Raw genomic sequence first — 115,343 nt, 5'->3', positions numbered from 1 at the left:
GGTGAGGAGCTTTTCTCCGGTAAAGATAGAATTCGCTCCGGCCATGAAACATAGTGCCTGTTCTTCAAAATTCATACGAACCCTTCCAGCCGAAAGGCGAACCATAGATTCCGGCATCAGAATTCGGGCTGTCGCAATCATACGAGCCATGTCCCAGCTTGGCACCTTAGGCTGATTTTCCATCGGGGTTCCTTCTACAGCAATCAGTGCATTAACCGGAACCGATTCAGGATGCTTGTCAAGATTTGAGAGGGTGTAAAGAAGCCCAATACGGTCATCATGAGTTTCTCCCATTCCTATAATACCGCCAGAGCATACAGAAATGTCATTGTCCTGTACTTTTTTAATGGTATCGAGACGGTCGTCATAACTGCGGGTAGTAATGATCTTTTTGTAGAAATCTTCGCTGCTGTCCAGATTATGATTGTAGGCATAAAGTCCGGCTTCTTTCAGTTTCTTGGCCTGGTCGTCATCCAGCATTCCAAGGGTTGCGCATACTTCCAGTCCCATATCTGCAATTTCAGAAACGACGTCTAGGACCTTATCAAAATCTTTGGTTTTACGAGCGCTTCTCCAGGCGGCTCCCATGCAAAAACGGGTACTTCCTGCTTCTTTGGCTCGTTCTGCGGATGCCAGAATCATTTCCTTTGGCATCATTTTCTGTGCGTTTACATCGGTGTCGTAGCGGGCGGATTGGGGACAATAAGCGCAATCTTCAGAGCAGCCTCCGGTTTTGATGGACAGTAACGTACAAACCTGAACTTCCCCGGTTTCATGATGTTCGCGGTGAACCGTTTGGGCCCGATAGATTAACTCCATAAGTGGGGTGTTATAGATATCGGAGATTTCTTCTTTTGTCCAGTCGTTACGAATTACAGCCATCTTGAAAATAGTTGAGTTAAAATATTTTGCCGAAATTAATAGGAATCCCTTCAAAACCCAATTCAGAATCCCAATTAATTTACTTTTGTGTTTTATGGAATTTGTGGTAATTATGGCCTCATCAAAAAATTACTTCATTTATGCGCGACGTTCTGATTTCAGGTAAAACTTCATTCAAGATCGAGGTTCCCTACAAATTGATCGAAACAGGAAAGAAAGGAAAAAAGCCTCTCATCCTGTATCTGCATGGCTATAATCAAAACATTGAGTTTCTGGAAAAGAAAATGGAAGATATGCTCAATCTTGAGGCCTATCATTTATTTGTTCAGGGCCCGTATCCCATTTACGATACATCCCGAAAAGTAAATGTATCTAAATGGGGAAGAGCTTGGTATTTATATGATGGAAACCAGGGGCAGTTTATTAAGTCTATGGAGATTGCATCAGAGTTTATACAGGAAATTGTAGATGGACTGGTCGATGTGATTGAAATCAGTCGTTTGTGCGTGTTTGGATATTCCATGGGCGGATATCTTGGGGGATACTTTGCCCTCTCTCGCTGGAAACATGTGAATGAACTAATAGTAGTGGGGGGAAGGATAAAAACGGAAGCTTTTGATGGTAAAAGAGAGCCGGCTCAGCACATAAATATTTTAGCCCTGCATGGAAAAGACGATGATAGTGTATATCCCCAGCCCCAGCAAAAGTGTGTGGAACTTCTGAAAGAGGAAGGTTTTAACGCTATGTTTAAATTGGTAGATGCGGGACATAAACTTGAGCCGATTTTTGTGGACGAAGCATACAACTGGCTGAAGGAGTTAGGTTATGTTGAGTCAGGTTGAATTTTTATTATACTTTTAATTCTAATGTTTGTTAAGTTATTTTAATTAAACTATTGCAAAGCAGTTCATAAATCATTACGATATCTCTGAAAACCGCTACAAATAAACCCTGCGAAGTTAAATGAATATACTAGTAATCGAAGACGATCCGTCTGTTCGTACGCTTGTAAAGGCCGTTCTCGAGCACAACGGAAATTCAGTTTCCACCGCTGATAATGCTACAGATGGAGAAGCCAATGCCGTAGGGAATGATTTTGATATGATCATCCTCGATTTGGGATTACCTGATGGAGACGGCTATGAGGTTTGTAAAAACATTCGGGATAAGAATGTTACCACACCGGTGCTGATTCTTTCTGGAGAGCAGGAAACAGATGTGAAGGTAAAGTGCTTGAAAGTTGGTGCGGATGATTACCTGACCAAGCCATTTAATACCGAAGAGCTTATTGCCAGAATGGATGCCATCAAAAGGCGAACGGAGTCGGGAGGGGAGCAACAACTCACCTGTGGAGAACTTAAAGTAGATTTATTGAAGCGAGAGTTCTCAATCAATAGTGAGAAAGTTCAGCTAACAAATAACGAATTTAACTTACTGGTCTACTTCCTTAAAAACAGAAATCGTGTAATTACACAGGAAGAACTGGCTGAGAAAGTCTGGGATATACATTTCGATACCCAGACTAATTATATCAATGTGTACATCAGTTACCTGAGAAAGAAAATCCGAGAGCATACTGATGTGGACTACATAGAAACCATTCGTAAAAAAGGATTTGTATTCCGGTGCGAATGAAATTTTAAATGATTTTGTCAGCCTCGTACATAATTGATTGTGTACGGGGCTTTTTTATTTAGGCTTATGGATTCATCTAAAAGACGGGCTTTAACGGAATATCTTAGAGATTTTGCTACGGAAGCCCGATGGGATAAAATTGAGGAAGTGGCTCAGCAAAGAACCCGCTATTTGAGCGTAGTTGTAGAAGATATTTACCAGCCTCATAATGCCAGCGCTGTGCTAAGGAGCTGCGATGGGTTTGGAATTCAGGATGTACATATCATTGAGAACACCAACGAGTTTGATGCTTCGAATCAGGTGACCATTGGCGCCGATCAATGGCTGACTCTACATCGGTATAAAAATCCTAAATCAGACAATACAGAGCTTTGTTTCAACAAGTTGAAAGAGCAGGGTTATAAAGTGATTGCAACTTCACCTCACGAAAATGATACTAACCTGAATGATTTGCCTCTGGATCAAAAGACGGCTCTTGTTTTTGGTACCGAACTGGATGGAATTAGTGATCGGGCCAAAGAACTGGCAGACGGATTTGTGAAAATACCTATGGCCGGCTTCAGTGAAAGCTTCAACATCTCGGTTAGTGCGGCTGTCTGCCTCTATAACCTAACCCGCCGACTAAGAGCGTCAAGTATTGACTGGAAGCTCTCAGAAGAGGAAATAGAGGAGTTAAAATATCAGTGGCTCAGAAAGTCTATTAAAGCCGGGGAGCAGCTGGAGCAAGCCTTTCTGGAAAACAAAAGCTAATTTATTTTTTTACCAGGGAAGTTTTTCTTCTATATCAGCAACGGCATAAGCAAATACAGCCATGGTGGCTACACATTCATTGAAGTCTTCCTTATCCAGCTTATCCATGGTGTCGGCATCTGTATGATGATACCAGAAGTAACGAGATCCATCTACAACCAGGCCCATTCCCGGAACACCGTCACGCATCAGGGGACCGATATCAGCTCCTCCGCCACCTTTGGTTACCTGTCCGGATTCAATAGGCTGAAGGGTAGAGCCAATCTCGGAAAGAATTTCATAAGCACGCTCGCTTCCTGAAAAACCAAATCCAATCGGATCAAATACGCCGGCATCAGATTCAATGGCCAATACATGGTTTTGCAACGATTTTTCATCTTCTTTAACCCAGCGGTGATATTCTTCAGCTCCACGCAACCCATTTTCTTCATTGGTCCAGAGTACCACGCGAATGGTTCGTTTTGGCTTGATACCAAGTTCATTCATTAACCGTACCGCTTCCCAGGCAGCAACACAGCCACCACCGTCGTCCATCACGCCTTGTCCAACATCCCATGAATCAATATGTCCGCCCATTACAATAATTTCATCCGGAAACTCTGAGCCTTTTATCTCAGCGATTACATTTCTGGATTCCGTATCTGGCAGGGTTTCAGCCTGCATGTTCAAGTTGATTTTAATCTTTTCACCACGATCATATAACCGCTGAATAAGCATGGCATCCTCGACAGTAATGGCAGCATGGGGAATTTTTTTAACTTGATCATCATAATACATGGTACCGGTATGAGGAGTTTTCATGGAATAAGGGCCAACGGATCGAATGATACTTGCCACGGCTCCGTGTTTTGCGGCTTCAATGGCTCCGTTAACCCGGTATTGGACAGTTCGACCATAGGATGTAAATTCAGCATTATAGAGAACGATTTTACCTTTAACCTGACCTTTGACTTTCTCCAGTTCATCAAAGCTTTTTACAACGATAACATCAGCAGTGATTCCTTCTTGAGGAGTGGCAACGGTACCTCCAAGGCTCAGCATAGGTAAATTCTTTTCCCGGGGTGAAATCAGGGTTGCTGACTCTTCCCCACGCACCCAATGAGGAACCATAACGGGCTGCGTCCAAACCTTATCAAAACCATCTTGCTTCATGGTCTCTACAATCCAGTCGATGGAATTCTCCAGGTTTTCTGATCCACTGAAACGGGGCCCGAATGTATCAGCCATATAGGTAAGCCGTTCCCAGGCTATATCACTACCCATTGCTTTTCGAATGAGTTGCTGAACATGTTCCTTATGCTCTGAGTTAAGCACTGATTGTGCCATAAGTGTTGCAGAAAAGGAAAGTAAGGTAACAAGAACGATAATAGAGAAGCGTTTCATGAGCATAGGGGATTCACTTTTAAATAAGAATGAACCAAAGAAAGGCAAAAGTGAAATTCAATGCCACAAAAAAAGCCCCGAATGAGGCTTTAAAATTTTGTTAGTCAAGAGAGTTGTTATTCGTCTCCGATATCTCTTTGAACATGGCGTATTCTTCAGGAGAAGTATCTGCAAAGAGATAATAGATTGGATCTACAGGCTCTCCTTTGAAATGAACTTCATAATGGAGGTGAGGACCTTCAGACAAGCCTGAATCTCCAGCCATACCAATTTGTTGCCCACGTTCGACTTTACTGCCGTTTTTGATGCCTTTAGCTAAGCCAGATAGGTGAGCGTACAATGTTTCGTATCCAAAGCCATGATCTACAATGACAACCAAACCCAGGGTTCCTTTACGTCCTGCAAACCGGATTTTTCCATTACCGGTTGTAAATACCGCATCTCCAATATCTGCCCGGAAATCTAACCCGTTATGGCGGCGGTTATATTTAAGAATAGGGTGGTACCGTACACCGTATCCACTCAACAAAATACCCGAGGTGGGTTTAATAGCAGGGATATGAGCCATTTTTTCTTTATTCACATTGTATTGGCTCTTAATTTCTTCAAAACTCAATTTCTGAATTCCAATACGGCGCTCCAAATTATCCACTTTGGAAGCGGTCCACTTCAATAATTCTGAGGTAGATTCATTGTATACATCAAACTCATTGTAAGGGTCAGAACCACCAACACCAGCCTGTCTTTCTTCGTAGGAAATTTGATCCATACCCAAAACAGAGCGGTACATCTCATTATCTTTTTTAGCAATCGCAGTGATTTGATCATCGAGATTAACAAGCGCATCTTTTGTGCTTTCAAGCTGTTCGTATAAGGCTTCATTTTCAGCTTTAAGGGCGAGCTCAGCAGGTGTGCCGATGTAGGTAGAGAGTAGGATGATACCTATACCAGTCAGTACAACACCAGATAAGATCCAAATTGAAAGATTGTAGACAACCTGCTCAAGGCGATTGTACTCAATAGGTACAAATTCGCAATTCGTTTCGTCGTAGTAATAGTGATTTTTTATTGACATATACTAACCTTGTTCCAAAACTTGCCTAAGATAGTAACCTTCGTATCACATTCAAAGAGTAAGCCAGAACTCTAATGTTACAGTTTATTCGATATCCCCTTCAAAGTACTCGATAGCTCTTTTCGGAGTCATATCCCTTCCTTTTGTTTTTTCACTTATGCTTGATTGGATTCTTTCCTGGAATGCTTTTGCGGGATCGTACCCATAATGTTTCAATAAATAATTCATTGCAATTACTTCAGCGATAACGGTAATGTTTTTACCTGGTGTGATGGGGAGGTGAATGAGAGGAATTTCCAGTCCTAATACATTCACCGAATCATGGTTTAATCCCGTTCGTTCAACTTCTCTGGTTTCATCCCAAAGGGTTAATTCCAATACTACCTCCAACCTCTTTTGATAGCGGATGGCGCGTATTCCAAACATGGACATCACGTCTACAATACCGAGTCCGCGTATTTCCATGAAGTGCTTGCTCATTTCGGTAGCCGACGACATTAGTACATTGTTCTTTTTGGTAAGCATGACAACGTCATCAGCAACCAAGCGGTGGCCGCGTTCAACTAAGTCCAGTGCGACCTCACTTTTACCGATCCCGGATTTTCCGGCAACTAAAATTCCTATTCCGTACACATCCATCATAGATCCGTGCACCATAGTCTGTATGGCAAATTGGTCTTCCAGAAAATCCCGTAGAATATACATGAATCGGGTAGTCTCCAGTGGTGTTGAATAAATCGGTATGCTTGCCTCTTTGGCGATCTGCAATAAATTTTCGGGAAGTTGATTTCCATCAGTCAAAAAGATAACCGGAATATCGAACTTGGTAATATGGCGGAATGATTCTTCCTGTTTGTCTTTACCCATGTTTTCCAGAAACTGGGTTTCCGTATTCCCAATTATCTGAATTCGTTGATAAGTAAATAGCTCATTATACCCGGCAAGCGCCAATCCCGGTCGGTGTAAATCAGCTTCAACCACAAAATGGTCTCCGGCACAATTATCAGAAACACATGCTTCTATATTTATATTGACACGTTCTCGTAGCTTATTGATAAGATAAGCTACACTAATCTTATCCTTGCGCGGGATTGGGGCCTGGGGTGAAAATGGCATAAGAGATTAATTAAAAATATTAGTTAACGGCATGCATTTTTTCTTTGTACTTCTTCAATTGCCGACTTACTGTTTCAACAGCATTATGAATGGCCTGCTCGTAGGAAGAAGCAGATTCTTTAGCTGTTAATATTTTTCGCGGCACTTTAACAATGATTTCAGCCTGCTGTGGGTTTTCGTCAGAAGGAGTAGGTTCAAGAATAATATCACACATTACGATCCGGTCATAAAACTGTTCAAGTTTTTCCACACTGTCTCTGCAATATTGTTGAAGATCAGCGCTTGCTTCAAAATGGCGTGCTGTGAATGTAGTTTTCATACTTCTACTCCTAATTTTAGTTATGTAATTATTACGTTTTCGCTCTTGGATGAGCCTGCTCATACACATTTTTAAGTCTTTCCATACTTGTATGTGTATAAACCTGCGTTGCCGCTAAATTAGCGTGACCCAAAAACTCTTTGATGATTCTTATGTCCGCTCCGTTATCCAGCATATGGGTAGCAAAACTATGGCGCAGAACATGCGGACTTTTTTGAGTAACCTCACTGGTTTGTTTTAAATAATCTTCTACCATATACCGTACAGCCCGGTCGTACATACGCTGACCATTGGCTGCCAGGAATAACGCCTTTTTTGCGTCTCCGTCTGTTCGTTCTCCGTACAATTCAGGTCTTTTTTCTAAGAATTGATTTAGAATGGTTACCACTGTATTACCCAATGGAATTATCCGCTGTTTATTGCCTTTACCATGAACTGTAACCTGACGTTGCTTTAAATCAATGTTGGATAGATTGAGCCCGGTAAGCTCACTTAGCCGCATTCCTGTTCCATAGAATAGTTCCAGAATAGCCCGATCCTGAAGCCCTTTAGCTGTTTCAATATCTACGGTTTCCATCATTCGGTTGATGTCTTCGACCGTAGCTGTTTTTGGCAACGTCTGTTCTTTTTTTGGTACTACGAGCAGGTGAGCCGGATTTTTGTCGACATGACCTCTTTTAAAACAATATTTAAAAAATGAACGAAGCGCGGCAACCTTACGGGCTATTGAAGTTTTGGCTAACCCTTTTTCTGATAAATCACCCAGCCATAACCTGATATTCAATCGGGTGATGGTAGTCACATCAACCTGTGAAGCATCTTGTTCGTTTACTTGAGCCGTAAATTCAAGAAAAGAAGTGAGGTCATTTTGATAAGAGATAATAGTATGTTCGGAAGCATTGCGTTCTACGCTCAGGTATTTCAGGTATTTGTCGATCAATGCTTTCATACACCTCAAATATGTCTATGTATCTGCAAAAAAGAAAACGATTATTAGTGAAGAACAGATAAATTTTTATCCGACTTCGCGGCCTTTCCAACTGGCCTTTCTTCCGGTGAAATGATCCCAAAGGCAACGAATGCCAAGAACCTCATACCAAATAATAGTAAACGGCTGTAAAAGGCTGATCAAAGGATTCCACCCAAACTTATAATCCATCAGCCAGCGCTGTATTAAAATAATACTAATAAGAACAGCTGCGAATTTTTGTGAGTCTGGATTTCCAAAGATCAAAGCCAATACCGGAACTACAAACACTATGAATTGCATAATGGCCATAAAGAGAAAGAGAGGTACATTCCTTCCAAAGCCGACAAAAAAGTTTTTACGTAGCCCTTCAAAGATTTCAGAATGAGACCGGTACATCCTGCAGTTTACTGTTCCGATTCCATCATACATAGTAATTTTTAAATCGTGGCGTTTAATGGTTTTTGCAAGTTGAACATCTTCTACAATATCCTGTTTAACGGAAGTATGACCACCGATGTCTGTGTATGTTTTCCTGTTAAATCCAATAAACTGTCCACAGGCGGCCGCAAATTGGGGAGCCATTTTCTTTCTAAGACTTGCTGGCAGCCATTTTGGGTTTTGTTCTACATACTTTGCCGGTAATAAAGTGTACAAGCCGTAGTAAATCATGGGAATAATGAGCTTTTCCCAAAAGGTTTGTACCTGCTGTTTAGGCCAAACGGTAATAGCGTCAGACGCTTTTAACGCATTAACAGCTTTTTTGATAGCATCTTCTTCCAGCCACACATCTGCATCAATGAATATTAAATATTCTCCAGTTGCTTTTTCGCTCAATTGATGGCACGCCCAGGGTTTACCCAGCCATTCATCAGGTTTGGGCTGTCCTTTAAGATGGTGAAGGTTGTTAATAATGCCGGATAGTTTGTTAAGTATATCGGTAGTTTGGTCCGTGGAATTATCATCCAGTACCAGTACTTCAAAATTGGGATAGTCTTGTTTAAGTGCGGATGTTACACATCGCTCAATTACGGTCTCCTCGTTTCGGGCTGGGATACAAATACTGACAAGAGGGGCGGAACTGAAATCCTGTTTACCATAAGATTGATTTGACAGCGAGTGGAATTCAAACCAATTTCGTATAAACACAAAAATGGTAAATACGATGTAAGTTGCTGCGATGTAAAGAAGTATGTCCATTGAACGAAAGTTAGCAAACAGAGCGTTGCCGTTCACCAACACGATTATTTTATTTTAGCATGAATATATCTACAGATGTAAGGCAAATAACTCCAGATTTTAATAAGTCGTTCGGTGGATACGAATGGTGGTATTTTGATGGGTTAAGTGAGGATGGACAGCAGGGGTTTGTGATTATATTCTATCAAACCAATCCCTTTTCTACTCAATACATTAAGGATCTGGAGGCGGGTCAGGTTGGCAGGGTCTCTTATCCGGCTATTAGTGTTTCACTATATAAGGGTGGAAAAACGGTTTATTATAGCTTCCTCGAATTTGGAAAGGATGAATTCACGTGGGACGATGAGACTAAAACTCTGTCGGTTGAGCAGAACTCGGTAGAATATGTGTTCAAAAATAATGAGTTGAGTTTTGAGATTAAGCTAGGTCAGGAATTACCTTCTGGTCACAAAGTTCACGGCCGAATAAAAGGCGAGGCAACTAAAGGAAACGAGAATCTTATTCAGTCGGTCAGTGAAGATCGCCACAGCTGGAACTTGCTTACTCCGGGAACTTCGGTTAAAGCGCAGCTGGAAGTAGTCGGCAAGAATGGGGAAGAGGTCCTGAACTTTACAGGCAATGGATACCATGATCATAACACCGGGCAGGAACCCATGAAAGAAAGTTTCAGGGATTGGTATTGGGGAAGGTATCACTTCAAGGATTTCACTCTTGTTTATTACCTGATGCAAAAACGGAACACCGAGCAGTTTGAGGCATGGCTAATCGACCGGGATAATCAACAGGTGTTGGAGAAGTTTAGCGATGCCGAAATGAGCTATTTCACCCGAAATTGGTTTGGTTTGAAATCAGCCCGGAAAATTGAGTTAAAAGAAGGTGAAACTACTGTAAATATTCAATGTAGCACTAAAATAGACGATGGCCCTTTCTATCAAAGATTTAAAGGTGAATCTATTGTTAACTACAACGGTCAAGTATATGCGGCGCATGGAATTTCAGAGTATATATATCCTGAAAATATTTATAAAAAGATGTTCTGGCCATTAGTGCATATGCGGTTAAACTACAGGGAGCAAAGGCCGCACTGGGTTCAGAAATCACGCTTATTATATCCGTGGACATGGTAACCTAAATTATTTAGGCTAAAATTGAGGTTTGAATCCCTCATCAGAAAATCCGGCTACTTGTCTGGTTTGCTCATTTAAGTGTTGAATATCAGCCTCAAATAATTCAGTTAATTCATTTCTGCTCATTGACTTATAATAATCAACTGATTTTCCTATTGATATATAAAGCTCGGGTTTACTGCTTCTAAGGAAATGAGCGTAAATATGGATAGGAACATAGTCGACATTTTCCGTTTTGGAGTACAGCCAGGCTAGTCCTTCTTTGAAATCTGGAGCAGAATCTGAGGCGGGTGTAATGGTTCCTTCAGGATAAATAAACAGGCAGGAATTTTCTCGCTGCAAAGATTCCACAGCATACCGAAGGGATTGAATGGATGCTTTTGGATTTTCAAGGTTAATGGAGAACGCCCCGATTTTGCTAAAGAATGTGTACTGCTGCATCTGTTTGTCTTCCATCAGGGCGCGGGCTTTTTGGTGAAAGATGTTTTCATTCAGGTACAACGGGATTAAGCCATCCCACCATAAATTGTGGTTCAAAAAATAGACAGTTCTGGAGGTAGAAGTGGGCTGGTAATTCTGTTTAATCCATAATTGCTTAAATCGTCTTTTCAAAGACCAGCGGGTGTAATGATCAAAGAACCAGATAAAAAAGCGGGATTCGTTTGCGGGTATGAAATTCAATGTGTTCTTTTTTTGGTGATAATAGGGGGTTGTACCTTATCTTTCAATCATGAAGAAGCACAGAGATAAATCGATCGTTCAAATCACTAATACAAATGTAGAGCAATATGCGCGCAGAATGACCACACCTGAGTCAGAAGACGTGCAGGCGCTGGTAGAGTCTTCTGATGCCGAGTTGGAGTATATCGACATGCTGAGCGGAAATTTGGTGGGTCAGTTGTTGAAAATGCTTGTAAGGATCAGTGGGGCTAAGCGGATTTTAGAGATCGGGACTTTTACAGGTTATTCTGCGCTGATGATGGCTGAGGTTCTTCCTGAAGACGGAGAAATTATCACCATAGAAATGAACATCCGCTATCAGGAGCTGGCTTCCAGGCATTTTGAGAGATTTGACAAGGATGAGAAAATTACTTTGCTTGAAGGAAATGCCCGTGAGTTGATTACAGAACTAGAGGGGGAGTTCGATCTGATATTTATAGATGCCGATAAGTTGAGTTACGAAGCTTATTTTAATCAAACGCTCCCTCTTTTGAAGACTGGTGGAGTAATGATTGTTGATAATGTTTTGTGGGATGGAACGGTATTAGAGCCTCATGATCATAAATCCGAGGCACTTGATGTATTCAATAAAAAAGTTTCTGATGATGACAGGGTGGAACAAGTGTTGTTGCCAGTAAGAGATGGGGTTACTATTATCAGGAAGAAATAAATATAACAATTTCAGTCAGAGTAAGGTTTTATGAAAACATCTTTTGGGATTCAATCTTTTATAATTGTGCTTTTTCTATGTGGTTGTTCTGGGATATTCGGTGGTGAGTCACTAGCTGATTTAGTTGTCGAGACCATTGAAAAAAGGGATAATGGATATTATTCAGAAAACCCAATTGAGAGGGTAATTAAAAATCAGGACGAATTTGATCAGGTATGGACTAAAATTTTTAAAAGTCAGCAACCATTTCCAGAATCTCCAAAAATAGACTTCAAAAACCATACAGTTATTTTAATTATGCTTGACTTAAAGTATTCAGGAGGGTACGAAATATCTGATCTGAGCGTGATAAGAGAGGATGATCATATATCAATTAGCTATAAGGAAATACGCCCGGGTACAAATTGTGGGGTTACTGAAGCATCAACTCAACCATTACATTTATTTTCTATTAATGAGAAAGGATGGCCTGTTCGATTTAATAAGATGGAAACGCTTTATAGTGATTGTAGAGATTGAGCTTTAAAACCGGCACCCGGAGTAATTAACCACACTCTCCGGATGCAAGTTTATAGTAAATATCAAGCCTTTTCAATAGACCAAATTATTAAAGAGCTCTGTACCACTGCAGGAATGGAAGAGGCACTGGTAATAATTCACCATCAGCTGCTACACCGGCAAAGCCAAGCTGGAAAGCTTTGTCAGGACCAGAGTGTAATCTTATTGCAGGTATAATTAAGGCAGCGGGATATTCACCTGTGAAAATAAACGAATCAACTACAAGACTTACCCGATCACTCACTCTGTTCATGCCAGCAAAGGAGATCAAAGTTGTGCTTTCAGATACTCCGGGGCCGAAGGCAAGACCTTGCCCAAGTGAAATTGAAATATTTTTGTCAATTTCACCAAAAGTAATGGAACCAAAAGGAACAGCTACTCCATACTGAGGTTCAGCCCAGGAGCCGGTTCCTAATAAAGTTCCTACCGCGATTCCAAGGTTGCCTTTTTTATAAAAACTATACTTTGCAGAGCCGACGATTGGAGAGCCAAACCAGGTGGTCATCAGGCCAATGCCAAAGTTGTCACTAACCCCGAATTGCACATCCGGTCCGTATAGGTTCCAGATAATATAATTCTCCCCTTTGGAAATTGGATTGGCATTCGTAGAAATATAGTACCGGGTAGCAAACGTGCTTTCTCTTCGCAGTCGACCGTCATCCGTAATTTCTTCCTCCGAAAGCTCTCGCATTTCTTTTATTTCATGTTTGGGAATAGCTATTTCCCCAAGTTCCCTGGTTAGCAGAATGACTTCACGTGCATCCTGAGATATAATTTTCCCTACATATCTTGACCCGTCATTTTTAATAATGATATAAGTTTTGGTTGAATCACTTTCCGTTTGTGCGTGAATTTGGGTTACAAATCCGGCGATAAGAAAAAGTGACAGAAAGGCGACCCATAGTTTTGATGATTTCATAATGTTTCCCTGATTATTTATTTGTACCTACTCAATCGACAATGTTTGTACCGCTCGAGTTATTAACAGTAACTTAAACGACGGGTAAATGTCCTAAATTATATAATTAATAAAAATAGTCAGTTTAATTTATTCCATGACTAGCAATGAGTTAAAAGTATTGATAATTGGAAAAGTATGGCCTGAACCAGATTCTTCTGCGGCAGGTTCAAGAATGATGGAGCTAATCGATGTATTTAAATCTGAGGGATGGGAAATTACGTTTGCTTCGGCTGCTTCTGATAGTCAATATGCTATTAACCTTGATGATTTTGGAATAAAGAAAGAGCGCATAGAACTTAATAGTTCTTCTTTTGATGAGTTTGTTAAGGCTTTAAATCCTGATATCGTTCTTTTTGACCGATTTATGACGGAGGAGCAGTTTGGGTGGCGGGTAGCCGATCATTGCCCTGGCGCACTTCGGGTTTTGGATACCGAAGACCTTCATTGTCTGAGGGAGGCGAGATATAGGGCCTGGAAAAAGGGCAGAGGTTTTAAAGAATCAGATCTATTCAATGATTTGGCAAAACGGGAAGTTGCCAGCATTCTTCGGTGTGATCTCTCCCTGATTATTTCTGAGTATGAAATGAGCCTTCTTGCAAATGTATTTAAGGTTGATGAAAGCTTGCTGCTGTATTTGCCATTCCTTCTAAACAAGATTGATGAGAATACATTAAATAATTGGCTGCCATATGGTAAAAGGAATCACTTTATATCTATTGGGAACTTTCTGCATAAGCCAAACTGGAATGCTGTCTTGTATTTGAAGGAAGAGATCTGGCCTTTGATCAGGGCAGAGGTATCTGATGCAGAGCTTCATATTTATGGAGCGTATTCTTCTCAAAAAGTACAGCAGTTGCATGATGAACAAGAAGGCTTTCTGATCAAAGGCAGGGCAGATAGTGCTAAAGAAGTGGTAGGAAATGCCCGTATTTTGTTGGCTCCGCTTCGTTTTGGGGCCGGACTAAAAGGGAAGCTTGTTGAAGCCATGCAATGTGGTACTCCCAGTATTACGACCTCTATTGGCGCTGAAGGCATGCATGGTAATTTGCCCTGGCCGGGGTTTATAACAGATAACCCGAAAGAGTTTGCTCAACGTGCCGTTCAACTTTATAACGACGAAGATCTTTGGAGAGAGAAGCAGAGGAGAAGCCCGGAAATTACCCGCGGAAGATTCGATAAAGAACTCCATTCAGTGCGTCTAATAGAACGGATGAAAGAAATCCATAAAAACTTGGAAGCGCATAGACACCAGAACTTTATAGGATCTATCTTACAACATCATACGGTTGCCAGCACCAGGTTTATGAGCAAATGGATAGAGGCCAAGAATTCTGATTAGTACAGCTCATACTCGAGTAAACGAGCATCAATAGTAGAGTTATAAAACTCAATACGCTGATTAGTTCGTAGCCCGATTTTCTTAGCAAGATCAAAATTTCCAGTAAATACATAGCCCCACCAGCCGGTCGCTTCTTGCTTGAAATAATCTCCGATCCCCTCATACACCGGTTCCAATTCTTTCTCATTGCCAATGCGATCGCCATAAGGTGGGTTAAGCATTATAACACCCGGATCACCTTCAGGAATTTCTGTTTCACTGAAGTCACATTTTCTCACTTCAATCAAATGATCCAAGCCAGCCGTTCTTGCATTCTTGCGGGTGGCATTTACGGCACGGATGTCATGGTCGGTGGCTATAATACGGCCTTCAAAGTCTTTATTGGATTTATTCTTTAGATCAGAGCGTAAATCATTCCAGCGGTCTTCATCAAAGCCGAGAATATGCTTGATTCCATAATTAGGCCGGAGGAGTCCCGGAGCCTTATTCAGGGCTTGAAGAGCTGCTTCAATGGCAATTGTGCCACTTCCACACATAGGATTGATAAAATGATTTCCGGGCTTCCATTTACTTGCCAGGATTAGAGCAGCTGCCAGTGTTTCCTGCATGGGGGCCGTACTGGTTTCTGTACGGTAACCCCGCCGGGATACAGATTCACCGGAGGTATCCAGGTAGATTTGTGCCCGGTCATTTTTCCAAAACACAAATACAACGCTCTTGTTCAGGTTAGGTCCTGAATCGGGTCGGGTGCCGGTCTTTTGCCGGATGCGATCTACGATAGCATCCTTCACTTTCATATTGGCGAACTGTGTATTTGTCACTGTCTTATTATTGATGAACGAAGTGACGCTTACATATCCATGCTTGTCGATATAATCTTCCCATGGAATCTTAACCAGCTCGTTGTACAACTGATCTGCATTTTGTGGCCGGCAGTCTTTAAGCCTGAAATGAACCCGGTGTGCTGTTCTAAGTGATAGATTCAGTAACATACAGTCGTTCAAAGAGCCCTCTGTTTCAATACCGGCATGACGAACTTTAAGAATGGGAAAGTCCAGATCTTCCAGTTCTTTTTTCAGGTAGGGGGTGATTCGCTTGGGGCAGGTTATAGAAATGGTGCTTTTTTCAGAAAAATCAGCCATGGTATTTTTTAGGTATTAAGAGCAGATATAAAAAATGGAGTCCTTCTCTCGAAGAACTCCATCAATTACGTTTCGAAGAAGTTGAATCAGTTTACGATTTCAATCAACTCGATATCAAAAGTCAGGTCTTTACCTGCCAGAGGATGGTTCGCATCAATGATGATGTTTTCCTCTTCTACTTTAGTGATTTGTACAGGTACAGGCTGGCCGTTAGGCTGATTCAGTTGAAGCTGCATTCCAACTTCAGGCTCAATATCTTCAGGAAGTTGTTCGCGTTCGATTGTCACTTCCAGGTCTTCTCTGCGCTCTCCATATGCATCGGCAGATTCAATATTAGCTGTGGTCTTATCTCCAACTTCTAAACCAACAACAGCTTTTTCAAAACCTGGAATCAATTTCCCTTCACCCAATGTTACTTCTAATGGGTCTCTTGATACAGAAGAATCAAAAACTGATCCGTCTTCTAATTTTCCAGTGTAGTGGACTTTTACGGTGTCACCGTCTTTTACTTTAGACAAAATAAATCGTTTAATTTTAGTTTATAGTGATTTAGTGCCTAAAGATAAGGATATTTGAATACAATTGACGGTTATCAAGACAGGTTTTAATGATTGAAACAATTAGTAATATCAATGAGGTGCTCTCAGAAGCCAAAACAATAGCCATGATTGGCTGCTCACCCAACATATATCGCACCAGTAACTATGCAGCCCGTTTTTTGCAGGAGAGAGGGTATAGAGTAATACCTATTAATCCGGAAGCGGAAGAAATCTATGGGGAGAAATGCTACAATAGTCTGGCAAATATCCCTGAAGATATTCAAGTCGATGTGGTCAACGTGTTCCGTAATTCTAAATATGCGGCAGAAGCAACTCAGGATGTAGCAGACTGGAAAGAACAAACCGGCCAAAATCCTGTGGTGTGGACTCAGTTGGATGTTTCATCTCCTGAAGCTGAGCAAATTGCTAAAGAACATGAACTGCCCTATGTCCGCAACAAATGCATTATGGTAGAATGGGATCGGTATTTTAAGTGAGGGGTGGTTAGGTGATATAGTGATATGGTGATATGGTGATATGGTGATATGGTAGTTTTTTGTAAGGAATTCGGTTGAAGTTGCTCTTACCCTTAGAATAGCAACAAAATTTGTGAGATGAGATTTAAAGAATGGGAGCAAAAAGTACCAAATGAAATAAGGAGTGATGTAGTCTGGAAAATTGAAGCTTACCGGTTAGGTCTTTTTCTTTCGGATATATGCTGGGAAGATTCTAATAAAATTATCACAGAAAAACGCTTTGCTTTAGCTGATCAATTGTATAGATCAGTTGGGTCAATAAGTGCAAATATAACGGAAGGTTATTCAAGATTTTCGAATAAAGAAAAGGCTCGGTTTTGTGAAATAGCTTTGGGATCAACAAGAGAGGCAAGAGACTGGTATTTCAAAAGCAGACATATAGTTGGAGAAGAAATATCGCAAACACGAATTGATATGCTTACCTCTATTGCAAAGTTGCTACAAAGCATGATCTGTAATAACAGAACCCTACATTAATCACTATATCACCATATCACTCTTTACTTCATATTCACAAACTGAAGGGGTATGCCAAAATCTTTAGCCTTCAGGTTTTTGATCACCGCCTGTAAGTCATCAATTTTCTTTCCTTCTACCCGCACCTGGTCTTCCTGAATCTGGGGTTGAACTTTGATTCCCATCCCTTTTATCTCTTTGGTGATTTTCTTAGCCGTTTCCCGGTCTATGCCTTCTTTTAACGTTACATCCATCTTAAGATGTCCCTGGGAGGTTCCTTCCGGTTCACCGAAATCCAGCACTTTTGAGCTGATTCCCCGCTTGATGAAATTCTTACTCAGCATATCTTTTACGGCTTCCAGTTTCATGCTCTCTGCAGCTACCAGATGAATGCGGTTTTCTTTTTTATGGAATTCCACTTCGGTATGAAGTCCGCGAAAATCGTAGCGGGTATTTATTTCTTTCAGTGTATTGTTGATGGCATTATCAACTTCCTGTGCGTTCACTTTATTAACAATATCAAAAGAGGCCATTGGGGAATTAAGGATTAGGAATTTAAAATTAGGTTTAGATCAGGATAAAATTACATTCAACCGTCAACCGTCAACCGTCAACCGTCAACTGTCAACTGTCAACTGTCAACTGTCACTCCAGTTCTTCATATTCATCAAATTCGTCTTTCTCCAGCTTTTCGGCAATCTTTTCAGAGAGAATTTTTTCAATCAACTGATGGTCCTCATTCGGGATCATGGTTTTGAAGCTTCTAATTTTCTCATCCCGTTTATATTCAATTTCAATGACTCCTTCCGAATACCAGGAATAGGTAAAGAAATCATCCCAGCTAATTTTTCGGTCGAGAAGAATCAAACCATTCTTACGAAGTTCAGGAACCAACCTGATGGTAAAACTATAGGCCCCAATAGCGATTATAGAAAGACCGGAAGTCACGCGAATGGGCGTAAAGGGCAGATCAGAAAACAACGAAGTTCTTTGAATTCCAAAAAGAATGATACCTATGGTTACTATGCTTGGAAAAATATCCGTCCAAAAAGACCGGTTCACATATATAATTTCACCACAGTTGGTTTTTTGCTGAAATTGCTGAACGGCTGCCCCCATAAAAACGCCAAATAATGAAGAATAGACGTTAGCCATTACAGCACCGGCTATGGCTTCCGGAAAATATCCGATTCGGTGCATCCATTGCAGAATCAGGAAAAGGGAAAGCACCCCAATCAAAGAGTAGGATATATTCCGGGCAGTGAGTTGATCGAGATACAAAAGCCGTTTATACCCAAGCCAGAAACTTACTGCGGCTACTACAATTGCTGATACAATTATCCAGATCATTGGTTAATTTTGGTTAGATATTTAAACTGCAAAAATACAGGTTTGATGGACACATCCACAACGCCAACGGGCATTGAAGTTAGTAATAAAGATCAGGTTCTGGAAATCTCATGGGAAGATGGGCATACTACTATTTTTCCTTTGTACGGACTCCGAAAAAACTGTCCTTGTGTAATGTGTCGGGGTGGTCATGGAAGCATGGGAGATTTTGAGCCGGAAGCTTTTTTTGAGGAAAATCCTTCCCGAATTGAAATCAGGAATATCGAGCAGGTTGGGAATCATGCCATCCAGATTACATGGGGAGATGGTCACAATTCCGGAATGTATCAATGGAAGACTCTAAGGTGGCTGGATCCTGAAAACCACCTGCCAGATTCAGAAGAAGGGTAACTATAGTCTTTTTTTGAACTCACTCTTAAGCAGGCTCTGAAAGTGATACACGCCCAGTTCCCGCTTAACTGAAAACCTTCCCTGATCATAAGCGTTGGATTGAAGTCCCCGCTGGACGGCTTCACAAATTTCTACATCTTCAAGCTGTATATCATGGCTGTACGAGATGTCCTCATCAATGAGTCCGGAAGCTAGCTTCGCTTTTACATCATCATAAAAATAACTGAAGACCACCTTACATTTTTTTGGCGAGACCGGAATAACCTGATTTATCTGTAATCTTCCCGGTAAAATATTCAGCATCATATTGGGAAAGATGAAATAATAGAAAGCCTCTCCGCCATCGTTGGAGTAAATACTTTCAGTACTTTTGAACGGACTGTGCTGAAGTGAGTGCCAGGTTTTGGTTTCCGTGACGTAAGCGCGATAGTCGAGCAGGTTTGCAAGCTCCGGATGTACAATAGGGATATGATAGCCCTCCAGGTAATTGTCTACATATACTTTCCAGTTACACTCTACATCATAGATTTCCTCTGAGTGAAACTGTAATGCCTCCAGTTTGATGGGAGAGATACGCTCTTTCATTCCGGCTAACAGGGAGGAAAGCTCCGGGGTGGTGTCATTTAATCTTGCAAAGATAAGTCCCTGCCAAATCTCAATCTCTATCGGTTCCAGTCCAAAATCTTTTTTATCGAACAGCTCAACCAGGTTCCAATCCGGGATTCCGCGCAGTGAACCGTCATCGAGGTACGTCCAGCCGTGATACTGACACTGTAGTACCGTCTTGGTTCCTTTCTTTACTGCCAGCGGACCGCCACGGTGCTTACAGACATTATAGAATGCCTTGATCTCCTGATTTGATCTGCGAAAAACAATAACCGGATTACCTGCCACTTCGGTAGTATATGCATCTCCGGGATTCGGAATTTGATTTTCATGGCATACATACTGCCAATGATTTCTAAACAGATGATCCTGTTCAAAGTCGAAGAACTCTGGGTGAAAATACCATTTGGAAGAGATGGTTTTAGCTCTTTCGACCGGTTCGATTTTTAGGGAACCGTTTTTAAAAAGATTTTTACTGTTTTTTGCCGTCATCTGTTTAGAATAAATCTAAATAAAGGTTATTTTGAAGCATCGTCAAATATATAACTACAAAGAATAAAACCAATCTTATGAAATCCACCATCTATTCTCTCATTGCGCTAACAGCGATGGTTTTTATTTCCTGTTCCGGACAGGAAGAAGTAAATGTGTATTCAGCCCGCCACTATGATACCGATCAGGCGTTGTATGCAGAATTCACCGAAAAAACCGGCATTGAAGTTAATCTCATTGAAGGAGGCTCTGACGAACTTATTGAGCGTGTGAAAAGTGAAGGCATTAATTCACCGGCCGATATTTTAGTGACTGTTGATGCTGGCCGACTCTGGAGAGCGGAAGAGGCAGATATCCTGCAGCCATTTGAATCGGAAACGCTGGAAGAGCGTGTTCCATCTTCATTCCGGCACCCGGATGGACTTTGGGTTGGGCTTTCCAAGCGTGTTCGCGGCTTGGTGGTAAACCCCGAAACCGTAGAAAATTACGAAGAGCTGACCTATGAAGACTTAGCCGACCCAAGATTTGAAGGACGGGTATGCATCCGGTCTTCCAATAATATCTACAATCAGTCGCTGGTTGCTTCTATGATTGAAACCATTGGTGCTGAAGCTACCGAAGAATGGGCGACAGGACTGGTCAATAATTTTGCCCGCGATCCACAGGGCGGCGACCGTGATCAAATCCGTGGTGTTGCTGCAGGTGTGTGTGATGTGGCGGTAGCCAATCACTACTACCTTGCCGTAATGCTTACCGGAGATGATGAAGCAGACCTCGAAGCGGCCTCAAAAGTTGAATTTGTATTTCCTAATCAAGGTGAAGATGGAAGAGGAGCTCACGTGAATATATCGGGTGCTGGAATCCTGAAAAACGCGCCCAATAAAGAAAATGCTGTACGATTTCTGGAATACCTGACCACACCGGAAGCCCAGAAATACTACATCGGCGGAAACAACGAATACCCAATTAATGATGAAGCTGAGAAAGCAGATGTATTGGTTGAATTCGGAGAATTTAAAAGCGATGCGGTTAATGTATCTGCTTTGGGAAGAAATAACCCGGAAGCCATTCAGATCATGGATCGGGCCGGCTGGAAATAGACTTTCAGAACACCGAACATTGAACAAGGAACATTGAACTTTGAAGTGACTACTTCGGAGTTTGGTGTTCCTTTTTTTATTTTATTTTAAAATTCCGAATCTTTTTAGATGTCAAACCATTAACTAGTAGAAAGATTTTCATTCTAAGTGTGAAATTATGGAGAAATTAATATCTGTCATATTATTGATTCTATTATTGGTAAGCGGGTGTAGGTTATTTGACAATGATGATAAATCGAATTTTGGGCATTGTGAAAAGGAATTATTTGAGCAAGTTAAGAAAGATGGCTCTGTACGTGTAATCGCTACGTATGAAATGGAATATACTCCGGAAGAACAGCTCACCGAACAAGAGAGACAAGCCCAGCGCGAGGCTATTGCTGAAATGCACGATAAACTACTTTCTAATTTGAAAGAAAAAAATATTTCAGGTGTAAGCAGATCAACTGGAACACCTAGAATAAATATAGGTGTTAATAATAAATCTTTGTCCTTTCTGTGTACTACCGAATTGGTGAAAGAGGTACGATTAGAAAGAACTTTTCAAACTAATAGAGAATGAATAAAATGGGAGAGATGAACTAAATTTTGATTAGAGCTACACAGCAGAGCGGTGGTACAAAACTAGGTTCGATGTTAACCTCGTTACGGTGCTCAGCTCCGTAATGCCTGCCCGAGGCTCTGCCTCAAATTACCAGTCGTTCCTCTAACGCGTTAACATCCCACTCTATCCTGAGGCAGAGCCTCGCATAGGGGTTCCGCAGCGTAGCGGCGGAACCAGTACCTCAAAAAAAATGTAAGGAATTCCCTCGAAACGGCTCTAACTAAAGTAAAAAGAGCTTAAAATGGGAAGAAGCAGATACAAATTTCACGAAGAGTATTATCCATATTTTATTACAAGTACCATAGTTCACGGACTTCCTCTATTTATGGATGCAAGGATATCAAATATTATACTTGATGCACTTACATATGCCCAGGATGTAAATAAAGTTGTGCTACATGGATATGTAATAATGCCCAATCACATTCACTTAGTAGTAGAAGGAGAGCAACTGTCTGCCCGGCTCAGGGCGTTCAAATCATATACTGCTCGAAGTATTATTAACTATCTGAAAGCAAATAATAAGACAAGAACACTGTCTCATCTCAAGTCTGGGAAACTTGACAATCATAAAGACAGTGAGTTTCAGGTGTGGCAAGAAGGGTTCCATCCCAAGCAGATTTCAACGTCAAAAATGATGGAGCAAAAGATAAACTATATACACCACAATCCTGTTAAATCAGGCTTTGTTGAGTCTCCGCTTCATTGGCGGTATTCCTCTGCATTAAATTACGAGGGTGATGATGGGGTGATTCCGGTTACTTTGTTCAATGGGTGAATTGCTTAGGTGAGGCAGAGCCTCTGTATTGGGGTTCCGCTGCGGAGCGGCGGAACCAGTATTAAACGTTCGCCATTCGATGTTCCTTGTTCGATGTTCTACTGAGTTTCCGATTTCCGGGATTTAGCAATCGTACGACTGATGATAATCACCGGAATAATGCCTACCAGTACAATCATCAAAGCGGCCCCGGCTGATTCGGCCAATCGTTCATCCGAAGCATATCGGTACACCTGCACAGCCAGGGTGTCGAAATTGAAAGGACGGACGATCAGCGTGGCGGGGAGTTCTTTCATCACATCTACGAATACCAGTAATCCCGCTGTCAGTAATCCTCCCGACATCATCGGGATATGTATTTTCCTGAGTACTTTGGTGAAGGTATATCCCATTCCGCGTGCAGCTTCATCCATGTTTGGGGTGATTTTCTCCATGCTGGCTTCAACCCCTCCAAACGAAACCGACAGAAAGCGAACGAGGTAAGCAAACACCATGGCAAAGATCGTCCCGCTAAGAAGAAGCCCGGTCGAAAAGCCGAGGTTTTCTCTAAAGAACGCATCCACAGAATTATCAAAAAGCCCAAAGGGGATAAGGACTCCAACAGCAATCACTGAACCAGGAATAGCGTATCCCAGTGAACTGATTCTGTTGAATAATTTGACGGATTTGGTTGGATTTAGTCTTGCCGAATAAGCCATAATCAGGGCAATGGCAACGGCAAGGAATCCCGTAATCGCAGAAACGGAGAAAGAATTAAAGGCAAGTTCCAGAAATTGAAAATCGAGGTAATTCAGGTTCGAGAAAAACATCTCGAGTAAAAGTATCACTGGCAGGATGAAGCCAAAAAGAACGGGCAGGAAGCAAGCAGTAAAAGCAGCCCATGATTTAAAGCCCTTTAACTTGAACCGATTGAGTCTTTTAAAGCGACTTGAATTGGCTTTTTCATTACTGATCTTATTTCGTGACCAACGTTCAAGGATCAATAGCACGACAATAAATGCCATAAGGAAAGCGGCAAGCTGAGCAGCGGCGGGACGTTCGCCCAGCCCAAACCAGGTACGATAAATACCGGTGGTAAACGTCTGAACACCGAAATACTGGACGGTTCCAAAGTCGTTCAGGGTTTCCATCAGTGCTAGCGCAAGTCCGGCGGCAATACCGGGACGCGCTACCGGGAGTGCTACTTTAAAGAAACTTTGCCAGGTAGAATATCCCATGATACGACTGGCTTCGAGGAGTGAGGTTGATTGTTCCAGAAAAGAAGATCTTGCCAGCATATAAACGTAAGGATAGAATGCCAGCGACATAATTAAAATGGCCCCTTCAATGGAGCGGATATTTGGAAACCAGTAGGCATCAATTCCCAACCCAAAAAGATTACGAATGGTGGTTTGCAGCGGGCCGGCTATATCCAGAAAGTCGGTATAGATATAGGCCATCAGGTAAGCCGGAATGGCAAAGGGCAGAATAGAAGCCCATTCAAAGGTTTTTCGTCCGGGAAATTCACACATGGTTATAAGCCAGGCAGATGAGACGCCCAGTACAATCACCCCAAAAGAAACTCCCGCAATCAGTAAAAGGGAGTTCTGTATATAATCGCTGAGGACGGTTTCAGCTAAATGGCTCCAGATCTCACCCGAAGGTGTAAAAACAGAAAATACCACAGTTAGGATAGGGACAGAGATCAACAAAGCGATGACCATACTGAAAAGGGTCCACTTAGGTGATTTTTGACGGATTTTAGGAGAATCCGGTCGTAAGTTTTGAATAGTCGTATGTAGCGCTTTTAGCATGCCTTAAGATACGCTTCTCTTAGCTTTTATCAGATGAGATTCCGAATTCATTTTTTAAGACGGACTGGGCTGCATTATAACCGCACATTCCGTGAACGCCGCCACCGGGTGGAGTAGACGAAGAGCAAATATACAGTCCATTTCCCGGAATTTTATAGGGATCCCACTTCAAAACCGGCCGTCCAAAAAGTTGTTTGAAAAACTGTGCTCCGCCGTTTATGTCACCACCGACATAATTGGGATTATATTGTTCAAATCCCTCAGCAGTGATGGTTTTTTTACTGATAATGATATCCTTAAAACCGGGTGCAAATCGCTCAATCTGATTTTCTATGATGTCCGTCATGTCTTTTGTAGAACCGTTAGGGACGTGGCAATAGGCCCAGAGCGTATGTTTTCCTTCCGGAGCACGGGTATCATCAAATAGGCTGGGCTGTGATAAAAGCACGTAGGGTTTGTCGTGATGTCGTCCTTCCCAAACGGCTTTTTCTCCCTCGGCTATTTCGGAAAAAATCCCGCCAAGATGAAGCGTACCTGCTTTTCTGCATTCCTCATTTTGCCAGGGTACCGGTTCTGATAATGCCCAATCCACTTTAAAAGCTCCGGGGCCGTATTCATATCTTCGGAGTTTATCCCGGTAATTTTTGGGAAGCTGATCACCGGCAATGTCAACGATCTGATGTGGAGTTAAGTCAAACAGGATAGTTTTAGAAGAGGGGATATCAGCCAATGATTTTACTTCTACATTGGTCTGAATTTTACCTCCTTGCTCTTCTAATAATGCAGCAAGAGCATTGGTTACGGAAGCAGAACCCCCTTTGGCAATGGGCCATCCTACAGAATGAGCAGAGCTTCCAAGAACCAGACCAAAGGAGGCGCTAAAAGCTTTTTCCAAAGGAATGATACTGTGAGCCGCACATCCGGCAAACAAAGCTTTTGTTTTATCAGATTTAAATAGTGAATTTCCTAAATGTTTGGCCGAAAATTGCCCATACCAGCCAAATCGGGCCATTAAAAGCGGATGCTTGGGAATCCTCAGTGTTCCAAAAATATCTTCAGACAGGTACTTCCAGTGATTCACAAATTCACCAAAAAGCTTGGTGTAGTTCTTATGGTCAACACCTAAAGACTCCGCGGTTTTTTCCAGAGAGCGATAACAAACAGCTGCATCTCCGTCATCCAATGGATGAGCGTAAGGAATATCGGGCTGAATAAATTCAAGCCCGTATTTTTTAAGGTTAAGTGAATTTAAGAAAGGGGAACCGGCCGTTGTAGGGAGAACAGCGGCGCAAATATCATGCAAAAAGCCAGGCTCGGTGATTTCCTGTGTTCGGGTACCGCCGCCAATGGTTGGTTTGGCTTCCAGCACCAGCACTTTTAATCCTTCCTGTGAAAGCCGAACTGCTGCGCTTAGCCCATTGGGGCCCGATCCAACAATAACAGCATCATATTCAGGATTGTGTGCAGGCAATGTCTATGGGTTTGCTCTTTCTTCAGCTAATTTTAAAGCATCGTAGGCATTTATAATACCACCGGTAGCGGAAAGTTCAGAAAAGTGAATGGGTTCATCGGTTCCGGGCTTATAAACTACCTGGTCTACTTTAGTGACCGTTTGCAGAATAATTTCCTTTACGTCTGTAGCAGAAAGTTCAGGGTAGTACGACATAATTAAAGCTGCCACACCAGCTACAACAGGAGAGGCCATGCTGGTTCCGCTTTCCATTTTATACTCATTGTTTGGGTAGGTGGAATACACATCCACACCGGGAGCAAAAAGGTCGACGGTTTCCTTTCCGTAGTTACTAAAGCTCGCAACCAGTGTAGAATCTGATTCCCATGAGGTAGCCCCTACACTCAGGTAGTTTTTAGCGAAACCTCCATTTTCATAGAATCGGGTAGGGTAGGAGTCGGTGCTATCCACATTGTCACTGCCGTTTCCAGATCCTGATACCATCAGAACTCCAACACTGTCAGCGTATTGAATGGCACTATCCACATAAAACTTTTGAGGGGAGTATCCTTTACCAAAACTCATATTTATGACTTTAGCTCCATTTTCGGCAGCATAGCGAATGGCGTTAGCTACATCCTTATCCCTTTCATCACCGTCGGGCACGGTTCGTAAAATCATCAATTCGATATCAGCAATTCCCGTTGCGCCCAGGTTATTATCCCGGATGGCTCCTACAATTCCGGCTACATGAGTACCATGCTCACTGCTTGGGCCAATCACATCATTGTTCCCATAAAAGCGGTTGCTGAGGTCGTCATAATCATCACCGACGATATCACGGGGATTAAAATCCGGATTCAACCCATAGTTAGCCAAGCCCTGTACATGCTCGTAATACTCTTCCAGATCCTGTATATCTGATTCCGCAGCGCCATTGCTTTTCAGGTAGTTCATGATTTGTTTGGCTTGCTGAATCTGTTGGGTGTCGCTTGATTTAATCTCCAGATCTTCTGCGGTTAGCGAATCAATATTGGTAACCCCTAAAGCCTGCTTGGCAAACATTATAGCCTGCCGTGACTGACCAACCTGCGCAAGCTCACGATCATTTTGTTCTTTACGGCGTTCGAAAGCAGCTTTTATTTCCTGATAATATTCAAACTCATCCTGGTTTTCTTCAGCAACTGAGTCTTCACTCATTCCCGCATATTTGTCGCTAAGCTTTGCGTAAAGGCGGGTCACTTCATACGTATCCTTATCTATGTGGGTGCTATCCGGACCACCAATGAAATTCCAGCCGTAAATATCATCTATATATCCATTTCCGTCATCATCGGCACTGTTGCCCCGGATTTCATCTTCATTAACCCACACATTTTCCTGCAGGTCTTCATGATAGATATCGGTACCTGAATCGATGATTGCTACAATTACTTTTTGTTTGGGCGATTTACCAGCCAATAGTTCTGAATAGGCGGTTTCAACACCGGTTCCATAATAAGGAGCAGCATTGGCAGGGGTAAGATGCCAGGTTTCAGTAGCTGTGATTTCTTCCACTTCGGTTTCGGAAGTCATTTCCGTTTCTGTTTCTGAATCAGCTGAAGACTTGGTTTCGGAAGTTGATTTGGTGCTGGCACAGCTAATGGAAAAAAGTGTGACAAGCAGAAGGGTGAAGAGCTTGGATGTGAGATTCATATAATAGTTTAGCGCTAGTAATTAAATTTTGAAGTTATAATGATCAGGAAGTCTTTTTCATTCTTAAGATCAGAGTATCTGCAACAACCGTTGACCCGATAATAAACGTTAATACAATGATACTCGCAACAGGTTCCCAGATGATGAACCCTCCGAATGTACCTAATACAGCCCCTAAATACTGAATGTACTGGAGCTGGTCGTTACTGGCGTTTTTGATGAGGTTTTCAAGTTTCTTTTCATCATACTGACGCAAGTTATCTTCTACCAAAGCGTGCACGTCAAGCTGATTGATGAGCTTGTATAAAAGGTTTGTTACCATCTCTTCAATAACGGTACCATGTTCATCCAGTTTGTCGGGAAGGTCATCCAGAAATATATCCATTTTATTAAGCCCGTTTTCGATACCTGTAGGAAGTTTAACCAGCGCACTTTCCACTAAGTCCTGCATCTCACGTCCTTTTAAAAAGCTATAGGCTTTGATAGCCACTTTCTCGAAAGAGTTTTCGTCGATGGCGTCGTCAATCTGTTGAATGAGTTTTTTTGCAATAGAGGAACGTACTTCAGGGTCCGCAATCATTTCATCTACATAACTTACAACCAGCGCCTTCAGATTATCCCGGAATTCGGGATCATCAATGATATTTCTTACGTAGACAGTGGCTTTTTCCCTGTATTTGGTAATGGCCTGGGATTCGTGAATTTTTCGCTTAATGATTTCCGGGTTGATGAGGTCTTCCGAAACAGCACGGGCCAGCCGGTAGGCAATACGGTCTTTTTGTGCGGGTATAAGTCCCTGGCCGAGAATAGGCCGTTTATGTGTAGGCCGGAATAACATGGTGATAGCCAGCCAGTTTGTAAGGAAACCAATCAGGCCGCTAATACTGATGATCCTCAGAAGCCCTTCAAAAGAAAAAGAGAGGCCAAATAGCTCTGCAGACATTCCGTTGAAATCCCAGAAAAAAGAAGTAATGAAGACCGCTAACAACAGATATGGAACGGCAAAGAGCAGGTTCATCAGCCAACGGTGCTCTGTAACTTTTTTTGGCGGAATAGCAAGTTCGCCCTTTTTTTCGGGCAGGGTTGAGTGTTTGTCTACCTGGGTGCGGATGAGCTCCCAAAGCTGGGAACCGTATTGTTTGCTCCGCTCTTTTATGATATCTGTATTGTCCTGTTTATTCATCCGAAGTTTTGGACTGATGTACGCAGAAATTGCCTATTTGTTGGCTTCGGCAAGTGCCAAATATTTATTTTCAAGCTCAGTCATTGTCGATTTTTCTTTTTCTGAAGAATCCTCATATCCGATTAAGTGAAGCAGACCGTGAATGAAAATTCGCTGAAATTCTCGTTCAACGGGCTCTTTGAATTCCGCTGATTGTTCTATTATCCGCGGAGCACAACAAAAAAGGGTGCCTTCAATAGCCTTGTTATTTTTTTCTTCTGAACCGTCATCATAACGAAATGAAATTATATCGGTTACATAATAGCGATTCAAATGCTCTTTATTGATTCGCACAATTTCCTGTTCATCTACATAAACAAGTTCGATCAATGCGAAATCAGCTTCTTCATGCTTCGATATAATATTCAGGATAGACTCAGCTTTGGATTGGCTGAGCGGAATCTTCTCATCGCTTTCATTAAAAAGTTGAAGGATGGACGATTCAGTTTTCAAGATGGATGATTTAGAAGGTGAAATCGTCGTCCATAGACTCGGTGAGGGAGAGGGCAATACCGCACATCATCATGTCCTCAGGAAGCTGGGTAAAGTCGCCACTTAGAATAGAGTTATCTACGTTGGCATATAAACTACAGCCGGCTGTTTTCTCAACAATGAGTCCGGATGTTTTATTACCTGATTTCCCGAAAAAGGTAACCTGCTGAAGCATTTCACTTGCTACAAAAGCGGTACAGTTGTGAAGTTGCAGGAAGGTATTGTAAGCATAAACAGAAACCATGTTCATCTGCTCATCACTAACGTCCAGCCCAAGATGAATTTCGAGGGCTAGTTTCCGTGGTTCTTCTTCATTTTTAACTTCAAACCTGAACACATCATTGCCTAATGGTTTTGGCTTGGTTCCCAAGACCTTACCGATGGCATCAATATTTTCTTTTGTAAACTGGTGAATCATAGCTGGCTATTTAATTGTCCCGAAATATACGGCACCTTCTCATAATATTAAATGAAAGAGTTAATCGATTCCATAGCGTTGAATTTCCTGTTCGCTGGCTTGTTTAGACGCTGGCATTGGAGGGAAGTTGCTGCCCATAAGCATATTGACTTCCTCTGCCAGTACATTAGCTTCTTCTGTATTGCCACCCTGGAAGAAAGTGTATTGTACTAATACCAGGGATTGACGAGCTGTACGTACAGCTGTTAAATATTGTTGTGCATCAGAATTTAACTGCTGCAACTGTGGCCGGATTTCTCGCTGTGTGCGAATATCTCCGCGCGACTGTGCACTCTGCAGCTGCTGATTTAACTCATTAAATTCGGCTTCGATGTTTGAAAAGCGATTCAGATTTTTCTCTAAATCTTCTTTAATGCCTTCAATTGCAGTTCCGGACAGGCGCATGGCATCATCATGTAGATCTACCTGCGAGTACCTTACGGCATAAAGCAGTTTAAGCGACTCATTGGTTTCAGAAGGGCGGAAAGGTATTTTCTCTTCACCCCATTTCATCCAATACTGCGCACTATCCAGTTTACCTTCTTCACGATAAGTCATTGCCAGCGACATAAAGTTGAAGCGGTAGTTGCTGAGCATTCTGCGGATATTTTCATCAAAATAAACATCCGGGTTATTCCATTCACGGAATTTGAAATTCTCGATACGATCAGTAAAAATCTTCGGATTGATATGTCCGTCACGTCCTGCACCGAAATTTTTAGGTACTACGCGGTAAGCTTTGCCTTCGGTTCGGAAATAATCCTGAAGGTTGAGCTGACTTTCGCTGGAAACAGTATTTGCAAAATAAACAGGTCGGAGCCAGTTATTGTTTTGCAGAATATCCAGAATTAACCGGTCTTGTACCTGAAGGTAATAGATGCGATCACCCTGTTGGTTTTGGCCATAGAAACGCCCGTTCATTCTCCAGCTAACAACATCATCAAGTGAATCTACAGGCATTTCAAAATCAACGCCTTTTTGGAGGATAGGGAGTGAAGTATCTGGCTTGACGCCTATAGCTTCCTTGTATTTCATGTCTTCGGAGAATGCATTTCTAAGCATCTCTTTATCAACTGGAATTGTAACGTCCTGAGGTTGCCATTGGCTGATACCTGCTGTTACGCGTTCCACTTCTTCATCAGAAAGAGAAATCGGGAGCGGAGCTGATTCATGTGACCACTGATCCCTCAGCTGTCTTATATACCAGTCCGTATTCAAAAGGCTTAGACAAACAATACGCACATCGGTACGAATTCCTTCCACTTCTTGTGCATACCAAAGAGGGAAGGTATCATTATCTCCGTTCGTAAATATGATCGCATTAGGTGCCACAGACTCCAGCAGGTTGCGGGCATAATCTGGGGCTACATATCGGTTGCTGCGGTCATGGTCGTCCCAGTTTTGATAACCCATCCAGACAGGCGAGGCCAGCAGACATAAGACAACGGCAGCATATCCCAATATTCGATTGTTGGCATATTGTTTTATGAGTTCAATGATGCCGGTTACACCCAGCCCAAGCCAAATCGAAAAGGCAAAGAAGGAGCCTACATAGGCATAATCCCGCTCACGCGGCTGATATGGGGGTTGATTCAGGAACACAATAATCGCCAACCCCGTGACAATAAAGAGTGCGAGTATGGCAAGTGCTCTTCTCCAGTCTGAACTGAAGTGGAAGATCATTCCAAATAACCCTAACAGAAAAGGAATAAAGAAATAAGCGTTACTGGCAGGATTATCCGGGTAAGCAGGTTCATTGAAGCCAGACCGCCAACCGGTATCTTGTATATCTGCTTCCCGCCCTATGAAGTTCCAGTTGAAATAACGGATGTACATATGGTTAACCTGGTAATCCCAAAAGAATGCCCAGTCAGAATTGTAGCGGCCGTAATAGTCAAGGTGGTTCGGGGCAGGGGAATAACGACGAGGGAAAAACTCTTCTTCAGAACGATCAATTTGACCGGTTTGGTCGTCGTAATTATTTCCTTTTAAAATAGGAGTGGCACCGTACTGTTCACGCTTCAGGTAACTGATAAAAGCTTCCACCGTTTCAGGATCGTTCTCATCAATCGGAGGGTCTGCAATTGACCTGATCATGATAACTGAGTATGAAGAAAATCCGATCAAAATCATCGCATAACTGATAGCAATAATATTGGCTATACGCATTTTATGTTTGTGCGTGTAATAAATGGCATAAGCTACAGCAGCCATAAAGAGAAAGATGAACAACATAGGCCCAATCAATCCATAAGTTGCTTCATCTACTCCATTAGCAAGGGTGGGAAGCATCTGAATGGTAAATGGATAAACTGAGAAAAAGGCAATTATGGCTCCAACACCCATCAGCAAGAAAGATTTCCATTCAAACTCTTTCAGCTTGAAGTATACAATCAGAGCCACAAAGAACAAGGCGAGCAGGTTCAACAAGTGAACCCCGATGGCGATACCAAACATATAGGCAATGAGTACCAGCCATCGTTCATTGTATTGCTGATCGAAGTTTTCGGCCCATTTCAATGCCATCCAAACTACAATAGAAGTGAAGAACATGGACATGGCATAAACTTCGGCTTCAACGGCGCTGAACCAAAACGTATCGGTAACAGCAAACGTCAGTGCTCCGACCAAAGCTCCGCCGTACATTCCAATCTTGTCCATCATTTCCATGGAATCCGGATTTCCTTTCCATTCGCGGACCAGGCGAACTACAATCAGGTACAAAAACATCACGGTAAGAGCGGAGGTAAGAGCACTTATAAAGTTGATGCTAACGGCAATGTATTCCGTAGGCATAAACATAGAAAAAATTCGTCCCACAATAGAATAGAAGGGAGCACCCGGTGGGTGATTTACCTGAAGACCGTGGGCTACGGCTATGAATTCACCGGCATCCCAGAAACTGGCAGTGGGTGCAAGCGTCAGCGTATAAATAACAAGTGAAACAATAAAGGTAAAAAGAGCGAGATATCTGTTGGTCGTTTTATGATCTGAAAGCATGTAAAATTGGTTAGCTGCTCAAAAAAGTTTTTGGATATTCGTTGATAACATTTTATGATAGGCTCGCAATTATAAGCACAGCCTTATACTAATCAAAATGTAAGATACATAAGAATTTAAACTTCTCGCAGCTAAAACGGGAAAGTTCGAATCGTATTTTCAACTTTAAATATTTTTGCATGTCAGCGAATACAAAAGAACGGTTTTCTTCTAAGCTAGGGTTGATCTTGAGTGTGCTCGGTATCGCCATTGGAACGGGTAATATCTGGCGGTTTCCCCGCATAGCTGCTCAGAATGGTGGAGAAGAAGGAGCCGGAGCATTTTTGTTTGCCTGGATTTGCTTTCTGATCCTCTGGTCTATCCCCCTCATCATCGCTGAATATGGAATGGGACGCAATGGAAGAAAAGGTGTTGTTGGTTCTTTCGTGGAATTGATTGGAGAGAAAAAAGGCTGGCTGGGTGGTTTTGTAGGTTTTGTAGCTACCGCTATTATGTTTTATTACAGTGTGGTTGCAGGATGGTGCCTATACTATTTGATTACCAGCGTCACCGAAGCCTTACCGGCAAACCTTCAGCAGGCTAATGCGATTTGGGAGGGATTTCAGGGTTCCAGCTGGCCACTTATCGCTCATGCCTTTGTGATGAGTGTGGGAGGATTTATCGTTATTAAGGGAATTTCGTCTATCGAGAAAGTAAATAAGGTGCTGATACCATCTTTATTATTAGTGTTAATTGTTTCACTGTTTAAGGCTTTATCTCTGGAAGGCAGCGGACTTGGAATCGAATATCTGTTCACGCCGGACTGGTCAACGTTGAAGAAGCCGGAAATATGGCTGGAAGCTCTCACTCAGAATGCCTGGGATACCGGCGCTGCCTGGGGTTTGATCCTTACTTATGCGGCTTATATGCGTAAAACGGATGATGTCACTATAAGTGCCTTCCAGACCGGAATAGGAAATAACATGGTATCGTTGTTAGCTGCCATTATTATCTTTTCTACCGTATTTGGAACCCTGAGCCCACAAATGGGCAGCGGTGAAATTCTGGAAGTGATGAAGACCTCCGGCCCTGCTTCAACCGGTCTAACTTTTATATGGATGCCTCAGCTTTTTGCGACTATGGGAGGCGGCGGAATATTTGCGATTCTATTTTTCCTCGGATTAACTTTTGCAGCCTTCAGCTCATTGATCTCCATGATCGAGCTCGCCGTAAAAGTATTTGTGGATATGGGAGCTGAACGAAAAAGAGCCACGCTGATCATTTGTGCTGCAGGATTTGGCTTCGGGATACCATCTGCCCTAAACCTGACCTTCTTTGCCAATCAGGATTTTGTATGGGGAGTGGGATTGATGGTTTCAGGAGCTCTGATTTCCTATGCCGTTATTAAATATGGAACCCAAAAATTCCGTAATGAGCTTATCAATACAGAAGAACGCTCTGCTACTTTAGGCCCATGGTGGGAAATTATTATCAAGTATGTAGTGCCTATTGAAGTAGTAACGCTACTGGGATGGTGGATGTATCTTTCTGCTACCTCTTACGCACCTGATACCTGGTATAATCCGCTAAGTCCATTTTCCGTGATGACGGTTGTGCTGCAATGGGGACTTGCACTTTTATTGGTGTGGTTCTTCCGCAAGCGATTGATGGGCAGAAAAAAAGAGGCATAAAAAAGCTCCGATGCAGAGCACCGGAGCCGGATTATAAAAGACAGTAAGTAATCTGAATTTTATTTAGGTAATACAACCGCGTCAATAACATGAATCACACCATTTGATTGATAGACATCGTAGGTGGTGATGTTTGCAGTATTTCCATTCTCATCCTTCAATACCACATTAGACATTCCATTCATGGTTGCCATAAGCCTGGCGCCATTTACCGTAGTGAAAGTGGCCGTACCTTTTCCTTTTTTGATAGCCTTTTGAATAGCTTTTGCATCCAGTTTTCCGGCTACCACATGATAGGTAAGCACACCCGTTAGTTGGTCTTTATTTTCAGGTTTAAGTAATGTTTGAACGGTTCCTTCCGGGAGATTTTCAAACGCATCATTGGTAGGAGCGAAAACTGTAAAGGGTCCATCAGATGAAAGTGTTTCCACTAAGTCAGCCGCTTTTACGGCTGCTACTAATGTGGTATGTGCCTCAGAATTAACAGCATTTTCCACTATAGTCCTCGAGGGATACATGGCTTCTCCACCAACCATAACGGTGTTTTGAGCAAATACTGAAGCGCTGATGAATAAAAATGATAACAGGGTAAGAATTGATTTCTTCATGATGATGAATATTCAGTTAATTGTTATTTCATTCATCAATCAATACGCTGACTTTCTGAAACCGGATTGATTCAGTTAAAAAATTAAACCCCGACGCTTGGCCGGGGTTTTAGATCAGCTTAGTTCGTTTCTTGTGATTCGTCTTGCTTTTTATTTCTCATCTTGTCGATAGCAATTGGAATTGCAAAAAGTGAGAAGGCTATTACTACAACGATAATTGAAAATAAATCTATTTCCATCTTGATATAATTTTGTGTGAAATCGATTGTCATGAGCAAAGCTTAGCTCTGATAGCTCATGATTTTGAAAAAGCGATACAGCCATAGACCTGGCTGTAAATCAAGATGATTTATAGAAAAGAGTGGAAGGGGAAAAGCAGCTTTTTGATGGTCTGACTTCCATCGATCAGTTCAGAGAACTCAAAATAGATGGAATCGGGTGTACTCCTGAAAGTATTCAGCCAGGAGGAGGAATCAAGTGATTTGCGATCTTCTTCGGTGTTAGACTCGGGTAATCTGTCCCTGAAGTTAAACCCGCTTTCACCTGAAGCAGGAGATGAAAACAAAACAGCCTGACCGGATGGCCATGTAGACTCAAAATCAAAATCCTGTGTCTGCTGTATTTCAGCTTCGGATGACTTCTGCAGTGATTCAGCGGAGAGCTGTACGCTTCCGCCAAGCAGTAGCAGAAGTAAGTGGATAAGCAAGAAACGTCTTGTTTTCATAGAACTAAAAATACGAAACTGGTCGATCAAAAGCGTCAAAAGAAAATGGGGAAGACAAAAAAGTTACAGGTCATAGCCAATGTTTGATTGCCTGATGGGAATCCACACTTCTTCCTCAGCATCCGGGTCGGTGGGATCGTAATCCTCATCCATAATTTCAAAATGAGGCCGGTTATCCAGTTCGTAGAATGAATTTGGCAACCATTCGGTATGAATATACCGGCTGGTTTTAGGGAAATCGGAGGGGAGTCCTTTATGAATAAAAACCGCATATTTACCTCCAATCAGTGTATATGACTCCAAACCTTCAGGCAATTCGTCACCAAAGCCATCTACCTCAACCGCAGCCCATTTTTCGAATCGGGTCTTGGGATTGAAATCTTCGAACTTGAGATCTTCACTAAAAATCTGGACAGAATATAAACCTGATCCTGTATTGTTCCGGATGTTTTTTACTTCCGGATGAAAAGATTTCCAAAGCTCAGCTGTTTTGTTTTCTTCAAGGCTGGTTTGAATGTGCTTGCCAATGAGTTTTATATCTGAAATAGTGACGATGCGAGGTTCCTGCATAATGTCTATGATTTTGGAGTGAGTGTAGAGGTAAACGACAGACAGGTATCTATCCAAAACTTTAAATCGGGGTCTTTTTGCAGACCTTCAGGTGAAACATAAATCATACCCGTCATGGCACGTCCGGTAAAATCCATTTTCCGGGCATGTGGTTTCGTCAGGTATTCATCATATTGAACGGGGCCAACTCTTGCCATCAGTTCATTCTTCAAAACGCCAACCAGCATATGACCTGAAACCATGAAGCAGAGCCCTCCAAACATTTTCTTCTCTACAACATTGTTTTGATCATGCAGCAAGTTCCGCACCCGTTCTGCCAAACCCTCATCAAAAGCCATGTCTGCTTATTAAATTACTAACCTGAATGGAATTAGCGGAATTAATAGGTTATAAACAAGAGGTAAAAGCAGGCACCATGTTGCGTTTCGAAGCCAGTCCTATTCATGTATGAGTTTCAATCCGACAATACCTATGAGAATCAGGCTGATAAAGAAAAACCTGGCAGCAGTGGCGGGTTCATCAAATAAATAAATGCCGAGAATGACAGTTCCGATTGCTCCGATGCCGGTCCATATGGTGTAAGCAGTTCCAATGGGTAAATTTTTCAAAGCAACGCCCAATAAGGTAATGCTTACAATCATGGAGACTCCGGTAAAAACAGAAGGCCAGAATTTGGTAAAGCCTTCGGTATACTTAAGTCCAATTGCCCAGCCTATTTCAAATAAACCGGCAACCAATAAATAAATCCAGGACATGATATTATATATTTGCTGAGGCCGTCCTCATTGTGGGAAAGAGCGGTAAGGTCGTCCTTACTTCAGGTGTAGAATAAAAGATACCCGGTTCGTGATGGATGTACAATTGAAGAAAGAGAATATTGCAAAAGGAAGGATTCAATGATGTTGAGTCTTGTTACTATAGGTAATACCATTAAGAGTGTTTACGGAAAAGCGGTCCCGGTAGTTTGTAGGCGTCAATCCTGTATAACGCTTGAATAGTTTACGAAAGAAGTTCACGTCCTCATAACCAACTTTCCGGCTCACCTCCCGGACTCTTTTGAGGTCATTTTCAAGCAAATGCCTGGCTGCATTAATACGCAATTGCTGTATATAGCTGATCGGAGTTTCACCGGTTGCTGCTTTAAAACGGCGCATGAAATTACGCTGACTCATATTGGTTCGTTCTGCCAGGTCGGCTACTTTGATATCTTCACTGTAACTCTTGAACAGCCATTCCTGCAGGTCTCGAATTTTTTCATCCTCATGATTAATTTGAGGGGTTTCTGCTGTATAACCAGCTTGCCAAACACGGGGGGTCCTAACTAAAAGGGCTCTTGCTGTTTGCATTGCAATCTGATGGCCACAATATTTCTCCACTAAATACAGACATAAATCTACTCCGCTGTAAACTCCGCCACTGCAGAAAACCCGGTCATTTTCTGTGATATAACGTTCAGGTTGCCAATTCACTTTTGGATAACGATTTCTGCATTCTTCCACCAAAGCCCAATGTGTTGTAGCCGGTCGTCCATCTAAAAGCTTTGCTTCGGCAAGCTGAACGACGCCGGAGCAAACACCGGCTATAGCGGTACCATTCTCATAGGCTTTTTGAAGGAGGGAAGGGAGTTTGGCATTTCTCCGGCATTCTGTATCGAGGTCACCTCCCCCTGCGGAAACAACTATCAAGTCCGGGGAATCTATTTCATTGATAGAATAATCGGGATCTAACTTCAGGGTCGATAACGTTTGAACACTTTTACCCGTCAGTGAAGCTGTTCTGACATTAAATTTTCGTTTTCCCTCTTTGCCCTGTAAGGTTTCATACAGATAACCTGCACTACTCAATATTTCTACCGGTGTGACGGCTGTTGAAGGGGTTCCGCCTTCCAAAAAAATAACTGCGACATCAAGCATATAGTTAGTTTTGGCAAAATCACCCTGCTAATAAGTCAACTCTGCCTCTTTTCTAAGTTCTGATGAACACACATATTAGCCATACGAACATGAATCATCAAACATAAAGACGAATAAGACTATGCCAAAATATGTAATTAAGCGCGATATACCCGGAATAGGAAGCATGACAAAAGAAGAATTGCAAGAGGTAGCCATACATTCAAATAAGGTGTTGAATGAGCTCGGCCCGGATATACAATGGCTTCATAGCTATGTTAGAGAGAATGGAACACACTGCGTCTATATTGCCAAGAATGAAGAAATCATTCATGAACATGCAGAACGAAGCGGAGCATCGGTGGTTGAAATTACTGAGGTTAAAACCATGATCGATCCCACAAACGAAGAGGATTAGCTGGTATCATTTGAATTATACCTCATTTAGGGAAGTCCCGCTTCGCATAACGGTAACAGCTGCTTACAACCTTTTCTGCCAATACCCCACATCCAGCCATTGCCCGAATTTGAAGCCTATTTCTTTGAAATGAGCCACTTTCTCCATCCCAAACTTTTCGTGGAGGGCGATGCTGGCATCATTCGGTAAGGTGATGCCGCCAATGGCAAGATGAATGTTCTTCTTTTGAAGTTCAGTGAATAATGCCTGATAGAGTTTGGTTCCCCAGCCGTTTCCCTGTTTATTGTGATCAACATAAACAGATATTTCCACCGAATGCCGGTATGCTGAGCGCTCTTTCCATTTGGTGGCATAAGCATAACCCACAATCTCTTTTTGAACTTCAGCCACCAGCCAGGGGAGTCCGGCTGATTCTACTTTGTTAATCCTGGAAGCAATATCCTCTGCTTTGACTTCATCTTCTTCAAAAGTGACGGTCGTTTCCCTGATGTAGTAGTTGTAGATGTTCGTGATTTCAGGGATGTCTTTGGGTTGAACGGGGCGGATCATTACGTACAGGTAAAACGGTATGAGAAAATTATTCCATAGAATTAGCAAAATTAATTCTATACATACAAGAGGCGAAGGTCTCAGCCAGATGCATCCCAAAGGTATAATGATTACCATTACTTCCATGAGTAAACAAAACCCAAATCGATCTAAAAAGCCCTGGCCCACCAAAGATGCCATGGAGCAGGTGTATCAAAAGAATCTGTGGGGTGGAGAGAATATGGATTTTTATTCCGGAACCGGTTCGCATCATCCGGAGTTGGTTGAACCTTACGTAGAGGCTGTGGCTTCTTTTTTGCGTTCTTTTGAAGAACCCCTGGTGGTTTGTGATCTGGGATGTGGCGACTTCAACGTAGGGAAGGAGCTGGTAAAGCATACAAAGAAGTATGTGGCGGTAGATATCGTAGCTGATCTCATTGAACGAAACAGAAAGAAGTTCAATGCCGACCATCTGGAATTCCGTTGCCTGGATATTGCCGAAGATGATTGGCCGCCTGGAGATTGTGTGATCCTGAGACAGGTTTTGCAGCATCTGTCGAATGCGGAGATTCAGCGTATTGTGAGTAAGCTGTGTAACTATGAGTATATCATTTTAACCGAGCACCTGCCCGAAGGCGATTTTGAACCCAATAAAAATATTATTTCAGGTCAGGGAACCCGGCTCAAAAAGAGGAGCGGGGTTAATTTACTGGCACCACCGTTTAACCTTCGGGTTAAGAAAGAAGAACAATGGTTGGTTGTTCCCGCAAAGGAATGGAGAGGAGTTGTGGTGACTACGCTTTACAGAATGTAGGCCAGCTGCTCAGGATGACAACTTAAAGGGGAAAGAGTCATCCTGAGGATACTTCCGAAGGATCTTAACCGGAAAACAGTTAGCTCTCGTTCCCAACATCCCTGTTGGGAACGCCCGCCCGGACCTCCCGGTCCTGATTTAGAATTATTTTGTAAGGAGTTCCATTCTTTGCCTTCTAACTGGTAAAAAAGAAACAATGGGACGAAGCCGATACAAATTTTATGAATCACACTACCCGTACTTTGTCAGCAGTACCTTATTGGAAGAGCTTCCGCTATTTTCAAAACCTCAAGTTGCTCAGGTATTACTTGAACAGTTTATGGTGCTGCAAAATATGAGGTCAGTGAAGGTATATGCGTATGTAATCATGCCTGATCACTTTCATGCGGTGGTACAGGGGAGCAATTATCAAAAAAGCTCAGGCTTACAAAATCCTATGCTGCGCGGCAGATACTGGAGGCGTTAAAGCGGAATGGACATTCCCGGTGGTTGCAGAAGTTGAAAGAATGCAAACGGTCTTATAAAAGACACCGCACCTATCAAGTGTGGGAAGAGGGGCTACATCCAAAGCAACTCAGTACGACAGAGATGATGGCCCAGAAGATTGAATACATTCATCAGAATCCTGTAAAGGCGGGTTGGGTGAATGCTCCGGATGACTGGAGGTATTCATCTGCAGGAAATTACCTGGGCCGGGAGGGCTTGATTCCGGTTACCATATTTGCTGGTTGATGGTGTGTTTAGCTTACATGCTTTTGCGGGGTGGACCGGGTGGTCCACTATAGCATTCCCAACAGGGTTGTTGGGAATGAGGGGAAAGGCTGGTTATATCTCCCTCAATCTACGAGTTCGACTCTAAGTTTCTTTCCAAATGCTTTGGCATACTTCTCAAGAGTGGACAGGCGAATATCCTCCGCATGATTTTCAATTCGGGATACGGCGGTCTTTTTGGTATTTAACTGCTGAGCTACTTCATCCTGAGTAAGCCCCGCTTTTTCCCGGGCTTGTTTCAGAAGCACACCAATTTTAAAATTTCGGAATCCTTCTTCATATCCTTCGGCAAAATCGGGATCTGATTTTTTTCTTTCACTGATATATGCTTGAAGATCACTCATCTTATGTTCCTCCTTTACGAGATAGATAATCGGCTTTTCGCTGTTCAGCTACCTCGATTTCCTGTTTAGGTGTTTTTTGTGATTTTTTAGAAAATCCATTCGTTAGTATGACAAACGCATCATCATCTATAAAACCAAGCAAACGAAAACTATGTGATCCAATTCGTGCCCGAACTTCCCAAATATCATCGGTACTTTTGAGCTTTTTAAAATATTGAACGGGAACCTGGTCTAATTTTTCTACTAACTCAAGAACCCAAGTAACCTTTTGAGCGTGTTTGGATGGCAATGAATCCAAAAACTCTTTAACCGGAACTTTGCCATACTGAGTTTTATAAAATTTGATTTCTTTCACTGAAGAAATGTTAACAATTATGTTAACTTAATCAAGCACTATTTATTGTGGGGAGGGAGGCATAACGGTTTGGCAAATAAGCGGCGCGGGGATTATAATTTTATTGAAGTAGCAAAATTAATTCCTGGCAATCAAGTTTCATCGAATCCCGTCCGTGTCCGATTTAAAACACATTGTTAGCCACCAATTTTATTTTACAAAGATAAATTTTCGAGTCAATTGTTTACCTGACGTAGTTAATCTATAAATGTATAATCCACTTGATAAATTGCTCGCATCAAATTGTACTGAGTGTTTACCGCCTGTCTTTGTCTGATCGAGCAGCGTAGAAACCAATTGTCCGGTAGAATTGAAAACTTCTAATTTCACGTGACTGCTTTGCGGAAGTGTAAACTGTATATTTGTAGAGGGATTGAATGGATTGGGATAGTTTTGATGGAGAACTACTGAGCCAGGAATTTCAATTGCTTTCTGATCAGCTACAGATACGGTGATACCATTTTTATAAACAGCAATACCTCCGTCAGTACCCACCCAAACATCCCCGTTATCATCAATTGCAATTGATTTAATATTGTTGTCCGGTAAGCCAGAATTGGAATGATTGAAAACCTGCCATTGATTGTCCTCCGTTATCCGAACCAACCCATTTCCGGTGCCAACCCATAAGCTATTGTTAACATCAATGGTGGTTGTATTTATCCAGTCATTGGGTAATTCCGAATTTGAAGACCTGTAAATCTGCCAATCGGTACCATTATAAAAACCTAACCCATCCCCACCAAATCCGTGGCCAGGCATGCCCTGAGTAAGGCCTACCCAAATATTACCAATACTATCCGATGTGATAGAGCTGATAAGACCTTGCGTGGCTGATTCCCCGTAATTCCCTTCATGCCAATCTAACCCATCAAAATGAGCCAGTCCATAAGTGGTACCTGCCCAGATTATATCATCTACACCTGTTGCTATAATATTTATATCACCCATCGAAATGTTTGTATTCTCTTCATTATAATATGTCCACTCTCCATCCTTCAGTCGTGCTATACTACCGTGTGTTGCTATCCATTTCGTATCCTTGTCATCAACCGCAATTGAGGAGACAAAATTATAAAGGAAACCGGAGTTGTCAGAATTGTATGTCTGCCAGTTTTCTCCATCAAAATGATTCAGACCGTTTTCTGTACCAATCCACAGATCATCTTGCTGATCTGTAGCTATCGCTTGTACATAATCGTCGGCCAAACCGGAATTTGTGGTTGTATATTGGTGCCAGGTAGAATTATCGAAATGTATCAACCCATTTACAATACCAACCGCGCCTGTGCTAATCCATTTATCTCCACTTTGATCTATTACCATATTTCTTATTTCATTAGAAGGCAGACCGGAGTTAGAGGTTACCGGAGATATCCAATTTGATCCATCAAATCGGTTTAGCCCATTGCGAATTGTTCCGGACCATAGATCTCCATTACTGTCTATTAATAGTGAATAGATAAGATCTCCAGACAACCCGGAATTTGAAGGATCAAAAACCTGCCACCCATTTTCTTCAAATTTGGCTACTCCGCCACCCCAAGTGCCAAACCATTTTATGTTATCTTTTATAAGAATTTTTCTTACGGTATTATGGGGTAGTCCTGAATTATCTGTTTTAAAGATCTCCCAGCTTTCCCCATTATATTTGGCTAAGCCACTGCCCGTGCCAACCCACACTTGTTGTTCACTATCGAAATCAATCGATAAAATTAAATTATTTGGCAATTCACTGTTCTCTGAATTGTAGACCTGCCACTGTACATCATCAAACATAACCAGTCCACTGGCACCTATCCATTTTTCATTGCTTTGATTAATAGCTATTTCAGCGATATCATTTCCAGGTAAAGCTGAATTCTCACTATTATAAATAATCCACTCTGAATCATTGTAATGAGCCAAACCATTCCTTGTAGCTATCCATTTATCCCCATTCGTTTCAATCGCAATTTCTCTAACGTGGTTATGCGGCAGCCCTGAATTTGATGTATCAAACACCTGCCATTCTCCATTATTGATTAACACCAATCCCCGTTCAGTGCCAACCCATAAATCACCATTTTCATTGTATGTTAAAGCCCATATTGTGTTACCGGGCAGATCAGAATTTGAGACATTGTAGAAAATTGTTTCATCATCTGATTTATTGATTTCGACCAACCCACCATTCGTACCAATCCAATAACTATTTTCAGTCTCGACTATATCTCTTATTTCGTTACCATTGGTATAATTTATCCAATCATTGCTTTGTGCAAACCCGGTACAGTGGAAGCCTATTAGAAAAAAAATTGTGATCCATATTTTCATATCAGCCTAAACTAATTTAGAAGACTTTGGCTTGTGCCAACTAAGTTAATGAAAGAAAAGTTGGCTAACATATTATTATCCGAACGAGGGTATTGTTAGGGCGAATGAGCCGAAACCGCCATTACGCGCTTTCCTGCTCCTTCTTGTTCGTATAATGTGATTTTGGGATGTTATCCGAACCGTCGTTCGCCTAATATCCGGTTTTATAATAAGCTAAGGTGCGAAAATTCTTTCTAAAAGTACAAACCCATTATTTACAAGTGGCTGAACGGTAAAGGAGTAGGGTAATGAGCATGCCTTTATAGGTAGGCGCTTTCGCCCAGAATGACGATGGTGAAGCCGTAAGAGAAAGCTAATCTGAAGTCATCCCGCGACGAATGCCCGGGATCTGGTTGTATTACAAGGGTAGAAGCATATACATACTACCGGATTCCTGCCTTCGCAGGAATGACGGACTATTTATCCAAATGATACCGCAGCGCCATTTGGATGCAAATTCGAAGTTCTTTTTCAGGGAGTTCGGTATCGACTGGTAAAAGAATGGCGCGGTTTCCCTCAAACTTCAGCTCATCACCAAACATGCTTCGGTAGGTTTCAATTAAAGAGGTATTACAGCTTACATACATCCCAATCTGATCCGGGCTTTTCTCCTTCCAGTCTATGCGCACGGTGGTTCCGCTCTTGGGTCGCTTGGTAAGGTAAGCCGGCTCACTCCATTTCAGCGTTTCCTCCACTTCACCCACGCCCTCCGTGCTACCGGCCACCTCATAAATCAGCCCCCGCAACCGCTCCATCTTCGACCTGATGTGCTCCGGGTACGCCTCAAATTTACTCCTAACCTTTGCATCCATAACTAAGCCATAACTTGTTTACTGTTTACTGGTTACTGGTTACTGGTTACTGGTTACTGGTTACTGGTCAATCTTCCCAAACTCATACTCCTTCGGCGGATCCACACCTTTCAGATGCTCCACAAAATAATCCCATCGCCGTCTCATCATATAATCCTCGCTGTAATAGCCGTGTCCGCGGTTCGGAAACATGATCATATCAAAGTCTTTGTTAGCTTCAATCAGGGCGTTTACGACCAGCAGTGTGTTGTAAGGAGGGACGTTGCTGTCGAGCGTACCATGGGTGATCAGCAGCTTACCTTCCAGGCTGTCCGTCAGTAATTGGTTAGCCTGATTGTCGTAGTTGGTGGACTGATCGTCAGTAGCTCCATCAATATTGGTGGCTTTGAGCAGTCCCTGCCATTTCTCTCCCCATGGATCGGCATAGTTTCGGTTGTCATGGTTACCGGCGCCTGAAACGGCGACATCATAGAAACCGGGATAAGCGAAAAGGGCACGGGTAGAGGCAAACCCACCTCCGGAATGTCCGAAAATCCCCACACGGCTGATATCCATCCAGGAATGACGCTCTCCAAGCTGTTCAATCATGGTGATTTGATCGGGCAGACCATTATCACCCATGTTGCCATAATAAAAGTCATGAAATTCTTTAGAGCGACCCGGCGTGCCCATGGCATCCACTTCAACCACAATAAAGCCGAGTTCTGCCAGGGCTTGCTTGTCAGAACGGGCGGCACGGAAAGAGCGACTGCCAACACTTCCGGTTTGTGGTCCGGGATAAAGATAGTTCAGCACGGGATAGGACTCCGAAGAGCTGAAATTGGAAGGCTTATACATCAATCCGTATAAATCGGTTTCTCCATCCCGGGCTTTTACGGAAAAGGGAACAGGAGGTACCCAGCCATGCGCCTGAAGTTCAGAAATGTCAGCCGATGCAAGTTCAACCAGCACCTCACCATCCATGTTTCGGATAACAGAGGTCGGAGGAGTGCTTGGGGTGGACCGGGTATCCACAAAGTAGTTTCCGGATTCAGAGACTTCGATTTCATGGTGTGCTTCTTCAGGAGATAAGAGACGGAGATCGGTTCCATCAAAATTCACTTTATAGAAATATTCAAAATACGGATCGCCTTCCTCACGTACCGCACCCGTGAAATAGATAGTTCGGGAGTCTTCATCCACGTGACGAACCTGATTCACATTCCAGTCGCCGGAGGTAATCTGGTTTTTGAGTTTTCCGGTTTGAAGGTCATAGAGGTATAAATGGCCCCAGTTATCCCGCTGCGAATACCAAATCACCTCATTGCTTTCATGCAGCACGTGCCAGTTTATCATGTCATTGCCGGATTCAAAGAAGGTGTCTGTTTCTTCTTTTAGGACTGATTGAACCCGGCCGGTATTAGGGTTGGCCGTTTGTAAATGTACATCCTGGTGATCACGGGACACCGATACAAAAGCCAGCGTGTTACTGTCGTTGCTCCATTCATTGTCCAGAAAGTTTCCTCCCCAGTCTGCAATATGATCCGTGATGGTAGATCGTTGAGGGTCAGGATCTTTCTGAAGCCTGACTACTTTTGGGGTAGGTTCCAGATTTATAACCACACGGTGAATGCGAAAGATGACGCTGTCGCCTGGAAGGGGATATTTCCATTGTTCCAGCTCGGGATGACCTACTTTTGTGGAGGCCAAATACATTTCTCCAACACCACGGGCATCCTGCTGGAAGGTGGAAATCCGTTTCGAGTCGGGTGACCATAACACTACGGGCCCGTCTCTTTTCACCCATCCGGCATTGTTGGTGGCGTAGCCAAAGTTCTCACGGCCATCATAGGTAAGCTGAGTAACCCGACCGGTTTCAAGATTCCGCATAAAGAGGTTATGCCCCCTGATAAACACCGATTTCTTTCTATCGGGAGAAACCGATTCATTCCAATAGTTTCGTACTTCATCGCGGGTGACTTCGCAATCGTAGCCTGTGAGTTCACATCGATACTCTTTGCCATCCGCAGAAAAGGTGATGGCCTCGCCATTGTCGGTAAAGTCAAAACTCCTGAAAGGGAGGTCAAGTGATTCCACCTCCTTGTTCATCATGCCGGATAGAATATCGGCGAGACGGTCGTGATCAAAAGCTCTTTCCACGGTTGCAGCACTTGGATTTGCAACCATGAACTCGGTTCCATCAGCCAAAGAATGCCGATAAATAAGGCGGTCATCATCCAGCCATTCCTCACCGGCAATGGTTCCGTGAACCAAGTCATTGGTATGACCCGAAAGCATTTTTTCGGCTCTTTGGTAGTCTTCTTCAGAAACTTTTTCGGAGTAAATCTTGCAGCCGGATGTCATCAGAATTAACGAGAAAAGGATCACAAAAAGGGATGCAGAGCTTTTGGTAGAGAATCGCATAAGAAATCAGGTTATTTTATTTAGTGTTGCGAATATAGAGAATAGTGAGACTTCTTCAAGTAAAAGGTTGTGGTAACATTTTGTTTGTAGTAAAGAATTAGAGTGCTAAGCTATCAAATGAAAGACCGTTGAAATGGTTATTTGTGACAAAATAGGTTGCCGGTGTTTTAGTCTTCCTGAAAATGCATAAGTTCAACCCATGAAATTTCTACAATCTATCTTCGATTTTTATCTGCAGAGCAGTATTCATGTAGGGCTTGCCGTAATGGCTCTTGCTGCGCTTTCGGTCATGCAATTTGGTTTTGTGCCGGAGCCGACGTTATTACTTTTCATTTGGCTGGGAACCATCTGCGGGTATAACTTTGTGAAGTATTCCGGAATTTCTAACCGGCACCACCTTGAGATTACTAAGAACGTATTACTCATTCGGATTTTTACCGTTGGCTGCTTCGCCGGTTTCTTGTACTTTGGGCGGTTACTTCCGGCTTATATTTGGTACACAACGGGAGTGGTGGGAGTGCTTACCGTTTTGTACACTATTCCATTCTTCAGGCAAAAGAACCTGAGGAGTTTCAAGGGGATTAAGGTATTTGTGATAGCCGCAGTCTGGGTTGGGTTTACCGTTGTTCTGCCCCTTCAATACCATTACATGAGCTTTTTGAGTGAGCGGGTTCTTCTGCAAAGTGCAGAGATATTCTTATTTGTGATGGTCCTCATGTTGCCGTTTGAGATTCGGGATTTGAAATATGATATGCCTCATCTTTTAACCATTCCACAATGGATGGGAGTCCAGAAAACGAAGTGGCTTGGAACGGTTTTAGTGGGTGTAATTGCAATCCTCATTTACCTACAGAAATATGTGTACGCTTCTTATCTGCCGGTGAACTTCGGCGTATTAGGGTTACTTCTGATGTCGGTCTGGTTCAGCCGTGAAAATCAGGGCAGGTATTACGCTTCTTTTTGGGTGGAAAGTATTCCAATCGTTTGGCTGGTGGGGTATTTGTTTATTTGAAATGTATTCTCAGTTTGTGAAGGGGTGAACCCCTTCGCTTGTGTACTTGAACAGGTCAAAAACCCGACTCAAATCTTTAACAAGATCCAAATTCATTGCAATAAACAAGCAAAGTCCTCCAGGGCTGAAGCAACTTGTATTAATCCCGAAGCTTCAGTTTGGCTACTGCTTCAATGTGATAGGTTTGAGGGAACATATCCACCGGCTGTACTTCTTCAATTTCATACACTTCCTTCAGCTCTTTGAGATCGCGTGCCATGGTGGAGCTGTTACAGCTTACATACACAATTCGTGGCACCTTCAATTCGCATAATCGTTCTACTACATCGGGGTGCATGCCTGCACGGGGAGGGTCGGTGATCAGTACATCAGGGGCACCATACTCGTCCACGATATCCTGGGTAAACACGTCTTTCATATCACCTTTGATGAAAGAAACATTCTCCACTTCGTTTTCTTTTGCGTTGAACCGGGCGTTTTCAACGGCTACATCTACCAGTTCAATACCCAGTACATGCTTTGCAGGTTTGCTCATGAATAGACTCAGCGTTCCTACTCCGCAGTAAAGGTCGTAAACAATGTCACCGTCTTTCAGTTCGGCGTAATCTCGGGCGATTTCATACAGTTTTTCAGCCTGTGCAGTATTGGTCTGAAAGAATGCATTGGGGTGAATCTTGAAGGTAAACTCACCAATTTTATCCACGATAAACCCGGGTCCGTGGAGCACTTTTTCGAAGCGGCCCACCGCCGTCGGGCTTTTGGTATCATTCACATTGTTGACAATAGTGGTAATGAAAGGAAACTCATCGAGCAAGGCTTTTGTCATCTTTTTCATTACCTCCTGATCATCCTGATAGGTCACCAGGTTTACCATAAAGTCATCGGTGTGATGGGAATTCCGGATCATCACATGCCGCATGAAGCCTGTGTTTTCAAAAGTATCATACGGTTGTATGCCATGTTCAATACAATAGCTTCTCACGAAGTCGAGAATCTCAAACGACTCTTTCACCTGCAGGTGACATTCTTTCAAATTCAGGATTTTATCAAAGCGTCCGGGAGCGTGGAGGCCGGCTGCAAAAGCGGAATCATCCACATATTCATCCCTGCGGATTTCTTCTTCGGTTAGCCAGCGCCTTGAGCTGATGCTGTATTCCATCTTATTCCGGTAATAAAACTCTTCGTCTGCTCCCAGGCCTTCTTTAACGATGGAACCGTCCAAATGACCAATACGCTCAATATGATCACGAACCTGCTGGCTCTTAAACTCAATTTGTTTTTTGTAGGGAATATGCTGCCAGCTGCAACCGCCACATACTTTCGCGTGCCGGCACTTAGGCTCAATGCGGTGCGGACTGGGTTCCAGCACTTCCAGCAGCTTGGCTTCCCTGTGTTTCTTTTTCTTTTTGATGATCCGGGCTTTTACCTTGTCACCCGGAGTTGTGTTTGGCACAAAAACGGCTAACCCGTCAACTTTTGCTAAGCCCTTGCCTTTAAACGCCGCATCAATAATTTCGAGTTCTACTTCCTGACCTTTCTTAAGCGACATATTTATACTTTCTCTTCTCTGTTTGCTTCGTAATACGTTTGAAATTGAATGTTAAGTGCCAGTTGTTCACTTGAAACCTCAGCAAGTTTCTTGGCCGTAGTCTCTAACTGCCTTAATGCGATGTTGGTAAGAGTCTGCAGGAATTTAACCGCAATTTGTGGATGCCTGTCCCGCAATACTTCAAAATCAGGTTTAAAAAAACCGAGTAAATCACAATCTGTAGTGCACTTCGCGGAGGATTTCCGTCTCAGGTTATAACCAATGGAAAGAGCCCCAAAGCTATCCGGGGATTCAAGTTCCAGCTCAGATATTATTTCATCAGGTGCTTCATCATCAGGAGTTCCAATAGTAAGTTGTATTTTTCCTTTCTCGATGAAGTACATGCCCGTTCCGGGATCATTCTTGTAGAATACATATTCGCCTTCCTTATAGCTTCGGCGATGGCAAAGCTGCAGAAACTCATAGCGTTCGGCAGGGTTGAGGTTTGCCAGGAACTTCGATTTGAAGACGATATTCGACTGATCTTTTAAGCGTTTTAATTTATCAAACATAGCACCTGAAATTGAGGTTAAAAGGAGTGACCAATACCAAAGCTAAAATATAATTGCTTATTGTTTAACCAACCAGCCTGAAGGTCGTGCAGGCGGAAGGCAAAATCAAACCGAACCACAACATATTCCCAGTCCAGACGAAGACCGGGCCCACTGCCTACAGCAATTTGGTTATAAAAATTATCAAAACGAAAACGTCCTTGTTCCAGCCTGTCCTGATTATTTTCATCACGGAAGTCGTTTTCAGGTCCGTACCAAACATTACCGGCATCAACAAACAAAGCTGCCATCCAGTTGGCGCCCAAAAAATCCCGAATAAAAGTCTGCCGTACTTCGCTGAATGCCGCCAGCTTAATTTCCCCACCCGGAATATTCACATTATCGGTCGAAATATCCCCGGGACCCAATTGGAATGGAGCCCAGCCCCGGATATCGTTACTGCCGCCTGCAAAGAACCTCCGGTTTAGTGGTATGGAATTTGACCCTCCATAGGGCTGCGCAAATCCTCCAAACAAACGCCATGCAAAAACACCTGAATTTGAAATAGGTATATATCGCCGGTAATCGGCCGAGAGTTTCACAAATCGACTATAACTTAGATTGTTATCACTCAACCCAAAAAGAGAGGGGAGATTCCCCTCAAGAGTATCAGGCGTAGTGACATGGTTGTCTATTAAATAAGGGATGTTTCCGCCCACAGAAACAGAATACTCACTGAAATATCCCCGGTTTCTTTTTATAAGATCGGTATTCTGGCTACGGAAAGTGTATCGGATGATGGAAGAAACTTGTGGTTCAAAGTCTTCCAGAATGCGCTGCAGCTCAAAAGCGTCCACAATAGTGCCATCCTGCAGTGTATCAGTACCAAATTCATTCCTTAGATTTCGGATGTATGCATCCGACGGGTTGGTGTCAACCAGGTCTAATTCAATCAGGTCCAGAAAGCTGGAGAAGTTTTGGGTGTGATTGACTTCATATCTCATATTGAAACCAACATCAGAATTAATGTCGAATAACAACTGATCCGAACGACTGTATGACAGCAGGTATCTAGTGACACCACTGGTAAATCCGGGGCGGTTATCCAGCGTTCTGAATGGGAAGTTCAACCGGGGTACAGAGTACTCTGCCCGAAGTTCATAGCTCCGGAATACAGACGATTGGGTGGCAGTGGTATCAATTTCTTCCAAAACAGCAGGGCTCACAAACTCGAAGCTGGCATTGGCTCCAATAGTCAGATTTTCTGCGTTTCCAAATACATTGTTGTTGTTGTAATCAACTCCGAAACCTGTTCCATAACCGTATCGCTTCATCCCAAACAATTCAGTTGAAATACTGTGCTTGGTGAGCGTTTGTAGATCGAAGAATACCGGAATTTCTTCCTGACTGAAATCGGGTAGCGCCTGGTTTTCATTTTGTCCGAATCGCTGAATGTAAAGCATTCCAAGATTCTGAAACTCATTCACCGTTTCAAGATACAGTGAATGATTGTAGATGGAGCCGGGCTTAAACAGCAGCTGGCTCGACAGTAAGCTAAAATGAGATTGTGTGCCTGGTTCTTTATGAAGGTAAATCACATTAGAAGAATCGACAGTGTGAGGAGGTCCGATTAGCGTATCTTTCTGGGTATAATTGACCGGTGGGTCTTCATCACTTAATTGAACCCTGATATCCCCGAACCTGTAAATACCCCCGGGATTAATTTGATAACGCACATCCAGCCTGTTAGGAGCTGTGGTATCAGGTTTAACCAAGGCGATAACTGAATCTCTTTGAACGGATGCATATCCATTATTCTTTAAGAAGGTAATGATCCTCTGCTGCTCATTACTTAACTCCTGAGAGCTATATTGCCTGTTTACTTCGAAGGTATTCTCCGCTATTCGCCCGCGGGTAAGAACACTCTCCTCCAAAAAGTTGAGCTTTTTCTCCGGATCGGTAAAATCAGGCATGCCCCGGTAAGAAATGGTATTGATGTAATAAGCATTACCTTCGTCGATAATGAAGGAGACCTCGGTCTTGTCAGAGCGATACTCTACGATGGTAGTATCAACCTGTACATCAAGAAAACCCAGTGATTCATAGTACAAAGCAATCCGTTCCATGTCGTTGTCTACGGTTTGCAGGTTAAGGTAAGCGGGTTCTTCTCCAAACCTTCCGCCCGACATATTCCAGATAAAATACCACGGGGTGAAGCGGGGAATACCCAAAAATTCACGGTTAGTCCGGGTTCTGACCAGTGTTTCTAAGGTCCGGTCTTTGATATTGTCGTTTCCGGAAAACCGGATACGCCGGACTACATCTTCAGTATTGGTATTTTGAGTGTTTTGCTGAGCATAAATCGCTGTTGGATGAATGATATCCACCCATGCAAAAATGCATAGCACAAACGTGATTCTAAGTAGGCTGTAGATATTTGCAAGCAAGGTAATACAGAAAAAACGGCTGTTCCTTAATACACCTAGAACAACCGTAACCTCTGTTGAGGGTTATTTATTAAACGTCGTCGTAATCAAAACCTTCGTCTTCTTCGTTATGAAAGAAGTCTTCTTTACGGATGTAGTCTGGCCAGATATCTTCAATACCTTCGTATACCGGCTCTTCACCTTGTTCGATTTCTTCAAGCTCTTCGAGATTCACAATAACCTGGTTAGGCAAGCCATTGCGTTCTGCCCATTCTATAAGTTCTTCCCGGGTGGCCGGGAAAGGGGCATCATCTAAAGCTGCGGCTAATTCAACGGTCCAAATCATAGTTAAGTAATTATTTTAGAATGAATGAGTGTAATAAACACATGTGTTGATAAAACACAAGTGAATAAATAAAATTTTTGTTCCAAATTCGTGCCGAAAATATTGTTATCTTCGCACAAATACATCAACTAAATCCTGAGAGGATTATTTTATGTTTAACAGTTTAGGTGCCCCTGAAATTCTCATTATTGCCATCATGGTTTTAGTGCTTTTCGGAGCAAAACGCATCCCGGAATTGGCTCGCGGTTTAGGGCAGGGAATTAAAGAATTCCGCCAGGCTTCAAAAGATATTAAAAAGGAAATTGAAGACAGCTCCCGTGATATTAATGATGCCGCCAATCACGAAGAAACCTCATCTAAAAGCAAATAAACCCAGAAATTGAACTACATGACTATTACAGAGACTCGAGAAAAAGTCTTATCAGGAGAACTAAAACTTCGAGACCTTGTAGAGCAGTACAGAAAAGAAATTGAAGACCGTAACCCGGAAATAAATGCCTTTGTAGCCACCGACTTTGAGGCGGCTCTTTCACATGCTGATGAGGTTCAAAAAAAGATCGATAACGGAACCGCAGGAAAGCTTGCCGGGGTCGTTATGGGTATCAAAGATGTGATTTCTGAGCGAGGAAAGAAGGTAACTTGTGCGTCAAAGATACTTGAGAACTTCGAAAGTGTGTATGACGCCACCGTAATTGAACGTCTTCGGGATGAAGATGCGGTGTTTATTGGCCGGCTTAATATGGATGAATTTGCCATGGGTTCGACCAATGAGTACAGTAATTTCGGTCCGGTAAAAAATCCACGGAATACCGATAAAGTACCGGGTGGATCCTCAGGTGGGAGTGCAGCTGCCGTTGCTTCGGGAATGGCAATGACCACACTTGGTTCGGATACCGGAGGTTCTATTCGTCAGCCTGCTTCCTATTGTGGGGTAGTTGGGTTGAAGCCTACGTATGGCCGTGTTTCTCGATACGGACTGGTTGCATATGCTTCTTCATTTGACTGCATCGGACCTTTAGCAAATTCAGTAGAAGATACCGCACGTGTTTTAGATGTAATAGCAGGTTTTGATGAGCGGGATAATACTTCTTCACACCGAGAGAAAGATGACTATGTGGGAGCTGTTCAAAATCCCGATAAAAAAATTAAAATTGGTGTCCCGGAAGAGTTTTTTGGTGAAGGACTGGATGCCGAGATCAAAGAAGGCATAGAAAAAGTATTAGCTGATCTGGAAGCCGATGGGGCTGAATTGGTTCCTATTCACTTGCCGCACACCAAATACGGGATTGCTACTTACTATATTTTAGCTACCGCTGAAGCATCCAGCAACCTGGCTCGATTTGATGGAATCCGGTATGGACACCGGGCCGACAAAGAAGAGATGCTGGATGAACTGAAAAAAGAAGAGAAAGCATTAAAGGAAGCTTTTGAAATTGCAGAGGGTGAAGAAAAGATCGAACTGCAGCAGAAATTAGCTAAACTGGATTCCCCTCTCATCCGACTTTATAAGAAATCAAGAACCGAAGGATTTGGCACAGAGGTAAAACGCCGGATTATGCTCGGGACTTATGTATTGAGTGCCGGATATTATGACGCTTATTATGGTAAGGCCCAGAAAGTACGCCGGCTCATCCAGAACGATTACAAAGAAGCATTCAAAAAAGTGGATGTGATTGTGAGCCCAACCGCACCAACTACTGCTTTTGACCTTGGTGCAAAGCTGGATGATCCTGTGCAAATGTACCTGAATGATGTATACACCATCACTGCTAATTTGGCTGGAATCTGTGGCATCAGCGTACCGGCTGGTATACATAGTAACGGACTTCCTTTTGGTATTCAGTTTATGGGAGATAGCTTCCAGGAAGCAAAAATCCTGAATGCTGCCCGACTTGTAGAACTCCAATCTTAAAAATATACCAGAGCTATGAACAGGCTGAAAGGTAAAACAGCAATCGTAACCGGAGCTACTGCTGGTATTGGTTATAAGACGGCAGAGCTTTTAGCTGAACAGGGAGTACATCTGGTAATAACAGGTCGCAGATCAGATCGACTTCAGGAAATCAAGAAGGAGCTGGAATCAGCTTTTGGTGTTGAAGTCCAAACTGCTGCCTTTGACGTTCGTGATGCCGATGCTTGCCACTCTTTTGTAGATTCGCTATCGGTTACAATAGATATTCTGGTCAACAATGCAGGTCTTGCTAAAGGAACAGATCCCGTTTTCGATGCCGACTTTGATGATTGGAATACCATGATTGACACAAATGTGAAAGGCCTGTTATACCTCTCCCGGCTGATTATTCCCGGAATGAAAGAACGGAATTCAGGACATATCATTAATTTAGGTTCTACGGCAGGGCATGAATCTTATGCCGGTGGAGTAGTTTATACGGCTACCAAGCATGCTGTGAAGGCAATCACCGAATCAACCAAAAAGGATCTGCACGGCACTGACGTCAGGGTTAGTATGGTATCACCCGGACTGGTGGAAACAGAGTTTAGTGAAGTCCGTTTTGATGGAGATAAGGAAAAGGCGGCAGATGTTTATAAAGGAATGAAACCCCTGGTTGCTCAGGATATTGCTGAAATCATCGTTTTTGTTGCTAACCGTCCGGCTCATGTTAATATCATGGATACAGTAATTTATCCTACCGCTCAATCTTCAGCTACTATGGTACACCGAAATGCTTAAATGGCTTCCAGTTGCTCTGTTCATTTTTTTTGTGAGTTGTTCTGATTCCGGAAAACCCGATCTTCAGTTTTCTGAAAAGGGCAGGGAAGTTCCCGAATTCAATGCAGATTCAGCCTATCATTTTGTACAGCAGCAGGTCGACTTTGGACCACGCGTTCCCAACACAGAAGCTCACCGGCAAGCAGAAGCCTATTTTGTAGAAAAGCTAAAGGAATATGCTGGTCCTAATTCAGTTTTTGTCCAGGAATTTACTGCAGAAGGATATGATGAGCAGCTGGAGCTTGGAAATGTAATCGCGGCGTTCAATTTAAATGCAGCAGACCGAATTATGCTAAGTGCGCATTGGGACAGTCGGCCTCGTGCTGATATGGATTCAACCCGGAAAGATGAAGGTATTTTAGGAGCCGATGATGGTGGAAGCGGTGTGGCTGTTCTTTTGGAGCTCGCTCGTTTGTTTAGTGAAAATCCACCTCCAATAGGAGTAGATATAGTGCTTTTTGATGGTGAGGACTATGGGGAATCCGGCAGTCTGGAGAAATATTTTCTTGGATCAAGATATTGGTCTAATAATCCACCCGTTCCGGGATATCGCCCGCGTTTTGGTATTTTGCTGGATATGGTTGGAGCCAAGGGTGCTCAGTTTCCTAAAGAGGTTTATTCGCTCAGTTATGCTCCTAATCTGGTGGAAGAAGTGTGGAATATCGCGAGCGAAAAAGGGTATGATCATTATTTTTTGAATGAAGAAGGCGCCGCTGTATCCGATGATCATGTGATTGTGAATGAACAAGCCCGAATTCCTATTATCAATATCATCAATCATAGCCGGACTCCTCGGGGTAATGCTGAATTCGCCCCTTACTGGCATACGCATAAGGATAATATGGACATTATCAGCAGGGAAACTCTTCAGGCTGTGGGTGATGTGATGGCCGAACTCATTTATAACCGATTATAATGGAATACGTTGAGCTCAGGATTTCACTTAAAGATGATTTTCACGAACTGCTAATCGCCGAACTTTTTGACCTTGATTTTGAAGGCTTCGAGCAGGACGATGATTTACTCATTGCTACCATTCCCACACAGCGTTTTGACGATTCCAAACGGGAAGAAATTGAGAAGCTGCTGATGAAATTCGGGGGCGAGTCATCCATTCTAAGCGAAAAGATCATCCCCGATCAAAACTGGAACGAGACCTGGGAACGGACTATTCAACCCCAAACCATTGGCCAATTTTATGTGCATCCAACATGGTCGGTATCCGGGACTGACATCGGTGATAAAATAGAACTGATGATTGATCCCAAAATGGCGTTTGGAACCGGATATCACGCCACAACAAGGGTAATGCTTGAATGGCTGCCAGAGGTTATTAAAGAGGGTGATAAAGTACTCGATGCCGGGACGGGAACCGGAATTTTAGCTATTGCCGCACTAAAGCTTGGAGCGGAATCAGCTTTTGGTTTTGATATTGATGAGTGGAGCGAAACCAATGCTCACGAGAATATTTTGCTAAATGAAGTTGAAGGGTTTGAAGTTAAGCTTGGCTCAACAGAAGTAATTCCTGACGGCGAAAAATACGATGTGATTCTGGCCAATATTAACAGGAACGCCTTGACTGAGTTAATCCCCGAGTTTCTAAAGTTTTTGAAAGAAGACGGCAAGTTATTGCTATCCGGGCTGCTTGTAGAGGATGAGCAGACTATGCTGGAACAGGAATCACTCCAATCATTAACACATGTTGACACCCGGAAGCATCAAGAATGGATAGCCATATTGTTTGAAGTATGAAAGCAGCGATAGATATAGGTACAAATACAGTTTTATTATTGGTAGCTGAATATGAAAATGGCGTCATTAAGAATATACATGAAGAGCACCGCGTGCCCAGGTTGGGAAAGGGTGTAGATGCAGACAAGAACATCAATGATGCAGCTACAGAAAGAGTAATTGATGCACTTAGTGCCTATCGCACAATTCTGGATACAGATTTTCCCAAAGTGGATAAAGTTATCGTAACAGCCACCAGCGCGGTTCGTGATGCCAATAACCGTGATGTATTCATTTCCAGGGTAAAAGATGAAACTGGTTTTGATATTCGCTTGCTTTCAGGAAAAGAAGAAGCGGAGTGTACGGCAGCCGGAGCATTGTCGGTTTTGGAAAAAATTGAAGGCGAAGAAACACTCATTTTGGATATAGGTGGTGGAAGTACAGAAGTTGCTCAGATAAAAGAGGGCAAGCTTGTTGATGGACATTCTTTTGATATGGGTTCTGTACGATTTACCGAGCGTTTTCTGAAAGGCAATCCTCCCTCAGGCGAGGAAATTGAAACATGCAGAAAAGAAATCGAAAAGCTATATACAGGCAGACCTTTTAAATCAGGCAGGGAAGTGAAAGCAATAGGAGTAGCCGGAACGGTAACCACATTGGCGGCTATGGCTCTGGAGCTTACCAATTATGAACCTGGAAAGTTAAATGGATATTCACTCCGCTTTGAAGAAGTACAGAAATACATACAGGAATTTTCAGAGAACGACTATGAAGATATGCTTACCCGGCACCCGGTATATTTGAAAGGAAGAGAAGATATTTTTATGGGAGGGATGCTGATTCTGGAAGGATTCATGAAGCAATACGACCTGGATTCAATATTGGTATCTACGGGCGGAATCCGTCATGGGGCAATAATCACGCTATAAAAAAAGCGCCTCCGGTTTAAGAAGGCGCTTAATTGGTGTCTTAGTTTTTCGATTAATTTTCGCCAAGAGGTATACGCACGCCTGCTGCAATATTAAGTTGATCAGCATCGCCTATCACGTATTTTAGTTCCCCAAACAAGTTTCCAAAACTTAAAGGGTATGAAACACCTCCACCAATATTTAAGCCGAGTTCACTGTCAGAATCGCTTCCGCTAACATTTGGCCCACTGGCATTTGAATTAAATCCAAGTACATTAATACCGGCAAGTGCAAAGGCAGAAAAACCTGTTTCATCATCAGAATATAAACTGTAGTGACCATTCAGGTTGAATTCATAATAAGTAACGGTGATCTCATTGCCATTTCCTAAATCTGTTTTATCAGGCAGGTAAAAACCAAGATTAGCATTTAAATCAATATCTTCATTTATAGCATAAGATCCGTCTACTCTCAAACCAATTTGTTCGACCTCACTTCCGTACATAAGTGCACCACCAACAGATATTTGGGCCAAAGAAGTTTGAAAAGTAGCTAATGATAATAGCGCCGTAAAAGTCAATAAAGTTATTTTCTTCATTTTGATTGTTTTTAGTTAAGGTTCTTAAGAAAGCTTAAAACTTCCATAATAAATAAGGTTATTTTTAAATGCGTAAAAGAAAGAAAAAAAGGCTCAAAAAAGATATTTTCATTTGCGTCAGGCTTTGTATTTTAAGGGCTGAATAATTGTTGATATGTCTGAAGAAAATTCCGAAATCAAAAATAACTCACCGCGCGAAAATGCGTCTGCAAGTAGTCTCGAAGATGACAAATTTGTGGCGGAGGCATTAGCTGGTAGAGAAGATTCCTACAAAAAATTAGTAGATAAATACCAAAAGCCGCTCTACTTCCATATTCGAAAAATGATCAGGGAAGTGGAACTAGTGGAAGATTTGGTTCAGGAAGTTTTCATGAAAGCATTCCACAATCTCTCTTCTTACAGCAACGAATATGCTTTTTCTACCTGGCTATATCGTATTGCAACTAATCACACCATCGATTATTTGAGGAAGAAAAAGCTCCAGACGCTTTCCATCAACGAGCCTTACAAAACCAAGGATGGTGAGATGGAGATACAGTTGCCGGACGAAAGCTTCTCTACCGATAGTCCGGTAATTAAGAAAGAAAGAAAAGCGATTGTTCAGCATGCAATTGAAAATCTTCCGGAGAAATATAAAGCCGTGATTGAGATGCGGCACATGGAAGAGAAATCTTATCAGGAAATTGCAGATGTACTCGATTTGCCTCTTGGAACGGTAAAAGCTCACATCTTCCGTGCAAGGGAATTGTTATATAAAGCCCTGAAAGACAAAAGAGATAAGTTTTAATTTTTTTTTGAGCCCTTCCCGGCTGTTTTTACGCATAGGTTAGTGAACACCTAAACATAATTTCAGTACTATGCGTAATTCAAGAGTAATAAAACTGCTATCTGCACTACTTCTTTTCTCATTTACCATAATATCTTGTGGTGAAGACCCGGTTTCTTCAAATGAAGATCCTCCTGTGTTACCTGAATTTGAGAATGTGGAGCCAGACTTATCCTATTTTACCGATAATCCTCCTCAGAATTCCAATTCCAATTATTCTCAAGCTTATGGATATGGAGTAGCCATTGGCGGGATAACCTCTTTTGCTCAAATCTATACTTCCTCTTTCACTACAGCCACCTCTGAAGACGCCAGTTTTGAAGACGGGCAATGGGTTTGGGAATATACTTATAGCTATCAGGGAGAATCAGCGAGTGTTAGCTTAATTGCTGAAGAAAGTGATGGATTCATCAATTGGGAAATGACCTGGACTATCGATTCTCAGGAATTTTCTTTGGAAAACTATACCATACTTGAGGGAAGGGTAGCTACCGACGGAAGTTCCGGAAACTGGACATTCAACAATCTCAATTCAGAAACAAATACAGAAGAGCCATTTCTGGTTACCGAATGGTCTGTATCAGGCGAAAATAACTTTGAATCTGAAACGGATTACTACCAGGATGGAAGTGTTGTAACTTCGTATACGTTTACTCAGAACAGCAATGAATTTACAGTTACGTATTCTGACGTAGATTCAGAAAGTGATATTACTGTATTTTGGGATAATGAAGCTGGAACTGGTTATTACCAAAGTGGGTCAGATTCAGCGAATCGTTTATGCTGGGATGATACCTATCAGGATGTAACCTGTTCAAGCGTTGGATATTAATATACTTGTATAGTAGCTATCGGGCCGGCTGGTTTTATATCAGCCGGCTTTTTTTATGTTGAAATATTTTTTGATACGATTTCTGCATTCGACTTAAACTTATCAAACTTGGCACGGCGTATCGCACTTCCCTCGAATGTTTCATCATATTCCTGAGGGGTTAAATTCAACCAGAAATCCATATCCCGATCTGTGACATACTCTCTTGGGTGTAAATCTTCGAATTGAGCGGTAATCGACTTACTGTTCCATGGACATACATCCTGGCATATGTCACAGCCATAAACCCAATTCTCGATCTTGGTTTGATATTGCTTGTCAATTTCTTCTTTTAGCTCGATGGTGAGGTAAGAAATACACTTTGTTGCATCTACGCGATAGGGCTCATAAATAGCATCGGTAGGGCAAGCATCGAGGCAACGGGTGCAAGAGCCACAATGGTCGGTTACAGGAGTATCATAGCTTAATTCTGCATCAATGATCATCTCCCCGATAAACACAAATGAACCTATGTCTTTATTTAGCAGGTTTGAGTTTTTTCCGATCCAGCCGAGTCCGGCACGTTGAGCCCATACTTTATCAAGTACCGGGGCAGAGTCAACAAAAATACGACCTTCCAGTCCACCCAAAAGCTCCTTACTGAAGTTGAACAGTTTTTTAAGTTTCTTCTTGAGCACTTTGTGATAATCACGCCCGTGGGCATACTTTGCTATCAGCGGCTCATTCTTAATACCAACCTGCTTTTTATGAGAAGGGTGATAATAGCTGGCTAAAACGGAAACAACAGTTTTTGAGCCCGGAACCAAAAGGGTAGGATCAACCCGTTTTTCAAAGTAGTTACCCATCCAGTCCATAGAACCATTTCGATTCTGATTAAGCCACTCTTCTAAACGGCGGGCTTCATTTGGAAGGTGTTGAGCTTTGGCAAATCCACAGGCATCAAATCCTAATTTAAGAGCATGCGATCGAATCTGTTCTGTGAATTTCTTCTGTTGAAGCATTCCGAATCAGGATTTTTCCGGAACCAGTTTTTCGCCTTTCCAGATTAAATTCTGAGTTTTACCATTTACCATGCGTACTGTTCGTGCACGATACTTCTTGACTACGGCATAGTCGTGGGTAACCATTAAAACAGCCATTCCACGATTGTTGATACTTCTAAGCAGTTCCATAATATCTTTGGTTGCTTTAGGATCAAGGTTACCGGTAGGCTCATCGGCAAGTAAAATACGGGGCTCGTTAGCTAATGCCCGGGCAATTACAACCCGTTGTTGCTCTCCGCCGGAAAGGTCCTTCGGCATATGTTTTCTGCGGTGACTTAGCCCAACCATGGTGAGTACTTCAAGTACACGCTGCTTAATAAACTTGGGTTTTTCTCCGGTTACCTGAAGGGCAAAAGCCACGTTATCGTGCACGTTACGATCCTGAAGCAGCTGAAAGTCCTGAAACACAATTCCAAGGCGTCGGCGGAGCATGGGGACTTCCCGTTCCGATATTTTATTAACCGGGTATTCGGTTACACGAACGGTTCCGGTATCAGGTACAACATCACGGTATAAAAGCTTCAGGAACGAGCTTTTTCCAATACCGGTAGGGCCTATCAGGTAGGCAAATTCACCGTTATGGAGTTTGAAGTTAACATCATCCAGAACCCTGGTATGATCATATCTCAGTGTTACATTTTTAAGTTCAATTACTGCTGTTTCTGACATCGAAGTACCATCGTTACGCGTGTGCTTTTTTCGTCTGCATCCACCAGGTCAAAACCCTCATACTTGGCTACCTGATGATAGGAGGTTTGTTCCAAAATTGATAGCATTTCCTTTAGCGAATAAATTCGCTGCTTATGGATTTCGTGATAGCTTTCCAGAACGGTTTTACCGTCATCTGCCATTCTGTCTATTTCAAACTCATTAAAGTGAAAGTTTTCTCCGGGTTCATACCGGCTCTCCCGAAAGTAACGATAATTGCCAAAGCTGCCTTCTTCGTTGTTAAGATAGTCTACAGCTTCCAGGGAATTTTGAGGGGTGGAAAAATCAAAAATCAGTAAGCCACCAGGGTTTAGTATATTCCAACATCCATCAAGCATTTGTTGAATTTCTGTTTTAGAGTGCAGGTAATTCACACTATCAAAAACGGAAAAGATAATATCAAAGCTTTCTTTACTATTGATATCAGTGAAATCCATGGTGTGGAATTGAATGTCTGCTTCTTGCTCAGCGGCTTTTTGACGTGCTTTTTCAACCATAGCAGCCGATTGATCGGTAGCGGTTAGCTCATATTCATCAAGACGTGAAAGGTTCAAAGAGATGGCACCTGTGCCACAGGCCAGTTCCAGCACATCAATAGGGTCAGGATGGTGGGTTTGAATTACCTCATCAATAAAATCAGCCCACATTTCATAATCTACATCCTTCATAAGGGTATCGTAGAGTTCGGCCAATACAGAATAAATTTCGGCTTTTTCAGTCTTCACTAATTCGTTTGTTTGCAAGTTCAACCGCCAGTTTATAAGCTTCTTTGAAGGAGGATGGATTCGCGACACCTTTACCTGCTATGTCAAACGCAGTGCCATGATCCGGAGAAGTGCGGATGATAGGAAGTCCAGCCGTAAAATTCACACCTTTGCCAAAAGAAAGGAGTTTGAATGGAGCCAATCCCTGATCATGATACATCGCTAAAATTCCATCGTGATGTTTATGCAGCTGTTGCCCAAAAAAACCATCGGCAGGAAAGGGGCCATGAAGGGTAATATCCTTCCGCTCCTCGCCTATCTTGTTCAGAGCAGGGCGGATTATTTCAATTTCTTCCATACCAATAACCCCGCCATCTCCGGCATGCGGATTTAACCCAAAAACCGCAATCTTTGGGTTCTTGATGCCAAAATCATGAATAAGACTGGAGGATAGAAGTTCAACTTTCTTTCGAATCACTTCTTCCGTTATTGCAGGTGCTACATCCTTAACAGGTGTGTGGGTCGTGACCAAGGCCACCCTTAGATCTCCGCTTACCAACATCATCAATACCGAATCAGTAGCAGTTTTAGAGGCCAGAAATTCAGTATGCCCGGGAATATTATATCCGGCAAGATTTACTGCCTCTTTAGAGATTGGGGCCGTTACCATAGCATCTGAATCATTATCCAGGCAAAGCTGAATACACTTCTCTATGGATTGCATTGCTATTCGCCCGCTTTGGGCAGATTGTACCCCGGGAGTAATCTTTAAATCTTCTGCAGAAATTAAGAGCAGATTTATAGCTTTTGGGACAATTTCATTGATGTCATTAGTGCTGTTGATTTTAAGATCCTCAGGAAGATAAGAACGAACAGCCTCAATAATTTTTTCAGGGGAGATGATGATGGGAGTAGACGTACTTAGATCAATGTCTGATAAAGACTTAAGGATGATTTCGGGTCCGATTCCGTTGAAATCACCAATAGAAATAGCTATTCGGGGAATTTTTTTCGTCAACATGATACGCCTAAAATAAGGCGATTAAAGAGCAATACACAGATTTATCGTGTGCCAACCAACATAAAATCGCCAAAGCCTGATGTGGCCTCAAATACAAACGTTCGATTTGGGTATTTCCAAACTTCTATTGTTTTTCCACTTTCAGGGAATCGGCGTTCTTTCTCATTGGGCGGGCCAAATTTTATATACACTTCACCCTGATCACTTTCATGCCCCATTGGATTTTCCTGGCTTCCAAATTCTTTGTAAGCGAAATCGATGCGACGGTAATATTCGGCCATTAACTCGTTGTAAACAGTTTTTGGGGTGGGATCTTTGCTTTCCCAGAATTCCCTGAATTTCTTTTCGCGCTCTCGATTGTTTCCACTATCGATTTGCTTTAGCTCTTTCTCAGATACAATATACTTCAGGTTATTGATGGCTACATCCAGATTATAGAGGCTAGCAGGCATTTCGGGCCAGTACGACCTGAAAAATGATTCAGCTACAGGTTCATTCTGCCCATCTTTTGTAAGTTTCAGAATGTAGGGTGCATTCTCAAATGTGCTGCCTGGTATTGAAACCAGAGCGTAGGTGTACGGCTGATCTCCTTGTATAATGTTCAGTGATGGAGTACCAGATTTGTTAATTCGGACTGTAGAATTCTGAAAAATATCACCTGATGCAAGTTTTGCAGAATGAATATTGTTGATGGAAGTCGTGTCCTTTCTGGAAGTCTTGGCTTTATCTACCTTAACAGAGTATGAAGCTGAATTATCATACTCAGGAATGCGGATTAAGGCATAGAAATCTTTTCCAAAAAGCACATTCCGCTCCATATTCATGAGTTCCAAATTGTCATCCTGTCTATCCTTTATCAGGATAATCTCTCCGGTTTTCTTAGTAGCTAAATCCGGAACATAAACTTCTCTGCGGCGTGTATTTCGTTCATTAATTTCCTGCATCATAGCAAGTTGCAGAATAAAGTTATAGTGTCCGGGACTAAGTGGGGCAGAAAGAGTTCCCGAAGCGTAATTTGTGGGGGACTGTGTTTGCTCAAAATTATTAGTGAAAAGAGTGTCTTTCCAAACATCACGGGAAGCAGAATTGGATGAAGGGTCGTTTCGTCTATTTAATTTGCCTTCAAAAACTTCTGTATTGAGTCTGATGGTAGAATAGAATTCAGCATCGGTGGGAGCATTTAAATTGTTGTTCAATGGAATTTTTTTGAACGGTATAAAGTCGTTATTGAACCTGAAAATGAAGGCTAAAGTTGTTTTACCATCTTCCCCGGGAAGGATGATATCTTCAATAAAAATAGTTGGGGTTTGCGATTGCATAACCAACTGGCGGTAATTAACACGTTGTGCGAGTAAAGATGTTGAAAATCCTAAAAGCAAAAGTATGGTTAAAAGTCGCTTACTCATGGAAGTCAATTTTTTGAATGATTTAAATCAATATCGGGGTTTACACATTAAATATAATCCCTATTTTCAACGCAGCATTCGAACCAACATTATATAAACAAAAAAATCACAGAATATGAGCAGTGAATCTGGAAGCGCTACCAAACATTGGTTACATAATATTATCGAAGAATTTGGAGAAATTGAAGGTCAAATAAAGCTTGGCGGCGGACAAAAGCGTATCGATAAGGAGCATGGTAAAGGAAAGCTGACTGCGCGCGAAAGAATCGAAAAACTGACCGATAAAGATTCCCGCTTCTATGAGTTAGGACTTTGGGCTGGCTATGAAATGTATGAAGAACAAGGCGGCTGTCCATCTGGTGGTGTGATAACCGGAATTGGGGAAGTAAGCGGTCGTAAGTGTATGATTGTGGCGAATGATGCGACTGTAAAAGCCGGCGCATGGTTTCCAATTACGGCAAAAAAGAATCTCAGGGCTCAGGAAATTGCTATCGAAAACCATATTCCGCTTATTTACTTAGTTGATTCTGCAGGAGTTTTTCTGCCCATGCAGGATGAAATATTCCCGGATAAAGATCACTTCGGGCGAATGTTTAGAAATAACGCAATCATCTCAGCAAAAGGAATCCCTCAAATTGCAGCCATCATGGGCAGTTGTGTGGCAGGCGGAGCTTATTTACCCATTATGAGTGATGAAGCCTTGATTGTAGATGGAACTGGGAGTGTGTTTCTTGCCGGAAGCTATCTTGTTAAAGCCGCCATTGGTGAAGACGTAGACAACGAGACTTTAGGAGGAGCTACCACTCACACCGAAATTTCTGGTGTTACTGATTATAAAATGGAAGATGATGAAGAATGCCTTTCCACAATTCGAGACTTGGTAGACAAGTTTGGGCCTTTTGAAACTGCAGGCTTTAATCGTAAAAAAAGCAAGGAGCCCAAGCGTCCTGCCAGCGATGTTTTTGATATCATCCCGGAATCAAGAACCAGTCCATATGATATGAATGAGGTGCTGGATTGCATCGTGGATGAAGACAGCTTCACGGAATTCAAAAAAGGATATGGACAAACGCTTATCACAGGATTTGCACGAATCGATGGCTGGAGTGTGGGAATTGTAGCCAACCAGCGGACGGTTAAAAGAACCAAGAAAGGTGAGATGCAGATTGGAGGGGTAATATATTCAGACAGTGCAGACAAGGCCGCCCGGTTTATAATGAACTGTAATCAGAAGAAGATCCCATTGATCTTTTTGCAGGATGTAACCGGATTTATGATTGGCAAAAGAAGCGAACATGGTGGCATTATCAAAGATGGTGCTAAAATGGTGAATGCTATGAGTAACAGCACAGTTCCGAAGGTTACTATTGTAGTTGGGAACAGTTACGGAGCCGGGAATTATGCTATGTGTGGACGAGCATACGATCCCCGTTTTATGTATGCCTGGCCAACGGCTAAGATTGCCGTAATGAGTGGAGCCTCGGCTTCGAAAACCTTAATGCAAATTCAGGTAGCTGCTATGAAGAAAAAGGGCAAGGAAGTGAGTGAAGAGGAGCAGGAAAAAATCATGAAGAAGATCAGTGATCGTTATGACAAGCAAACAGATGTTCGTTATGCTGCTTCAAGACTATGGGTAGATGGAATTATTAACCCGCTTGAAACGCGCGATCGGATTTCAAAAGCTATTGAATGCGCAAATCTCAATCCTGAAATAAAAGATTTTAAGACAGGTGTGCTCCAAACCTAGAAAGAAGCCCACCAGCCACTGACAATAGCAATACTAAAGCTGAGCAGGGTACCAATCATGATGTATTCCGTTTGTTTTCTCTGCTCCGCTTTCTGAAGGTCACTAAACCTGAATACCGATTTAGCTGCGAGCAAAAACCCGATTCCACTCCAGTTATTGGTGAGTATGAATCCCAGAATCAGAAGTCTTTCCAGGATACCAATATATTCGCCGGCATTTTCAAGTCCGTTATCAGATTGCCCGGATTTGAGTTTTTTCGAGGTTTTTTGAGGTCCCCAGTCTTCGGGTAATAGCTGGGTGATAAGAATGGAAGCTGGTTTTGTGACAAATACAAAAGCGACAATTATTTTCCATTCTATAAACTCCAACGATAATTCAGGAAAGTTGAAGTCATTAACAATAAGCACAGAAAGACAAATGACCAACAGGTGAATTGTTTGGTCCAGAAAAAAGGAAAGACGTTTTTTCTTTGAAAAGGCTTTAATAGGATCGATAAGGATATGGGTACCGCCAATCAGAAAAGCCAGGTACCAAAAAACCGATAATCCAGTCAGCCAGAGTGCAAAGAAGCCCAGGGCGACATGTAGTAAACCATGCAGATAAAGAGGGTAAGCCTTCCATTTCTTTTGCCGGCGCCTTTCTATCCAAGTGGAGGGTTGAAGCATGAAATCGCCAAGCAAATGTGCCAGAACCAGCATCAGAAACAAATCATACATATTCAAAATGTTTTAGTTTTGGTTGAATACCGGTTCAACATAAGTTCCAGTTCATCAAGATGAGCACGTTTTTTCCTTTTTGAAACTGCAGGTTGTGAAATCTGAAGTGCATCAGCAATTTCGGCTTGAGTTAAATCTTTCATCCAAAAATACCAGGCAATCTCGGCATCAGCTTGTGACCACTCTTTTATTAAGGTATCGGCAAATTTCAGGCTCACTTTCATTTCGCTGTCAAAGTCAGAAATGTGGGAAGATAAAGCAAGACGGTCATCTGTGTTTTTTAACTCATCCAAAGCATGACCTGAACGCGTGAAAACATCCCCATAAGACTCATTCACGCTATTTTCGAGATATTCATATTCACCAATTCCAATGGCAACCCGGGTATCCATTTTTATGCCCATACTTTTTGACTTTATAAGTCCTGCTCTTATGATGAATGCAACCTGAAGAGCTTTCGAAATGTCGGTCAGTCCAAGCTGAAAACCATCTCCGCGATGCATTTCAACTCCATTTCCCAGTATTTCGAATTGGTTTTCAACATCGTTAAAAATACTTTTAAGAACAGGAAGCCAGGCTTCCAGGTTTTTTGCGGAAGATGAATACACTATATCACCTGTTAGGACAGCAATCATGATTTGGGGATTAATTAAGAGGCTTGAGTAAATATTACTCAATTAAGTAATAAACATCAAATATAATCTTTAAAGGTTAAACAAATCTAGCGTATTTATTATTCAAAAAGGTCTGTTGCAATCAGTAAGTGCAGATGATATTATCAGGCATATAAAGAATTGAATCCAAGCCTCCTTTTTTGAACTACGAACTGCATAAAGAGTATAATCTGATTTTCCTGGGAGTAGAAGCAAGCTTCACGTTAATTGACTTTTTACTGTTTTTCTCAAGCTTTTTGTTGGGATTTGTGTTTGCCCTTTTCTTTTTGATTTTCGCTGTAGCAGTATTGCAAAAAATTTTTTCCCGATATGAGTTTGAATTTAATACCGATGAATATACAGTCACGAAATACTATAAATTTTTTAGTTATTTCAGGTTCAGGTTACGGACCATTGGTTTTGGAGAAGTCGATGAGTTTCTGCTTTCAAATCACGAAACGGGAAACGCATTATTCAGTCAGGGTATGAAGACTAAAGAATGGTTTACTCTGGATATTATGACCAGCAATGGATATATGAGATTGGTTAAATCAGACAGGGAAGAATTGGATGAACTCTATGAGGTATTTCAGGAGTTAAAAGAAAAATTAGATACCTATTTTAAATTTAAAGTAGAATTTCTGGAGCCGCAATGATGTCTGACATTTTCTACCCATGGCCTACAGAAATAAGTTAATTTCATGATTGCACACACTCAGGCTATAATTTTACGGGTTATTGATTATCAGGAATCGAGTAAGATACTGACAGTTCTTTCGGCAGAGCATGGTAAGATTGCTTTGATTGCCAAAGGAGCTAAAAAGCCCAAAAATAAATTAGCTGGAATTCTGGAGATTGGTGCTGTATTGGATGTTGTTTATTACCATAAACCAAACAGAGGCGTTCAAACACTTACCGAAGCGTCACTTTATTATTCTACAAATACCTTTAGAAAAGATTTTGATAAAGCTGCTATTCTGTACTCTACACTGGAAATGATTTCTCAATTGGTTCATGAGAACGAAGTCAATAACCCCATTTTTGAGTTTGCCAAAAACTTTATCGAGTGGTTGGGTGATTCCGGAGAAACTTATCCTTCGGTTTTCGCGTACGTCCAGCTTAGGCTGGCAGAAATTTCTGGTATTGGATTAGTCAGTGGATTAACCGAGATTCCGGAAACAGCATATTTGAATGTATCGAGTGGAAAAATTTCGGAACAGTCTGAAGATGAATTGTCTTATAAACTAACACCGGCTCAAACACGTTTTTTAATTTTAGGAATGTCCACAAAAAGTAAGAATATTTTTAAAGCAGGATTAGAGAATGGAGAACTAAGACAACTTGTTCACCATTTAGATGTTTATTTTAAATATCATATTGAAGGATACCAGGAACGAAGGTCGGATTCTATTTTTGAACAGATGTTATAGGTGATTTTATGAAACGCAAAGATTTAATTCTCACAGCCATATTGCTGATTATGATCGGAATCACGGCTGGAACGCTTATCGCACTTTACACGATCAACGAAGAACTTGCACCACTAGCTGAAGTTCGAACCACTGAAATCACCCAAAGTAATGAACCTTTTATAACCGATGAAGAGCTCGAAGGTGCCGATGCTCGCTTCCTATTTAAAAAAATAGCTGAAGAGGTCACACCAACAGTTGTATATATAGAAGCAATAGTACCTATAGATGATGCCATGCCTCAGGACGAAACTCATGAATTTGATGAGGAAGAAGATGGAGAAAGTATTTGGGATAGACTGATGCCGCGCAGGGCAAGAACTGTTGGTTCGGGCGTTTTGATTACTACCGATGGATATATCCTCACAAACTATCATGTGATTGAAGGAGCGGTTGAAAAAGGATTGCGGGTAGTACTGAATGATAAACGCGAGTATCCTGCAAAAGTAGTAGGCATTGATTCAAGTACAGATTTAGCGGTCATCAAAATTAACGGGAATAACTTGCCAAAGGTAACTATTGGTGACTCCGAAACGCTGGATGTAGGGGAATGGGTTTTAGCAATTGGAAATCCATTCAGGCTCAGATCTACGGTAACGGCCGGGATTGTAAGTGCTCTCAGCAGGGATGTACAGATTATAGATGACCGTATGCGCATCGAAAGTTTCATTCAGACTGATGCAGCCATAAATAAAGGGAATAGTGGAGGGGCTTTGGTAAATACCAGTGGACAGCTGATTGGTATAAATACAGCAATTGCTTCTCAAACCGGTGCTTATCAGGGGTACGGATTCGCTGTTCCAAGCAATCTGGCTATTAAGGTAGCTAAAGATTTGATCGAATATGGTCAGGTACGCAGAGCATTGCTTGGAGTTTCCATTGCCGGAGTTGATTATGACCGGGCCATTGAAAAGGGTATGGAAACCGTTCGTGGTGTTGAAATTTTAAGTATTTCAGATGAAGGTGCTGCTTCGAAGGCTGGTATTATTCCGGGTGATGTCGTTCTGAGTGTGAATGGTAAAGAAGTATATGAAGCGAATCAGCTTCAGCAACAGGTTGCTATAATGAGGCCAGGAGAGGTTGTAAAACTTAATATCCTCAGAGATGGAAGAGAGATCGAAAAAAACGTAACCCTAAAACTACTTGAACCAGATCCTATTCCTGAAATCTCTGCTAACGAAACCCCGATTGAACCCAGAGAGATTCCGGAAGGAAATAATGAGGGGGTAATGTATCAGGAATTTGATTTAGGTTTCAGGGTGATGGCTGTAGCCAAAGCAGAGGATGCTCAAAAATTTGATCTGATTATTGATCAGGTTTACAAATATTCTGAAGCCTGGAACCGAGGATTACGTGCAGATCAGCAAATTCATAAAATAGAAGAAGAAAAGGTTGAAGATCTCTCAAGTTTAGAAGAACTTATGCGCCAAAATTTAAATGAAAAAGGATCGGTGACGCTGGAGATTATTAATGAAGAGAATGCCCGCGGATTCATCGAGTTAAAAAGAAATTAAATGCTCAAATTTTTTAAAGTAGCTTTTTTTACAACCACACTTACTATTATTCTAAGCTCTTGTTCTACATCCGAGAAGGCAGCGTTAGATAAAAGTTCTTCATCTATGTATCCCGAATGGTATAGCACGGCTGAGTTCGCATCAGATTCAACAGCATTTCATGGTTTTGCTACCGCAATATCATCTGACTCTGTTGTCGCAATAGCTAACGCAGAACTACAGGCACGAGCAAATCTTGAGAATGCTATCGCTTATAAAATGGAGGAAGTCAGAAGTTCTTTGGAAGAGGGCGGAAGCTCAATGGTTACAAATTCTGATTTTATACTAACTATGAGAAATGCTCACCAAGCAGTTCAGGAAGCTGCAGAAAAAACATCCGGAGAAGCTCGTGCTAACGATCAACACTTCAAGGGGTTTGCAAGAGTAACCATATCCAAAGCTGAATTCAGAGAACTGATGAAATCAGGTTTTAGAGGGAAAACTAACTATTGGGAAACCTTCAGCACCTCTTCTTCTTTTATTCAAGAAATGAATTAATACTCATTCTCTATTATTTACAAAATTTAGATTGGCCCGCCTTTTTTAATACCTAATTAATTCAGTTATTTCGGCACCTAAAACCATAATCAGTACAGGTGCTATGAGAAAATACATTCTTTTGTTAGCGTTGCTGTTTTCGGGAATAAATATTCAGGGCCTTTTCGCTCAGACCACACCCGCACACGCGCTAAAAAATATTACGATTCATAATGCCGATGGATCAGTGACCGAATCCGCCACTATAGTTTGGCGAGATGGGGTTATTGAAGCTGTTGGCACCAATGTCAATATACCTTTTGATGCTTTTGAGATAGACGGAGGAGATAGCCTTCATGTTTATCCCGGATTTATTGACGGGTATTCCACTTGGGGAAGTCCGGACCTTCCCCGAAATCTGGAAGCATTGGATAATCCAGGCAATCCACCCTATGACCGGGCAGGAATTCAACCCGAAAGAAGGCCAAGTCTTATTTTAAATAAAGACAAAGCTTTTGCTGCGGGAATGAAAGCCGGTTTCACAACAGCGGCTCTTTATCCAAACGGATACATGCTGCCAGGACGCGTAGAGGTTTTTTACCTTGCACCTGAATCTGATGGTGTAGCTTTGATGAAAGAGAATCTGGCATTGGCGGGCTCTTTCGAAGAGGCACCGGGAGGATGGACGAATGGTGCATATCCATCTACGATGATGGGCGTGATGGCTCAATTCCGTCAGCTTATGTTTGATGCAACGGCACTTCAGCAGCATATAAAATATTACAATCAAAACCCGGAGATGCCTGCTCCAAAAAGGAATGAAGTGCTGGAAGCATTATTTCCACTGGTGAACAAATCAGCACCGCTTTATTTCAAAGTTGACACCAAAGAGCATATTGAAAGATTGCTTAAACTGCAGGATGAATTTGGCTTTAAAGCGGTTATTGTTTCTGGTAAAGAGGCTTATGCCAAGTCAGCAGAATTGAAACGAAGAAACATCCCGGTATTAGCGAGCATCGATTTTACCGAAGCTCCGGATTGGTACACTAAGATGAAGAAAGCCGAAGAGAAATCGGATGATGACAAAGAAGAAGCTTCCGAAGAGAAAGAAGAAGACATCTCAGAAGAGGAGCAACAGTATCGTGATAAGCGATTGGAAGCATGGAAGGCTGAAGTGACCAATATTAAGAAGTTGATAGACGCTGGCGTAGCTGTTGGTTATGCATCTGCGGGCCTTGAGCTTAAAGATTTATCTAAGAATCTGGAGATACTGCTGGATGAAGGTGGATTAACAGAGGCAGATGTTGTTAAGCTGATGACTTCAAATACTGCTTCCATTCTTGGCTTAAACAATGCGATTGGCAGTATAACCAAAGGTAAGAATGCCAGTTTCACCGTTTTTGATAAAGCTATGTCGGAAGACAAAGCTAAAGTGCTTCACAGCATTTCAAACGGTACTATTCACGAATTTAACGGAGAGTAAAATGAAGAAACTAATTACGTTTTTTGTTCTCGTTGCTTTTGGAGTCTCAGTTGAAGCCCAGGAAAAAGGCTCTGTACTGATAAAAAATGCAACGGTTATTACGATTACAGATGGTGATCTCGAGGATACAGATGTTCTTATTCGTGACGGTATTATTCGCGAAATAGGAAAAGATCTTAGTGCACCACGTGGTGTAGAAACTATTGACGCTACAGGAAAATACCTGATGCCAGGCATTATTGATGCTCACTCTCACCTGAATGGAGTGGATATCAACGAGGGTCGAAACCCGGTTACGGCAGAGGTAACAATGGAAGAGTCCGTAGATCCTAATGAGGTTGGAATTTATCACGCATTGGCAGGCGGAGCTACAAGTATCCACCTGATGCACGGTTCCGCTAATGTGATTGGAGGACAGGGCGAAACCCTTAAACTTCGATACGGTGTTTCCCAGGAAGGCATGAAGTTTGAAGATGCCCCCAGAACCATCAAATTTGCGCTGGGTGAAAATCCAACTCGTGTTCATGGACAAGGCAATGGGATTCAGCCTCGTACCCGTATGGGTGTTGAGCAAGTTATTCGAGGCCATTTTGATGAGGCCATCGATTATAAACGCAAGCGTGAAGCGTATTTGAAAGCAAAAGAACAATATGACAGAAGAGGGCGGGGAACACCTCCGGTTCCTGTTGCAGAAAACCTCAGGTATGAAGTGCTGAACGATATTATTGAGGGAGAAATATTAGTTCATTGCCACTCGTATCGCGCTGATGAAATCCTGATGCTGATGCGTGTTTTTAACGATTATGGCGTGAAAAATTACACATTTCAGCATGCCAATGAAGCATTTAAAGTAGCCCCGGAATTAGCCAAAAACGGAGCCCATACTTCAGTATTTTCCGATTGGTGGGCATATAAGTTTGAGGTCTATTACTCAACAGCTTATAACGCATCTATCTTGAATGCCAATGGAGTTATTAACTCTATTAACAGTGATAACGACCAGCTACTTAGAACGCTGAATCACGAAGCGGCTAAGGTGGTTCGATATGGAAATACTTCTGTTAACGATGCGCTAAAAATGATCACGCTTCATCCGGCTATTCAACTTGGAATTGATGACCGGGTTGGCAGTATAGAAGAAGGTAAGCACGGCGATGTGGTTATATGGAGCGGACATCCTTTTAGTATTTACAGTAAAGCAGAAATGACTTTCGTGGATGGTAAAAAATACTTCGATCTAGAAAATGACCCTGATGATATGCGTATTCAAATCAATCCCGGAACGGAATTTGAAGACGGTTCTAATTTTCGCCGTATTGTTGATAACCGAGAAGAAGATGCCTGTATCCAGGACGTCTTTATTCTAATGGGAGATCAATCTACCCATAATCATGCCCACAATTAAACAGGAGACAGACTCATGAAGAAACTCAATATTTTTGTTTTTGCAGCTGCTCTGCTGTTTGGATTGAATGCCTCAGTAGAAGCACAAATTACAGAGAAGCCTGAATTTGGTAAGTTTGCCATTACGGGAGCCACTATTCACACTGTAACTAATGGAACCATTGAAGGTGGAGTTATTTTGATTGACGGACAGAAAATTGTTCAGGTTGGTCAAAATGTGAAAATTACCAATGATTACACTCAGATTGATGCTTCAGGTAAACATGTTTACCCTGGGTTCATAGACGGATGGTCATCATTAGGATTGGTTGAAGTCTCTGCGGTTGCTGTAACGGTAGATAATCGCGAACTAGGCCAGTTTAACCCCCACATGTATGCTTTCACGGCTTTCAATCCGCATAGTGCAGCCGTACCGGTAACCAGAGTAAGTGGTGTTACGACGGTATTCACACATCCCAGCTCGGGAAGCATAGCAGGTAAAGGAGCAGTAATGGATCTGTGGGGATATTCTCCGGATTCGATGGCTGTTAAGAAAAGCGGAGCTTTGATTCTGGAACTACCGTCATCACAAGGTGGTGGCTGGTGGGATAACCGATCGGAAGAAGAGATCAAAAAAGAATACGAGCAGGATATCAAAGAGATCAATGATTTCATTGCCAAAGCTAAATTCTATGATGAAATGACAGCTGCGTACAATGCAAATCCTTCTGGGAAAACAAAGCCTGATTTTGATCCACGTATGGATGCCATGCGGGAAGTACTTTCAGGTGATGTTCCTGTTGTTATACCGGTTAGCCGGGAACAGGAAATACTGGATGCCATCGAATGGACCAAATCTCATGAAGGTATGAACTTTGTATTTGCAGGTGTTGAAGAGGGCTGGCGTGTAGCTGATGAAATTGCAGAGGCTGGAATACCTGTTCTTACAACCACCCTTTATACTCCATCCCGTGATTATGATAACTATCAGCGGCCGTATCAAAATCCGGGGTTAATGGCTCAGGCAGGGGTGAAGGTGGCTATTGTTTCCGACGATACCGAAAACTCCCGAAATGCTCCATTTGAAGCCGGATATGCTGCAGCCTATGGTTTAGGCACAGAAGAAGCGATTAAGGCTTTAACTATTAATCCTGCCGAAATATTTGGTGTGGATGATGTTCTTGGTTCTCTGGAAGCTGGTAAACAAGCTAATTTGTTTATCTCAAACGGAGATCCATTGGAACCTATGACCGATATAGAACATGTTTTTATTAAAGGCTATAAGATTCCGATGACCAGCCGTCATACTCAACTGTATGATGAATTCTTAGATCGGGATGCTGTAAATAAATAATTCTTACTGTACCGATTGCTATTCCAAACCCGCCTGATTCAGGCGGGTTTTTTTATGGAATTATACCTTGCCAAATCAAAAACACTTTTTTATAACCCGTATTTTTTTATTTTCTGCTGTCAAAAAATAAAGGGGAGTTTGCTTAAACTTTTACTTTAAACAGCGACAATCACGATTTGATAAATTATTTTTCGCTGATGAAGCAGATTCTCAACAACGGGCAGTAGGCAATGAGCAGTATGAAATTGAAGTTGAGCGGTTTTTTTGTAGTTATACTTTTTCTGATGCCGGCTATTTTATTTTCTCAGCAGAGAGCGCCCTCCATAAGCCTTGATGAGATAAGAAAGCAGATTGAACAGCTTGAAACTGAGGATGAAAAACTCAGAACCTATATTCAAATGAGCAATCGCTATTACCGGGATAATCCTGATTCTCTGTTGGTAGTTGCTGATGAAATAAAAAAAATAAACGGGCTGGATAAAAAAAAGAAAGAAGCCTTCATCTCTTTTCTTAATGCGAATGCATACCGATTGATGAATGCTGATTCGGCTATTTTTTATGCAATTAAAGCATCAGACAGATTGAAAGAATTGGAGGAACATGATTCATACCTGATGATGGAAAACCTTCAGGCAATGCAATATGCGCGTAAAGATCAGTATTTAGAGGCAGAGTCTTTATATCTGGATGCTATATCTTATCGTAATGAACTTGAAGATCAAATTGATTATCCAATTCAGTTTTTCTATGGAAACCTGGGGAATTTGTATGTAAATATTGGAGCTCATGATCTTGCAATACAAATGTTTGAGAAGTTTTTAGAATACGAAGACAACCCGCCAAACAGGTGCAATATTTTGTCGAAACTGGCAATAAGCTTTATGGAGCTGGAAGATATTGATCGTGGTATTTCGACTTTGCGGCCATGTCTTGAGTATGAAAATTTACCTCCGCCTATTCAGTCCATAGTTAGGTCAAATCTCAGTACAATGTATAAAAGGAACAATGAGGTAGAAGAGGCTATGCAATTGCTTGAAGAAGCGAGCGCCATTAGTTCAAGGTATCAAATACCAAATATTGGTAATGCACAACTATCCAGACTGGGAGAACTTTACCTGGAGCAAAGTATGTTGCAGAAAGCAGATTCAATAGGTAGAATTATCACTTCAGCTCTACCAACACCATATTCGAGACCAAATGAAGATATTGTGCAGCTGGAGTTTCTCTCAAAGCTATTCCTGGCTAAAGGAGAGTATAAACAGAGCCTGGAATATGCCGATCAGGCTTTGCAAACTGCTGAAACTCATAACCTGCTCCAAATGGTGAGGAATATTTATTCGCTAAAGGCAGATGCTTATGAAAAGCTGGGAGATCTTGACAATGCCCTCGTTAATGAACGCCTGCAGAGAAAGCATGAACAGGAAATGCTTGATAGGACAGAAAGAAAAGATAATGCTATGCTTAGTGTTCGGTATCAGCTACAGAATAAAGAAGCACAGTTATTAGATGCTAACATGGAAATTGAGAGTATAAGGCTTCGAAATATGCTGATAGTCATTAGCTTAATTTTAATTGCGGGCTATGGATTCTATAGGTACCGGCTTTACTATTTACTGAAGGAAGAAAAGACGAGAAATCAGATTGCACGGGATTTACACGATGACTTGAGCGGCACGTTAAGTAGTATCAGTTTTTTCAGTGAAGCAGCAAACAGGGTTAAATCTGATAGGGATGAATCGGAACGATTTCTTGGTATTATCTCCAAAAGTGCGATAGAAGCCAAAGAAAAGATTAATGATATTATTTGGGCAATAGATCCATCTAAAGATGACTGGTCAGTATTTTTGAAAAAATGCAAACGCTTTGCGGCCGATGTGTTAGACAGCAACGATATAGAATATACCTTTGATATCGATGACAATTTTAGTTTCCCGGTTGAACTTCAGTTCAGGCAGAATCTTTGGCTTATCTACAAGGAATGTATCACGAACTTAAGCAATCATGCTAAGGCAGGTCATGTTGAGATAGTCCTTAAAGAGAAATCAAAACATGTCTACATGCATATCTCTGATGATGGAATTGGCTTTAATCCCGATAGTGATGGTTCCGGAAATGGTATTGAGAACATTAGATATAGGGTCGGGCAGTTAGCAGGTATAGCGAAATTGGATACAGCCCCAGGAGAGGGTACAAAATGGACTTTTACATTCAGCACATCATAAAAGGTTAAGAACTACCTATTCAGGTGGTTACTTTGGTTCATTTAATGGCTATATATCTTCAAAAATAGATCAGATGATTAATATTGTAATCATAGAAGACAACAAATACATGAGGGAGGGTTGGAAAACCATTCTCGACTTTGAGCAAGACTTGTGCGTAATTGCTGAGTATGAATGTTGTGAAGATGCTCTGGGTGAGTCACAATTAGCTAATGCAGATGTTCTTTTGCTCGATATACAATTACCGGGGATACATGGAACCGAAGGGGTGAAGATTATCCGGGATGAGTATCCGGATCTGTCTGTTCTTATGGTGACCATTCATGATGATGATGAACGCATTTTTAAGGCCCTTAAAAATGGGGCTATTGGTTACCTGTCAAAAAAAATATCACCCGATGAATTAATTGAGGCTGTTCACATTGCTCACAATGGAGGATCTCCGATGAGTCCTAATATCGCCCGGAAAGTGATTAACTCTTTTCAGGCATCCAAAGATATAGACATTGAACTGTCGGATTCTGAGATCACAATTTTAAAATTACTGGCTGAAGGATGTTCTTATAAAGGAATTTCTAAAGAGGTTTTCCTTTCTGTTGATGGTGTGCGTTATCACATTCGCAATATTTATAACAAGCTTGAGGTAAGTAATAAAAGTGAGGCTGTTGCCAAAGCTTTACGTGATAAACTTATCTGATTCAAATTTCAGCTCAATTAATTATTTAATCTGAACTATAGAAATACTGCATAAATATGCAGTGTTTAGAGAATAAAAAATAACGATTATAGTGATGTATCAGAGTTAAAACTGGTTTGGGTTTTTCGGGGTACACATTACCAAATCAAGTTTTCTGATGATTTACTAACCTAAAGAACTGCAAAAGGCCTGTCTGTGAAAAGTCAGGCCTTTTTTTGTTTAGCTATGCCGTGCTTACAAACCAATCTAATTGAACCGGATAATTTAAAACCGCTCTCTCTGTTATCTAGCTTTGATGATAACAGCAATGTGGATAATAAAAAAGGCTGCCCGAAGGCAGCCTTTTAAATGTTACTACTTAGCTTAAGTAAATACTGATTTACTTAATAAGCATCAGTTTTTTGGTTTGTACGAAATCACCAGCTACGATACGGTATATATACATACCACTAGCTAATGTTGCAGCATCGAACTGTACTCTGAATGTTCCAGCGCTTTTGCGTTCGTTAACCAGTGTCATTACTTCCTGCCCCAGCGTATTGTAAACTTTCATAACAACATCACTCGCTTCCGGGATGCCGTACTGAATAGTAGTAGTTGGGTTGAATGGATTCGGATAGTTTTGATCCAGATGGAATTCATCCGGAATAATATTTTCCTGTTCATTCGAAGTCACGGTAGGATCGATTCCAACGGTGAATGAGACTGCATTTGCCTGATTGAGAGCTTTATCGGAAATACCACTTTCATAATAGTTCTCAATTTCGAAATCATCTTCACGACATACGGTTTCGCATGTTTTCAGGGAATCTTCATCGAATACAAAGTCACCGTTGTGAACAACGAACTCGTATCCTGAAACTTCCAATTCCTGGTTAAACACAACTTCAAAGTATAAACCAAGGGAGTCACTGCGGCTTCCTTCTGCCTGAGTGAAATCTCCTTCACTATACTGTTTAAAGTATCGCTTGAATACATCCTGACGGTAATGCCATGTTCCTGAAGCTGTATCATAAGCTCCATATCGCTTGTCTGGTTCAATCAGATATACATCGACGAAGATTTCATCTAATGAAACCCCCGATCCTGCTTGATCACCCGCCATTGCATCTTTTACGATAAAGGAAAGAGTGTTTTTATGACCGGACTGGATCATATCTACAAACTGAATTCCCTGCGAAATAACAGGCTTCTTCTTATCAACAATGAATTCATACGTGACATCCAGGCGGTTGCCATTGTTGTTTGTTATTACAAACCGGACTGTATGAAGACCTTCATTAAGGTTAAGGTTTTTTATGTCATTGTCAGCGATTATTTTCCATCCATTTTGGAGTCCATCGGCTGGGTAAGTATCAGCATCAATGATAGAACCATCAACGATGATCCAGTAATTATCAAAACTGTTTACTTTATCATCAGAAACGGTAATTGATAGTTCGTGTTCCTCGTTTACATGAGGCATACCATCCATTATGGACTTATTCACTACTCGCATTGAACCTGGATTATTCGTCACAGCTCCTTCAAGAACAAGTGAAAATCTTACCGCACTTGTAGGCAATTCTGCCATTGTGAAATGGAACATATTATTATCAGTATCTATTTCTTTGTTGAGAATGCCCTGGAAACTGATGTCTGTATCGCCCGGATCGGTTAAACCGACACACAGAGCTTCGATTTCATCATCAATTGAGCCATTCTCATTTAGATCTGTGATATCTGCTGGGTTGTAAGCAATTGAGAAGTTAACTCTTCGTCCATCGCGCACAGCATTGGATGTAAATGAATTCAGGTAGTAAGCGGTACCAATCTGACCATATTGGGCTTCACTATCGTGAGTAAAGAACAAGCTTGAAGGATCTTCTTCAATCATCAGGTTGGTGTTTTTGTCAAGTGTATTCTCCTGAATATCAATCACAAAGTTACCATCTGGTGAAGTCACAGTACCACCGTTTTGTGCGGCAACCCGGTGAACTTCGATAACCTCACGTGTCATGATGGTTTCACCACTTGGAAGAACAGTGGTTACGTAAGCGAAAAACTTACCTCCACCTGTAATGTCGATATCATCATCAAGGCGAATGGCATCTGACTCATCTTTGAATCCAAGATAGTTACCGTCAATAGCTTCTAACGGACTGGAAAGTCCAAACCATTCTGAATAATCATAATCAGCCCATCTTGGGAAGATGGCCCATTCCAGAGCATTTAGTGTAGAGAATGTATTCTGATCAGCTAAAAGGAACAGACTCACATTGTCGTTTGTATTAATCGGAGCAATTTCCACACGGATATCATTGATCTCACCCTTAGCTCTGTAAAGAGACAGGTTAATGTCATCAGAGGTAATAGGGGTGAAGACGCCCTGCATTTGACTTACCTCAGGACCGGCTTTAGCTCGTACATCTGAGCTCTCGGAATGATTGATCATGATGGTAGTCGAGTTTTGATGCTCAGACTCATACAATTCTTCATGTTCACCAGCTGTTAACCGGAACATGAGATTACCCAGTGGCAACTGGAAGTCCTCGAGATTCATAGAGGCATATTTATAGGCATCATATCCATTGCTGGTGAAATAACTAAAATCACCATCCTCAATGACGGATACCTGCTCATAAGTGGCTCCACTGTCAGTAGAAACTTCCAGAATGGCCGTTTGAGTATGAGGGGTAGCCTGTACATAAATATCACCATGCTCGTCACTTAAACCGGTAATGTGAGCTCTTGGACCAACAGCGGTAAATTCAACTGTTCCCGCTTCATAACGGTTTCCAAAGTCATCGATCAGGTACATGGTAAGTACATAAACAGCACCCGGATCTAAATCATCCACGTCCAGTTCATAGGTTGCACCGGCACCAGACAGTGTGGCGATGGTTTGGTCTTGAGAAGAACGGAAATCATCATAATCGCCAGGTTCTCTTGCAGCACCTCTTCGGATATCAAGAACGGCTCGGTTGAAATCGTTTTCTTCTTCATCCAGTTCAAAGCCGATGGTTACCATACTATTCCAAACGTTGAAATCTTCGAAATCCTGACTGCCCCAGTCATCGGAGTTTACAGGAGAGGAAGGATGTTCGATTGACATACCATTTACAGTGATAGTTCCTGAAGGGGAGATATCGTCGTAGAACACTTCGATAGTAGCTACTGCCATTGGATCATCCATGTTACCAGAGATATTCTGATAGATTCCTGCAGAGTCAAAACCCACAGCCCGGAAAGTAAAGATACCTTCTACATTATCGATATCGAAGAGTGCTTCCAGCGTAGCTTCATCTACATCTGTTGTAAAGATGCCATCGGTTGTTTCTGCAGTTACAGAATCAATTAACACCCATGTAGTGTCTGCGTTTTCTTCCACAGTTGGGTTGGTGGCAACAAACTTACCTTCGAAAAGGGTGCCATAAGCATCGCCATTATTTTCGGCTGATAATGTTATATCCTCACTGCCATGCAGGGTATTATCCGGCTGCTCAAGAATCGCGACTCGCTCGGTGGTACCATTATGAGTGTTATCAATGCGAAGGGCATAAGAGGTATCTGCAACGGTTATCTGATTACCATCAAAGCGATCGTATTCAAAACCATGGGTTACAGTTCTAAGCAGATAATCACCATCAGCTAAATCAGTGGTGACAAACGGATAGGTATAATCACCAGACATATCCAATGAATCTACAGGCAGTGTAACCAGATTAGTGTAAGTGGTATCTGTTTCGTTGTAGGTGCCATATTGAATAGAAACACTGTCAACTAATTCACGGTCGCTTTGCAGGTCAAGATCGAGCTCAAGTGTATCGCGAACAATATTATTGGCGAAACCATCGAGCAATGCTACCCATGGTTGTTGATTATTGAAAATCTGAATACTTCCTACATCCGGAGTACCAATATAATTTTCATTTTCATTACCAAATACATCGGTGAAGTTCACAGTGATATCACCAGATCCCGGAGTTAAGTCTACGGTTACATCCGAGTCATTATCCGGAATGGCAAACTCAACGGTATAAGTATCTGCAGTTTGAGCAGTTATTTCTCCAATGATAGTATCACCATCGTAGTCTAACTCGAATTCAGCTCCGTCAGCGGCAATGTCATCTGCGTAATGAGTAAACTCGAGCGTCAACACACCACCTGCATTAATCGGAGGGTAGTTCCCAACAGGGTTGTCTGCCAGAACATCGATTCCATTTACAGCCGAAAGGATGTAATCAGCAGATACGTTATCAATATTAACAGGGAAGTACATTGGCATGCTGTTATTACCCAGATTATCCGTAGAGATAACACGGAATACAACAGTTCCATCAAATAATTCGTCTGTTAAATCTCCATCATAATCTTCTGAGTCAAAAGCGAATCGAAAAGGATATTCAGTAAGAGTCGCAGTATTGAAGAAGTTAGTGGTAGTGTCAATAAGTACACGTTGTACATCTACATCCAAAGCGTTCAAGTCATCATCAGTAGAGTTGAACTGAACTCTGGTGTTGTCACCTGTAATGTAGTCTGTTCCACCAAAGTTAATTGCATCAAGCAGAGCAATAGTCAGAGATGGTGCAGTTGTATCATAGAATACAGGGTTAGCTCTTGTGTTGAAGGTAGAGCCGTCCGCATCAGAAACTACAGCCCGAACGTAATACATGCCGCCATCAGTTAAGCCGAGGCTGGCTGGAGTATCGAATACACCGTTTAATACGGCATCATCCAGGGTGTAGGTGGTATCGATATTACCAACACCAAAATTTGGATCGGATGAAAGCTGAATAGTAGCTCCGGTGTATTCACCTTCTTTATTCGGGGTGAGTTGAACGGTCAGATCGTCATTAAACGCAGTATGCGGATAAGGTTGCATCAGATAATACTCATCAGTATTGAAGTCGATGATGTCTATGTTGTCGGTATCAGAACCGCTGTTTCCGGCAGCATCAGTGACTTCCAGGGTAATATTGCCATTACTTTGAGTATATGGCTTTAGATTCACATTGAAGATAAACAGGGTATCACCTTGTACGGTAAGGCGTCCGGCATCCTCATGTTCTTCGATAGTTCCGGAAAATAAGTCTCCGAACAATGTCAGGTCTAAATTATAATCGTCTCTTAAACTGTCTGAACTCAGGTACGTATCACGCACATCATAAACTAAGGTATTGATCCCTGTATTTGCATTGGGAATGACATCAGCAGCAGGAGATGCCCCATCAATGGTAAGCAAATCTACGGTTGGGTTTGTATTGTCATTAACCAAAATGGTTTGACTTTGAGCGGAAGTATTTCCGGCACCGTCAGTCACATCCAGATCAATGTCCACATTAATCGCAGATTGAGGCACATACTCAGTAAGATCTACAAGGAATGTAAAATCATAGTCAAGAGAATCATTTCGAGTAGTATCGATAAGTGTTCCATCATTGAAGAAATCAGTGATAGATCCGGTTAAATGAAAGGTGGTATCAATAGTACCATTTTCAAAAACAGCCAGATCAAGAATGAAGTCGTCATTTGAAACATCAATGAAATCATCCTGAATATTAACTCTTAGCGTGTCTCCGCCTATACGTGGCTCACTTGCTCCGGAATAATTATCTAACCCATAAGCAGCAAGAACTGGTGCATCTATGTCTACATATACATCAACATAAACTTCACCGTTTAAAGAAACAGCTACACCTGCTCCGGCTCCGTCATCATCGGTATAGCCCCGGGCCCGGATTGTATAGTAGTTAGATGCATTGGGAGCGAACGTTCCTTCGTAGGTGGTTACGATGTTTGTTCCACTTTGTACAAACGACTCATCAGCATCAATTTCTTGAACGCCTGAATTGCCTGCTGTACCTATTAGCAGAAGTTGTACAAAGTTAGCCGTATCACCTTGTGCAAATACATCTATTTCAATGTAATCTAAACTATCTGTTAAGGTGTTAGGATCAATTTCCAGCTCAAAAGTGATATTGGAAGTTCCAATAACGGTATTTGAACTGGGTGTAATAAATGTATCTGTAAATACTCCATCCTGGGCTAAAGCAGTCCCGCTTCCCAAAATGAATATACCAATAGCATACAGAAATGGTAGAAATCTGGATCTCATGTTATCCCCTTGTGTTGTTTATTTTTTATTTAGAACCCCTAATCGATCGAGATGAGCGTACCCACTTTTTTTCGCTCTCTTTATGCAGATTAGATTTGATGTTTTATATGTACCGAAAAAATACTATTTGCTCACCACCTTAATATGTGGTTTACAAAATTATCCGGCTAATGTCTTAATCTTAATCTTATGAATCAAATTATAATTGTATCGCCAAAAAAATATTCATCAGTAGCAGTTTTACAAAGAGATTTCAATAGTGAACATTCTAAATTCTTGATTTATTGAGTTTTTAAAGCTTAATTCGAAACGACATATATATGTAGTGTAGCTTAAATAAAAATTCATTAACTCTTGTTTACTTAATTTTTAAATAATCCAGACTTATGGCGAAGAAGAAAACCGAAAAGGTACCCGAATTCTATAATTACTTAAATATACCTATTGATGTTTACCATAAAGTGGGTGCCGCAAGGCGAAACGGAATAGGCAAATTAAAAGGATCTGCTCCCAGTGAAAGAGAGTCAAGAATACCAGCAAGCGGTGGTAGTATTTCCTATGATTCTGTGGGAGAAGCAAGCCCAAAAGAAGAATATAAATTGATTATAGATACGGATGGAATACCATCTAAATTAAATTCCATGGGGCAGAATATAGAAGGTATTCAGGTTGGCCTTGGCTCTACATTTAAAGAAAAGATCCATCACATAGAGACTGTGAAATTCAGTAGCGGATATCGCATGATTATTCACTTTAAAAAATCTCCTTTCGATGGTATTGGCCCTGATGAGCACGTGGATCCGCAAGTTAAGCATCCGGATGGATTTGGATAATCGCAAGGCAAGTAAATGCCTTCTTTACTTAGTTTTTGCACTCATTCCTGTTTTTGGTTTTGGGCAGGGGTTTCCCTCAGTAAAAAATGTAGAAATCCCTGATTATACCGGCAGCAAACAGATTTGGGCCATAAGTCAGGATACCAATGGCATTATGCTTTTTGGAAATTCATCCGGTCTTTTGAAATACGATGGGGTGAAGTGGGAGTTTTTACATCCCCCGGTAAATTACGTAATCAGAACTCTATTTTTGTCCTCAGAGGGAAGTGTCTATTATGGTGGAGAGAATGATTTTGGTGTTATTAAACCGGATTCACTCAATAGAATAAAACTTGTTTCCCTATTTGAGAATGATGCCAATACTGATATAGGTGAAGTTTGGGATATCATAGAGTATAAGGATGCGATTTATTTTCAAAGTAATTCTTTTGTATTCCGGTTTGCCGGGGATTCTTTAACGGCTATTGAATCGGATAGCCGATTGAGAAGGCTTCATATTTTTAAGGACACACTGGTTACTTTTAAAGAAGGTGCAGGGATGGTTGAGGTCAGGGAAAAAGAATTATCCTTACTGCCCGGCGGTTCTTTTTTTTCAGACGACTTGCCTTATATCTTAGAGAAAACCGGGGGAGAATATCACTTTTTGTCGAGAGGAAAAGGCGTTAGCTTTTATAAAAATGGAAGCTTTCAAAGCACCCGTGCAGAACAGTATCAAAGAATAATTACCAGCAATCCTTATCGATCTGCAAAGAAGTCAGGTCAAGATTCAAGTTACACAGTAGCATCACTCTCAGGTGGTATTCTGATTTTAGATGATGAAGCCAATATCTATTCTCAAATAAATTCAAACAATGGGTTGAGTACAAATATTGCCTATGAAGTTTTCTACGATACGGAAAACACACTTTGGGCGGGCTTGGAAGGTGCAATAAACAAAGTAGTTTCGAACAATGGTCTGGTTCAAATTGACGATAGGCTGTCTTTTTCAGGTTCGGTAACCTCTATCGAAAAGTATAACGACCGTTTCTATATAGGTTCTACAGAAGGACTTTTTGTTTTTGATACCAAGCAAGCCTTGTTAAAAGCAGAGGAGAGATTCTCCAGAATATACGACATGCAGGTTCATGATAATAAGCTATACCTGGCAACTCCTGAGGGTGTCCACTTTTATGAGGGTAATGTGCTCAGTGAAACAGATATAGATGAGGTTCTGAAGTTTAGAGTATCAGGTGATTCTGAGCTTTTTTTTATAAAGACAAAAGGGATTATCAGTTTCTCTGATATACAAGAATCTGAAGAAATTATTTTTGCTGACCTATCAGTAAGCGATGTCGCTGTTTTTCAGAATTATATGTGGCTATTGGATGGAAGGGGAATTGTTTTAAAATATGATGGAAATAAAGTCATTGAACAATACAATTTAGAGGCTGAAAATACCCCTGAATTTCTAAAGGTAATAGATCAAAGACTATACTTAGGAACGGCATCAGGGTTGATGTTTTATGACCAACAAACGAATTCTTTTGAACGTGATAACAAATTTAATGACAGGGCTGTCTCAGAAACGCAGGTATCGATATTTGAGAAGTGTTCGGATAATGTAATATGGGTTAGAAATAACAGAAAAGTAAAAAAAGCAATCTTCGAAAGTGGCATATGGAGAACGTATGAGACACCTTTTCAACTTATTGGTCTTGATGAAAGTATTTTTGAAATAAAATGTTTTGACAATCAGATATGGTTTGGTGGAGTTGGTGCAGTCTATGTCTATAGAGAAGATGAGAATTCAGTACAGAATACAGATACCAGGTTTAAAACAAACATAAGCCAGGTATTGGTAAAAAATGATTCGCTGATCTACGGAGGCTATGGAGATCTTAAAAATCCTATTTCACTTTCTTATGCCAATAATGAAGTTCGTTTTAATTACGCTGCAGCCAGTTATGTTAGTCCTGAGCATAATTCTTATCAGGTTAAATTAGAGGGGTTTGACAAAGAATGGAGTAATTGGACTTCAGAAACCCAGAAGGATTATACCAATATACCGGAAGGGCAGTACACCTTTTTGGTAAGGAGCAAAAATGTATATAATGTTGCCGGACAAATGGATTCGTTTTCATTCCAGGTTTTACCCCCATGGTATCGAACCTGGTGGGCATATATACTTTATACAATCGTGATTTCAAGTATTCTATATGCAGTATACAAAATCAGGATTAACCAGATTTTGCGGGTACAGCGCATCCGGAATAATATTGCCAGCGACCTGCATGATGAAGTCAGTGCAACGCTTAGCAGCATCAGCTATTTTGCGGAGGCCATAAAAAGCGATCGCCTGAAAGAAGATAAAAGCCGGTTTGTAGATTTAATTGCCAATAGTGCGGGGGATGCAAAAGAGAAAATTACGGATATCGTTTGGGCTATTAATCCTGAGCATGATGATTGGCAGAATTTCCTCTCTAAATGCAGGCGTTTTGCTTCAGACCTACTGGAAAGTAAAGAAATAGAGTACAGCCTCAAGATTGATGAGTTTATACCCGGTAAGCTTGATATGCAACTTAGACAGCATCTGTGGTTAATTTTTAAAGAAATGGTGACTAATGCCGTTCGGCACTCAAAAGCCACTCAGCTTGATGTGATTATGAAGTATGAAGATGGTGACTTAAAACTGGTAATACAGGATAATGGTGAAGGTATGGATGTGGATATAGTAAGAAAGGGGAACGGGTTAGTAAATATTCACAAGCGTGCTGAACAACTCAATGCCAATATTTCACTCAAGACATCCGAAGGTTTTGGCACCCGCTGGATGCTCAAAGTTCCTCTTTAGTTTTTAATACCACATAAGCATGTAGTGGGTTTTGAGACGGAACGTTTTATATTTATTACAAGAAATATCTTACAAAGTAACAAAGGCTTATCGTGATAAAAGTTGGAATTATTGAAGACAACGAATACATGAGAGAAGGGTGGGAAACCTTTATCGATCATGAAAGGGATTTAACCGTAATCGGAAGTTTTGGGTCCTGTGAAGAGGCCTTTGAGTCGGATGCAATAAACAAAGTGGATTTGGTAATCATGGATATTGGCCTGCCCGGGATGACAGGAATAGAGGGCGTAAAATACATGCGAGAAAATCATCCTGATGTGAATATTATCATGGCTACCGTACATGATGATGATGACCACATTTTTGATGCCCTGAAAGCAGGGGCGGTTGGGTACCTGATGAAAAAAGTTACACCCGATGAAATGGTGCATGCAATCCGTGATGCCCATGAAGGCGGGTCACCAATCACTCCAAACATTGCCCGCAAAGTAATTGCTACTTTCCAGAAAGCAGCCGACCTGGAAGAAGAACTATCCGAACGGGAAATTGAAATTCTTAAAGAACTGGCAACAGGTCGTTCTTATGCAGCTATTGGTAAAAAAATATTTTTATCGGTAGATGGAGTCCGGCATCACATCCGGAATATTTATCAAAAGCTGGAAGTACACTCTCGCTCCGAAGCAATTGCCAAAGGGATTACCCGGCGTATTATCAGCCCTGATCCGGATTAATTACACGTATTTTGCTAAAACCACATTGTCATGCGGTTAATCTTTGACTCTTGATGCTTAGTTTGCAAACAGTTAGTCCTTCCAGACTAAACTAACCTAAAACAATGAAGCTCCGCCTTTTGATAAAGACGGAGCTTTTTTATTTCACATGCAGTAAAAATATCCCGATATTCAGCGCGAATTTCAGATGTACTAATCACGCAGCTTTTTATGAAAGAATTTATTCGAATCGCATCGGGACAAGGCTTTTGGGGTGACCTGCCAAACGCACCCGTGAATCAGGCTAAAAAAGGCCCCATTGATTATTTGGTGATGGATTACCTGGCTGAAGTAACCATGTCTATCATGCAAAAACAACGCATGAGAAATGCTGAATGGGGATACGCACGCGATTTTGTGAATGTGGTTGAGCAAGTGCTTCCGGAAATTAAAAATGACGGGATAAAAGTAATCAGCAATGCCGGCGGTGTAAACCCAATTGCTTGTAAAGATGAAATTCTGAAAGTGGCCAAAGAGAAAGGTTACACTGGTTTAAAAGTAGCCGTAGTTGATGGAGATGATATTCTCAGCAACATTGATGAACTGATCGCAGATGGTCATCAATTAAAGAATATGGATGATGGCCGGCCAATTTCAGAGATTAAGGATGACCTGCTAAGCGCCAATGTCTATTTCGGATGCCAGCCTATTGTAACAGCTCTTGAAGCCGGAGCCGATGTGATCATCACAGGACGTGTTACAGACACCGGTCTTACTTTGGCGCCAATGATTTATGAATTTGGGTGGAAAGCTGATGATTTTGACAAAATGGCCGTGGGCACTATTGCTGGTCATATCATCGAATGTGGAGCACAGGTATCAGGAGGAAATTTCACCGATTGGGAGAAAGTCGAAGATTTTATTGATATCGGTTTCCCCATTATTGAAGCCTATCCAAATGGTGACTTCTATGTGACCAAACACGAAAATACGGGTGGTTTGGTAAGTGAGATGACGGTTAAGGAGCAGCTGCTTTATGAGATCGGAGATCCGGCTGAATATATTACGCCGGATGTAATTGCTGATTTTACTTCTGTCAAAGTAGAAGAGACCGAAAAGAACCGGGTTAAAGTCACTGGAATTAAAGGACGGCCTGATACACCTACATATAAAGTTTCTGCCAGCTATAATGACGGCTTTAAGCTTTCATCAACTTTGGTATACAGTTGGCCGGATGCCCTGAAAAAAGCAGTAAAAGGTGCAGATATTTTAGAAAAAAGGGCAGAAGCACTTGGGTTGAAATTCAATGAGTTCAATAAAGAGTACATTGGCTATAACGGAAACTCAGAAGCCCCGGTAACGGATGAAGCTCTCAACACAGAATTTGATGAGATACAAATGCGGGTTTCTGTTTCAGGGAAAAGCAAAAATGATTTAAATCGCTTTGGGATGGAAATTGCACCCCTTATCTTAACAGGACCAAGTGGTGTAACTGGTTTTGCCGGTGGCCGCCCCAAAGCAAGTGACGTAGTGGCTTATTGGCCAGCTTTGCTGGATAAGAAAGCGGTGAGCCCTAAAGTCACCATATTTGAAATTGAATAATTAATCATCATCAAAACACAAAACTGATAGTTTTTGTGTAAGAGTTAAAAAAGATAAGAAATGAAGATTGCGGTTATAGGAGCGGGAATCTCGGGATTAACAGCCGGACGAGAATTAGCAAATGCCGGGCATGAAGTAGTAGTGTACGAGAAAAGTGGTGGCTACGGAGGAAGGCTGGCGACACGATATGCGGGTAATAAAAATACCCAAAAGCTTGATCATGGCGTTTCGTTCTTTACAGCAGAAGCTCCTGAGTTCAAAAAACTAATCAGCGAACTTGCGGGTAAAGAGATTATTACAACCTGGGAAGGCAAGTTTGCTAATCGAAACTCGAATGGTAAAATCACTTTTAGAGAAAATGAATCACCATACTACTACGCTCCAAAAGGGATGAATACCATTGGAAAATATCTGGGTCGAAATTTAGATATACGTCTCAATGAAAAAGTGGGCGGCCTGACTCATATCGGTGAAAATCGGCGCAAAAAGAAAAGTTGGATGCTAAACTTTCCAACAGCTCTCACAGAGAGTGCTGATGCCGTTATCATATCAGCTCCTGCACGCCAGGCTTATGCTTTGCTGAATACAACCATAGACGAAATTGAGACATTGAAGCTGGTACGTGAAATCGATGAAGTGGAATATGAATCGCAATTTGCGTTATTGGCCGGCTTTGAAAATGCAGATATGCCGGAATGGAATGCTCTGGATTGTGATGATGATATTATTGAGTTCATCTCCAATGAAAATACAAAGAGGACAGAAGGTAGTGTGAAAACGTTGGTGGTTCACACGACTTCAGAATTTGCGAAACAACATATTCACAGCAATCGGGAAGCTGTTGAAGAATTAATTACAGAACGCCTGACCGAAGTTTTAGGCGGGTGGGCTGCACTTGCTGATTGGAAACAACTACATTTCTGGAGATACAGCCGGGCAATAAATCCACTTCCACATGATTTTATGGAAATAAAAGGAAACGACACACCATTAGCTTTGGTTGGTGCTTATATGAATGGTAACACCGTTGAATCGGCATACCTTTCAGGATTGAAGCTCGGAAAACACTGGGTTAAACAATACGCTGACTAAAAAATCAAATTTAAAGCCATTAAACCGGATAAGGTTTGGGTGCTATAAAGCAACTTAACAAGTACCTGGAAAAGTACAAGGGCACGATGATACTGGGTGCCCTCTTTCTGACTGCATCAAATGCATTCCTTGTGTGGATTCCTGTGCTCATCCGGCAAACCATGGATGAGGTTGAAAGAATGGGAGAGCAGGGTTTTGATGTGCCTTCAAGTATCATCCAAACTCTCTTCACCACTGAAGCTTCAAAGCTTTTAGCCACGAATTCGCTAATCCTGATTGGAGCCGTGGTGATGTACGGAGTCCTCCTTTTTGCAACCCGGCAAACACTGATTGTCACTTCCAGAAGAGTAGAGTTCGATATCCGCAATGATATTGTTGAAAAGCTTATGAAGCTTCCCCAGCGCTATTTTGCAGAGAATTCTTCCGGAGAAACCTATGTACGTGCTACTGAAGATGTGGGGAAAGTTCGTGACTACTACGGACCGGTTATTATGTACAGTATCAACACCATTACAAGAGCTGGTTTTGTGTTAACCATGATGTTTTTAGTGAATCCAGCACTTACTCTATGGGCATTGATTCCACTTCCTCTAATCTCAATTTTTGCTTACTGGATTACCGGCTTTATCCACACTCATTCGACCATCATTCAGGAACAGTATTCTTCATTAGCGGGACGTGCGAAGGAGACCTTCTCTGCTATAAGACTTATTAAGGCATATAATCGCATAGACAACGAACAAAAGCTGTTTGAGGTAGAAAGTGAAAACTATCGCAAGAAAAAGCTTCGTCTGGACATGATCGAGTCTATGTTTCATCCGGCTTTAAACTTTCTGATTGGGATTTCATTGTTGATTGTAATTTGGAAGGGTGGAGAGATGGTTATAGCAGGAACCATCACCGTTGGTAACATCGCCGAATTTTTGATATATGTGGCCTATCTGATTTGGCCGGTTGCAGCTTTAGGATATACAACAAATCGTTTTCAGCGCTCTTTGGCATCATGGAACCGTATTGAAGAATTAATGAATGAGCCAGTTGAAATCAAAAACTCAGAAGAGCAAATAGATCAGGCGGTTGAAGGGCATATTGAGTTTAAAAATGTAGGATTTAAATATCCTGATACAGAAGAGATGGTGCTTCAGAATATCAGTTTTGACATCAAGCCCGGAGAAAATATTGCTATTGTTGGACGAACCGGTTCAGGAAAAACAAGTCTTGTCCAGCTCATACCCCGCCTTTTTGATCCAACAGAAGGAGAAATAAAGCTGGATGGTGTTAACATAAAAAACTGGTCGCTGGGTCGTTTAAGAGAAGCTATCGGTTTTGTTCCTCAGGAAACATTTTTATTTTCTGATACCATTGGAGAAAATATCGCCTTTGGGGTAGATAACGCATCAGAAAGCCAGATTGAAACTGCTGCAGAAAAAGCGCAGGTAAAAGAGAATATTTTGGATTTTGAGAAAAAATTTAAGACTATGCTTGGCGAGAGGGGTATCACATTGTCAGGTGGTCAAAAGCAAAGGACAGCGATAGCAAGAGCACTGATTAAAGACCCCAGAATTTTAATTTTTGATGATTCGCTGAGTGCAGTAGATACAAAAACAGAGGACGCAATTTTAAGACACCTCAGGCAAGAGTTAAGCGGACGTACAACCATCATGATTAGCCATCGGATTTCTACTATTAAAGATGCAGATAAAATCTATTACATTGAAGAAGGACAAATAGTAGAAAAAGGCACCCATGAAGAATTGTTGGCTAAAGATGGCAGGTATACCGCCATGTACAACAAGCAAATACTAGAACAAGAATTGGCAGAAATATAAATAATCAAACGGGGCCAATTGTATGAAAGCAACGCCCCACTAAAGAAACATACATTACGGGAGATCAGAAAAATGATTGTAGTACCTTTAGGAGTAGCTTCGGCAACCCCAACAGCCGTCAGACACTTACCCTCAGTAGCTTTATGGAGAGAAGGAAGTGTATTCCTTTTCGATTGCGGTGAAAATGCTCAAATGCGCATGTTACAGGCAGGAATAAAGCGTTCGAAAATAGAAGCCATTTTTATTTCACATTTTGATGTTGATCACTTTTCAGGCTTGCTTGGCTTATTGGCAACCCTGCAACTTCAACGCCGGGATAAGCCCCTGACTATTGTTGGACCAAAAGGCATAAAAGAATATGTAGAATGGAATCTTAAATTCTCGGAAATCGATCCGGTTTATGAAATCAACTTTCATGAAATTGAGGAAGATATTGAAGTAGACCGCGTATTTGATGCTGACGAGTATTATGTGGAAGCTCGTCCATTAAAACATACAAAGTTTTGCGTCGGTTTCCGGTTCCAGGAAAAAGATCGTCCGGGCAAAGTTGATGCTGAAAAAGCGGAAAAAATGGGCATCTCAAAAGATGAGCAATACAAAGCTCTTAAAGATGGAGAAGATGTCACGCTTGATGACGGAACGGTTGTAAAGTCACACGATATCGTAGGACATCCCCGGCCGGGAGATAGTTTCGCATATGTTACCGATACCGAATATACTCCCAATGCGGTGAAGCTGGCAATGAACACCAACATTCTTTATCACGAGGCAACTTTTGGTAAGGACTTAAATGATAAAGCCAGTGAAACCGGCCATTCTTCAACAGCTGATGCAGCACGTGTGGCTACTGAGGCTCAAACTAAACTGCTTGTTATTGGGCATTTCTCAGCCCGGTATACCAATGCACACGACTTACTGCAAGAGGCGCGTGATGGATTTTATCCGGCATGGCTGGCAAATGAATTAAGACCTATTTTCACTGACCCAACACATGAGCGTGGTATCATAACTCCAAAAGTTGAGCTCAATGAGCTGAATAAAAAATCTGGAGGTAGTGGAGGAAGTAAAAACTACAAAGGACGAAAGAGCAGCAAGGGCGGAGGAAAGAAAAACTTCAGAAGCCGAAAAGGCGGAAGTTCCAGCCGCAGTAAAAGTAGTTCCCGCGGGAACCGAAGCAGCAGCTCAAATCGTTCTGGTAGTGGCAGTAATTATAAGCGCAAGACATATGGTAGCAGCACGTACAGCGCAAATATTAAAGATAAAAAAGATGACTCTGACTCAAACTCAAGGCGGAAGATCACTCCAAGATCTTCCTATGATGACTTTGACAGATTTTAATTAAGATAAGTTTTGAGCAACAAATCAAACTCTGAAGCCGTCGATACCACTCTGATTCGGCGGCTTTATTTTTTTCTAAAACCCTATCGAGGGTATGTACTACTTGCAATAGGGCTTACACTTTCGGCTTCCTACCTGGGGACTATACGCCCTAAGCTTACCCAAATTGCCGTTGATGAATACATCGCTACGGATGATTTTGAAGGTTTATGGTGGATTATCACCTTACTGGCAGGGGCCTTGCTTGGTGAGTTTATATTATTGGTATTCAATACCTACCTGACCCGCTGGTTTGGCCAAAATTCTCTTTATTCCCTCCGTAATACGGTTTTCAAAAAGATCCAGACACTAAACGTTCAGTTCTTTGATAAAAATCCGATTGGGCGTTTAATCACCCGAACCACAAGTGATATCGAAGCCTTAAGTGAGCTTTTATCAGATGGGGTGGTTACGATAATCGGGGATATGTTCCGGATCATTTTTATTCTCTACTTTATGTTTAGTATGAATTGGGAGCTAACACTGGTTACCCTCACAGTTCTTCCCATTCTATTCTATGCCACTTTCTGGTTCAAGGCCAAGGTTCGCGTTACTTTTTTAGAAGTCCGGGACAAAATCGCTCAGCTGAATTCCTTTGTTCAGGAACACATTAACGGGATGGATGTGGTTCAGCTTTTCAACCGGGAGGAGAAGCAGCAAGAGAAGTTTAAGAAAATAAATGCAGGTCATCGTGACGCCTACATCGAAACTATTTTCTACTTTGCTATTTTTTGGCCCATTGTTGAAGTAACCGCCAGTTTGGCTATGGCACTGATTGTTTGGTATGGCGGTGCAAGAGCACTGATGGATGGCGTGACCTTTGGGGTGTTGGTTGCTTTTATTCAGTACGCCCGTCAGTTTTTCCGCCCTATTCAGGGATTGTCTGAAAAGTTTAATACGCTTCAATCGGCACTGGCTTCATCAGAACGGATATTCAGTGTGCTGGATACAGAAACTAAAGTAAAAGAGACGGATAACCCGAAGCAGATTGAAAACCCACAGGGCAAAATTGAATTTGAAAACGTTTGGTTTAAATACAACGAAGATGAAGAATGGATTCTCAAAGACATTTCATTTGTAGCTGAACCCGGAGATGATATTGCTCTTGTAGGAGCTACAGGGGCTGGAAAAACCACTATTATTAACCTTCTGATGAGGTTCTATGATATTCAGGAAGGCAGTATAAAACTGGATGGAGTCGATATCAGGGATTTGACACTCCATGATTTGCGGTCTCATTTTGGTCTGGTTTTACAAGACAATGCGCTATTTTCGGGATCCATTTTTGATAATATTACTTTGGGTCATCCTGGAATAACCAAAGAGCAAGTGATTGGAGCTGCGCATAAGGTAGAAGCCCATCGATTCATCGAAAAACTGCCCGATACGTATGATTATGTTCTTCAGGAAAGAGGAGCATCTTTGTCGATGGGGCAGCGGCAATTGATTTGCTTTGTTCGGGCACTCGTTTACAATCCTGAAATCCTGATATTGGATGAAGCGACTTCTAGTGTGGATTCCGAAACAGAAGCTTTGGTAACAGAGTCGAGCAAACTGATGATGGAAGGAAGAACCTCCATAGTTGTTGCTCATCGACTTTCAACCATCCAGCATGCTGACCGAATTTTAGTAATGCACAAAGGTGAAATCCGTGAGTCTGGCAGCCACCAGGAGCTTATTCTTCAAGAGAAGGGTATTTATAAAAAACTGTACGAACTTCAATACAAAGATCAGCTTGTAACAGGTTGAATTACCTCTCTGTTTTATAAAAATATTTGATGTTTTAACCTGAATGGAACAAGTGAAAATTAAGGCTGTTTATTCTTAATAAATGATTTATTTAGCAAGTAAATCACACTAATATTTTGCATTCGAATTTGTATTTTCTGATAAACAAAAGAGGTAATATTATGGCTGCATCAAAGAAAAATTCAAAGACCAAAAGAGATATCGAAGAGACTATTTATGATACAACTGAGGCTCTTCAAAATAAAGCAGAAGAAACATACGATGTATTACTGGATCGTCTGAAGTATGAGCGGGACGGTCTGGAACGAGAACTTAAGCATGAGTATCGAAATGCCCGAAGATATGTGCGAGCGCACCCTGAACAGGGACTGGGTATTGCCTTTGTAGCCGGGCTATTGATTGGCGCGCTGCTTACTAAAGGCGGTAAATAAAAAATTCAATTACACAGATGGCAATAAATACAGATCACCTAAATGAACTCTACGAGCGAGTGGACGCGCTCAGGGGGTATCTTTGACTACGAAAAAAGAAAAGTCCGAATAATAGAACTTACTGAACAAACCCAGGATCCAAACTTCTGGAACGACCCTGATAAAGCTCAGGCCGTTATGAAAAAGCTAAATCATGAAAAGAGTTTGGTTGAAGGCTGGGATAACCTGAATGATCTCCGGGAAAGCATCAATGTATACCTTGAGTTCCAGGAAATGGGTGAGGATGTTGAGGACGATATCAAAGCTGAGTACAAAAAGCTCGAAAAAGCCCTGGAGGCGATGGAGCTCAAAAATATGCTGAGCGGCCCCGATGACCACCGCGATGCGATTGTGACATTCAATCCTGGTGCCGGTGGAACTGAAAGTCAGGATTGGGGCGAAATGCTATACCGCATGTATACCCGCTGGGCTGATAAAGCAGGCTTCAAAGTTTCCGTGGTCGATTATCAGGATGGCGATGTTGCCGGACTTAAGAGTGCAACTATCGAGGTGCAGGGCGATAATGCCTATGGGTTTTTAAAAGCCGAAAGTGGTGTACACCGCCTTGTTCGTGTTTCTCCATTTGATAGCAATGCCCGCCGGCATACTTCCTTCTGCTCAGTTTTTGTAGCTCCCCTGATTGATGATACGATTGAAGTCAATATCAACGAAAGTGATGTTGAGCTGCAGCGTTTTCACTCAAGTGGTGCTGGTGGTCAGAATGTTAATAAGGTAGAAACAGGAGTTCGGTTAGTGTGGGAAGGGGAACTTTCTGACGGAAGAATCGAACGTGTGGTGGCTGAGTGTCAACAGGAGCGTTCTCAGCTTCAGAACCGTGAAAAAGCCATGGTACTGTTAAAGTCACGAATATATGAGCTTGAAAAAGAGATTCAGGAAGCAGAAAAGGCCAAGCTGGAAGGCTCTAAAAGCAAAAATGAATGGGGATCACAAATCCGCAGCTATGTTTTTGATGACCAACGCGTAAAAGATCACCGCACTAACTACGAAACCAGTGATGTAAGTGGGGTGATGGATGGCGATCTGGACGAATTCATAAAAGCTTATCTCTTACAGGATGCCGAAGTTTAGCTACGATTTCCTCGTGATTGGCAGTGGTATTGCCGGGCTCACCTTCGCGCTGAAGGCAGCTGAACACGGAACCGTAGCAATAGTAACCAAGAAAGAAATGATGGAGGCTAACACCGCCTATGCCCAGGGTGGTATTGCCGGAGTCCTCAACAAACATGATTCTTTCGAAAAGCATATTTCAGATACATTGGATGCAGGTGCAGGGTTATGTAATCAGGAAGCTGTAGAGCTGGTTGTCAAGGAAGGACCACGACTTATTCAGGAATTAATCGATTACGGTGTACAGTTCACCCATAAGAATGGAGAGCTTGATTTAGGCCGGGAAGGAGGTCACTCTGAAAATCGTATTGTGCATGCAGCTGATGCTACCGGCTTTGAGATAGCCTCGGTTATGGTTAATCAGGCTCGGAACCATCCAAATATTGAGATTTTTGAGCACCATTTTGCGATGGAGCTTTTGACGGAGCACCATCTGGGACAAAAAGTTAAAACCCTGGACAAGATCCATTGTTTCGGGGCTTATGTATTAGATGAAAAAGCTGATCAGGTTAAACGGATGCTTGCTAAGGTCACCATTTTGGCATCAGGAGGAGCAGGAGAAGTTTATCTTCATACAACCAATCCACCTGTAGCCACGGGAGATGGCATTGCAATGGCTTATCGGGCTAAAGCCCGGATCGAGAATATGGAGTTTGTTCAGTTTCATCCTACTAGCTTGGCTATTCCTGAAGCTGGTTCATTTCTTATTTCCGAGGCTGTACGTGGTTTTGGAGGAATACTACGGAACTCAGCCGGGGAGGCTTTTATGGAGAAGTACGATAAGCGCAAAGAATTAGCTCCCCGTGATATAGTAGCACGCGCTATCGATGATCAGCTTAAAAAGAGGGGAGATGACCACGTATTTCTCGACGTAATGTATTTAAATGCTGAGGAAGTCAAAGAAGAGTTTCCAACGATTTATGATACTTGTCTTAAATTCGGCATTGATATTACGAAAGATCAGATTCCTGTAGTTCCTGCAACTCATTATACCTGTGGCGGTGTAGCCACAGATTTGGATGGACAAACCACAATAGACCGATTATTTGCCTGTGGTGAAACAGCTTGTACAGGTCTGCATGGGGCAAACCGTCTGGCTTCGAATAGTCTGTTGGAGTCACTTGTTTTTGCTGATCGTGCCTTTCAACGTTCGGTTCAATTTTTTAAAGAGCTGGATTTTAATGAGGATATCCCGGAATGGGATGAAAGCGGTACTGCCAATACCGAAGAGTGGGTGCTGGTTTCTCATAACAGACAGGAACTACGGCAGGTGATGTGGAATTATGTGGGCATTGTACGTAGCGACCTAAGGCTTGAAAGAGCCGCTCGCCGGACTGAATTGCTTTATAAGGAAACAGAAGACTTTTATCACCGAACCAAAGTAAGTGTACCCTTGTGTGAACTACGAAACCTGGTTTGTGTAGGTTATCTGATTGTGAGATCAGCTATGCAACGCAAAGAAAGCCGTGGCCTGCATTATACAACCGACTATCCGGAAACCTCCGAACAGAAAATAACCACAGTGATTTAGACATGATTAGAGTTGGCATCACCGGAGGAATCGGTTCAGGTAAAACCACTTTTTGTAAAGAGTGGGAAAAGCTCGGGGCTTTTGTACTTTATGCGGATGACTTTGCTAAAAAACTGATGCAGGAAGATGAAGAGCTTCGGAAAAAGATCACCAGGACTTTCGGAAAAGAAGCATATGATTCAAAAAATGACCTAAACCGAAAATACCTTGCACAAGAAGCATTTGAGAAGGGCAGGGTCGAAGAATTAAACGAATTGGTCCATCCTGTACTCTGGAAACGGGCAGCAGAACTGGCTGAAGAAAAAGAAAAAGCCGGGCTTGAAATCTTTGCTAAAGAGGCAGCCATTTTGTTGAAAAACGGGCGGTCAAAAGAATTGGACTATGTTATCATTGTGACGGCCGATGAAGATAAACGAATTGAGAGAACTTCAGAACGGGATCAAGCCTCAGTAAAAGAGATACAGAACAGAATGACCAAACAGCCCGATTTTGAATCGTTAACTCATCTTGCTGATTTTGTAGTTTTGAATGATGGTACGATCAATGAGTTAAAGGATAAAGCGAGAGAGATTTACAAAAAGATCAAAATGATGGACTAATTAGAATTTTAAAAAGCAGAAGATTTTTTCTTGAAAACATCCTTATCTTCCAGAAAAGCGCTTCCAAACACATAATAGATCATGGTGAGTACTAAAGAATCAAGATTGGTAACCTTAGAAGAATACATCATTCAATCACAAAACAGGTTTCCAGGGGCAACAGGAGAACTTTCGCAATTACTAAGAGATATAGGTCTGGCAGCCAAGATTATTTCCCGCGAAGTCAATAAAGCAGGAATTACCAATATTCTCGGGTACGACGGGTCAACAAATATTCATGGAGAGTCTGTAAAGAAACTGGATCTTTTCGCAGATCAGCAGCTTATTTCAGCACTCGACAGGTCTTTGATCACCTGCATGGTTATTTCAGAAGAAAATGACGGGGTTGTAAAATTGGGGAGTAAGGGTGGAAAATATATCGTTTATTTGGATCCACTAGATGGTTCATCCAACATTGATGTTAATGTATCTATAGGGAGTATTTTTTCAGTTTATATGAAAGAGCCCCGTTTTGATCCAGCCGTTCGTGAAGAAGATGCCCTGCAGCCCGGCGTCCGTCAGGTAGCTGCTGGATATGTGTTATATGGTTCCAGTACCATTTTAGCATATACAACCGGTTTAGGAGTCTCCATTTTCACCCTCGATCCAAGTATCGGGGAGTTTATTCTTAGTGATCGCGGACTGAAAATGCCGGAACACGGTCCTATTTATAGTATCAATGAAGGCAGCTATAATTCATGGGATTTAGGGCTTAAAAAATACATAAAATACTGTCAGGAGGAAGATCCTGAAACTAATCGTCCGTATTCGGCAAGGTATATAGGTTCTATGGTAGCTGATATTCACCGAACGTTGGTGAAGGGTGGAATCTTTATCTATCCGCACAGCAAAAGGTATCCAAATGGTAAACTGCGACTGATGTACGAATGTAATCCGCTTAGTTTCATTATTGAACAAGCAGGCGGTATGGCTACTGATGGGCATACGCGCATTATGGAATTACAACCTGAATCCATTCACCAGCAAACACCGATTTATATTGGTTCAAAACAGAATGTGCAGACAGTGATGGATTTCCTGGAGGAGTACGCAGCTGTTGAACAGTAGATAAACAGCTGATTTCTTTTCTTCTGATTGATTTGTAATCAAAATAAACTCGATGAGAATTATAGCTATCCAAAAAGAATCCTCGGGATTGTCGAAGAGAGACTTTGTTCCTCATCTGCGGGATGAAGCACGACAAGGTTGGGAATTGTACAAAGAAGGGGTAATCAGGGAAATGTATTTCCGGGCTGATAAACCGGAAGCTGTGCTTATCCTGGAATGTAAAGATGTAGAGGAAGCCCAAGAGAAACTATCGGCGCTGCCTTTGGTTCAAAAAGGGCTGATTTCTTTTGAACTGATTCCCCTGCGACCATATCATGGATACGAGCGCTTGTTTGAAAAAGAATAAGCCGGCTTTAGAAGCGAATTCTCATTCCTTCCTGAATATCATTTGAGATACAATAACCAGCATTGGTTTCTACTACAAATTTTGCAGGTTTATCGGAGGGAAGTTGTTCACTGTTAAAAGGAGTGGTGTTGTGATGAATTCTTACAATAGTGCTGTCCGCATTCACAAAAATGATATCCAGGGGTAAAGGGGTGTTAGCCATATAAAAACTGCGGGGCTGCTCATCAGGGAAAATAAAGAGCATGCCGGCATCAGAAGCCATTTCTTTTACATCCATAAGCCCCTGATTGCGCTCTTCAGGTTCATCTGCAAGTGCTACACTTACCGTAGATATTTCTTTGCCATCGGCAGTTAAGAATTTAACCTCTTTAACTAGATCAAGCTGACGTCCCTTGTTGGTAGTAGGGTTCTTTTCATCAGAGCTTTTCTGTGAACATGAAAAAAACATAATAGAACAAAGGAACAGGCGGAAATAGTATGCTCGGAATGGATATTTCATGAATAGTAAATGTCGTGTTGGAAGATGTACTTTGCTGAGTTTATTTTTTCAGGCAGTCAGGAAATTAACTCCAAAAAGACTTAATCCAAAAATGAATCTATCTTCAATCGTTTTGTTTCATTGAAATTTAGACGAAATAGAGCTACCTTTGGAAAGCAGTGAGCGTCGCAAGGCACTCGCTTTTTTTTGTTTCAGAATTTGATAGAAATGCAATTAGATATCATCCAAAATATTAAGGACTTAGCAGCTCCTCTTACAGAAGAGCACAATTTATTTGTGGTAGATGTGGAATTAAAAACACATTCTGGCCAGACTGAAGTTTGGGTTTTATTGGACACTGAAGAAGGCGGAGTCAATGTTGATCATTGCTCTGAAATAAGTCGTGAACTCGGTTTTTTGATTGAAGCTCATGAGCTTTTTGATAAAAAATATCGTCTGAATGTGTCTTCACCCGGATTGAGCCGTCCGCTTAGCGACAAAAGGCAATACAAAAAAAATGAAGGTCGTGTTGCCACTATCAAATTCAAAAGTACAGACGGTGAGTATAAAAAAATTGAAGGAGTCATCACCGGCATTGAAGACGAAGTAGTTGCTATAACGGACGAAGAGGAAAAAGAAACTCAGATTCCGTTTGAAAACATCGTTGAAACCAAAATAATCCCCGTAATTTAATAAGCTATACTGATGCAAAACGAATTATCAAAACAGATTATCTCCTCGTTTGCCGAAATTGCACACGAGAAAGGCATTGACCGCGATATGCTTCTTTCTATTCTGGAAGATGTTTTTCGCACTATGATTCGCAAAAAATATGAGTCAGACGATGCATTTGAGGTAATCCTGAATGCAGACCGGGGAGAAATACAGATTTTGCACGTTCAGGAAGTAGTTCCTGCTGACGAGCTGACAGACGAAGTAGCTGAAATTACACTGGAAGATGCTCAAAAAGTAGATCCTGATATTGAATTATATGATGAGTTAGCTCAGGAAATACAAATTACTGACTTTGGAAGAAGGGCAGTTACCATGGCTCGACAGCAGTTGGCTCAGCGCATCCGGGAGATTGAAAAAGATAACATTTATGAAGATTACACCGACCGCGTAGGAGAGATTATTCTCGGGGATGTATATCAGGTACGTCATAACAAAGACATTCTTGTAAACCATAATGGTGTTGAACTGTTGCTTCCGAAAAGTGAACAGATTTACAAAGATCGTTATCGCAAAGGGGATACCATCCGTGCTGTTGTTACGGGAGTTCATATGCGTAACGGGAACCCAACGGTTATAATCTCGAGAACATCAGAGTTATTTTTAGAGCGACTATTTGAAAATGAGATACCGGAAGTATTTGACGGTATTATTGAATTGGTGCGCATTGCACGTGCTCCGGGCGATCGTTCCAAAGTTGCGGTTCTCTCACACGATGAACGTGTTGACCCGGTAGGAGCCTGCGTAGGTATGAAGGGAATTCGAATTCATGCCATCGTACGCGAGCTGCAAAATGAGAATATTGATGTAATTAACTTCACCCCAGATAAAATTGAGTTTATCAAACGTGCACTTCAGCCTGCAGAAGTATTAAAGGTTGAATTGAACGAAGAAGCCAAGCACGCCAATGTATTGGTTCCTGCTGATGAAGTATCCAAAGCCATTGGTAAGGGAGGTGTAAATATTCGCCTTGCTTCCAAGCTGGCTGAAGTGGAAATCGATGTTTATCGTGAAGTAGAAGCTGAAGATGATATCGACATCGATGAATTTGAAGTAGATTTCGGTGCGGATGTAATCCAAATGCTTCACGACATCGGCTGCGACACTGCACGCGCAGTACTAGAACTAGATGCAGATGAATTAGTAAGCAGAACGAACGAAGAAATAGATCCCGAGCTTGCTGAGAAGATTATGAGTGTAATTGCCTACGAATTCGAAGACGAGGCTTAAGTCGGCAATTCCATTTAAAAATTCTTAGTTTAACAAGCTCACATTCAAATATTCTATATGTCTAAAAGACCCAAACCATTATTTAAAGTAGCATCCGAGTTTAATGTGTCTACACAAAGCATTGTAGATACTTTAAGTGAAGATGGTTTTGACGTAGCCAATCGTCCTAACTTCAAAATAACGCCCGAAATGTATGAGGCGCTGGATGAAGTATATGGCGAAGACCGGGCAAAGAGTGCAGATCACGAAAAAGCCCGTGAAGAATATGAGAGCCGCCGAAGCCAGATGATGAACCAGCGTAACGACAGCGTTACCCTGGAAAACGTTTTGGAGCCTATAGAAGATGAAGTTGGCCTTGAACCAGAAGATGAGACAGAAGGCCTGGAGCCTGAAGACGATGGGGATTCAGATGATCTGGATTTAGAGCCTATCGATGAAGTTGAAGAAGATGAGGCTGACAAAGAAGCCGAAGAAAAAGCTGCCAAGAAAAAGGCAGAAGCTGAAGCGAAGGCTAAGAAAGAGAAAGAAGAAGCTGAAGCTAAGAAGAAGGAAGAAGAGGCCAGGAAAAAGGCTGAGGAAGAAGCCAAGGCTAAGAAAGAGAAAGAAGAAGCTGAAAAAGCTAAGAAAGCAGCCGAAGCAGAGGAAGATGAAGAAGCTGAAGAGGACGACGAAGACCAAGACGAAGAAGAGGAACAGGCTGAAGCTAAAGAAAGCAGCGACGATGAAGAAGATGAAGATGTTATACGTGGCTCTGCCGGTAAGCTAAAAGGAACTAAAGTATTAGGTAAAGCGTCATTTACTACCGAACGAAAACCTCGTAAGAAGAGGAAACGGCGTAAGGATCGTAAAGACGATGATTCTTCCAGCTCAAGCTCAAGTTCAAGTTCAAGTTCAAAATCTGACTCAGATAATAAGTCTAAGAAAACTCGTAAGAAGAGAAAGAAAAAGACTGAAATTGACGAAACAGATGTAGACAAGATGATGCGCGAAACCATGAAGAAGATGCAGTCTTCTAAAACGGTGGGTAGTAAGCGTCAGAAACGTCGTCGGGAACGTAAAGAGGAACGTGAGGAGGAACTGCAAAAGCAGGCGGAACTCGAAGAACTCGAATCTGATATTATTGAGACAACCGAGTTTATTACAGCGAATGAATTAGCAGATCTGCTTGGAGTTGGTGTGAACGATATTATTTCAGTTTGCATGTCTATCGGGTTGATGATAACGATTAATCAGCGACTGGATGCCGGTACTATCGAATTGGTGGCTGAAGAATACGGTAAAGAAGTGAAGTTCATTGAAGCTGAAGAGATGGACGAAGACCTTACCATTCCGGAAGATGCAGAAGAAGATCTTAAACCACGCGCACCGATTATAACCGTAATGGGTCACGTTGATCACGGTAAAACATCATTGCTTGATTATATCCGTGAAGAGAAAGTAGCAGCAGGTGAGGCTGGTGGTATTACCCAGCACGTTGGTGCGTATCAGGTAGTGCATAATGAAAATGAGATTACCTTCCTGGATACTCCCGGTCACGAAGCCTTTACAGCTATGCGTTCTCGTGGTGCACAGGCTACTGATATTGTGATTCTGGTAGTTGCTGCTGATGATTCCGTGATGCCGCAAACCATAGAGGCGATTAATCACGCTAAAGCAGCAGGCGTACCTATTGTAGTTGCCATCAACAAGATGGATAAAGAAGGTGTGAATCCTGATAAAATTAAGACCCAGCTTTCTGAGCATGATGTAATTGTTGAGGAATATGGCGGTAACGTTCAGTATGCTGAAGTTTCGGCTCATACCGGACAAGGAATTGAAGACCTGCTTGAGAAAGTACTTATTGAAGCAGAGCTACTTGAACTTAAGGCTAATCCGAACCGACGAGCAGATGGTGTTGTACTCGAAGCCCGCCTGGATAAAGGAAAAGGTATTGTATCCAATATCCTTGTTCAGGGCGGTACGCTTAAAGTTGGAGACCCATTTGTAGCTGGCCCTTGCTTTGGACGTGTACGAGCCATGGAAAATGACCGCGGTCAGCGCGTCAAAGAAGCAGGCCCATCAACGCCGGTACAGCTTATGGGCTTTGATGATATGCCACAAGCCGGAGATAAACTTGTAGCAGCTGAAGATGAGAAGCTTGCCAAGGAAGTTGCTAACGAGCGAATGCAAATCCGCCGCGAGCAAGCCATGCGTACAACCAAGCATATGACGCTTGACGATATTTCACGTCGACTCGCTCTTGGTGAGGTTTCTGAACTGAATATTATTATTAAAGCTGATGTGGATGGTTCTATTGAGGCGCTTTCCGGTTCACTCCAGAAATTGAGTACCGATGAAGTTGCTGTAAACATTATCCATACCGGAGCAGGAGCTATTTCAGAATCCGATGTACTGCTGGCTTCAGCATCCGATGCCATTATCATTGGTTTCCAGGTTCGTCCAACAACAAGTGCCCGTAAACTTGCTGAGTCGGAAGAAATTGATATTCGACTATTCAGCGTTATTTATGATGCTGTTGATGAAGTTCGTGATGCCCTTGAGGGATTATTATCACCTGAAATTAAAGAGCAAATGATGGGTACTGTGGATGTTCGTGAAATCTTCAAAGTATCTAAAGTAGGTACCATCGCCGGTTGTTATGTAACCGAAGGCAAGATTGAGCGAAATAACCCAATCCGACTTGTTCGAGACGGTGTTGTGATTTACGACGGCGAAATTGATGCTCTCAAGCGATTCAAAGATGATGTGAAAGAAGTAACCTCGGGATACGAGTGTGGTATCAGTATCCAGGGATATAACGACATCAAGGTTGGCGATCAGATTGAGAGTTACAAGATTACTGAGCAGAAGCGTACTCTTGAAGATTCTGCCGGATAATCAATATCTGACAGAACCAGAAGTCTAATTTTATACTTACCTGATTATGGGTTTCAGACCAGAAAGATTGGCCGCGGTTATCAAAAGAGATCTCGGCCAAATCATTCAACGATCTTATCAGCCAAGTGGCACCTTTGTTACCGTTACCAATGTGGTTATGACGGACGACCTTTCCATCGCTAAAGTATACCTAAGTGTATTTTCTCCAGGTCGCGATGATAAGCCGGTTTATGAATTTATTGATGATCATATTGATGAGATTCGGTATGATCTTGCTTCAAAAATAAAAAATCAGGTTCGAAAAATTCCTGAACTTCATTTTTATGAAGACGATACTGCTGAGTACGTCAACAAGATGGAGCAATTACTTAAGAAGGTTGATATTCCTGAAGAAGATCCTGACTCACCCAGTGAAGACTAGATAATGGCCCGAGCCCTTCCTTTGGATGAAATCCCGGTATACGGTAAAAACAACTTGCCGGATAAGGATACACATCTCCCGGATGGTGCAATTTTCCTGATCAACAAACCGCTTGAATGGTCCAGTTTTGATGTAGTTAAGTTTCTAAGAAAACGCATCAGGGTAAAGAAGGTAGGACATGCCGGAACACTCGATCCTCTGGCAACCGGAATGCTGATCCTGTGTTGTGGGAAAGCAACGAAGTCTATTTCAATGATTCAGGACCTGCCTAAAGTTTATACCGGTGAAATTACCTTTGGTAAAGCGACTTCTACTTATGATGCGGAAGGAGAAGTAACGGAAGAAGCTGATTGGGATCATATCACAAAAGAGAAGATCGAGAAGGTACTGGAACAAGAGTTTACTGGAACAGTAGAGCAAATTCCGCCCATGTATTCTGCACTTAAATATGGTGGGAAAAAACTATATGAGTTAGCAAGAAAAGGAGAAGAGGTGGTTCGGCTTCCCCGACAAGTTACCTTTCATGAACATGAGATTTTGAGCTTTGAACCTCCCAAACTGGTATTAAGAATAAAATGCAGCAAAGGGACTTATATCCGCTCATTGGCACGAGATTTGGGTGAATCTCTTGAATCCAAAGCATTTCTTAGTGGACTGGAACGAACAGCAATTGGAGATTATTTAGTGGAAGATGCACTATCACCTCACGAAATGGGTGATCAATTAAAAGAAATATGGCAGAGTTAATTGAACTGAAAAATATTGCTCGTAATCCAAACACGGTAGTTACGGTAGGCACTTTTGACGGTGTTCATCAGGGGCACAGGGCATTGATGGAAACGGTTGTAAAAAAAGCTAATGATCGTGATGCAAGAAGCGTGGTTGTTACCTTTGATCCACATCCAAGAGAGATTATAAACCCCGGTAAAGGTGGAATCAAGCTGCTAACCACTCTCAAGGAAAGAGCCGAGATCCTTGAAGATCTTGGAGTAGATATATTGCTGGTTATTCCTTTTGACCGTGATTTTTCACTTCTTACCTCAGAAGAGTTTGTTCGGGATATCATTCATCAAAAAGTAGGCGTTTCAGAATTTGTAATCGGGTATGATCACCACTTTGGACGCGATAGAAAGGGGACCATTGATACACTTAAGGAATTGGGGCAGGAACTCGGTTTTGAAACCTATGTTGTATCTAAGCAAGAAATGGGAGAGGTAACTATTAGTAGTACGGTAATTCGTAATACACTGGCTGAAGAAGGTGATGTAAAACAAGCAGCAGAATACCTTAACCGTCATTATTTATTAAACGGAATAGTGATGCACGGTGATGAAAGAGGCCGGACCATTGGGTATCCAACAGCAAACCTTAAGCCGGAACACGAGAATAAAGTGATTCCCAGGAATGGGGTATATGCAGTCAAAGTCAGGGTAGCAGATGAGTGGTTTGGCGGAATGATGAATATCGGTGTTCGGCCAACTTTTGGAGAAGACCAAAGAACGCTGGAAGTAAATATCTTTGATTTCGACCGGGAGATTTACGGAGATACTATACAAGTCCGGTTCATTGATCGCATTCGGGATGAGAAGAAGTTTTCAGGGATAGAAGAGCTTAAATTACAGTTGGGATCAGATAAAAGTACGGCACTGCAAATTTTATCAGACTGAATCTAATTCTGGTCAGTTCCGTAGATTTTGGTTAACCTTGTTTTCAGAGTTGTATTATCAGGGAAATCTAAAACTAACCTTACTCCCATGCGATTACTAATTACGATTCTTTTTCTAAGTCTGTCTTCCACAGCCTTCTCTCAACAATTCATTATTGATGAACTTGCCGCTGATATGGAAAGAAATAAAACCATGTCACTTGCCTACATAGAAGCAATGCCCGCCGATAAATTCGATTTTCAACCCAGCGATGACGTTCGCACATTTGCAGAGCAGTACCTGCACCTTGCCCAGGGACTCATCGGATTATCTTCAAATGGAACCGGTGCCACTCCAATCTTTCAAGGTGAAAACCTGGAGGCAACGGAAGCCTATCACACAAAAGCTGAAGTTCAAAGAATTGTAACTGAAAGTTATGACTTTGCCATAAACAGCATCAAAGAAATCGATCCGGAAAAAGTCACCGAAATAGTCCAGAGAGGACAGTTTGAGGTAACCAGAATGGGTTGGGTGAGCAAAGCTATAGAGCACAATACTCATCATAAAGGGCAAACGACGATCTATTTAAGAATGAACGGGATTACACCACCACAGTACCAGTTATTTTAATAGCCTTGGCTTGTGAAATGATTTTGGATGATGAGTTTAAATCTTTGAAGACTATAGAATACAGTCCGGTTTACTGAGTCTTTCTATATTCTTTGCCATTTTTAAATACAGAGACCACAGTTCTGATATGTTCAATGTTTTCTAAGGGATTATCAGATAGAACAACAAGGTTAGCTGTTTTTCCAACGGCTATAGAGCCATGAGTATGTTCAATTCCAATCGCCCTAGCATTATTCAATGTTGCAGCTTTAATTGCATCTATATTTGACAAGCCGGATTTTGTAAGCAGGATGATTTCATCCTGTACCCATTTAATATTTAGGTTGAAATCGGTGCCCGCAGCTATTGTAACTCCATTTTGATAAGCTGCTTTTGTAATTCTGTATGCCCAATCGTTAAGTGCTTTCGGGTCGAGGCTGCTTGCAGCACTTGACAGATGTTTAGTCGGATTCTCTTTTCGATTCTCCGAACTGGTTTCAGCCACCTGTGTAGGTTCTTGCGTTTCCCAGGTTGAAAGTGTCGGCTCAAAGATCAAGTTTCTTGATTTCATTTCTTTGAACAAGGACACAAACTCAGAGGCTGTAGCATCGGTGTTTTTATAGTCTTGAAGAGGTACAGATTCCCGAATTGCATCATTGAAGGAGACAGGCATATTTTCTTCCAATTCAAAAATCATTCCTATACTATGGGACAGTACATCTACATGGGCTTTAACAGCGTCAGAAGGCCGGCTGGGAAATATGCTGGAATGACTCCAAATTTTTAACCCGTTTTCACGGGAGATTTCACTTAGATTTAATAATAATTCAGGATTAACGTTTGAATAGACCTTCAGCCCGGTTACTCCGGCTTCCTTGGCATCGATAACTACTCTTGTTAAATCAGTTTCTTCAGTAATCAGCCGCATCCAGGGAGCTGAACCCGGCTCAAAACCCATTGCAGCGAATTTAGTTCTGGGATCTTTTAAGAAAGTTGGGCCAAATACATTTGCTGAGTAATATATATCCGGACCAATTAGATTTCCCTTGCTGATTTCCTGATTCAGTGATTGGTACATTCTTGCATCTCCACCCATATCACGCACAGCAGTAACCCCTGACAAAAGCAATTCCGATAAAATATCATTGCGATTCTTTGGTCTGAAAAGGTGTACGTGGGAATCAATTAAGCCCGGGATGATGTAGCTTCCATTTACGTCAATTATTCGTTCAATCCATTCTAAACTCACAGAATCACTATGCAGAATTGATTTAATTATGCCGTTCTCAATAAGTATTGTTCTGTTTTCAATTTGTTGAGAACGCTGAACATCAATTATTGTGGCATTCGTTATCGCAAAAGATTCCCCTGAACTTGTTTGAGAAATCACGCCATTAAAAAGAGTAGTAAATAGTAGAAGTGCTATAGTAGCTATTGTCTTTTTCATTGTCCTGCTTTCCCGAATTATTAAAATGTATTTTCTTAACCATGTCAGAAACACCATCCACGAATTTTTTTTAACAACAGATTAAAATGAAGAAAGCGAAATAAATATCAAAGCAATAAGATGAGGGCAGTTATACTTTATATGAACCACATTTTTTCTTCTGAGTAGAAAGTTTTTAAAGATGCTCAATTAATAAATAGGGCAGGATGATAATTCCTACATTCAAAGGCCAAAATTCATACATCCAAATATTGTCCATTTCAACAAAAACCCCTATCTTTCAAAACTATAAATCGATTTATATAAGTACTAATTAAACCATTGCAATGAGCATAACCGCAGAAGAAAAGAAAGAAATCTTTAAGAAGTTTGGAAACAGTGAAACCGATACGGGTTCCACCGAAGGACAAGTTGCCCTTCTTACCAAAAGAATTAATGACCTGACTGACCACCTGAAAGATAATCAACTGGATCACGCATCACGAAGAGGATTGTTGAAGATGGTAGGTAAAAGAAGAAGGTTGTTGAACTACCTCATGAAAAACGATATCGAGAAGTACAGAGAACTTATCAAAGAACTCGGTATCCGTAAGTAAGTTTATATTCGTATAAAAGGCTCCGTTGTGGAGCCTTTTTCAATTTATCCTGCCGTTATTTTCTTATCTGATGTTGGCGGGATTTCGCAAATCAATAAAGACAAAGAAGACAAATGAAAGAAGAAATAAGAAGTGTAGAATTTGCACCGGGTAAGGTGCTTTCAATAGAAACAGGCCGGATTGCCAAGCAAGCCGATGGCGCTGTAGTGGTTCGAATGGGTGATACCCAGGTACTTTGTACCGCCGTAAGTGCTAAAGAACCAAAACCGGGACAGAATTTTTTCCCATTAGTTGTTGACCACAGAGAAAGTTTTTCAGCCGGTGGACGTTTCCCCGGTGGTTTTATGAAACGTGAAGGACGTCCTTCTGAAAAAGAAGTTTTAGCGAGTCGACTGATCGACCGTAGTTTACGTCCTCTGTTCCCAAAAGGATATTTATGTGAAACTCAAATCATCTCAAGTGTTGTTTCTTCAGACGGAGAAAATGACGGGGATGTATTAGGTGGATTTGGTGCTTCAGCAGCTCTGCACATCTCAGACGTTCCATTTGACGGACCGATGGCTGAAGTTCGTGTAGGCCGCGTTGACGGTGAGTTTGTTATCAACCCCACACTTTCTGAATTAAAAGAAAGTGATATCGACATGATAGTTGGTGGAACTGCCGACTCCGTGCTGATGATGGAAGGAGAAATGGATGAAATCTCAGAAGATGAGATGTTAGGTGCTATTAAAGCCGCTCATGCTTCAATTATCACCCTTTGTGAGTTTCAGGAAGAGCTTCGCGAAGAGTATGGACGCGAGAAAAGAGACTTCACTCCGGAATCAAATCCTGAAGAAATTGAGAATAAAGTCCGTGAATTAGCTACCGACAAAATCAAGGAAGTAGTTAATATCGGACTTGGCAAAGAAGAATATTCTGCCAAGCTTCAGGAAGCAAAAGACAGCGTTATTGCTGAACTGGAAGAGGAATTTGAAGAGGAAATGGATATCGTTAAGGATATTCTGAGTACTGTTGAGAAAGAAGAGCTTCGCAACATGATTCTGGAGAAAAAACGCCGCATCGACGGTCGTGCTCCTGAAGACATCCGCGATATCTGGACTCAGGTCAACTACCTTGCCAGAACACACGGATCAGCGATCTTCACCCGTGGCGAAACACAGGCATTGGTATCAGTTACATTAGGTACCAAAAAAGATGCACAGGCAGTAGATACCCTTTTCGACGAAGAAGAGAAGAAATTTTATTTACACTACAACTTCCCTCCATATTCAGTAGGTGAAGCTGGATTTTTAAGAGGTCCCGGGCGTCGTGAGATTGGTCATGGTCACCTTGCCGAGCGTTCATTAAGAATGATGATGCCATCATTTGATGACTTTGGATATGTAATCCGTGTTATTTCTGATATAACAGAATCTAACGGGTCATCTTCTATGGCTTCTGTTTGCGGTGGTTCAATGGCGCTTATGAGTGCTGGTGTACCTCTCAAGAAGCCGGTTGCTGGTATTGCAATGGGTATGATTGTTGGAGAGAATAATTCAGTTGTACTTTCTGATATTCGTGGCGAAGAAGATTTCATGGGAGACATGGACTTTAAAACTGCTGGTACCGCTGATGGTATTACAGCTTGCCAGATGGACATGAAGGTGAAAGGTATTTCTTTCGAAGTGATGGAAGAAGCACTGAAGCAGGCTCATACAGGGCGTATGCATATCCTTGGCAAAATGGCTGAAACTATTTCAGCTCCAAGCGAAACCCTATCTGAATTTGCACCACAATTTATCAATATGACCATTGACGGTGATATGATTGGTGCCGTGATTGGACCTGGCGGTAAAGTGATTCAAACTCTGCAGAAAGAAACAGATACAGAAATCTGGATTGAAGAGGATGATGAAACTGGCAAAGGAAAAATCACCATCTCAGCTGATAGCCTGGATAAAGCAGAAGATGCTCAGGCTCGCATCAAAGCTATTACTGGTCAGCTTGAAGAAGGGGAAATTTACAAAGGAACCGTTAAGACGATTAAAGACTTCGGTGCTTTTGTGGAAATCGCTCCCGGACGTGACGGATTACTTCATATTTCCGAAATTGACCACAAGCATGTAAAAGACGTAAGTAATTACATGAGTGTGGGTGATGAAATTGAAGTGAAGCTGCTCAAAATTGAGCCAGGCAATAAGCTTCGTCTGTCTAGAAAAGTATTGTTGGCTAACGACGAAGAAGAGTAAGTCTTTGCCAATAAACCTCATTATATTTGCTCCGCATGTAAAACGATATATGCGGAGCTTTTTTATGTTTTAAAACTGTCATCGCGAGGAGCCCAAGAATAAGAACGTACCAAACTCTTAAACGACGTGGCGATCTCCCGGGACTATCTGAAAAGTTGTAATTCACAAAAATGGAAAACGTGAAAGAAATTGATTTTGTAACAAAGAGCACGCTGCCAAACGGACTTCGGATTGTAACTGAAAAAATCGAGTCTGTTAAAAGCGTTTCAGTGGGTATTTGGGTGAAAACAGGAGGAAGGCATGAAACAGCCAAACAGGCTGGAATCACTCATTTCCTGGAACATATGTTGTTTAAGGGAACCGATAAGCGTTCCTCTTTCGACATTGCTCTGAGTATGGAATCGGTTGGTGGATATCTGAATGCCTTTACCTCATCTGAATATACTTGCTACTACTCACGCTGCTTGAATACTCAGCTCGACAGGGCACTGGATGTACTTTCTGATATGGTGCTTCATCCGTCATTCCCGGAAGAAGAAATCGAAAA

The 115,343-nt window shown here is 41.9% G+C and carries 109 protein-coding genes (2 of these 109 only partly in view); 61 read left to right on the top strand and 48 right to left on the bottom strand.

What is annotated here, in order from left to right; genetic code table 11:
• Positions 1 to 882: the 5' portion of a biotin synthase BioB gene (gene bioB / locus RIB15_RS13905; RefSeq protein ID WP_350202772.1), read on the bottom strand. Its footprint begins 114 nt before the window's first position; 882 of the gene's 996 nt are visible here — the first part of the coding sequence; it begins with the start codon at positions 880 to 882; its stop codon lies off the left edge, out of view.
• Positions 883 to 1,022: 140 nt separating this feature from the next.
• On the opposite strand from bioB, the gene RIB15_RS13900 reads away from it, so the two are divergent.
• From RIB15_RS13900 to RIB15_RS13890, 3 genes are all read left to right on the top strand, one after another.
• The gene (locus tag RIB15_RS13900; protein WP_350202771.1) at positions 1,023 to 1,724 is read left to right on the top strand and encodes an alpha/beta hydrolase; all 702 of its coding nucleotides are present in this window, start codon (positions 1,023 to 1,025) and stop codon (positions 1,722 to 1,724) included.
• A 121-nt stretch (positions 1,725 to 1,845) separates the two neighbouring features.
• On the top strand, positions 1,846 to 2,517 hold the full coding sequence (locus RIB15_RS13895; RefSeq protein WP_350202770.1) for a response regulator transcription factor: 672 nt from the start codon (positions 1,846 to 1,848) through the stop codon (positions 2,515 to 2,517).
• 66 nt (positions 2,518 to 2,583) lie between these two features.
• Entirely contained in the window at positions 2,584 to 3,267 is a 684-nt protein-coding gene (locus tag RIB15_RS13890) for a TrmH family RNA methyltransferase (RefSeq protein WP_350202769.1), read from the top strand.
• 9 nt (positions 3,268 to 3,276) lie between these two features.
• On the opposite strand, the gene RIB15_RS13885 is transcribed toward RIB15_RS13890, so the two are convergent.
• The 6 genes from RIB15_RS13885 to RIB15_RS13860 all read right to left on the bottom strand — a co-directional run bounded on the left by RIB15_RS13885 (position 3,277) and on the right by RIB15_RS13860 (position 9,327).
• Positions 3,277 to 4,656, bottom strand: coding sequence for a M28 family metallopeptidase (locus RIB15_RS13885; protein ID WP_350202768.1), 1,380 nt, complete (start codon positions 4,654 to 4,656; stop codon positions 3,277 to 3,279).
• A 94-nt stretch (positions 4,657 to 4,750) separates the two neighbouring features.
• The gene (locus tag RIB15_RS13880; protein ID WP_350202767.1) at positions 4,751 to 5,725 is read right to left on the bottom strand and encodes a M23 family metallopeptidase; all 975 of its coding nucleotides are present in this window, start codon (positions 5,723 to 5,725) and stop codon (positions 4,751 to 4,753) included.
• An 84-nt stretch (positions 5,726 to 5,809) separates the two neighbouring features.
• Positions 5,810 to 6,841 carry an HPr(Ser) kinase/phosphatase gene (gene hprK / locus RIB15_RS13875; protein ID WP_350202766.1) on the bottom strand — a complete coding sequence of 344 codons (1,032 nt, stop codon included), beginning with the start codon at positions 6,839 to 6,841 and terminating at the stop codon, positions 5,810 to 5,812.
• Positions 6,842 to 6,860: 19 nt separating this feature from the next.
• Positions 6,861 to 7,160: a ribosome hibernation-promoting factor, HPF/YfiA family gene (hpf, locus tag RIB15_RS13870; protein WP_350202765.1), complete on the bottom strand. Its 300-nt coding sequence runs from the start codon at positions 7,158 to 7,160 to the stop codon at positions 6,861 to 6,863.
• 31 nt (positions 7,161 to 7,191) lie between these two features.
• Positions 7,192 to 8,109 carry a tyrosine recombinase XerC gene (gene xerC, locus RIB15_RS13865; RefSeq protein ID WP_350202764.1) on the bottom strand — a complete coding sequence of 306 codons (918 nt, stop codon included), beginning with the start codon at positions 8,107 to 8,109 and terminating at the stop codon, positions 7,192 to 7,194.
• A 66-nt stretch (positions 8,110 to 8,175) separates the two neighbouring features.
• The gene (locus RIB15_RS13860; protein WP_350202763.1) at positions 8,176 to 9,327 is read right to left on the bottom strand and encodes a glycosyltransferase; all 1,152 of its coding nucleotides are present in this window, start codon (positions 9,325 to 9,327) and stop codon (positions 8,176 to 8,178) included.
• Between the two features lie 59 nt (positions 9,328 to 9,386).
• Between RIB15_RS13860 and RIB15_RS13855 the strand changes: the two genes are divergently transcribed.
• Positions 9,387 to 10,454 carry a carotenoid 1,2-hydratase family protein gene (locus RIB15_RS13855; protein ID WP_350202762.1) on the top strand — a complete coding sequence of 356 codons (1,068 nt, stop codon included), beginning with the start codon at positions 9,387 to 9,389 and terminating at the stop codon, positions 10,452 to 10,454.
• 15 nt (positions 10,455 to 10,469) lie between these two features.
• Here the strand turns inward: RIB15_RS13855 and RIB15_RS13850 are convergent, their stop codons facing one another.
• Positions 10,470 to 11,135, bottom strand: coding sequence for a lysophospholipid acyltransferase family protein (locus RIB15_RS13850; protein ID WP_350202761.1), 666 nt, complete (start codon positions 11,133 to 11,135; stop codon positions 10,470 to 10,472).
• Positions 11,136 to 11,184: 49 nt separating this feature from the next.
• Here RIB15_RS13850 and RIB15_RS13845 point away from each other — a divergent pair, with 49 nt between their 5' ends.
• Together RIB15_RS13845 and RIB15_RS13840 are read left to right on the top strand one after the other, a co-directional pair.
• Positions 11,185 to 11,844 (top strand): O-methyltransferase, encoded by a 660-nt coding sequence (locus tag RIB15_RS13845; protein ID WP_350202760.1) that lies wholly within the window; start codon positions 11,185 to 11,187, stop codon positions 11,842 to 11,844.
• 30 nt (positions 11,845 to 11,874) lie between these two features.
• Entirely contained in the window at positions 11,875 to 12,363 is a 489-nt protein-coding gene (locus RIB15_RS13840; RefSeq protein WP_350202759.1) for a protease complex subunit PrcB family protein, read from the top strand.
• A gap of 88 nt (positions 12,364 to 12,451) precedes the next feature.
• Here RIB15_RS13840 and RIB15_RS13835 read toward each other — a convergent pair whose 3' ends face one another.
• On the bottom strand, positions 12,452 to 13,321 hold the full coding sequence (locus RIB15_RS13835; RefSeq protein WP_350202758.1) for a hypothetical protein: 870 nt from the start codon (positions 13,319 to 13,321) through the stop codon (positions 12,452 to 12,454).
• Between the two features lie 136 nt (positions 13,322 to 13,457).
• On the opposite strand from RIB15_RS13835, the gene RIB15_RS13830 reads away from it, so the two are divergent.
• Positions 13,458 to 14,702 carry a glycosyltransferase gene (locus RIB15_RS13830; protein WP_350202757.1) on the top strand — a complete coding sequence of 415 codons (1,245 nt, stop codon included), beginning with the start codon at positions 13,458 to 13,460 and terminating at the stop codon, positions 14,700 to 14,702.
• Here RIB15_RS13830 and RIB15_RS13825 read toward each other — a convergent pair.
• Both RIB15_RS13825 and RIB15_RS13820 read right to left on the bottom strand, forming a co-directional pair.
• Entirely contained in the window at positions 14,699 to 15,844 is a 1,146-nt protein-coding gene (locus tag RIB15_RS13825) for a THUMP domain-containing class I SAM-dependent RNA methyltransferase (RefSeq protein ID WP_350202756.1), read from the bottom strand. The genes RIB15_RS13830 and RIB15_RS13825 overlap by 4 nt on opposite strands.
• A gap of 86 nt (positions 15,845 to 15,930) precedes the next feature.
• Positions 15,931 to 16,362 carry an FKBP-type peptidyl-prolyl cis-trans isomerase gene (locus RIB15_RS13820; RefSeq protein WP_350202755.1) on the bottom strand — a complete coding sequence of 144 codons (432 nt, stop codon included), beginning with the start codon at positions 16,360 to 16,362 and terminating at the stop codon, positions 15,931 to 15,933.
• Positions 16,363 to 16,451: 89 nt separating this feature from the next.
• On the opposite strand from RIB15_RS13820, the gene RIB15_RS13815 reads away from it, so the two are divergent.
• Together RIB15_RS13815 and RIB15_RS13810 are read left to right on the top strand one after the other, a co-directional pair.
• Complete coding sequence (locus tag RIB15_RS13815) at positions 16,452 to 16,880, top strand: CoA-binding protein (RefSeq protein ID WP_350202754.1); 429 nt, start codon at positions 16,452 to 16,454, stop codon at positions 16,878 to 16,880.
• Between the two features lie 117 nt (positions 16,881 to 16,997).
• The gene (locus RIB15_RS13810; RefSeq protein ID WP_350202753.1) at positions 16,998 to 17,396 is read left to right on the top strand and encodes a four helix bundle protein; all 399 of its coding nucleotides are present in this window, start codon (positions 16,998 to 17,000) and stop codon (positions 17,394 to 17,396) included.
• Positions 17,397 to 17,419: 23 nt separating this feature from the next.
• Here RIB15_RS13810 and RIB15_RS13805 read toward each other — a convergent pair whose 3' ends face one another.
• Both RIB15_RS13805 and RIB15_RS13800 read right to left on the bottom strand, forming a co-directional pair.
• Positions 17,420 to 17,908, bottom strand: a complete 489-nt coding sequence (locus RIB15_RS13805) for a YajQ family cyclic di-GMP-binding protein (RefSeq protein WP_350202752.1) — start codon at positions 17,906 to 17,908, stop codon at positions 17,420 to 17,422.
• Positions 17,909 to 18,020: 112 nt separating this feature from the next.
• Entirely contained in the window at positions 18,021 to 18,725 is a 705-nt protein-coding gene (locus RIB15_RS13800) for a DUF5673 domain-containing protein (protein ID WP_350202751.1), read from the bottom strand.
• A gap of 45 nt (positions 18,726 to 18,770) precedes the next feature.
• Between RIB15_RS13800 and RIB15_RS13795 the strand changes: the two genes are divergently transcribed.
• Positions 18,771 to 19,115: a gamma-butyrobetaine hydroxylase-like domain-containing protein gene (locus RIB15_RS13795; protein ID WP_350202750.1), complete on the top strand. Its 345-nt coding sequence runs from the start codon at positions 18,771 to 18,773 to the stop codon at positions 19,113 to 19,115.
• Here RIB15_RS13795 and RIB15_RS13790 read toward each other — a convergent pair whose 3' ends face one another.
• Positions 19,116 to 20,213, bottom strand: a complete 1,098-nt coding sequence (locus RIB15_RS13790; protein WP_350202749.1) for an aromatic ring-hydroxylating oxygenase subunit alpha — start codon at positions 20,211 to 20,213, stop codon at positions 19,116 to 19,118.
• Between the two features lie 77 nt (positions 20,214 to 20,290).
• On the opposite strand from RIB15_RS13790, the gene RIB15_RS13785 reads away from it, so the two are divergent.
• The 3 genes from RIB15_RS13785 (at position 20,291) to RIB15_RS13775 (ending at position 22,695) form a co-directional block, all read left to right on the top strand.
• Positions 20,291 to 21,313, top strand: a complete 1,023-nt coding sequence (locus tag RIB15_RS13785) for a Fe(3+) ABC transporter substrate-binding protein (protein WP_350202748.1) — start codon at positions 20,291 to 20,293, stop codon at positions 21,311 to 21,313.
• Between the two features lie 157 nt (positions 21,314 to 21,470).
• A complete protein-coding gene (locus RIB15_RS13780; RefSeq protein WP_350202747.1) occupies positions 21,471 to 21,875 on the top strand; it encodes a hypothetical protein in 405 nt (134 codons plus the stop codon).
• Between the two features lie 283 nt (positions 21,876 to 22,158).
• Positions 22,159 to 22,695, top strand: coding sequence for an REP-associated tyrosine transposase (locus RIB15_RS13775; RefSeq protein WP_350202746.1), 537 nt, complete (start codon positions 22,159 to 22,161; stop codon positions 22,693 to 22,695).
• Positions 22,696 to 22,793: 98 nt separating this feature from the next.
• On the opposite strand, the gene RIB15_RS13770 is transcribed toward RIB15_RS13775, so the two are convergent.
• The 7 genes from RIB15_RS13770 to RIB15_RS13740 are packed head-to-tail and all read right to left on the bottom strand — an operon-like array spanning position 22,794 to position 32,804.
• On the bottom strand, positions 22,794 to 24,488 hold the full coding sequence (locus RIB15_RS13770; RefSeq protein WP_350202745.1) for an ABC transporter permease: 1,695 nt from the start codon (positions 24,486 to 24,488) through the stop codon (positions 22,794 to 22,796).
• 19 nt (positions 24,489 to 24,507) lie between these two features.
• Complete coding sequence (locus RIB15_RS13765; RefSeq protein ID WP_350202744.1) at positions 24,508 to 25,959, bottom strand: phytoene desaturase family protein; 1,452 nt, start codon at positions 25,957 to 25,959, stop codon at positions 24,508 to 24,510.
• A gap of 3 nt (positions 25,960 to 25,962) precedes the next feature.
• Positions 25,963 to 27,633 (bottom strand): S8 family serine peptidase, encoded by a 1,671-nt coding sequence (locus tag RIB15_RS13760; protein ID WP_350202743.1) that lies wholly within the window; start codon positions 27,631 to 27,633, stop codon positions 25,963 to 25,965.
• A 43-nt stretch (positions 27,634 to 27,676) separates the two neighbouring features.
• Positions 27,677 to 28,816 carry a DUF445 domain-containing protein gene (locus tag RIB15_RS13755; RefSeq protein ID WP_350202742.1) on the bottom strand — a complete coding sequence of 380 codons (1,140 nt, stop codon included), beginning with the start codon at positions 28,814 to 28,816 and terminating at the stop codon, positions 27,677 to 27,679.
• Positions 28,817 to 28,849: 33 nt separating this feature from the next.
• Complete coding sequence (gene ybeY / locus RIB15_RS13750) at positions 28,850 to 29,308, bottom strand: rRNA maturation RNase YbeY (protein ID WP_350202741.1); 459 nt, start codon at positions 29,306 to 29,308, stop codon at positions 28,850 to 28,852.
• A gap of 10 nt (positions 29,309 to 29,318) precedes the next feature.
• Positions 29,319 to 29,765: a hypothetical protein gene (locus RIB15_RS13745; RefSeq protein ID WP_350202740.1), complete on the bottom strand. Its 447-nt coding sequence runs from the start codon at positions 29,763 to 29,765 to the stop codon at positions 29,319 to 29,321.
• A 60-nt stretch (positions 29,766 to 29,825) separates the two neighbouring features.
• Positions 29,826 to 32,804 (bottom strand): protein O-mannosyl-transferase family, encoded by a 2,979-nt coding sequence (locus RIB15_RS13740; RefSeq protein ID WP_350202739.1) that lies wholly within the window; start codon positions 32,802 to 32,804, stop codon positions 29,826 to 29,828.
• Between the two features lie 179 nt (positions 32,805 to 32,983).
• Between RIB15_RS13740 and RIB15_RS13735 the strand changes: the two genes are divergently transcribed.
• A complete protein-coding gene (locus tag RIB15_RS13735) occupies positions 32,984 to 34,474 on the top strand; it encodes a sodium-dependent transporter (RefSeq protein ID WP_350202738.1) in 1,491 nt (496 codons plus the stop codon).
• Positions 34,475 to 34,533: 59 nt separating this feature from the next.
• On the opposite strand, the gene RIB15_RS13730 is transcribed toward RIB15_RS13735, so the two are convergent.
• From RIB15_RS13730 to RIB15_RS13705, 6 genes are all read right to left on the bottom strand, one after another.
• Positions 34,534 to 35,082: a fasciclin domain-containing protein gene (locus RIB15_RS13730; RefSeq protein ID WP_350202737.1), complete on the bottom strand. Its 549-nt coding sequence runs from the start codon at positions 35,080 to 35,082 to the stop codon at positions 34,534 to 34,536.
• 349 nt (positions 35,083 to 35,431) lie between these two features.
• Positions 35,432 to 35,806 (bottom strand): hypothetical protein, encoded by a 375-nt coding sequence (locus RIB15_RS13725; RefSeq protein ID WP_350202736.1) that lies wholly within the window; start codon positions 35,804 to 35,806, stop codon positions 35,432 to 35,434.
• A gap of 63 nt (positions 35,807 to 35,869) precedes the next feature.
• Positions 35,870 to 36,376, bottom strand: coding sequence for a GyrI-like domain-containing protein (locus RIB15_RS13720; protein ID WP_350202735.1), 507 nt, complete (start codon positions 36,374 to 36,376; stop codon positions 35,870 to 35,872).
• A 5-nt stretch (positions 36,377 to 36,381) separates the two neighbouring features.
• Positions 36,382 to 36,714: a TfoX/Sxy family protein gene (locus tag RIB15_RS13715; RefSeq protein ID WP_350202734.1), complete on the bottom strand. Its 333-nt coding sequence runs from the start codon at positions 36,712 to 36,714 to the stop codon at positions 36,382 to 36,384.
• A gap of 99 nt (positions 36,715 to 36,813) precedes the next feature.
• Positions 36,814 to 37,131 (bottom strand): quaternary ammonium compound efflux SMR transporter SugE, encoded by a 318-nt coding sequence (gene sugE / locus RIB15_RS13710; protein ID WP_350202733.1) that lies wholly within the window; start codon positions 37,129 to 37,131, stop codon positions 36,814 to 36,816.
• A 138-nt stretch (positions 37,132 to 37,269) separates the two neighbouring features.
• Entirely contained in the window at positions 37,270 to 38,289 is a 1,020-nt protein-coding gene (locus RIB15_RS13705) for a GlxA family transcriptional regulator (RefSeq protein WP_350202732.1), read from the bottom strand.
• Positions 38,290 to 38,410: 121 nt separating this feature from the next.
• Here RIB15_RS13705 and RIB15_RS13700 point away from each other — a divergent pair, with 121 nt between their 5' ends.
• Positions 38,411 to 38,686, top strand: a complete 276-nt coding sequence (locus RIB15_RS13700; RefSeq protein ID WP_350202731.1) for a DUF4242 domain-containing protein — start codon at positions 38,411 to 38,413, stop codon at positions 38,684 to 38,686.
• Positions 38,687 to 38,749: 63 nt separating this feature from the next.
• Here the strand turns inward: RIB15_RS13700 and RIB15_RS13695 are convergent, their stop codons facing one another.
• Positions 38,750 to 39,235, bottom strand: coding sequence for an arsinothricin resistance N-acetyltransferase ArsN1 family B (locus RIB15_RS13695; protein ID WP_350202730.1), 486 nt, complete (start codon positions 39,233 to 39,235; stop codon positions 38,750 to 38,752).
• 106 nt (positions 39,236 to 39,341) lie between these two features.
• Here RIB15_RS13695 and RIB15_RS13690 point away from each other — a divergent pair, with 106 nt between their 5' ends.
• The 3 genes from RIB15_RS13690 (at position 39,342) to RIB15_RS13680 (ending at position 40,760) form a co-directional block, all read left to right on the top strand.
• A complete protein-coding gene (locus RIB15_RS13690; RefSeq protein ID WP_502881380.1) occupies positions 39,342 to 40,028 on the top strand; it encodes a class I SAM-dependent methyltransferase in 687 nt (228 codons plus the stop codon).
• A 196-nt stretch (positions 40,029 to 40,224) separates the two neighbouring features.
• A complete protein-coding gene (locus RIB15_RS13685) occupies positions 40,225 to 40,494 on the top strand; it encodes a hypothetical protein (RefSeq protein ID WP_350202729.1) in 270 nt (89 codons plus the stop codon).
• Between the two features lie 32 nt (positions 40,495 to 40,526).
• On the top strand, positions 40,527 to 40,760 hold the full coding sequence (locus RIB15_RS13680) for a hypothetical protein (protein ID WP_350202728.1): 234 nt from the start codon (positions 40,527 to 40,529) through the stop codon (positions 40,758 to 40,760).
• Positions 40,761 to 40,864: 104 nt separating this feature from the next.
• Here RIB15_RS13680 and RIB15_RS13675 read toward each other — a convergent pair whose 3' ends face one another.
• The 5 genes from RIB15_RS13675 to RIB15_RS13655 all read right to left on the bottom strand — a co-directional run bounded on the left by RIB15_RS13675 (position 40,865) and on the right by RIB15_RS13655 (position 47,107).
• Positions 40,865 to 41,143, bottom strand: a complete 279-nt coding sequence (locus RIB15_RS13675; protein ID WP_350202727.1) for a helix-turn-helix domain-containing protein — start codon at positions 41,141 to 41,143, stop codon at positions 40,865 to 40,867.
• A 1-nt stretch (position 41,144) separates the two neighbouring features.
• Positions 41,145 to 41,498: a type II toxin-antitoxin system RelE/ParE family toxin gene (locus tag RIB15_RS13670; protein WP_350202726.1), complete on the bottom strand. Its 354-nt coding sequence runs from the start codon at positions 41,496 to 41,498 to the stop codon at positions 41,145 to 41,147.
• Between the two features lie 189 nt (positions 41,499 to 41,687).
• Positions 41,688 to 43,853, bottom strand: coding sequence for a Periplasmic ligand-binding sensor domain-containing protein (locus RIB15_RS13665; protein WP_350202725.1), 2,166 nt, complete (start codon positions 43,851 to 43,853; stop codon positions 41,688 to 41,690).
• A 455-nt stretch (positions 43,854 to 44,308) separates the two neighbouring features.
• A complete protein-coding gene (locus RIB15_RS13660) occupies positions 44,309 to 44,704 on the bottom strand; it encodes a DUF1801 domain-containing protein (protein ID WP_350202724.1) in 396 nt (131 codons plus the stop codon).
• 60 nt (positions 44,705 to 44,764) lie between these two features.
• On the bottom strand, positions 44,765 to 47,107 hold the full coding sequence (locus RIB15_RS13655; protein ID WP_350202723.1) for a S9 family peptidase: 2,343 nt from the start codon (positions 47,105 to 47,107) through the stop codon (positions 44,765 to 44,767).
• 199 nt (positions 47,108 to 47,306) lie between these two features.
• Between RIB15_RS13655 and RIB15_RS13650 the strand changes: the two genes are divergently transcribed.
• The gene (locus RIB15_RS13650) at positions 47,307 to 48,119 is read left to right on the top strand and encodes a UbiA prenyltransferase family protein (protein WP_350202722.1); all 813 of its coding nucleotides are present in this window, start codon (positions 47,307 to 47,309) and stop codon (positions 48,117 to 48,119) included.
• 139 nt (positions 48,120 to 48,258) lie between these two features.
• On the opposite strand, the gene rlmD is transcribed toward RIB15_RS13650, so the two are convergent.
• From rlmD to RIB15_RS13630, 4 genes are all read right to left on the bottom strand, one after another.
• Positions 48,259 to 49,668, bottom strand: a complete 1,410-nt coding sequence (gene rlmD / locus RIB15_RS13645; RefSeq protein WP_350202721.1) for a 23S rRNA (uracil(1939)-C(5))-methyltransferase RlmD — start codon at positions 49,666 to 49,668, stop codon at positions 48,259 to 48,261.
• 2 nt (positions 49,669 to 49,670) lie between these two features.
• Positions 49,671 to 50,219: a cyclic nucleotide-binding domain-containing protein gene (locus RIB15_RS13640; RefSeq protein WP_350202720.1), complete on the bottom strand. Its 549-nt coding sequence runs from the start codon at positions 50,217 to 50,219 to the stop codon at positions 49,671 to 49,673.
• A gap of 17 nt (positions 50,220 to 50,236) precedes the next feature.
• Positions 50,237 to 52,606, bottom strand: a complete 2,370-nt coding sequence (locus RIB15_RS13635; RefSeq protein WP_350202719.1) for a BamA/TamA family outer membrane protein — start codon at positions 52,604 to 52,606, stop codon at positions 50,237 to 50,239.
• A gap of 109 nt (positions 52,607 to 52,715) precedes the next feature.
• Positions 52,716 to 52,970: a DUF2795 domain-containing protein gene (locus RIB15_RS13630; protein ID WP_020402200.1), complete on the bottom strand. Its 255-nt coding sequence runs from the start codon at positions 52,968 to 52,970 to the stop codon at positions 52,716 to 52,718.
• A 151-nt stretch (positions 52,971 to 53,121) separates the two neighbouring features.
• Here RIB15_RS13630 and RIB15_RS13625 point away from each other — a divergent pair, with 151 nt between their 5' ends.
• From RIB15_RS13625 to RIB15_RS13600, 6 genes are read left to right on the top strand one after another with little or no spacing between them, the layout of a single operon-like run.
• On the top strand, positions 53,122 to 53,340 hold the full coding sequence (locus RIB15_RS13625) for a Sec-independent protein translocase subunit TatA/TatB (protein ID WP_255135462.1): 219 nt from the start codon (positions 53,122 to 53,124) through the stop codon (positions 53,338 to 53,340).
• An 18-nt stretch (positions 53,341 to 53,358) separates the two neighbouring features.
• Positions 53,359 to 54,882, top strand: coding sequence for an amidase family protein (locus tag RIB15_RS13620; protein ID WP_350203076.1), 1,524 nt, complete (start codon positions 53,359 to 53,361; stop codon positions 54,880 to 54,882).
• 15 nt (positions 54,883 to 54,897) lie between these two features.
• A complete protein-coding gene (locus RIB15_RS13615; protein ID WP_350202718.1) occupies positions 54,898 to 55,662 on the top strand; it encodes an SDR family NAD(P)-dependent oxidoreductase in 765 nt (254 codons plus the stop codon).
• On the top strand, positions 55,655 to 56,617 hold the full coding sequence (locus tag RIB15_RS13610; RefSeq protein WP_350202717.1) for a M28 family peptidase: 963 nt from the start codon (positions 55,655 to 55,657) through the stop codon (positions 56,615 to 56,617). Before RIB15_RS13615 ends, RIB15_RS13610 begins: the two co-directional genes overlap by 8 nt.
• Positions 56,617 to 57,453 carry a 50S ribosomal protein L11 methyltransferase gene (prmA, locus tag RIB15_RS13605; RefSeq protein ID WP_350202716.1) on the top strand — a complete coding sequence of 279 codons (837 nt, stop codon included), beginning with the start codon at positions 56,617 to 56,619 and terminating at the stop codon, positions 57,451 to 57,453. The genes RIB15_RS13610 and prmA overlap by 1 nt, the downstream gene beginning before the upstream one ends.
• Entirely contained in the window at positions 57,450 to 58,361 is a 912-nt protein-coding gene (locus RIB15_RS13600; RefSeq protein WP_350202715.1) for a Ppx/GppA phosphatase family protein, read from the top strand. The genes prmA and RIB15_RS13600 overlap by 4 nt, the downstream gene beginning before the upstream one ends.
• Positions 58,362 to 58,413: 52 nt before the next feature.
• Here RIB15_RS13600 and RIB15_RS13595 read toward each other — a convergent pair whose 3' ends face one another.
• A complete protein-coding gene (locus tag RIB15_RS13595; protein ID WP_350202714.1) occupies positions 58,414 to 58,938 on the bottom strand; it encodes an outer membrane protein in 525 nt (174 codons plus the stop codon).
• A gap of 154 nt (positions 58,939 to 59,092) precedes the next feature.
• Between RIB15_RS13595 and RIB15_RS13590 the strand changes: the two genes are divergently transcribed.
• Together RIB15_RS13590 and RIB15_RS13585 are read left to right on the top strand one after the other, a co-directional pair.
• A complete protein-coding gene (locus tag RIB15_RS13590) occupies positions 59,093 to 59,725 on the top strand; it encodes an RNA polymerase sigma factor (protein WP_350202713.1) in 633 nt (210 codons plus the stop codon).
• Between the two features lie 70 nt (positions 59,726 to 59,795).
• Complete coding sequence (locus RIB15_RS13585; RefSeq protein WP_350202712.1) at positions 59,796 to 60,596, top strand: hypothetical protein; 801 nt, start codon at positions 59,796 to 59,798, stop codon at positions 60,594 to 60,596.
• Positions 60,597 to 60,649: 53 nt separating this feature from the next.
• On the opposite strand, the gene queG is transcribed toward RIB15_RS13585, so the two are convergent.
• From queG to RIB15_RS13560, 5 genes are read right to left on the bottom strand one after another with little or no spacing between them, the layout of a single operon-like run.
• Entirely contained in the window at positions 60,650 to 61,597 is a 948-nt protein-coding gene (gene queG, locus RIB15_RS13580; protein WP_350202711.1) for a tRNA epoxyqueuosine(34) reductase QueG, read from the bottom strand.
• Between the two features lie 6 nt (positions 61,598 to 61,603).
• Positions 61,604 to 62,308 (bottom strand): cell division ATP-binding protein FtsE, encoded by a 705-nt coding sequence (ftsE, locus tag RIB15_RS13575; RefSeq protein ID WP_350202710.1) that lies wholly within the window; start codon positions 62,306 to 62,308, stop codon positions 61,604 to 61,606.
• A complete protein-coding gene (locus RIB15_RS13570) occupies positions 62,290 to 63,072 on the bottom strand; it encodes a class I SAM-dependent DNA methyltransferase (protein WP_350202709.1) in 783 nt (260 codons plus the stop codon). Before RIB15_RS13570 ends, ftsE begins: the two co-directional genes overlap by 19 nt.
• The gene (gene pdxA, locus RIB15_RS13565) at positions 63,062 to 64,072 is read right to left on the bottom strand and encodes a 4-hydroxythreonine-4-phosphate dehydrogenase PdxA (RefSeq protein ID WP_350202708.1); all 1,011 of its coding nucleotides are present in this window, start codon (positions 64,070 to 64,072) and stop codon (positions 63,062 to 63,064) included. The genes RIB15_RS13570 and pdxA overlap by 11 nt, the downstream gene beginning before the upstream one ends.
• 41 nt (positions 64,073 to 64,113) lie before the next feature.
• Positions 64,114 to 65,478 (bottom strand): GWxTD domain-containing protein, encoded by a 1,365-nt coding sequence (locus tag RIB15_RS13560; protein WP_350202707.1) that lies wholly within the window; start codon positions 65,476 to 65,478, stop codon positions 64,114 to 64,116.
• A 115-nt stretch (positions 65,479 to 65,593) separates the two neighbouring features.
• Here RIB15_RS13560 and RIB15_RS13555 point away from each other — a divergent pair, with 115 nt between their 5' ends.
• A complete protein-coding gene (locus RIB15_RS13555; protein ID WP_350202706.1) occupies positions 65,594 to 67,225 on the top strand; it encodes an acyl-CoA carboxylase subunit beta in 1,632 nt (543 codons plus the stop codon).
• Here the strand turns inward: RIB15_RS13555 and RIB15_RS13550 are convergent.
• Positions 67,222 to 67,941: a DUF3307 domain-containing protein gene (locus tag RIB15_RS13550; RefSeq protein ID WP_350202705.1), complete on the bottom strand. Its 720-nt coding sequence runs from the start codon at positions 67,939 to 67,941 to the stop codon at positions 67,222 to 67,224. The two genes, RIB15_RS13555 and RIB15_RS13550, sit on opposite strands and share 4 nt — an antisense overlap.
• 2 nt (positions 67,942 to 67,943) lie before the next feature.
• Positions 67,944 to 68,576, bottom strand: a complete 633-nt coding sequence (locus RIB15_RS13545; protein ID WP_350202704.1) for a hypothetical protein — start codon at positions 68,574 to 68,576, stop codon at positions 67,944 to 67,946.
• A 179-nt stretch (positions 68,577 to 68,755) separates the two neighbouring features.
• Here RIB15_RS13545 and RIB15_RS13540 point away from each other — a divergent pair, with 179 nt between their 5' ends.
• From RIB15_RS13540 to RIB15_RS13500, 9 genes are all read left to right on the top strand, one after another.
• Complete coding sequence (locus RIB15_RS13540; protein ID WP_350202703.1) at positions 68,756 to 69,250, top strand: hypothetical protein; 495 nt, start codon at positions 68,756 to 68,758, stop codon at positions 69,248 to 69,250.
• Between the two features lie 45 nt (positions 69,251 to 69,295).
• The gene (gene recO, locus RIB15_RS13535) at positions 69,296 to 70,024 is read left to right on the top strand and encodes a DNA repair protein RecO (RefSeq protein ID WP_350202702.1); all 729 of its coding nucleotides are present in this window, start codon (positions 69,296 to 69,298) and stop codon (positions 70,022 to 70,024) included.
• A gap of 8 nt (positions 70,025 to 70,032) precedes the next feature.
• Complete coding sequence (locus tag RIB15_RS13530; RefSeq protein ID WP_350202701.1) at positions 70,033 to 71,577, top strand: S1C family serine protease; 1,545 nt, start codon at positions 70,033 to 70,035, stop codon at positions 71,575 to 71,577.
• Positions 71,578 to 72,114, top strand: a complete 537-nt coding sequence (locus tag RIB15_RS13525) for a hypothetical protein (RefSeq protein WP_350202700.1) — start codon at positions 71,578 to 71,580, stop codon at positions 72,112 to 72,114.
• Between the two features lie 103 nt (positions 72,115 to 72,217).
• Positions 72,218 to 73,576 carry an amidohydrolase family protein gene (locus RIB15_RS13520; RefSeq protein ID WP_350202699.1) on the top strand — a complete coding sequence of 453 codons (1,359 nt, stop codon included), beginning with the start codon at positions 72,218 to 72,220 and terminating at the stop codon, positions 73,574 to 73,576.
• A 1-nt stretch (position 73,577) separates the two neighbouring features.
• A complete protein-coding gene (locus tag RIB15_RS13515) occupies positions 73,578 to 74,981 on the top strand; it encodes an amidohydrolase family protein (protein WP_350202698.1) in 1,404 nt (467 codons plus the stop codon).
• Between the two features lie 15 nt (positions 74,982 to 74,996).
• On the top strand, positions 74,997 to 76,313 hold the full coding sequence (locus RIB15_RS13510; RefSeq protein WP_350202697.1) for an amidohydrolase family protein: 1,317 nt from the start codon (positions 74,997 to 74,999) through the stop codon (positions 76,311 to 76,313).
• Between the two features lie 230 nt (positions 76,314 to 76,543).
• Entirely contained in the window at positions 76,544 to 78,535 is a 1,992-nt protein-coding gene (locus RIB15_RS13505; RefSeq protein WP_350202696.1) for a tetratricopeptide repeat-containing sensor histidine kinase, read from the top strand.
• Between the two features lie 73 nt (positions 78,536 to 78,608).
• Positions 78,609 to 79,232 carry a response regulator gene (locus RIB15_RS13500; RefSeq protein ID WP_350202695.1) on the top strand — a complete coding sequence of 208 codons (624 nt, stop codon included), beginning with the start codon at positions 78,609 to 78,611 and terminating at the stop codon, positions 79,230 to 79,232.
• A gap of 379 nt (positions 79,233 to 79,611) precedes the next feature.
• On the opposite strand, the gene RIB15_RS13495 is transcribed toward RIB15_RS13500, so the two are convergent.
• Positions 79,612 to 85,329 (bottom strand): T9SS type A sorting domain-containing protein, encoded by a 5,718-nt coding sequence (locus tag RIB15_RS13495; RefSeq protein WP_350202694.1) that lies wholly within the window; start codon positions 85,327 to 85,329, stop codon positions 79,612 to 79,614.
• A gap of 386 nt (positions 85,330 to 85,715) precedes the next feature.
• On the opposite strand from RIB15_RS13495, the gene RIB15_RS13490 reads away from it, so the two are divergent.
• The 14 genes from RIB15_RS13490 (at position 85,716) to RIB15_RS13425 (ending at position 102,532) form a co-directional block, all read left to right on the top strand.
• Complete coding sequence (locus tag RIB15_RS13490; protein ID WP_350202693.1) at positions 85,716 to 86,162, top strand: hypothetical protein; 447 nt, start codon at positions 85,716 to 85,718, stop codon at positions 86,160 to 86,162.
• Complete coding sequence (locus tag RIB15_RS13485; RefSeq protein WP_350202692.1) at positions 86,116 to 88,992, top strand: sensor histidine kinase; 2,877 nt, start codon at positions 86,116 to 86,118, stop codon at positions 88,990 to 88,992. Before RIB15_RS13490 ends, RIB15_RS13485 begins: the two co-directional genes overlap by 47 nt.
• 92 nt (positions 88,993 to 89,084) lie before the next feature.
• Entirely contained in the window at positions 89,085 to 89,723 is a 639-nt protein-coding gene (locus tag RIB15_RS13480) for a response regulator transcription factor (protein WP_350202691.1), read from the top strand.
• 210 nt (positions 89,724 to 89,933) lie between these two features.
• A complete protein-coding gene (locus RIB15_RS13475) occupies positions 89,934 to 91,304 on the top strand; it encodes an acyclic terpene utilization AtuA family protein (protein WP_350202690.1) in 1,371 nt (456 codons plus the stop codon).
• A gap of 60 nt (positions 91,305 to 91,364) precedes the next feature.
• A complete protein-coding gene (locus RIB15_RS13470; RefSeq protein WP_350202689.1) occupies positions 91,365 to 92,396 on the top strand; it encodes an NAD(P)/FAD-dependent oxidoreductase in 1,032 nt (343 codons plus the stop codon).
• Positions 92,397 to 92,482: 86 nt separating this feature from the next.
• Positions 92,483 to 94,225, top strand: coding sequence for an ABC transporter ATP-binding protein (locus RIB15_RS13465; RefSeq protein ID WP_350202688.1), 1,743 nt, complete (start codon positions 92,483 to 92,485; stop codon positions 94,223 to 94,225).
• Positions 94,226 to 94,297: 72 nt separating this feature from the next.
• Complete coding sequence (rnz, locus tag RIB15_RS13460; protein WP_350202687.1) at positions 94,298 to 95,563, top strand: ribonuclease Z; 1,266 nt, start codon at positions 94,298 to 94,300, stop codon at positions 95,561 to 95,563.
• 12 nt (positions 95,564 to 95,575) lie between these two features.
• Positions 95,576 to 97,351 (top strand): ABC transporter ATP-binding protein, encoded by a 1,776-nt coding sequence (locus tag RIB15_RS13455; protein WP_350202686.1) that lies wholly within the window; start codon positions 95,576 to 95,578, stop codon positions 97,349 to 97,351.
• 161 nt (positions 97,352 to 97,512) lie between these two features.
• Positions 97,513 to 97,782: a glycine zipper domain-containing protein gene (locus RIB15_RS13450; RefSeq protein ID WP_350202685.1), complete on the top strand. Its 270-nt coding sequence runs from the start codon at positions 97,513 to 97,515 to the stop codon at positions 97,780 to 97,782.
• A 17-nt stretch (positions 97,783 to 97,799) separates the two neighbouring features.
• Positions 97,800 to 98,910, top strand: a protein-coding gene (gene prfB, locus RIB15_RS13445) for a peptide chain release factor 2 (RefSeq protein WP_350202684.1) whose coding sequence is annotated in 2 segments (ribosomal slippage) — positions 97,800 to 97,865 and positions 97,867 to 98,910 — 1,110 coding nt in all. Because the reading frame shifts where the segments join, the coding sequence is not laid out codon by codon here.
• The gene (nadB, locus tag RIB15_RS13440; RefSeq protein WP_350202683.1) at positions 98,897 to 100,480 is read left to right on the top strand and encodes an L-aspartate oxidase; all 1,584 of its coding nucleotides are present in this window, start codon (positions 98,897 to 98,899) and stop codon (positions 100,478 to 100,480) included. The genes prfB and nadB overlap by 14 nt, the downstream gene beginning before the upstream one ends.
• 2 nt (positions 100,481 to 100,482) lie before the next feature.
• On the top strand, positions 100,483 to 101,079 hold the full coding sequence (coaE, locus tag RIB15_RS13435; protein ID WP_350202682.1) for a dephospho-CoA kinase: 597 nt from the start codon (positions 100,483 to 100,485) through the stop codon (positions 101,077 to 101,079).
• 84 nt (positions 101,080 to 101,163) lie between these two features.
• The gene (gene fbp / locus RIB15_RS13430) at positions 101,164 to 102,186 is read left to right on the top strand and encodes a class 1 fructose-bisphosphatase (protein WP_502881365.1); all 1,023 of its coding nucleotides are present in this window, start codon (positions 101,164 to 101,166) and stop codon (positions 102,184 to 102,186) included.
• A gap of 52 nt (positions 102,187 to 102,238) precedes the next feature.
• On the top strand, positions 102,239 to 102,532 hold the full coding sequence (locus RIB15_RS13425) for a superoxide dismutase (RefSeq protein WP_350202680.1): 294 nt from the start codon (positions 102,239 to 102,241) through the stop codon (positions 102,530 to 102,532).
• A 7-nt stretch (positions 102,533 to 102,539) separates the two neighbouring features.
• Here the strand turns inward: RIB15_RS13425 and RIB15_RS13420 are convergent, their stop codons facing one another.
• A complete protein-coding gene (locus RIB15_RS13420; RefSeq protein ID WP_350202679.1) occupies positions 102,540 to 103,031 on the bottom strand; it encodes a DUF192 domain-containing protein in 492 nt (163 codons plus the stop codon).
• Between the two features lie 207 nt (positions 103,032 to 103,238).
• Between RIB15_RS13420 and rimP the strand changes: the two genes are divergently transcribed.
• The 7 genes from rimP to RIB15_RS13385 all read left to right on the top strand — a co-directional run bounded on the left by rimP (position 103,239) and on the right by RIB15_RS13385 (position 110,546).
• Positions 103,239 to 103,703 carry a ribosome maturation factor RimP gene (rimP, locus tag RIB15_RS13415; protein WP_350202678.1) on the top strand — a complete coding sequence of 155 codons (465 nt, stop codon included), beginning with the start codon at positions 103,239 to 103,241 and terminating at the stop codon, positions 103,701 to 103,703.
• Positions 103,704 to 103,715: 12 nt separating this feature from the next.
• Positions 103,716 to 104,972: a transcription termination factor NusA gene (nusA, locus tag RIB15_RS13410; RefSeq protein ID WP_350202677.1), complete on the top strand. Its 1,257-nt coding sequence runs from the start codon at positions 103,716 to 103,718 to the stop codon at positions 104,970 to 104,972.
• A 57-nt stretch (positions 104,973 to 105,029) separates the two neighbouring features.
• Positions 105,030 to 107,849: a translation initiation factor IF-2 gene (gene infB, locus RIB15_RS13405; protein WP_350202676.1), complete on the top strand. Its 2,820-nt coding sequence runs from the start codon at positions 105,030 to 105,032 to the stop codon at positions 107,847 to 107,849.
• 46 nt (positions 107,850 to 107,895) lie between these two features.
• Positions 107,896 to 108,270 carry a 30S ribosome-binding factor RbfA gene (gene rbfA, locus RIB15_RS13400; RefSeq protein WP_350202675.1) on the top strand — a complete coding sequence of 125 codons (375 nt, stop codon included), beginning with the start codon at positions 107,896 to 107,898 and terminating at the stop codon, positions 108,268 to 108,270.
• A gap of 3 nt (positions 108,271 to 108,273) precedes the next feature.
• Positions 108,274 to 109,017: a tRNA pseudouridine(55) synthase TruB gene (gene truB / locus RIB15_RS13395; RefSeq protein WP_350202674.1), complete on the top strand. Its 744-nt coding sequence runs from the start codon at positions 108,274 to 108,276 to the stop codon at positions 109,015 to 109,017.
• On the top strand, positions 109,005 to 109,937 hold the full coding sequence (locus RIB15_RS13390) for a bifunctional riboflavin kinase/FAD synthetase (protein WP_350202673.1): 933 nt from the start codon (positions 109,005 to 109,007) through the stop codon (positions 109,935 to 109,937). The genes truB and RIB15_RS13390 overlap by 13 nt, the downstream gene beginning before the upstream one ends.
• A gap of 87 nt (positions 109,938 to 110,024) precedes the next feature.
• Positions 110,025 to 110,546 carry a DinB family protein gene (locus RIB15_RS13385; RefSeq protein WP_350202672.1) on the top strand — a complete coding sequence of 174 codons (522 nt, stop codon included), beginning with the start codon at positions 110,025 to 110,027 and terminating at the stop codon, positions 110,544 to 110,546.
• Positions 110,547 to 110,616: 70 nt separating this feature from the next.
• On the opposite strand, the gene RIB15_RS13380 is transcribed toward RIB15_RS13385, so the two are convergent.
• On the bottom strand, positions 110,617 to 111,972 hold the full coding sequence (locus tag RIB15_RS13380) for an amidohydrolase family protein (RefSeq protein ID WP_350202671.1): 1,356 nt from the start codon (positions 111,970 to 111,972) through the stop codon (positions 110,617 to 110,619).
• A gap of 326 nt (positions 111,973 to 112,298) precedes the next feature.
• Between RIB15_RS13380 and rpsO the strand changes: the two genes are divergently transcribed.
• The 3 genes from rpsO to RIB15_RS13365 all read left to right on the top strand — a co-directional run.
• Entirely contained in the window at positions 112,299 to 112,568 is a 270-nt protein-coding gene (gene rpsO, locus RIB15_RS13375) for a 30S ribosomal protein S15 (RefSeq protein ID WP_350202670.1), read from the top strand.
• Between the two features lie 113 nt (positions 112,569 to 112,681).
• Complete coding sequence (gene pnp / locus RIB15_RS13370; protein ID WP_350202669.1) at positions 112,682 to 114,796, top strand: polyribonucleotide nucleotidyltransferase; 2,115 nt, start codon at positions 112,682 to 112,684, stop codon at positions 114,794 to 114,796.
• A 170-nt stretch (positions 114,797 to 114,966) separates the two neighbouring features.
• Positions 114,967 to 115,343: the start of a M16 family metallopeptidase gene (locus tag RIB15_RS13365; RefSeq protein ID WP_350202668.1), read on the top strand. The gene runs 874 nt beyond the window's last position; the window shows 377 of its 1,251 coding nt (coding positions 1-377); it begins with the start codon at positions 114,967 to 114,969; the stop codon falls past the right edge of the window.

It is taken from the genome of Gracilimonas sp., assembly GCF_040218225.1.
Taxonomy (GTDB): domain Bacteria; phylum Bacteroidota; class Rhodothermia; order Balneolales; family Balneolaceae; genus Gracilimonas.
The sequence above is the reverse complement of the archived record's forward strand: the minus strand, read 5'-3'. Positions and strand labels throughout refer to the sequence as shown.

Coding starts and splice junctions, on each gene's coding strand:
- RIB15_RS13505 (WP_350202696.1), top strand. CDS start 76,544: ATGAGCAGTATGAAATTGAAGTTGAGCGGTTTTTTTGTAGTTATACTT.
- RIB15_RS13715 (WP_350202734.1), bottom strand. CDS start 36,714: ATGGCTTTTGATGAGGGTTTGGCAGAACGGGTGCGGAACTTGCTGCAT.
- RIB15_RS13590 (WP_350202713.1), top strand. CDS start 59,093: ATGTCTGAAGAAAATTCCGAAATCAAAAATAACTCACCGCGCGAAAAT.
- RIB15_RS13840 (WP_350202759.1), top strand. CDS start 11,875: ATGAAAACATCTTTTGGGATTCAATCTTTTATAATTGTGCTTTTTCTA.
- RIB15_RS13890 (WP_350202769.1), top strand. CDS start 2,584: ATGGATTCATCTAAAAGACGGGCTTTAACGGAATATCTTAGAGATTTT.
- RIB15_RS13705 (WP_350202732.1), bottom strand. CDS start 38,289: ATGCTTGATGTCGCAGTTATTTTTTTGGAAGGCGGAACCCCTTCAACA.
- RIB15_RS13655 (WP_350202723.1), bottom strand. CDS start 47,107: ATGCGATTCTCTACCAAAAGCTCTGCATCCCTTTTTGTGATCCTTTTC.
- RIB15_RS13845 (WP_350202760.1), top strand. CDS start 11,185: ATGAAGAAGCACAGAGATAAATCGATCGTTCAAATCACTAATACAAAT.
- RIB15_RS13795 (WP_350202750.1), top strand. CDS start 18,771: ATGGACACATCCACAACGCCAACGGGCATTGAAGTTAGTAATAAAGAT.
- RIB15_RS13530 (WP_350202701.1), top strand. CDS start 70,033: ATGAAACGCAAAGATTTAATTCTCACAGCCATATTGCTGATTATGATC.
- RIB15_RS13740 (WP_350202739.1), bottom strand. CDS start 32,804: ATGCTTTCAGATCATAAAACGACCAACAGATATCTCGCTCTTTTTACC.
- RIB15_RS13900 (WP_350202771.1), top strand. CDS start 1,023: ATGCGCGACGTTCTGATTTCAGGTAAAACTTCATTCAAGATCGAGGTT.
- RIB15_RS13470 (WP_350202689.1), top strand. CDS start 91,365: ATGAAGATTGCGGTTATAGGAGCGGGAATCTCGGGATTAACAGCCGGA.
- RIB15_RS13755 (WP_350202742.1), bottom strand. CDS start 28,816: ATGAATAAACAGGACAATACAGATATCATAAAAGAGCGGAGCAAACAA.
- RIB15_RS13720 (WP_350202735.1), bottom strand. CDS start 36,376: ATGCAGGAACCTCGCATCGTCACTATTTCAGATATAAAACTCATTGGC.
- rimP (WP_350202678.1), top strand. CDS start 103,239: ATGCAATTAGATATCATCCAAAATATTAAGGACTTAGCAGCTCCTCTT.
- RIB15_RS13775 (WP_350202746.1), top strand. CDS start 22,159: ATGGGAAGAAGCAGATACAAATTTCACGAAGAGTATTATCCATATTTT.
- recO (WP_350202702.1), top strand. CDS start 69,296: ATGATTGCACACACTCAGGCTATAATTTTACGGGTTATTGATTATCAG.
- RIB15_RS13735 (WP_350202738.1), top strand. CDS start 32,984: ATGTCAGCGAATACAAAAGAACGGTTTTCTTCTAAGCTAGGGTTGATC.
- RIB15_RS13895 (WP_350202770.1), top strand. CDS start 1,846: ATGAATATACTAGTAATCGAAGACGATCCGTCTGTTCGTACGCTTGTA.
- RIB15_RS13380 (WP_350202671.1), bottom strand. CDS start 111,972: ATGAAAAAGACAATAGCTACTATAGCACTTCTACTATTTACTACTCTT.
- RIB15_RS13805 (WP_350202752.1), bottom strand. CDS start 17,908: ATGGCCTCTTTTGATATTGTTAATAAAGTGAACGCACAGGAAGTTGAT.
- RIB15_RS13515 (WP_350202698.1), top strand. CDS start 73,578: ATGAAGAAACTAATTACGTTTTTTGTTCTCGTTGCTTTTGGAGTCTCA.
- RIB15_RS13500 (WP_350202695.1), top strand. CDS start 78,609: ATGATTAATATTGTAATCATAGAAGACAACAAATACATGAGGGAGGGT.
- RIB15_RS13665 (WP_350202725.1), bottom strand. CDS start 43,853: ATGAAAATATGGATCACAATTTTTTTTCTAATAGGCTTCCACTGTACC.
- RIB15_RS13465 (WP_350202688.1), top strand. CDS start 92,483: ATGATACTGGGTGCCCTCTTTCTGACTGCATCAAATGCATTCCTTGTG.
- RIB15_RS13700 (WP_350202731.1), top strand. CDS start 38,411: ATGCCAAAATATGTAATTAAGCGCGATATACCCGGAATAGGAAGCATG.
- RIB15_RS13695 (WP_350202730.1), bottom strand. CDS start 39,235: ATGATCCGCCCCGTTCAACCCAAAGACATCCCTGAAATCACGAACATC.
- RIB15_RS13770 (WP_350202745.1), bottom strand. CDS start 24,488: ATGCTAAAAGCGCTACATACGACTATTCAAAACTTACGACCGGATTCT.
- RIB15_RS13550 (WP_350202705.1), bottom strand. CDS start 67,941: ATGTATGATTTGTTTCTGATGCTGGTTCTGGCACATTTGCTTGGCGAT.
- hprK (WP_350202766.1), bottom strand. CDS start 6,841: ATGCCATTTTCACCCCAGGCCCCAATCCCGCGCAAGGATAAGATTAGT.
- RIB15_RS13625 (WP_255135462.1), top strand. CDS start 53,122: ATGTTTAACAGTTTAGGTGCCCCTGAAATTCTCATTATTGCCATCATG.
- RIB15_RS13620 (WP_350203076.1), top strand. CDS start 53,359: ATGACTATTACAGAGACTCGAGAAAAAGTCTTATCAGGAGAACTAAAA.
- RIB15_RS13640 (WP_350202720.1), bottom strand. CDS start 50,219: ATGTTTGATAAATTAAAACGCTTAAAAGATCAGTCGAATATCGTCTTC.
- RIB15_RS13860 (WP_350202763.1), bottom strand. CDS start 9,327: ATGGACATACTTCTTTACATCGCAGCAACTTACATCGTATTTACCATT.
- RIB15_RS13490 (WP_350202693.1), top strand. CDS start 85,716: ATGGCGAAGAAGAAAACCGAAAAGGTACCCGAATTCTATAATTACTTA.
- hpf (WP_350202765.1), bottom strand. CDS start 7,160: ATGAAAACTACATTCACAGCACGCCATTTTGAAGCAAGCGCTGATCTT.
- RIB15_RS13555 (WP_350202706.1), top strand. CDS start 65,594: ATGAGCAGTGAATCTGGAAGCGCTACCAAACATTGGTTACATAATATT.
- RIB15_RS13675 (WP_350202727.1), bottom strand. CDS start 41,143: ATGAGTGATCTTCAAGCATATATCAGTGAAAGAAAAAAATCAGATCCC.
- sugE (WP_350202733.1), bottom strand. CDS start 37,131: ATGTCCTGGATTTATTTATTGGTTGCCGGTTTATTTGAAATAGGCTGG.
- RIB15_RS13725 (WP_350202736.1), bottom strand. CDS start 35,806: ATGAAAACAAGACGTTTCTTGCTTATCCACTTACTTCTGCTACTGCTT.
- RIB15_RS13615 (WP_350202718.1), top strand. CDS start 54,898: ATGAACAGGCTGAAAGGTAAAACAGCAATCGTAACCGGAGCTACTGCT.
- RIB15_RS13600 (WP_350202715.1), top strand. CDS start 57,450: ATGAAAGCAGCGATAGATATAGGTACAAATACAGTTTTATTATTGGTA.
- RIB15_RS13485 (WP_350202692.1), top strand. CDS start 86,116: ATGAGCACGTGGATCCGCAAGTTAAGCATCCGGATGGATTTGGATAAT.
- truB (WP_350202674.1), top strand. CDS start 108,274: ATGGCCCGAGCCCTTCCTTTGGATGAAATCCCGGTATACGGTAAAAAC.
- rpsO (WP_350202670.1), top strand. CDS start 112,299: ATGAGCATAACCGCAGAAGAAAAGAAAGAAATCTTTAAGAAGTTTGGA.
- pnp (WP_350202669.1), top strand. CDS start 112,682: ATGAAAGAAGAAATAAGAAGTGTAGAATTTGCACCGGGTAAGGTGCTT.
- RIB15_RS13520 (WP_350202699.1), top strand. CDS start 72,218: ATGAGAAAATACATTCTTTTGTTAGCGTTGCTGTTTTCGGGAATAAAT.
- ftsE (WP_350202710.1), bottom strand. CDS start 62,308: ATGTCAGAAACAGCAGTAATTGAACTTAAAAATGTAACACTGAGATAT.
- RIB15_RS13815 (WP_350202754.1), top strand. CDS start 16,452: ATGATTGAAACAATTAGTAATATCAATGAGGTGCTCTCAGAAGCCAAA.
- RIB15_RS13825 (WP_350202756.1), bottom strand. CDS start 15,844: ATGGCTGATTTTTCTGAAAAAAGCACCATTTCTATAACCTGCCCCAAG.
- rlmD (WP_350202721.1), bottom strand. CDS start 49,668: ATGTCGCTTAAGAAAGGTCAGGAAGTAGAACTCGAAATTATTGATGCG.
- RIB15_RS13730 (WP_350202737.1), bottom strand. CDS start 35,082: ATGAAGAAATCAATTCTTACCCTGTTATCATTTTTATTCATCAGCGCT.
- RIB15_RS13450 (WP_350202685.1), top strand. CDS start 97,513: ATGGCTGCATCAAAGAAAAATTCAAAGACCAAAAGAGATATCGAAGAG.
- RIB15_RS13790 (WP_350202749.1), bottom strand. CDS start 20,213: ATGACGGCAAAAAACAGTAAAAATCTTTTTAAAAACGGTTCCCTAAAA.
- prmA (WP_350202716.1), top strand. CDS start 56,617: ATGGAATACGTTGAGCTCAGGATTTCACTTAAAGATGATTTTCACGAA.
- RIB15_RS13885 (WP_350202768.1), bottom strand. CDS start 4,656: ATGCTCATGAAACGCTTCTCTATTATCGTTCTTGTTACCTTACTTTCC.
- RIB15_RS13880 (WP_350202767.1), bottom strand. CDS start 5,725: ATGTCAATAAAAAATCACTATTACTACGACGAAACGAATTGCGAATTT.
- coaE (WP_350202682.1), top strand. CDS start 100,483: ATGATTAGAGTTGGCATCACCGGAGGAATCGGTTCAGGTAAAACCACT.
- nusA (WP_350202677.1), top strand. CDS start 103,716: ATGCAAAACGAATTATCAAAACAGATTATCTCCTCGTTTGCCGAAATT.
- RIB15_RS13545 (WP_350202704.1), bottom strand. CDS start 68,576: ATGATTGCTGTCCTAACAGGTGATATAGTGTATTCATCTTCCGCAAAA.
- RIB15_RS13390 (WP_350202673.1), top strand. CDS start 109,005: ATGGCAGAGTTAATTGAACTGAAAAATATTGCTCGTAATCCAAACACG.
- rnz (WP_350202687.1), top strand. CDS start 94,298: ATGATTGTAGTACCTTTAGGAGTAGCTTCGGCAACCCCAACAGCCGTC.
- RIB15_RS13610 (WP_350202717.1), top strand. CDS start 55,655: ATGCTTAAATGGCTTCCAGTTGCTCTGTTCATTTTTTTTGTGAGTTGT.
- RIB15_RS13650 (WP_350202722.1), top strand. CDS start 47,307: ATGAAATTTCTACAATCTATCTTCGATTTTTATCTGCAGAGCAGTATT.
- nadB (WP_350202683.1), top strand. CDS start 98,897: ATGCCGAAGTTTAGCTACGATTTCCTCGTGATTGGCAGTGGTATTGCC.
- RIB15_RS13420 (WP_350202679.1), bottom strand. CDS start 103,031: ATGAAATATCCATTCCGAGCATACTATTTCCGCCTGTTCCTTTGTTCT.
- RIB15_RS13800 (WP_350202751.1), bottom strand. CDS start 18,725: ATGATCTGGATAATTGTATCAGCAATTGTAGTAGCCGCAGTAAGTTTC.
- RIB15_RS13760 (WP_350202743.1), bottom strand. CDS start 27,633: ATGAATCTCACATCCAAGCTCTTCACCCTTCTGCTTGTCACACTTTTT.
- RIB15_RS13585 (WP_350202712.1), top strand. CDS start 59,796: ATGCGTAATTCAAGAGTAATAAAACTGCTATCTGCACTACTTCTTTTC.
- rbfA (WP_350202675.1), top strand. CDS start 107,896: ATGGGTTTCAGACCAGAAAGATTGGCCGCGGTTATCAAAAGAGATCTC.
- pdxA (WP_350202708.1), bottom strand. CDS start 64,072: ATGTTGACGAAAAAAATTCCCCGAATAGCTATTTCTATTGGTGATTTC.
- RIB15_RS13835 (WP_350202758.1), bottom strand. CDS start 13,321: ATGAAATCATCAAAACTATGGGTCGCCTTTCTGTCACTTTTTCTTATC.
- RIB15_RS13560 (WP_350202707.1), bottom strand. CDS start 65,478: ATGAGTAAGCGACTTTTAACCATACTTTTGCTTTTAGGATTTTCAACA.
- RIB15_RS13810 (WP_350202753.1), top strand. CDS start 16,998: ATGAGATTTAAAGAATGGGAGCAAAAAGTACCAAATGAAATAAGGAGT.
- RIB15_RS13525 (WP_350202700.1), top strand. CDS start 71,578: ATGCTCAAATTTTTTAAAGTAGCTTTTTTTACAACCACACTTACTATT.
- infB (WP_350202676.1), top strand. CDS start 105,030: ATGTCTAAAAGACCCAAACCATTATTTAAAGTAGCATCCGAGTTTAAT.
- xerC (WP_350202764.1), bottom strand. CDS start 8,109: ATGAAAGCATTGATCGACAAATACCTGAAATACCTGAGCGTAGAACGC.
- RIB15_RS13690 (WP_502881380.1), top strand. CDS start 39,342: ATGATTACCATTACTTCCATGAGTAAACAAAACCCAAATCGATCTAAA.
- RIB15_RS13660 (WP_350202724.1), bottom strand. CDS start 44,704: ATGGATGCAAAGGTTAGGAGTAAATTTGAGGCGTACCCGGAGCACATC.
- RIB15_RS13780 (WP_350202747.1), top strand. CDS start 21,471: ATGGAGAAATTAATATCTGTCATATTATTGATTCTATTATTGGTAAGC.
- RIB15_RS13785 (WP_350202748.1), top strand. CDS start 20,291: ATGAAATCCACCATCTATTCTCTCATTGCGCTAACAGCGATGGTTTTT.
- RIB15_RS13830 (WP_350202757.1), top strand. CDS start 13,458: ATGACTAGCAATGAGTTAAAAGTATTGATAATTGGAAAAGTATGGCCT.
- RIB15_RS13495 (WP_350202694.1), bottom strand. CDS start 85,329: ATGAGATCCAGATTTCTACCATTTCTGTATGCTATTGGTATATTCATT.
- RIB15_RS13425 (WP_350202680.1), top strand. CDS start 102,239: ATGAGAATTATAGCTATCCAAAAAGAATCCTCGGGATTGTCGAAGAGA.
- RIB15_RS13475 (WP_350202690.1), top strand. CDS start 89,934: ATGAAAGAATTTATTCGAATCGCATCGGGACAAGGCTTTTGGGGTGAC.
- RIB15_RS13685 (WP_350202729.1), top strand. CDS start 40,225: ATGGGACGAAGCCGATACAAATTTTATGAATCACACTACCCGTACTTT.
- queG (WP_350202711.1), bottom strand. CDS start 61,597: ATGCTTCAACAGAAGAAATTCACAGAACAGATTCGATCGCATGCTCTT.
- RIB15_RS13510 (WP_350202697.1), top strand. CDS start 74,997: ATGAAGAAACTCAATATTTTTGTTTTTGCAGCTGCTCTGCTGTTTGGA.
- RIB15_RS13385 (WP_350202672.1), top strand. CDS start 110,025: ATGCGATTACTAATTACGATTCTTTTTCTAAGTCTGTCTTCCACAGCC.
- RIB15_RS13855 (WP_350202762.1), top strand. CDS start 9,387: ATGAATATATCTACAGATGTAAGGCAAATAACTCCAGATTTTAATAAG.
- RIB15_RS13630 (WP_020402200.1), bottom strand. CDS start 52,970: ATGATTTGGACCGTTGAATTAGCCGCAGCTTTAGATGATGCCCCTTTC.
- RIB15_RS13595 (WP_350202714.1), bottom strand. CDS start 58,938: ATGAAGAAAATAACTTTATTGACTTTTACGGCGCTATTATCATTAGCT.
- RIB15_RS13745 (WP_350202740.1), bottom strand. CDS start 29,765: ATGATTCACCAGTTTACAAAAGAAAATATTGATGCCATCGGTAAGGTC.